Source organism: Natrialba sp. SSL1 (assembly GCF_001861355.1).
Lineage (GTDB): Archaea > Halobacteriota > Halobacteria > Halobacteriales > Natrialbaceae > Natrialba.
In genome coordinates this window covers 55736-166287 of the sequence record NZ_MASN01000052.1, presented here as the reverse complement: position 1 = coordinate 166287, position 110552 = coordinate 55736, and the positions used below count along the sequence as shown (strand labels likewise).

The window sequence follows — 110552 nt, the reverse complement described above, 5'->3', positions numbered from 1 at the left end:
CGTCGCCGGAGTCTCCCTCGACCTCTGGCTCTGAATCTGGCTCGACCGCTACTCCTGGCTCTCCCTCCTCGTCCCCCTCGACCCCAACCACTCCAACTCGAGCCGGCGAGGGCTCGCGCGCTGTGCTCCAGCACCGACTCGAGTCCATCATCCGTGAGAACCGATTCACCATCGCGGTGGTATTCCCGGTCATCGGTGCGGTGACGCTCGTGGCGAGTGATCTCGGGCTGTTGCCGGAACCCCTCGCGTACAACCCGCTGCTGTTGCTCTTCGGGACCGCCGTGATGCGCTCGCCGCTGCTCGTCGGGCTTTTGCCTCGGATCGGCTGGTGGGCGCTCGGCTGTCTCGGTCTGTTAACTGCGTACACGTACGCGATCGAAATCGTCGGCGTGCGGACCGACTGGCCCTACGGCGCGTTCGAGTATACGATCCAGCTCGGGCCGATGCTCCTCGGCGAGGTACCACTGGCGCTACCGCTGTTTTTCATCCCGCTGGTGCTCAACGCCTATCTGTTGACGCTACTGGTGCTCGGTGAGCGACACCACAATCCTGTCCTCAGGCTGGCTGGTGCCGTCACGGCGGTGATCGCCGTCGACCTCGTGCTCGATCCTGCGGCCGTCGCGATTGGCTTCTGGGAGTTTATCCCAGCAGGGGTCTACTACGGCGTTCCGGTGTCGAACTACCTCGGCTGGCTGCTCTCTGGGACCATCGCGGTCGTGCTCGTCGACCTCGCGTTCGACCGCGAGGCACTACTCGATCGCGTCCGCTCCTGTGAGTTCATCCTCGACGATCTGGTGAGCTTCGTCCTGCTGTGGGGGTCGATCAACCTGCTCTACGGCAACTGGGTCCCCGCTGCCATCGCTGGCCTGTTCTGCCTTGGACTGTTCAGCACAGGCCGGTACGATCGTGATCTGCTCCGGACGGCAGTTCCTACCTGAACCGACCTGGGGTCATCCGGCCGTCACTGAATCGGCGTACGCTCACCGTGTTCGGTGTGTCGCATCTCCCTGCTCGCGTCAGCAGCGGGAACGGCTGAAACGCGCTGAAACACCGCCTCCGGATCGCGATTCCACTGCCAGTGCCAGCGCGTCTGGAGGACGCACCGAAGCTTTCGCGCCGTCGACAGCGACGGCTCCGACGTGAGCACGTCGTAGCCCTGCGCACGAATCAGCGCGTGGTGCTCCGCGTAGAGCACCGCCGCGACGAGCACCGGGAACTGGCAATCGTCCGGTAGGTAGCGAATCCCCGCCACCCCCGCCCGGTACCGCGCCTCCGTCCGCTGTAACTCCGCTGCCATCGCCGCCGCGAACGACTCGTCGAACTCGAGTGCCGCGATCTGCTCGTCCGCGACACCGTGTTTGTGGAGCGTTTCTTGCGGGAGGTAGATCCGGTCGCGGTCGAGGATATCCTCGCGTACGTCGCGCAGAAAGTTGGTCAACTGGAAGGCTTCGCCGAGTTTGATGGCGTGCGGACGGGCGGTTTCGGGGAACTCGGGTTTCATGATCGCGGTCATCATGACGCCGACGGCGGCCGCGGAGCCGCGCATATAGTCATCGAGTTCGGCGGCGGTTTCGTAACGGCTCTTCGTGATGTCGGTCGCCATCGCGTCGATGAAGACGTTGATCTCTTCGTTCGAAATCTCGTAGCGCTCACAGAGCGTCTGGAACGCCTCGAGAACCGGGTCCTCGGGGTCGGTCTCGCCGAGTGCCTGTGCGCGGAGGGACTCGAGTTCGGCGCGCTGGGTTTCGGGAGGTACGCCCTCTGCGTCGTCGACGATTTCGTCGGCGATGCGGAAGAAGGCGTACAGGACGTGCGTCGCGTGGCGGACGCGCTGGGGCAGGAATTTGGTTGCGAGGTAAAACGTCTTTCCGGTCCGTCGCTGAATCTGCTTGCTGGCGTCGATGTGTTCCTGTTGCATCCTCCCTCCGTGTCACGATCACAGGCGTCGGTTCCGACCCACTGGCCGCTGACAGGTGATGGATACGAGGTACCACAGTACGATATAAAATACCTTGCCCTGACTGCAGTTCGACGGAGCGTCAGATCGCGGGCCAACGAATTGACGGACGAGCGAACTCGGATGGAATCGCCAGCTGGCTCTCTGGGAGTTCAATTCGAACTGGACTCACTCGAGTCGGACTCGAGTAACTCGTCGGTGAGCATCGGGAGGAACGCGCCGATGTCGGTGACGAGGCCGATGGCCTGTGCGCTGCCGCGGTCGAGCAGTTGGGTGACGGTTGCGGGGTTGATGTCGACGCAGACGGTTTTGGTCGTCGACGGCAGGCAGTTGCCGACGGCGACGGAGTGCAAGAGCGTCGAGAGCATGAGCACGAGGTCGGCGTCCTGGGCCTGCTTGCGGATTGCATCCTGTGCCTCGATCGCGTCCGTGATGGTATCGGGCAACGGGCCGTCGTCGCGGATCGAGCCAGCAAGCACGTAGGGGACGTCGTTTTGGACACACTCGTACATCACGCCCTCGTCGACGACGCCGGCGTCGACGGCCTCGGGGATGCCGCCGTGGCGGACGATTTCGCTGATCGTGTAGATGTGGTGTTTGTGTCCCTTCCGTGGGTGTTCGAGGCTCTCGGTGTCGACGCCGAGGGAGGTACCGTAGAGGTCTCGCTCCAGGTCGTGGACGGCGAAGCCGTTGCCCGCGCTGATCGCGTCGACGTACCCCTCTCGAACGAGTTCGGCGAGGGCGTTGCGTCCTCCCGAGTGGACGATCGCGGGGCCGCAGACGGCGAGCACGGTGCCGTCGTTCTCGCGTACGTCGCGCATCTCGTCGGCGATTTCCTCGATCAGCGATTTGGACGGTCGTTCGCTGGAGACGCCGCCTTGCATGAAGCCGAAGGAGCCGCCGCCGTTGCGCGGGCGCTCGGGCGGTTCGACGCGGATGCCGCTCTCGCCGGTGACGACGAGGTCGCCTTCCTCGACGGCGTTTAAGACTTTGGTGTAGACTCGTGGTTCGGCGCTGTCGGTATTGCTATCGCTGCTGTCGCTGCCATCGTCGTCGCTGCTGTCACCGCCATCGCCGTCACTCTCACCACCATTTTTCTCGACGACGAGCGCACAATCCATCTCGATATCCTCGACCTCCACCCAGTCGCCGTTGACGCGGACGTAAGTAGGGTGGTTCGTCGTCGAGTAGAAGTCGACCGGGACGACCTGGTCGTCCGGCGCAGGCTCGATGGTCGCGTCCCGTGGGTCGGTCACGGTCGCGCCCTGCTGGTTGAGTTCGTGGAGGATCGCGCGGAGGTCCGCCGGCGTCTCCGCGGTGACGGTCATCCGGCAGTACGTCTCGTCGTGCTTGTGACGGCCGACTTCGAACTCCTCGACTTCGAACTCGCCGCCCATCTCCATGACGGCCCCGAAACAGTGGCCCATCGACCCGGAGTCGATGATGTGGCCCTCGAGTTCGACGGTCTGGGAAACAGTCATTGGGACGAGTTGGCGGGCGATCACCGTCAAGGTGTGTGTCTTCGGCCAGTGTTGTGCCGGTTTGTGTTATCACTGTCGCACCCCCATCCTCGCGCGTATCAGTGTGCGTGAGAGTACCAACCTATATGCCCGCTTTTGCCATACTGTCACACATGGCCAGCACACCAACATCCCGTGGCCAGTCGCGGTGCCGGCGGTGTGGCTTCGAAGCCCCCGGCGGGGACGACCAGTGGCATCGAATCACCGTCCCGAAACTCGGTCGCATGACGCAGTGTCCGGACTGCGAGAGCACGGACGTCATTACGAGCAGGTAGTCGTGGAAGTCGTGGACGAACGCTGGGGCACCCAACAGCCGACTGAGAACCGACCTACTTGCGAGGCATCGAACCGGCGTACCGACGTCGTGTTACAACAGACTCTTGGCCGTCTCAGTTCTTGCTAGACGCATGGGAAACGACGACCGCGAGCGCGCAGCAGCGTCGGAACAGCGACCGGCGAACGACAAGAGCGACGCGGAGTGGCGCGCAGAACTCGACGAGGAGGAGTACCGAGTCCTTCGTGAGGCGGGCACCGAGGCTCCCTTCAGCGGCGAGTACGTCGACCACAAGGCCGACGGCAGCTACGAGTGTGCCGGCTGCGGGGCCGAACTGTTCGACGGCGACACGAAGTACGACTCCGGCTGCGGCTGGCCGAGCTTCTACGACGTCGACGACGACCGGATCGAGACGCGACGCGACACCAGCCACGGGATGCAACGCACGGAGGTCCTCTGTGCCAACTGCGACGGCCACCTCGGCCACGTCTTTGAGGACGGGCCGGAGCCGACCGGCAAGCGCTACTGTATCAACTCCGTTGCGCTGGATTTCGAGGACGAAGAGACTGAGGACTAAGGACTGTGAATTGAGGTCCGAGGACGAAACCGAAACCTGGACCCTGAGCCGTTTCACTCCACCCTGCCACCGCGAACGCAAACGCAAACGCAGGCACCACCCTTTTCGAGCGACCTGTCCCACCAACGTCTATGTCCAGCGATCGACCAACCGCGGAGGAACTCCGCCAGGGGATCACCGTCGAAATCGTCCAGGGCGATCAAGACGTTGAATCGGAGGACCAGGAGCCGATCATCGGCGAGATCGGCACGATCTATGAGGACGATCCGGCCGGTCCGAAGGTCGAACTGAAAAGCGGCGTCGTCGGCCACGTCCAGTCGGTCGTTCACGACGAGTGAGCGTCGTCTTCAGCTACGGACGGCTAGTCACCCCACCAGCACCGGTGCGACCATCTGCACCAGCCTTGTTAGCAGCGACAACAGTTGCGACAGCACCGATACTGACAGCACCGACACCGACACCGACAGCAACATCAACAGCGACACCGGCACCAACGGAAACAGCAACACCGGCACCAACGGAAACAGCAACACCGGCACCAGCACCAACAGCAACACCAGCACCCGCTGTCACCACCACCAACCACTTCTGCCCCACCGTTGTCTCCTTCTGACAGCCATGACCTCTGGCAGCGACTCGAGTGCACCTGAATCCACATCCGACCCACCACCCGCCCCCGGACCGACGGCTCTCCTCCCGCTCGCTCGCTCCGTCGCTGCAGTCGCGCGCCAACGCCAGATCAGCGTCACCGCTGCGGGACTTGCCTACCACGCGTTCAACACGCTCGTCCCGCTGGTCATCCTCCTGCTCGTCGGTATGACGCTCGTCGACGCACTCGAACCGCTCCTCGAGACCATTGAGGAGGCAGCCGGACTCGAGGGGATGCTCACGTCCGATGCAAGCGAGGTGACTGGCGGCGCAGGCGTCGATCTGGCCCGGGCAGGTGTGCTCGCGCTGGCAATCTTGCTGTGGAGTGGCGCACGGCTCTTTCAAGCGGTCAACAGCGCGTTTACGGGAATTTACGGCTCTCGAAAGAACCAGTCGTACGTCGGGAGTGTGATGACGGTGACGATCGTGACGGCGCTCAACACCGCGTTGCTGACCGTGACGCTTGCACTCGGGGTCGCGCTGGTCAGCGTCGTCGGTGTCAGCGTCTCGGTCTTTGTCGGCGGCGTGGTGGCGACGCTTGTCAGCGGCGTCATCCTCCTGGGGCTTCTCACCGTACTCTTCTTCCCGATGTACTATCTCTTCCCGCAGGCGGACGTTTCGGCCCGCGAGGTCCTCCCGGGGACGGCCTTCGCGGCGCTCTCCTGGACGGTGCTGGCGCTTGGCTTCCGGCTCTACGTCGCGACATCGGAGAGTGTCGCGCTGTTCGGCATCGCAGGGGCCGTGCTGTTGATCCTGACGTGGGTCTACTTCGGTGGTTTTTGCTTGCTGCTCGGGGCTATTCTTAACGCCGTCCGTGCTGGTCGAGTCGATCCTGACGAGGAGTGGGAACCTGTACAGGACGCAGTGCCAGCCGACGTGTAGTGGTCGCTGTCCTCGATCGTCCTCTCCGTCGGTCTCCGTCTGTCCACATACGAGTCGGCCGTGCTCGGGGTAATCGTTATATGCACCACTACCTGAATGGCGTCACGATCTGACGACCTGCATCCGCCGGGTTGTGATTCACACGTTGCACTCGTTCCCCTGGCCTCTGATCCGTCATCCGCTCGCTGCTATACAAATGAAAATCCTCTCTTGCAACGCTGGCTATCTGCTCGGCTACCAGAACGTCCTCGGCGGCTACGTCCCGCCACCGATCGGTGCCACCCTTGGCGACACCGTCGCCGAGCGACAGGCGTTCGAGCAACTCGTCTCGCTCATCGAGCGCGAACGCCCCGACGTCGTCTCGCTACTCGAGATCGACCGTGGCTCTCACCGCACGATTACGGACGGACAGTTCCAGACGCTACGTGACTCACTCCGCCGACGCGGCCTCTCCTATGGCGGCGAAATCGCGAACAAGTACGGCGACAGCGGACTCGTCCAGTCGCTGCCGTTCTTCGGCCAGCTCGGCAACGGCGTGCTCTCACGCGCCGACCGCAATCCCACGATCGTTCCCCACTACCTCTCTGTCGGTCGCAAGCGACTGGTCCTCGAGATCGAAGCCGCCGCCGACGTGGTCCTGTTCATGGTCCACCTTTCGCTGGGCGCGCGGAGCAGAGCGCGCCAGCTCTCGGAACTTGCAGCCCTAATCCGCGACCGCGCTGACGGGCGGCAGGTCGTCGTCACCGGCGATTTCAACACCTTCGCCGCGACCGAGGAACTGCGTGAGTTCACGCAACGAACAGCACTCGAGTTACAGGTGCCGGGCGAGACGGTGCCGGCGCGCCCGTTCGACGACTGGCTCGTTAGCTCGCGACAGCTCGATCTGTTCTGTTGCTCGCCGTCGCTCGACGTGGCGCGCTGTGACGTGCTCGATGTGCAGTTGTCGGATCATCGGCCGGTCGTCCTGGAACTGGATCGCTGACCCCGCCAGCCGAAACTGACAGCGCGTGACACCCCGAGTTCAATACGTCCGCGCGTCGTGACGGCTGGTAATGATCGACGCCGAACCTGCCGTCCGGTTGCTGGGAACGGTCGACGGCACGCGCCGGTTCGAGGATGCGCTGGCCGACCTCTTCGCCGCCGACGGCACGGTCTATCTCATCAGCGGCTACTTCACGTACCAGGGCTATCGCCGGATCCGAGACGACGTCATCTCGTTTCTCGAGCGCTCGCGGGAGAACGAACTGATCGTCGTCGTCGGCCCTGCCTCGGATCAGTTCTCTGCACGGATTGCCGACGACCTCTGGACGAACGACGAGCACGACCAGGTGTCGCTGTACAAGCGCCCACGCGGCCTCCACGCAAAGCTCTACCTTCGCGACGGGCCGGACCCGGTCTGCATCATCGGCTCTGCGAACATCACACAGGTCGCCTTCGAGTACAACATCGAGTTGAGCGCCGAACTCGTCCGGGACAGCATCGACCATCCGGATCTTCGACCGTTCCTCGAGTGGGCCACCGAGCTAACGGCGAACGCGACCAAACTCCGGCGGCGCGATATCCTCGGACCGGTACAGATCGGCTGTTCGCTCGTCAACTGGTCGAACAAGGCGCGGCTACTACCGGTTCGGAACGTGGCACTCAGAGTGGTTCCGGTACTTCTCTTGCTGGTCGTTCTCGCGGGACTGTTCCGGTTCGTCTAAGCGCTCTCCCCAATCCGTGCTTCGGGCTTCGGAACCGATGCTTTCACTCATCCCTGTCACGTATTCCCATCGAATGCATACCGCACGGACTGTCGACGCGCCCCCGCCACGGCTCCTCGTCGTCGGCTCGGCGCTCGCAACCGAGTTCGACTCGCTCGTCTCCACATGGGACGGGCGACTCGCCGACGCCACCATCGAGTCAGTCCCGTCGGCGGCCGCTGCACTCGAGTGGCTCGACCAGCGCGCGGCCAGCGGCGTCGATTGTGTCGATTGCGTCGTGACGTCAGCCATCCTTCCCGACGGGTCAGGGCTGGAGCTACTCGAGTCGATTCGCGAGGATGACATCGTCGCTGGTGAGTGCGAGGAGATTCCGGTCGTTCTCTCACCCGAGGCGGGTGACGGGGATGCTGCACTCGCACGGGCGACAGCCGCAGTCGGGGGTGTTGAGTACGTTCCACGCGGTTGTGAGGCGGGGACAGACACGGACACGGCTGTCGACGGCGACTCCGATACTGCTCCCGTGGACGACGTGCTCCCAGCGGTCGTCGAGCGAGTCCTCTCGCAGGCTGAGAGACGAGACCGACGCCGAGAGCAGGCCCGGCAGTTCGAGGCTATCTTCGACGATCCGTCGGCGTACGGCTGGGTGCTCGACCCCAACGGAACGGTTCGACGGGCGAACGAGGCTGCGCTCGCCGACCTCGATGCGACGCTCTCCGACGTTCGCGGACGCGACCTCTGGTCGCTCGGCTCGTGGGACCAACTCGAGAACTGTCGCGATACGATCCACCAGGCCGTCGAAGAAGCTGCGAACGGCCAGGTTGTGCGACAGGAGATAACGCGCAAGTGGCCGAACAATGGGGCTAACAGACCGGCGGGCACTGGTGAGACAGCGGAAAGTACCCGCCAAACCCTCGATCTCACCGTCCGGCCGGTCACCGACGGCGACCGCGTCACGACGATTCTCGTCCGCGCGACGGACGTCACCGAGCGCGCGGCACTCGAGTCCGACCTGCGCGAGTCCGAGGAACTCCACCGGGTGACGCTCAACCACATGACCGACACAGTCCTCATCACGAACGACGAGGGCGAGTTCACCTACGTCTGTCCGAACGTGCACTTCATCTTCGGCTATACGGACGAGGAAATCCACGAGATGGGGTCGATCGACGAACTCCTCGGTGCGGACCTGTTCGACCGCGCGGAGCTCGCCGAGGACGGCGTCCTCACGAATATCGAGTGTACGGCGACGGACAAGGCGGGCCGCGAGCATACTCTGCTGGTCAACGTTCGCGAAGTCTCGATCCAGGACGGGACGCTCCTCTACAGCTGTCGCGATATTACGACTCGCAAGCGTCGTGAGGAAGCGCTGACGGCGCTCCACCGGACTGCTCGCGAACTGCTGTACGCCGAGACGGATCGCGAAATCGCGGCTGTCACCGTCGACGACGCGACGGACGTGCTCGACCTCGAGGCGAGTGCGGTCTACCTGTTCGATACCGACGAGAACGTGCTTCGTCCGGCTGCCCGCTCGGACTCGATGACGGCGCTCCACGGCCCGCTCTCTGCCAAACAGGTCGGCGAGAGTATCGTCGGCGATGTCTTTGTCGACGGCGAGAGCCGGTTCCTGGCGGATGTCCACGACTCGCCGCTGCTCGCCGATCCGACGACGGAGATCAGAAGCGCCGCGTTCGTCCCGCTCGGCGATCACGGCGTCTTCGTCGCCGGCTCGGCCGAGGCGGACGTCTTCGATGAGGTCTCCGGCGAGGTGACTGACCTGCTGGCGGCGACGGCGGAGGCCGCACTCGACCGCGTCGAACGCGAGCGCACGCTTCGGGAGCGCGACCGCGAACTCAAGCGCCAGAACCGCCAACTCACCAGTCTCAACCAGATCAACGAGATCATCCGTGAAATCGACCAGGAACTCGTCCAGGCCGAAACGCGCGAGGAGATCGAACACGGCGTCTGCGACCGGCTGACGGCCACCGATCGTTTCTCGTTCGCCTGGATCGGCACCGACGATCCGTCCGGGGAGCGACTCGAGTCCCGTGCCCACGGCGGAACGGATGGCGGGCGGGACTACCTCGACAGCGTGTCGTTCTCGCTCCCCGCACAGCCAGCAGAGCCGGGTGACGGTGCCACGGGAGACGAGTCGGTAGCGACAGCGGAGACTGCAACTGCAACCGAAACGTCCCTCCACGACTGCGAACCCGCCGTTAGAACCGCCCTCACACGTGAGGGAACGGTCGTCTCCAACGTCGTCGACAACCTGCGCGAGCAGCCCTGGCGGAGCGAGGCGCTCGCTCGCGAGTATCAGTCGGTCATCAGCGTCCCGCTCTCCTACGACGAGTTCTCCTACGGCGTGTTGACCGTCTACGCGGACCGCCCCGACGCCTTCGACGACGTCACCCGCGCCGTCCTCACCGAACTCGGCGAGACGATCGCCTCGGCCATCGCCGCGGTCGACCGCAAGCGCGCACTCCTCTCGAACGCGAACACGCGACTCGAGTTCGACGTCGCAGACGAGAGCTTCGTTTTCACTCGCCTCGCGACGCGGGCAGACTGTACGCTCTCGTTCGACGGCGGTGTTCGCCAGCACGAAGACGGCGCGACGGTGTTCGCCTCGGTCGAGGGCGCACCGGCAGCCGACGTGGCCGCCGCCGCGACTGAACTCGTCGCGGTCACCGACGCACAGGTCGTCAGCGACCATCGACGCGGTGGGCACGGATACGAGAACGCGAACGGGAGTGGAAGTGCGACCGCGAACGCAGGTGGTAAGAACGGCGGGACGATCAAACTCGAACTCGCGCGGCCGTTCCCGGCGCTCACGCTCGCGGACCACGGTGCCATCCTTCGCAGCGTTCGGGCGACGCCCGATTCGACTCGCGTCGTCGTCGACGTGCCAGCAGATGTAGACGGTGGTGGTGGCGCTGGTGGCGCTGATAACACTGTTGGCACTGCCGGTGTCGGTCGCGGTGCCGACACCGGTGCCAGCACCGATATCGTGACGACAGCCTTCCCAGACATCGAACTCCGTTCGAAGCGGCGGGTCGATCGGACGACGCCGCGAGATCTGCGTGCCGAACTGCTCGATCGGCTGACTGACAGGCAACTCGAGGTAGTCCAACTCGCGTACTACAGTGGCTACTTCGAGTCACCGCGCGAGCGCTCTGGTGAAGATATCGCGTCGATGCTCTCGATTTCACCGGCGGCGTTCTATCGACACCACCGGACGGTTCAGCGAAAGCTCTTCTCGGTGATTTTCGACGAGCTTGGCGTACCGTCTCACGCCATGGTTGAATAGTGAACCATGTTTTATTACCGACGCTAGATACTCAACGGACAGCTTCAACCTAATATCCCTAATATTCCTGAATGTGACGACCGGTGCGTCACGGTGTCCACCACGATGAAAGACGTCAAACTCGACCCAAGCGAGGAATCGGTATACGAGTGTTTCGCCTGCGGAACCGTCGTAACAGCGATTGCACCCGGCTCCTGTCCCGACTGCGGCGCGGACATGCGAAATCGCGGAACCCCCATCGAATAACGAGGTCCTGACTGGCGTCTCGCACCGATCACTTCTACCCACGTCGAGGGCGACTGCGTCCAAACCGGAACACGCCTGCCGAATCCACTCCCGCGAGGCTGCCCTACCGCTCGTATGGGTCGCCTGCAACGAACACTCTCGAACATTTCCGAAGAGAGTGACACGGACAACGGCCGTGTCGCCGTCGTCGGCGGGAGCATCGACTATCCAAACCAGCCCGCGCTCGTCGGACGCGCAGCGCTTCGGACCGGCACGGACCACGTCCGCGTGCTCGTCCCGGACCCGCTCTACGCTCCCGTCGCCGGCTCGTCACCGAATCTGCTCGTGAGCCCCTACGACGGCGATCAGTTCGATCAGGACGCAGCAGACAACACAGTCAACGTCTGTGAGTGGGCCGACGCACTCGTCATCGGCCCCGGTCTCGTCGACGCCGAGGTGGACGCGATCCGTGACGTTCTCGAGCGAACCGACATCCCCGTCGTTGTCGACGCACTCGCAATCGAACCCGCACTCGAGTCGGATCTCTCGACGGCCGTGCTCACACCGAGTGGGTCAGAGGACGATCCGATCTACGAGGCCTACGGCTCGCTCGAAGCGTTTACCGAGGAGACAGACGCTGTGATTACGCTGACCGGTGGCGTGGACGAGATCGTGACGGCGGGTGAGCGACTCGAGAACGACACCGGGACGTCGGCGCTGACTGTTGCGGGAACGGGCGATACGCTGGCCGGGATCACAGCGTCGTTGCTGGGTCAGGGAATGGATCGCCAGGAAGCGGCGGAGCTCGGTGCCTGGATTCTCGGCAAGAGCGGTGAACTCGCGACGGCCGAGTACGGGCCGGGCGTGATTGCCACGGACGTGATCGAGTGTATTCCGAAGACGATCCGCTAAGTAGGATGTGTTTCGACGACCGACCGATGCGTTGGCCGAAACCGACCGACGCGTTGGCCGAACCGATAACACACGCCACGTCGTAGACCGTAATATGGGCGCACCCGCTGACACGAACGAAATCTCGCATCCGCTGGTCGCGACAGTCTACGACCTCGTCGTCCCGGATCGGCTCCTGTTCGAGCCGCATCGACACTACCTGACGCGAGACCTCTCGGGTCGCGTGCTCGACATCGGTGCGGGAACGGGTGCGAACGTTCCGTATCTCGCGGAAGCGGATTCGACGGTCGAGATCCATGCAATCGAACCGGACCAACACATGCGCCGCCAGGCAGTTACCAAGGCCAGAGAGTACGGCTGTGCAGTCGACCTTCGCGACGCCCGCGCCGAATCGCTTCCGTATCCAGACGACGCTTTCGACGTCGTGCTCGCCAGTCTCGTCTTCTGTACGATCCAGGATCCTGACGCCGCACTCGAGGAGGTCGCACGCGTGCTCAAACCCGACGGTGAGTTTCGGTTCCTCGAGCACGTTCACGCCGACGGCTGGCGCGCAACTGGACAACACGTCCTGAACCCGCTCTGGGAGCGGGTTGCCGGCGGCTGTCAACTCACTCGCGACACCGTTGAGCGGTTCGTCTGCCACGACGAGTTCGCCGTCGAACAGATCGAGCGGATCGACCGCGGCGTCTTCCCGGCGACGCCGATCGTTCGTGGGACGCTGCGACGTCGTCGGCACCGATAATTCGCGACCGACTTACTCGCTGGAGGACGCGTCGTTCGGTCGCAGCACCTCGAGAACGCGCTCTGAACGCGCGCCGAGACCGAGTCCGGCGAGGAACGTGAGGAAACTGGGGACGAGAATCCAGAAGAGGTTCGGGTGCCCGCTGCCGGCGTGGAGTGGTAGTTCGAACATAGGCACTCTCTGTCCGGCGGTTCCAATGAATCTGCCGATCGTTGCAGGTTCTGCAGTCGTCCACCGCTGCCAACCAGTCGTCAACCGACATCCAGCCACTGCTTCACTTTCGCTCCGGTGGGCAAACCCTCTTACACGCCGGTCCCCCAGACGGTGGTGATGGATGGGACCGCGCGCCGCGAGTTGCCGATCGACGACGACGCTCTCCCCTTCGATCCCGAGACTGCGACGATCGACGACCGGGACGTCTTCGACCTGCTCGAACCCGCTGTTCAGGAGTGGTGGCTCGCGGAGTTCGGCGAGTTCGTCCCCGAGAACGACGGTTTCTTTACGCCACCGCAACGCGGCGCGATCCCGAACATCCACGACGGGACGAACACGCTCATCTGTGCGCCGACGGGAGCGGGAAAGACGTTAGCGTCATTTGCAGCGATCATCAACGAACTCTATCGACGCGAGCGCGAGGCGGTCCCTGATGCCGACAACGCCGACGCTGATACTGACACCACGACCGCCGCTGGTGTTGACACCACCGACGAGGCCACCGCCAACACCGACACCACCGACAACGCCAACACTAGCAACGGCACCACCGGCGACGTCACCACCAACAGCGACACCACCTGTGGCCTCGAAAACTCCGTCTACTGTCTCTACATCTCCCCGCTCAAATCCCTCGCCAACGACATCCATCGCAATCTCGAGGTGCCACTCGAGGGGATCGAATCGATCGTCGACGAACGGGACGACGGGGAATCGATGGGCGACATACGCCACGCCATCCGCCACGGTGACACGTCCTCGAGTGACCGCCAGAAGATGCTCGAGGAAACGCCACACATCCTCAATACGACGCCCGAGACGCTGGCCATCCTGCTGAACTCGCCGAAATTCCGCGAGAAGCTTCGGACGGTGGAGTACGTCATTGTCGACGAAATTCACTCACTCGCAGCGGGCAAGCGGGGCACCCACCTGTCGGTCAGCCTCGAACGACTCGCGGCGATGACCGACCACGAAATCACCAGAATCGGCTGCTCGGCGACCATCGAACCGCTCTCGGAGGTTGCGGAGTTTCTTGTCGGGCGCGAGGAGCCGAGCATGCCAGCGGGCGGCGACGCAGCGGCTGGCGACGCAGCACCAGCGCCTTCCGAAGCCGAACCGAAAAGCGAACCACGCAACTACGACATCGTCGACGCCCGCTTCGCCCGCGAGTTCGACATCGAACTCGAGTGCCCCACTGACGACCTGATCAACACCTCCCGCGAGGTCGTCCAGGAGCGATTCTACCGACAGCTTCACGACCACATTCAGAACCACACGAACACCCTCGTTTTCACCAACACCAGATCCGGCGCGGAACGGGTGCTCCATACCCTCCGCGAGCGATTCGACGCCTACGACGAGGACAACTCGGGCTGTCACCACGGCAGCCTCTCGAAGGACGTCCGACAGGATATCGAGGCCCGACTGAAGGAGGGCAGCCTCGACGTCGTCACCTCTTCGACGAGTCTCGAGTTGGGGATCGACATGCCCCACGTCGACCTCGTCGTGCAGGTCGGCTCGCCCAAATCCGTCGCCGCACTTCTCCAGCGCGTCGGCCGCGCGGGCCACCGCGTCGGCCAGACCGTGACGGGTCGGGTGATCGCCCTCGACCGGGACGAGCTACTCGAGTGCGCGGTCATGCTGAAGAAGGCCGAAGACGGGTTCGTCGACTCCGTCTCGATTCCCGAGAACGCCCAGGACGTGGCGGCCCAGCACGTCTACGGGATGGCGATCGCGGAGATTCGACCGGAGTCCGAAATCACAGAGATCCTCCGCCGGGCCTACCCGTACCGCAACTACTCCGAAGCCGAGTTCGAGTCGCTCATGCGCTATCTGACCGCCGAGTACGCCGGCATGGAGGAGAAGAACGTCTACGCGAAAGTCTGGCGTGATACGAACGACGCGCCCGACGGCGAGCACCACTACGAGGAGTTCCCCGTCGGCAAACCACTGATCGGCAAGCGCGGCCGGCTCGCGCGGGTGATCTACATGACCAACATCGGGACGATTCCGGACTCGTTCACCTGCGACGTCTCCACCCGTGCCGGCGACGAGTGGGTCGGCCAACTCGACGAGAACTACCTCGACACCTTAGAGAAGGGCGACGTCTTCGTCCTCGGCGGCGACCACTTCGAGTTCCGCTATCGGCGCGGCTCGAAGGTCTACGTCGACCGCACGAGCGCCCGGCCGACGGTTCCGTCGTGGTACTCCGAACGACTCCCGCTCTCCTACGACCTCGGCTGTGAGATTCTCAACTTTCAGGCAGAACTGCTCGCCCACTACGAGGCGGGCGGCCCGCCGCGCGTTCGCGCCTGGCTCCGCGAGTTCCCGCTGGACGACGACAGCGTCCGCGCGATTGCACGGCTGTTCGACCACCAGCTTCGGTACGCCGGCGCGGAGAGTGTGAGCACACCGGACCGGCTCGCGATCGAGGTCGAACGCGACCGCGAGGAGTACGAGCGCCACTACTACGTGCACTCCACGTATGGGCGCAAATTCAACGACGGCCTCTCGCGGCTGCTCGCCTACTACTGCGCCCAGGAGGCGACGGCCAATGTCCGCGTCGCGGTCGCGGACAACGGCTTCGTGCTCTCGATGCCGCTCAACCGGAAGGTCGACGTGGAGGGCATCTTCGACGATTTAGAGCCCGAGCGGGTCCGCGAAGACCTGCGCGCTGCCATCGACGGCACCGACCTCCTCCAGCGCTACTTCCGAATCAACGCAACCCGAGCGCTGATGATCCTCAAACGCTACAAGGGCTACGAGAAGTCCGCCAGCGAACAGCAGGTCTCGAGCGAGATGCTGCTCGGATTCGCGCAGGATCTGGAGGAGTTTGCCGTCATCGAGGAGACCTACCGCGAAATTCTCGAGGACAAACTCAACGTGGACGCACTCGAGTCGTTCGTCGCTGCACTCGCATCGGACGAGATCACTGTCGAGCGCACGCTGCTCGACTCGCCGACGCCGCGGGCGTTCGGACTGGCGACGCTTTCGGCGAGCGACGTGGTGCTCGCGGAGGACGAGAGTGCGGCACTCCAGGCGTTTCACGAGCACGTCATCGACGAGATTGGGGACGAGTCGATTCGGGAACTCTCGTCCGGTTCGTAGCTACATGTCCGATCAACAGGTATGTCTGGTATAGTATTAGTTAGGTGAGGAACATTCGATAATGAATACTCCGAGCATGCTAGTACATCGACAATAGATGCCGTAAGGTCGGCGGATTCACTCATTTTCCAGTGGTAGTGAACCACAGGACAGACCTGAGTATAGAACGACACTCTCGGACTGTAAACGACCATTATACGAACTATTTCCTTGAAATGGGATTTGGAGTAGTGAAGGTGGCTGACAATGCAACTTGCAGGAATGAATTTGATACTGTCGGATTTCACACTTCACAGTCGACGGCAGCACATTCGTCCGAAGCTACATGTAGACGCACGTTGTCAATCCACACATGGACTTGCCGACGGTGCTCGATTCCGACGAGCCACGCGCAATCGACATGCACGCCCACCAGCCGACCAGCGAGTTCCTCCACGACGCCGGCGGCCAGATGATGCGCGACGCCGCCGACCGCTTCGGCGCTGATCTCGAGACGGACACCTACGAGAACATGCGCGCGGAGTACCGCGAGGCCGGCGTCTGGAAGGCAATTTTGCTCGGCTGGGACGCCGAGACGAACACCGGCAACCCGCCCGTTCCGAACGACTACGTCGCCGAGATCCGTGACGAGTTCAATGACTTCTTCATCGGCTTCGGCTCCGTCGACCCGCTCAAGGACGACTGCGTCGAGGAGGCGATCCGTTGCGTCGAGGACCTCGAACTGTCGGGGTTCAAGTTCCAGCAAATCGCCCAGGGATTCGACCCCTCCGACCCCGAATACGAGGAGCTCTGGGCAACCATCGAGGATCTCGGCGTCCCCGTCGTCTTCCACGGCGGGAACTCGACACTCGGCGCGTGCTCGCCCGGCGGCCGCGGACTGAAGATCAAGTACGGCAATCCGATGTTGATCGACGACGTCGCGGCCGAGTACCCCGACCTGCAGATTCTCATCGCTCACCCGGCCTACCCCTGGGAGAAAGAACAGCTCGCTATCTGCCAGCAGAAGGGCAACGTCTACATGGACCTCTCGGGCTGGATGCCGCGGTACATCGACGATCAGGTGCTGCACTACGCCAAGACGCTGCTCTCGGACAAAGTCATGTTCGGCACCGACTACCCGATGCTCGAACCGAAACCGTGGCTCGAGCAGTTCGCCGAACTGGACTTTGACGAGGAGACCCAGCGCAAGATTCTCTGGGAAAACGCAGAAGAATTCCTCGGACTGGATGAGTGAGGTTGTGGTAGGGGTACTCGAGTCCCCTCTACCCCATCCCCCTCTATCTCACTCACCACCACACCATCCCGCTCTGTTCGAATAGTGGGAACAACAATATGGCGAAATCATGGGTAACCGTCAGTGTCGGTACACAGTTCCAGTTACGTGCACGGAACAGCACAGCATATTACGGGTGTACATCTGTAATACGTGGGCGATTAACCGTCAATTCTCGCGCGTAGACTCCTGTTCGATTTGTTCGAACACAGTCTCAGAATTGGCGCCAGTGGGTTGCTAAACCGATTTTATTCTGGGTAGTGACGAAGCAGACTCCCTGGGGAGGCCCGGTCAGGCGTGAGCCAGATTGACCTCGACCTCGTTGACCGCACCGAGCAGGAGATCCGGCAGGTCCTGCGTGAGCAACTCACCGCGAAGCCGGTTTGCGGGACCGGCGATGCTGATGGCCCCTATGGCGTGCCCGTCTTCGCCTCGGACCGGCGCACCCACCGCGTGGACGCCCGGAACGGACTCCTCTCGGTTGAGTGCATAGCCCTGCTCGCGGATGGACTCGAGTTCGGCCCGCAATTCGCCAGGGTCAGTAATTGTCTGGGGCGTCCGTTCGTTCAGCCCGTGGCCATCGATGATCCGGTCGACCTGTCCGTCGGGGAGGTTCGCGAGGATCGCTTTGCCGGCGGCGAACTGGTGTAGAGGCGTGCGATTGCCGACGCGAGCGTGGGTCGTGACCGAGTGTTTTCCCGTTGCGCCGTAGAGGTGGACACCGATGTCGTCCTCCTCGATCACACACCAGACCTTCTCGTCGGTTTCGGCGGCGAGTTCGTCCACCTTCGGCCTGGCGAGGTCGTACAGCGGGTGTTGGTTCCGGACGTGAACGCCGTAGTCGAGAAACCAGGAACTGAGACGGTAGTTGTCACCCGTCCGGACGATCAGGCCACGGTCGGCGAGCGTCTGGAGGTGGCGGTGTGCGGTGCTCTTTGCGAGTCCCAGTTCGGTTGCGACCTCGGTAACGCCCATCCCTGTCCGTCCGGCCTGTTTGAGCACGCCGAGCAGGTCAATCGCCGTCTCGACGGTTTCGACGGGGCGGTGATCCGTGTGTGCTGTCATGAGTTCACTCTCACGTGGAACTGTAAAAAGTGTGTTCCCGCTATTCGAACACAAGCTGTCTGTCCGGTCATGTGCCGCTATGACGCCGTCAGGACGTTTGCGAGTACTCCTCGACCCACTCCTGCAGCGTGATCCCCATCGCGGACTGCGTGATCGCGTTCGAGGACGCCGAGTTGGCGCTTTTGACGAGTTCGGCCTCGAGCGTCCGCGTCGGAACTTCGCCCAGGAAGTGCGGAATCGCCCGCTGCACCGCGAGCGGACAGCCGACCTCGTGGGCGAGCGCGTAGCCCGAAATCGAGTGGGGAATCTCCTCGCTGACGTAGCGCGGATCGGGGTCGTCGAGCAGGTCGTCTGCGACAAACGGCGGATACTCGTAGCACTTCCCCACGTCGTGGAGGAGACATGCCGCGACGATGGTGTCCAGATCGGGGCCAGCGCCGTGGAACTCGCGTTGCTGGGTCGCCGAGTCGATTGCGATCCGCGTCACGCCGCGGACGTGATCGACGTTGGTCACCTCGTCGATGTTCCAGGCGTAGGGAATATCCGAAATATCTTGCCAGCCGCCGCGCTCGAGTCCGAGCATCCACGCTTCGACGACTCGCTCACGGAGGTCCTCGTCCTCGATGGACTCGAGTTCGGGAAAGGCGTCGCGGACCTGTGTTTCGAAGTCAGTCATCGTCTCGTCACCCCTCGTCTGTGACGAGTCGTTCGCGGCCGATGAGCCGCGGTCGCTCGTCGATCGCGAGGAAGTTGTTCACGTCTTCGCGGGCTTCCTTCGCCTTGCCCCGGTCCGGGTCGTAGTCCCGTGAGCCCTCGCTGCCGAGCGCGTCGTACAGCTTCTCCAGATCGTCGAAGTAGAGTTCGGCCACGCCGTCGAACTCGGCGTTTTCGGGGTCGGTTGGGAGCACCGTGTTGTACTTCACGACGCCCTCGATCTCGCGGGCGATGGGGGTGTGGTTCTCCTGCCAGTAGTCGACGAACTCCTCGTGGCTCATCCCGTCCTGGCGGACGAGGAACGCCGAGTGCTTGTAGAGGCCGTCAGTATCGCCGTCGACCTCGTCTTTCTGGACGATCTCCTCGCCGATGAGCCGCGGGCGCTCGTCGATCGCGAGGAAATTGTTCACGTCTCGCCGGGCCTCTGCGGCAACATCCTTTGTCGGGTCGTAGTCGCGCGAGCCTGGACTGCCAAGCGCGGCGTGTAGGTCCTCGAGTGTCTCGAAGTAGAGTTCGGCGATGCCGTCGAACTCGGCGTTTTCGGGGTCCGTCGGGAGCACCTGCTGGTAGCGAACGACGCCCTCGATTTCCTTCGCGATGGGGGTATGATTGGTCTGCCAGTAGTCGACGAACTCCTCGTGAGAGAGGTCATCCTGCCGGACCAGGAGTGCGACGTGCTTGTACATCACGTGATCACGTTTCGTTTTCACATACAGTGTCATAAATCGTACCGGCGCGTTTCGTCTCGCGGTTGGGCTTCACCACTGGTCGATCGTCGGCCCAGGTCTCTCCGGGTGCACCCCACCGGTAGAGCAAAGTCACTAGCCAGCGACAGTGAGACCGTATGACAGAACCCCTCGCGCACAGCGGCTGTTCCGTTCGTGGGCCACTCCGCAGCGACCGCACTCGAGACGCCGTGGTGAGCGAGCGATGACGAGCGAGCACGCCGACGCCACCGTCCTGGTGACCGGCGGCACCGGCTTTATCGGCTCCTACGTCGCTCGCGACCTACTCGAGTACGGCCACGACGTGGTCGCCTACGATCTCTCGACGGACACGGAGATACTCGAGAATCTCGGCGTCGCGGATGACGTCGAGGTCCGCCGCGGCGACATCTCGGAGCCGACGGAGGTCATCCGAGCGGTCAAGGAGACCGGTGCGACGCACATCATCCACCTCGCCGCACTTCTGACGACGACGGCGCGCGAGAATCCGCGCGCGGCGGCCGACGTGAATATCCTGGGAACGAACAACGTCTTCGAGGCTGCACGCACACTTGACGATCAAGTCGAGCGCGTCGCCTGGGCCTCTTCCGCGGCGGCCTACGCCCCGCCGCACAACTACGACGCCGACTGGGTCGACGAAGACGAACTCGTCTACCCGGACACGCTCTACGGCGCGACGAAGGAGTACAACGAGCACCAGGCGCGGGTCTACCACGAGGAGTACGGCCTCGACCACGTCGCACTCCGGCCGACCGTCGCCTACGGTCCGTACCGCGAAACCGGCGGCTCGGCGTTCCTCGCGAACATCATCGAGAAGCCGGCGCTCGGCGAGCCCTACAGCGTCGACTACGGCGATCAGGCCATCGACTGGCAACACGTCGCGGATATCGCGCAGGCGTTCCGGAAGGCGGCCTTTGCACCCGAGGACGAGCTCACCCAGCGCGTGTACAACGTTCGCGGCGTGCTCGCAACGGTTCGCGAGGCCGCCGAGGCGGTCGAAACCGTGCTTCCAGACGCCGACATCGACGTCTCCGACGACGGCGAACTCCCCTGGACCCAGAATCTGGATATGACGGCGGCCCAGTCCGATCTGGGGTACGATCCCGAGTACGATCTCGAGTCCGGCTTCCGACAGTACATCAACGTGCTCCGGGAAGAGAACGGACTCGAGTCGGTCTGAGTCTCCGAGCTCGATTTTGCTGTTTCTGCTGTCGTGCGTTACCCTGTTTTGTACACACCGCGCGCGTCCGCGACGTGTGTCTCGTCGTCGACCGCGTAGACGTCGACGTCGACCACGCCGACGTCGCTCCCACAGCGGACGACCTCGGCCTCGGCGTAGAGATCGCCCGTCCCGGCCGACAGGTAGTCGATTCGCATGTCGATCGTCGGCACCGGCTGGTCGACCAGCGAGACAAGTGCAGCCCCGCCAACGGTGTCCGCTAGCGTGAACGTGACCCCACCGTGGGCCATCAACTGGTCTTCGTTCCAGGAGAGGTCCTCGGTCATCTCGAGTTCCCCTTCGGCGTGGCCGTCGGCGCACTCGGTGATGGTGATCCCAAGCAGCGATGCGAAGGGCATGCCCTCGAAGAAGGCTTCGGTGTCCATGCCTCACAGTGTCGCACGATCGATAATAAATGTGGCAGTCGGGTGGCTAGTTCTGCAGGTCGTTGACGGCGACTCGCACCGCTCGCACTGCCAGCGAACGGGTTCGAACGGACGGCGTGGACGGGCAGCCTTTGCCACTCACCCGAACGCTTCGAAGGGCTGCTCGCACTCGTTACAGTAGTGCATCGACCGACAGAGCGACGGCCCCTTCGGGTGCTCGCGGACGGTGTTCGTCGAGTCGCAGTACGGACACGTCGCGCCCGCCGTCTCGCCGCTCGTCGTCGTGCTCGGGTCCGGATTGGTGTGTCTCCTCATGGGTTCACGCTCACTGGTCAGATACTCAGTCCGAACTCCCGCAGATCTTCTTTCCCCTGTTCGGTTACCAGATCGACCGTCCACGGCGGATTCCAGACGAGCCGAAGCTCGGCGTCGTCGACACCCTCGACCGCCGCTGCCGTCTCCTCGACCTCCTCGGTTAGCATTTCTCGTGCCGGACAGCCCGAGTAGGTGAGCGTCATGTCGACGGTCGCGACGCCCTCAGAAACGCTGACGCCGTAGATCAGCCCGAGATCGACGATGCTGATCGGCATCTCCGGATCTTCGATTTCGTAGAGGGCACCCCAGACATCGGACTCGAGTCCGGTCGCGTTTGCACCAGTCGCTGGGAGCTCCGAAGCAACGTCGCCGTCGGCTGATTGGTACTCGGTGTAGGCACAGGGCGTTGCATCGGTCTCGGTCGGTTCTGGACGATTGCTACTCATTCTGATTCACTCCGGGGTGTCCATGATCTTCGTCGGCTCGCTCCGCCCCAGTTCGCGGTAGGTGTGCGTGAAGTCGTCGTAGAGGTCGACCCACGCGTCGGTGTGGGTGCCGTCCCGGCCGCGTTCGGGGGGGAGCATCTCCTGGGTGACCTCGAATTCGAACTCGCCGTCACCTGTCTGCCCGCTCTCGGGAACGTCGAGGCCGAGCGACTCGAGGTATGGAACGACGATCGCGAGCCACTCCTCACCGAGTTCCTCGAGTGTCGCGGTTCGGAGGCCGAAGTCGACGATGTCTGCCTCGACGTCGGAGCCGGCTGCTCGCGGCTCGTCGCCGCTCGCGTCGTTTGCGTCGTTCGCGCCGCGTGGCGGCGCGCACGACTCAAAGATCGTCAGCGCATGCGGAAACAGCCGGTCGAGCACCGCCTGCAGTCGCTCGTGGCCTTCTCCACTGCCGCTCTCACCCTCGGCCAGCCGTTCGAGCCAGTTCTGGGCGTGCTCGCGGTGATACCCTTCTTCTTGCTGAATCTTCGCAACTCGATTCGCGATTGTCGGTGACGACGAGTCTTCGAGTGCCTCCAGTCGAAGCTCTTCGGCCACGTCGTAGAGATACGACCGGAGCACTGCGTCAGCCCAGTCGCCTTCTTCGAAGGGGAGTTCAACGAGCGTACTGTGGCGGAACTCCGCCGGCTCACGCTCGTAGACGAGTTCTCGCTCCGTGTATCCGAGGTCGCCCAGCACGTCGTACCAGAGCCGGGCGTGTCCGAGTTCGTCCTGCGCGTTGTTCGCCAGCGCGAGGTCGGACTCGAGTGTCGGCGCGCGAACCTGCCACTCGGTGTAGCGCTCGGCGAGGACGAACTCGTCGTCGGCGAGCCGTTTGATCAGGCACTCGAGTGCCTGCCGTTCGCGAGCGCTCAGCTCCTCGGGATCACTGAAATCTGGTGTCGCCATCAGTCATCACCTTGCTGCTTCTCGGCGGTTGCCTGCTCGTCTTCGGATTCGACGACCTCGCGGGCGTCGCTGCCGGTCGTGTTGTAGGCGGTCGCCCAGCGGTAGCTTTTGTCCGTTGTGCCGCCGAAGGAGACGTCCTCGGCGTCGATCTCGCCGATTTCATGGCGGGGAACGACCCAGAGGCTGTTCGTGGGCTTTCGTCGGCCGTGCTGGATGGCGGCGAACTGTTTGGCCATCTCACGGTCGGGCGCGTGGACGTTGCCGCAGTGGGTGTGGTACTCCCCGGTCTTCGCCTGGCGGAAGACTTCCCAGATCATGGTCAGTCGGCCGCCTGTGGCTCGTGGCCACCGGCGGTAGGTGCGTCTGCTTCGATCGTCTCACGGACCCAGTCGACGGCCTCCTGCGCTTGCTTGCGGCCGTTGATCTGGCCCAGTCCTGGCTCGTACTCGTTCTTCGCGATGGTGAAGAACTCGTCCCAGTCGAGGTCGTCTTCCTCGACGGCGTAGGTGCCGTCGTCGCGCTCGCGAATGCGCGGCTCGTCGGGAATTTCGAGGCCGTACTTTCTGGCCTTCGGGATGTACTGATCGAGGAAGGCGTTTCGCAGGTCGTCGTTAGACTGCTGTTTCAGCCCGACCGCGGCTGCAAAGTCGTGGTGTGTGCTCTTGTCGTCCGTCGGTCCGAAGAACTGGATGATGCGCGGCCACCACTCCTCGAACGCGTCCTGGGTCATCTGCTGTTCCTTTCGCGACCCCGTCATCAGCTCCTTCAGGATATCCTCGCCGTGTTTGACGTGGAAGCCTTCCTCGAAGCATACCTTATCCATGGCGTGGGCGTAAGGCTCCCAACTGGTCCGGCGCAGGGTCGCCTGCCGACGCATTGCGGCTCCGTCGACGAAGAACGAGATCATCGGCACCTCGACCCAGCTCTTCAGCGGATAGTGGAAGCAGTTGAGGAACTTGCCGTCGCCGTTTGCGAGGTCGTCGAGCATCTCCTCGCGGGTCTTCACGCCGAGCGATTCCGCCGCGCGGTAGAGCAACTGTCCGTGGCCGATCTCGTCCTGTACTTTCGCGGAGAACGCCAGTTTGCGGTCGATACTCGGCGACTGGCGGATGAACGGCCGCTCGAGGTACGCCCCCATAATCTCGCTGTTGGCGTGGAACTCGATCATCCGGGTTGCCGCCTCCCGGTACTCCCTGGGAAGGTCGTCCGCGGGGCTGAACTCCCGCGGCCCCGCGCGTTCCTTCACTGTGTTAAGATCCATCATACCACACTAGTGGCCGGAAACGCCCTTAGCGGTTAACTGCCATATACACGGGTTTTAAATACTACAGTGGTGTCCGGTACACCACAGCTACCATGATAGAGGAGTGCCTCGCCGTCGAATTTCGCGTCCACCACGACGACTGCCCGCTCGCCGAGGCAACCCGCGCCGTCGGCGACGGGATCGACATCGACGCCCGTCCACCACAGCGACGCGACGACGGCTACGACCTCCTCCAGTTCAGTTCCGCCCAGTCCGACGCGCTCGTCGACCAACTCGAGTCCGACGACCGCATTCGCTACCTCCACGTCTCCAGAACGAACGGGCGCTCCCGGTATCGGTGTCTCTCGAAACAGCCCTGCGTGGTCCACCGGCTCGTCGACGCCGGCCTCATCGTCGAGACCCTGCAGTATCGCGACGGTGCGGCCATGATCTTCGGCGCCGTGGTCGGTCGGGACGTCCTCAAGGGCGTCATGGAAGCCGCGGGCGAGACGGTGGGTGTTCGACTCGAGCGCGTCTACCCGCTGCAGGCCGAGGCCAGGGAGACGCCGACCCAGCGCTGGGATCTCACCCCCGCCCAGGAGGAGTGTATTCGGACGGCACTCGAGATGGGCTACTTCGCGATTCCGCGCGAGACATCCTCGGAGTCGGTTGCGGCGGAACTGGGGATCAGCAAGTCGGCATTTCTAGAACGGCTTCGGCGGGCAGAAGAGGCGCTGTTTCGCCAGATTTTCAGTTGAACTCCGGTGTCGATTCGTTGCTGTACTGTCGGTCATCATCGGCTCCTTCGCTCCCAAAATAGTGGTGTGTTCCCACACCCCACTACTTTTATCGGCCGCCGTAGATGTTTGATCAGATATGGGTTACACGCAGCGAGAGACGGCTCCGCGGACGGATATCAGGGAGTTACAGAACGAACGGCTCCAAGAAACGGTTCGAACCGCCTACGAGAATGTCGACTTCTACCGCGACGAACTCGATGCGGCCGGTGTCGCGCCAGCGGATATCCAGACCGTCGAAGACATTCACGCCCTGCCGTTTACCACGAAGGAGGACTTCCGCGCCGAGTACCCGGACGGCCTCTTTGCCGTCGACGATGCGGATGTACAGCGAATTCACGCCTCCTCAGGGACGACCGGGAAGCCGAAAATCGTCCCCTACACCGACGCCGATATCGACGTCTGGAGCGAGGTCGTCGCCCGCTCGCTCGCCGCAGCGGGCATCGAACCGGGCGACACCGTCCAGAACGGGTACGGCTACGGGCTGTTCACCGGCGGTCTCGGCCTCCACTACGGTATCGAGGAACTCGGTGCAACGGTGATCCCGGTCGGCGGCGGCCAGACCCAGCGCCAGATCGAACTGTTGCAGGATCTCGAGAGCGACTCGCTCTGCTGTACGCCGTCGTACTCGCTGTACCTCGCGGAGACAGCGGCCGAGATGGGCATCGACGTGGCAGACCTCCCCGTTTCGACGGTTATCTTCGGTGCCGAACCCTGTACCGATCCGATGCGCGAGGAGATCGAGGAGCGCCTTGGTGTCACCGGTATCGACCTCTACGGGCTCTCTGAAATAGTCGGCCCCGGTGTCTCGATTGAGTGCCACGAGGCCCAGGACGGCCTGCACATCTGGGAGGACCACTTCTACCCCGAAGTGATCGACCCGAAGACCGGCGAGGTGCTGCCCGAGGGTGAGGAGGGGGAACTCGTGCTCACGACGCTCTCGAAAGAGGCGCTCCCAGTATTGCGCTATCGGACGGGCGATCTGACGACGCTGACCACCGACGACTGTGACTGTGGCCGAACGATGGTCCGTATGGACAACGTCACCGGCCGCGCCGACGACCTCATCATTATCCGCGGCGTCAACTGTTACCCGAGCGAAATCGAGGACGTGGTACTCGAGTTCGATGCTGTCGAGCCGTACTATCGGATCGACCTCACACGGGAGGACGAACTCGACAGGATGGCGGTGACGGTCGAGCACGAGGCTGGACTGAGTGCGGCTGAGCGCGAGACGTTACGTGACCGACTGCTGACCCGACTCGAGAACGTGCTTTCGTTCACGCCGGACGAGTTGACGCTCGTCGGGCCTGGTGAGATCGAACGGACGGAGGTCGGGAAGGTGAAACGGGTGTACGACCACCGGTAGCGTTCCAACCCTCGGGTGGGGCGTTTCGGTTGGCGTTGAAGCCGCGACCATAACTAACCCCACAGTCACACCCACAACCGAAGCCAAAGCCGTCGCCGTCGGCGCTATCAATCCACCGGTGCGTTGCGCCGATCCGTCTTCGTGACAAACTATTTGTAGACTGGTTCGAAGCTCTAGGTATGGCATACAGTTACGAGCCACACTACTTCGAGGACTTCGAAGCGGGTCAGGAGTTCGAAAGCGTCGGTCGGACCGTCACGGAAGCGGATTTCGTCATGCACTCGGCGCTGTCGGGCGACTGGACGGAGCTGCACACGAACAAACACTACGCCGAAGACGGCCCCTTCGAGGGGCGCATCGCCCACGGCCCGATGACGTTCGTCCAGGCGACCGGCTTCGTCTACCGGACCGGCATCGTCGAGCGGACCGCCTTCGCCTTCCTCGGGATGAACTATATGGACCTCCCGAACCCGGTCTACATCGGCGACACGCTCTCGCTCGAGATGGAGGTCACCGAGAAGAAGGACGTCAGCAGCCGCGACGACGCCGGCCTCGTCGTTCTCGATACCGTGATGACGAACCAGGACGACACCGTCGTCTTCGAGGGCGACATGAAGTTCCTCATCAAGACCAAGAGCGACGAGTCAGCCTAACATCAAATGCGGGTTCACGACGACAACGGCGTCCGTTACCTCACGTTCGACCGCCCCGACAGCCGGAACGCGTTCACCGCCGAGGTCGCCCGCGAGCTGGCAGCCGAACTCGAGTCCCTCGACCCAGGCGACCTCGACGCCGCGGTCCTGACTGGCGAGGGGCAGGCCTTCAGCGCCGGCGGCGACATCGAGGCGATGGCCGAGCGCGACGAGACGCCACAGCAGGCCGCCGACCGGGTTCGGGAAACCGTCGGCCGGGTCGCCGAACAACTGCTGACGAGTTCGGTGCCAATCATCGCGAAGGTTAACGGCGACGCCGTCGGCGCGGGTCTCTCGCTCGTCGCCGCCGCGGACTTCGCCTACGCCGCCGACTCCGCCAGATTCGGCGCGACGTTCATCAACGTCGGCCTCGTCCCCGACATGGGCGGCTCGGTCACGCTCCCGCAACTCGTCGGGCTGCGCACTGCGAAGGACCTCGTGCTCACCGGCCGACTGATCGACGCCGAGACAGCCGCCGAACTCGATCTGGTCAACGAGACCGTGCCCGACGACGATCTCGACGACCGCGTTGGGGATTGCATCGAGACGCTCGCTGCAAAGCCGACCGCCAACATTGGCCTCGCAAAGCGCGCCATCCACGACAATCTGGGCCGGTCGTGGTCGGATGGACTCGAGTACGAGGCACTCACGCAATCGCTGGCGTACGGGACGCCGGCCCACGAGGAGGGCGTGGATGCGTTCCTGAATCGACGGACGCCGTCGTTCGATGGCAGTGGTCGTGAGGACTCGGGCCAAGATAACTGAATTCTGATATACATTCCCATCTGATTGTTCATGCCGATACCGGCTGAACGAGCGGCAGTGACACTCGCTCTGGGAACGGATCTCGAGTGAGCCGAAACCACTGCGTAGTGATTCGTTCATCGGGACAAATCACGACCGTTATCTCTTATATCTGCGGCCGTGTCCGGTTTTCGGTGGAGCACTCACCCAGAACAGAGCAGGCCCTGGCCTGTCACAGACCGTCTGCATTTCACACCACGTGGCGTTCGTTTGGCTCATGTTACCCTTCGCTGCAGTTTCTGGGTTCGCCACTCTTTCTACAATATTCCTTATCTATTCGGTGACCTCTCAGCTTGGAGTCTATTCTTGGCTACTCCCAAAGTGACTTTACAATGGAAACGAAACAGAGTCACTGTCTGAACGATCCGACTGGTCGACGGGCGACTGCGGAGCCATTCGGGGGCACACGACACCCTGGGCCAGCCTTCGACTGCAGTCACAGCCGACGCGGACGACATAGCCGGTACGGTCGGCCCCCACAATCCCAACGACCCCAACAACTCACGACACAGACCACAGATGACATACGAATCCACGAACGACGACGCACCGAGCTGGGAGTTCAAAGACCGCGACATCGCCATCCTCTGTGAACTCTCGAACGACCCGCAACTCTCCTCGCGCGAACTCACGACTGTTCTCGAGGAGCAGTACGATATCGACGTTTCTCACGTCACCGTCAGCGAGTCCATTCGTCGGATGCGCGACGAGGGCGTGTTTCGGGAGGCAATCATCCCGAACGAGGAGTACTACATCTTCGCACTGTTCGAGTTCAAGTTCAACGCGGAGAACTTCGCCGACCGCTGGCGGGACGCGATGGAGCACATCAAGCAGGACAAGCACACGCTGTTTTTCTTCCTCTCGGACGGCGAGTACCAGTGGAAGACGGTGATGATGTTCCGCAACCGCGAGGAGGTCTCCCGGTGGATCCACGAGTGTTACACGGAGTACGGCGACGTAATCGCGAACGTGCGCAACTCGGCGGTGCACAACGTCCTCAAGTTCAAAACGGATCCACGAATCTACGAGGATCTGGGCGAAGAACAAGACGACGAGTAACGAGTACCCAGCGGAACGGAAATCGAATATCCGAGTCCGTTACTTTCCGTCGAACTCTGGCTCGCGGTCCTCCGCGAACGCAGCCGTCCCCTCGCGCATATCCTCGGTCGTAAACAGGAGTCCGAAGCCCTGGCTCTCCATCGCGAGGGCAGCCTCCAGACTCGCGTCCTGGCCCTCGTTCATCACCTTCTTTGCGACCTTGAGGCCGATCGGCGGGCCGTTGCGCAGATCGTCGACGAACTCGCCGACCACGTCGTCGAACTCGTCGCGGTCGACTGCACGGTTGACCAGTCCCCACTGCTCGGCGCGCTCGGCGTCGATGTGGTTCCCGCGGAAGACGAGCTCCTTCGCCCGCGTTTCGCCGAGTACGCGCATGAGCCGCTGCGTGCCGCCCCCGCCGGGGATCAGCCCGAGGCCGATCTCCGGCGCGCCGAACGACGACCGCTCGGTCGCAAGGCGCAGATCACAGGCCAGCGCGAGCTCGAGTCCGGCCCCGAGACAGTAGCCGTCGATCTTGGCCACGACGGGCCGCGGGAAGTCGTTGACCGTCTCGAAGGCGGGCGTCACGTCCATCATGTCAGTTGGCTCCGTCCCGCCGAAGCCGCCGATGTCCGCACCGGCGCTGAACGCGCGGTCGCCGACGCCCTCGATAGTGACACAGCGCACGTCGTCGGTGTCGACCGTCGAGAACAGGTCGTCGACCTCCTCGAGTAGGTCGCCCGAGATGGCGTTCATTCGGGAGGGGCGATCGAGTTCGATTGCGAGCACGCCGTCCGCGAGGTCGACGTTGATGTTGTGGTACGAATCCAGCGCGCCGTCGTCGGTGTCGTACTCGTAGAAGCCCTGTCCGGCGTCTTCGCCGGTTTTGTCCTCCTCGACGAGCTCCTCGAGATAGGAGTGTGGTTCGAATCGGTCTGCGCCGGTCTCCTCGTGGAGCGTCTCGAGTTTCTCGAGGACGGTGTCCAGTCCGATCTTGTCCGCGCGGCGGCAGATGCCCTCAGGGAAGCCGAGGCCGAGCTGGACGCCGGTGTCGACCTCCTCGGGTTTGGCGACGCCCTCGCCGACGAGGAACGCGGCGCGGTTGATCATGCGCGCTTCGACGCGGAGCCAGTCGAAGTCGCCCGCGTCCTCGGGCTGGTAATCCGCGCCGTCGCCGTCTTCGTAGTCGTAGAACCCCTTCCCGGTCTTCTGGCCGAGTTCCTCGGCCTCGACTTTCTCCTCGGTAATCGGTGGGATCGGGCTCCCGCCCTCCTTGCGAACGTGGTAGCCCACGTCGATCCCGGTCAGGTCACCGAGTTCGAACGGCCCCATCGGGTAGCCCCGATCGTGGGCCATCGTGGCGTCGGCCTCGCGGATGGTCGCCTCGCCTTCTGAGACCATGAACGCGGGCTCGCCGCCGAACGGACCGACGATGGTGTTGACGACGAAGCCGCGAACGTCCTTGCGGACGTAGATCGGCGTCTTGTCGATCGATTCGACCCACTCGTAGCCGGCGTCGGCGACCTCGTCGGTCGTCTCCTGGCCGTAGATTACCTCGACCAGGTCCATCTTCACCGGCGGGTTGAAAAAGTGCAGGCCGAGCACGCGCTCGGGTGTGTCGAGGACTTCCGCGATGTCCGAAATCGGCAGACTCGAGGTGTTCGTCGCGAGTAGCGTGTCGTCCGTCGTGAACTCCTCCAGATCGCTGAAGATGTCGTGTTTCAGTTCGAGGTTCTCGGGTGCCGCCTCGATGACGAGATCCGCGTCCACGACTGCTTCTTTCAGGTCGGTCGTCGTGTCGATCCGGTCGAGGACGGTGTCGGCCGACTCGCCGAGCAAGTCTTTCTCCTCGAGTTTCTCGAGGCTCCAGGCGATCTGCTCGTAGCCGTCGTCGACGAGGTCCTGTTCGATGTCGCGCATCGTGACCTCGTAGCCGCCCATGGCGGTGACTTCGGTGATGCCGTGTCCCATGTTCCCCGCGCCGAGGACGGCGACGCGGTCGATGCTGTCGAATGACATACGCGATTCGTCGGCCGGGAGCGCCTTAACTCCACCGACGAAAGTTACCATCGTTAAGTTCAAGCAGGCCAGTGTAACAGCTGTTCGCTGTCGTCGCGCTGGTGTAAACTCAAGTAAGACTGTCCTGGGAGAACGGGCTGACCGACGGGGCGATCAGAGCGGTTCCTCTCCGTCGATAATCCGCTGTGCGCGCGCTGCAAGTGCGGGAACGCGCTCTTCCATCTGTGGATACATTGGATCGTCGCTGTTCCCCTCGAGGAATCTTCGGAAGAACATCTCGCCGAGGCCGGCGAGCTTGTACACCGCGAGCGCCCGGTAGAACCGCTCGTGCTCGAACTCGAAGCCGGTCTGGTCCTCCCAGCGGTCGACGAGTTCTCGGCGTGTTGAGTATCCTTCGCGTTCCATAAACCGGGTCGTCAGCTCTGGAATCGCCGGATCGGGGTCCTTCGCGTCCCGCCAGTAGGAGAGCATCCAGCCCAGGTCGGCTCGCGGGTCGCCGAGCGTCGACATCTCCCAGTCGAAGACGCCGATCAGCTCCGGCGAATCGCCGGGGCCGAACATCACGTTGTCGAGCTTGTAGTCGCCGTGGACGAGCGTGTGCGGGTGCTCGTCGGGCGCGTTCTCCTGAAGCCACGAGCCGACCTCGTAGAGGGTCGGTACCTCGCGCTCTTCAGCCGTCACCTCGAAGGCCCACATCAGCTGCTGGCCCCAGCGTTCGACCTGCCGGTCGGTGTACCCCTCTGGATAGCCGAACTCCTCGAGACCGACAGCCTCGTAGTCGACTGCGTGGATCGACGCCAGCGTGTCGACCAGTTCCTCGCCGATCCGTGCCCGCCTGTCAGGGTCGGCGAACCGCTCTGGCTCGTCCGCCCGGAGCACGTCGCCCTCGAGTTGGTCCATGACATAGAAGTCGCTGCCGATGACGTCGTGGTCGTCGCAGGCGAGCAGCGGTTCGGGGACGGGCACGTCGGTGTCGACGATGGCGTTCGTGACGCGGTATTCTCGAAGGACGTCGTGTGCGGTGTCGGCGGTTTCGCCCGGCGGCGGCCGGCGGATGACGAGGTCGCGGTCGCCCCAGGCGACGAACAGCGTTTCGTTCGAGTGGCCCTCCTGGTGGCGGCTGATCTCGTAGGTCTCGACCGGACCGAGTTCGTCCGTCAGGTAGGCCGCCAGCGCGTCTTCGTCGACGAGTCGCTCGTAGTAGGTTTCGCTCATGGGAGACGTGGATCGTGCTGTCGGTCTGTGCTGCGGTCTGGCTCGCTGGTCGGTACGGCCGCGGGTGTGGATGTGGAATTGCTGGTCGCGCTCGACATTATCGGTACGACCCTACCCTCGTTCTTCTTAACGAAAATAGTTACGCCACACAGTATAATTTACATTGTTCGCTACTTTTGAGGCAGTACGGCCATCGCTGTGGCCGAAATCGTCGGCAACACGGCCACAGCGAGTCGTTCGCCGCCCGACCGAAGAAATATGTTGCTCGTACTGGACGATCCGCTATGGGTCGTCTCAGGACACTCAGTCGCATCATCGACGGCGCGACGGCAGTCTGGAACCTCGCGGTCGCCGCCCGCTCCGAGCGCGGTCTCGTGAGCAGTTACTTTTTGATTGGACTCGGTGCCGGCTTCCTGTACCGCGGGCTACAACGACGCTACGTCGGCCGGATTCGCGATCATCCGGGCCGGTACGCACTTCTCACGGTCAGCTGGTGGCCGATCGGAGCCGCACTCGTCTGGACGGCCGACGACGAGGCGACACTGCAGTCTTTCGCTGCGGGGCTCAGTCTGGGCTCGTTGCTGTACGCTGGGACCCAATAGACACAAACCCCGAATCGGCCGTCACCAGAATGGGCTGCTCACGCCCACGCCCAGCCCACGTCCGACTCCCTCCCGTTCCGCAGTGCTGACTCCCTCCTGTTTCGCAGTACCGACCCCTACCGCTCCGCAGTGCCGACGATCTCGAGTACCTCCAGCGGCGAAGCGATCCGATAGGAAACCGCAGGTCCCTCCTCGGCCCCGAACGCGACGCCGTGCATCCCCACCTCAGCGGCCCCCTTCACGTCGTGGTCGTACCGGTCACCGATCATCAGCGACCGCTCAGGCGACACGTTGGCCTTCTCGAGTGCGGTCTCGAAAATATCGGGGTCGGGTTTGGTTCGGCCCACTTCCTCCGAGGTCGTGATCGAATCGAACTGTTCGCGGAGGTCGAACTGGGCGAGCATCTCGCGGCCGGCCTCGTCGTCCACGTCGCTGATGACGCCGACGTGGAGGTCACGGTCGGCGAGGCCCTCGATTGCCTCGACGACTCCCGGCACTGGTTCGATGGTCTCCTGGACGGTTTTCTCGAACGCGGGCTGCCACGTCTCGCGCGGGACGGGTTCGCCGGCGACGGCCTCGAATCCCACCGCGTAGGCCTCGCGCGCGGCTCTGAACTCAGTGCCGTCTCGTTCGCGAAAGTGCTCGCCAACCGCCGTTCGCCAGGTCTCGACCGCCTCGTCGGTCGGTGTCTCGAGTTCGCGTCGCTCACAGAACTCCTCGATGGCCGCGGCGTGGGCTGCCTGAACGGACTCGAGGTCGAGGATGACGCCGCCGATGTCCCAGAAGACGGCCTCCCACTCGTTGGGTTCTTCGTCAACGCCGCTACTCACGCTGCTCTCCTCCGTTGTGGTGGATTGTGGACTGATCGCCATGGGACCGCACCATGTGATGAGCAGCGGGAGCGCCCGACTGTCGATGCGTACTGGCCGACCGTCTGCTGTGCCGTCGTGTCCGTATTCCTCTCATCGGTGGAGTCTCCTGTGGCCGCCTGGTTCCGGTCGCTGTCTCTGCTTCACACTGTCGTGGTGCTTACTTAACAATACGGGTTATGACCCTATCTTTATTAACAATGTCTGCATATCGGTTGATGTTGCTAACAATGGTAGCGAAACTGCGACAAGCGGGTGAGTGCGTATGAGTACGAGACCGGAAACCGACGCGAGCACGGCACAGTTCAGCGTCGACGGCGATGTCGCCATCATCACCGGCTCCTCGAGTGGCATCGGCAAGGGAATCGCAAAGCGGTTCGCTGCGGACGGCGTCGACGTGGTGGTCTGCTCGCGCGAGCAGGCAAACGTCGACCCGGTCGCCGAGGCGATCAACGAGAGCGAACTGCCCGGCGAGGCGCTGGCACTCGAGTGCGACGTGACCGACCGCGAGGCTGTCGAGGCGCTCGTCGAGGCGACTGTCGAGCAGTTCGGTGGTCTCGACGTGCTGGTGAACAACGCGGGTGCGTCGTTCATGGCCGACTTCGACGATATTTCGCCGAACGGCTGGAAGACCATCGTCGATATCAACCTTCACGGGACCTACCACTGCACTCACGCGGCAGAAGAGTATCTGAAGGATGGCGGCGGCTCCGTCATCAACTTCGCGAGCGTTGCGGGCCAGCGCGGCTCGCCGCTGATGAGTCCCTACGGCGCGGCCAAGGCGGCGGTCGTCAACCTCACGTCGACGCTGTCCTACGAGTGGGCTCACGACGACGTGCGCGTCAACTGCATCGCGCCGGGCTTCGTCGCGACGCCGGGCGTCGAGAGCCAGATGGGCGTCTCCGCCGAGAACATCGACCGCGAGGAGGTCGCGCGGCGTATCGGCACCGTCGACGAGATCGCCGACATTACGCAGTTCCTCGCCAGTCCGGCCGCCTCCTACGTCGTCGGCGAGACGATCACCGCACAGGGCGTCCCACAGCTTAGCGAGGATCGCGAAATCTAAACCACCCTCGCTATCGCCACCAGTTCCCACACACTCAAATCACTGTCAGCCGATTATGAACTAGATCCTGTATGACTGAGCGAGACGTCCACCTGCCGGTCGCTGCCCAGCCCAGCGTCGATTCACTCGTCGAGTACGCCCAGACAGCCGAAGCGGGCGGCTACGACTGCGCCTGGCTCCCCGAAACCTGGGGACGGGACGCAGTCACCGTCCTGACCTCGATCGCCGAGCGTACTGACGAAATCGACCTCGGCTCGAGTATCGTCAACACCTACTCGCGATCACCCGCGCTGCTCGGCCAGACCGCTGCCACGCTGCAGGAGGTCTCCGACGGCCGCTTCCGCCTCGGACTCGGGCCGAGCGGCCCCGTCGTGATCGAGAACTGGCACGGCATCGAGTACGGCAACCCGCTCAAGCGAACGCGCGAGACGGTTGATATCGTCCGTGCGGTGCTCTCGGGCGAGCCAGTCGAGTACGACGGTGACTACTTCTCGCTGTCCGGCTTCCGGCTTCGCTGCGAGGTGCCCGACCCGTCGCCTCCCGTCGAGGTAACCGGCATGGGCCCCAAGGCCGTCGAACTCGCTGGCCGCTTCGCCGACGGCTGGCACGGCATCATGCTCACCCCCGAGGGCGTGTCGGATCGGATCGAAGACATCGAGCGCGGTGCAGACCTCGGCGACCGCGACCCCGACGACGTGCAGGTCACGATCGGTGTCACCTGCTGTGCACTCGAGGACGCCGACCGCGCCCGCGACCTCGCGCGCCAGCACACCGCGTTCTACATCGGCGGAATGGGGACGTTCTATCGGGATGCACTCGAGCGCCAGGGGTACGATGAGGCACCCGAGATTCACGACGCCTGGCAGGCGGGTGACCGCGAGCGGGCACTCGAACTCGTCGACGAGGCGATTCTGGACGATCTGTGTGCGGCCGGCACTCCGGCGGAAGTCCGCGAACAGGTTGAGCGCTACGAGGCGGTCGACGGTATCGACGCGGTCGCAGTGAGTTTCCCGCGCGAGGCCGACGAAGCGGACGTGACACAGACGATGGACGTGCTTGCGCCCGCAGAAAGCGTGCACTGAGCTGTCGCTGTAACTGTTCACTGACCTGTTACTGTAACTGCTCTCCGGTTCGGTCAGTCTCCTGACTTCCGGGCGACTGTTGTCTCAGGTTCTGACTGCAGCCGGGAAACGAACTCGTTTGCAACCGTCGACAGGTACAAGCCGCCCTTCCTCTCATTCCGTGATATGCCCGGGAAGGTGTCGCCGGACGACTTGCTCGCACACGTCTTCGATCGGACGGGGGCCGACGCGGACGAAACAGTCATGCAGGGACCTGCAGATGGCGAGGACGCCGCTGCCGTCGATTGGCCCGGCGGCACGCTGGTCGTCAGCTCCGACCCGATCTCGCTCGCGGCCTCGCAGGTCGGCTCGCTCGGCGTCTACGTCGCCTGCAACGATGTCGCCGCCTCCGGCGCGGACCCGCGCTGGCTGACCGTCGTCATCCTGCTGCCCGACGAGAGCGTGTCGATCGAGACGATCACGACTGATCTGGACACCGCCGCCAGCGAAGTCGGCGCATCCATCGTCGGTGGCCACTCCGAATACGTCGACCAACTCGAGCGCCCGCTGGTCTCGCTGACCGCGATGGGTGCCGCCGAGCGGTTCGTCCCGACCGGCGGTGCCGAACCCGGCGACCGCGTCATCATCACGAAAGCCGCCGGCGTCGAGGGCACCGCGATTCTCACCGCCGACTTCGGCGACGAACTCGGCGTGGACGAAGAGACCCGAACCCGCGCCGAGTCGTTCCTCGAGGAGATCAGCGTCGTCCCCGACGCCCGCATCGTCCGCGAGTTCGCGACGGCGATGCACGACCCGACCGAGGGCGGCGTCGCTGCGGGGCTACTCGAGCTCGCCCGTGCATCGGACGTTCGACTCGAGGTGGACGCGGACGCGATTCCGGTTCGCGAGGAGACGGTGACGCTGTGTGAAGCCGCAGGCGTCGATCCACTGCGGATCTTCGGGTCTGGTGCGCTGCTCGCGACCGTTCCGGACGAGTCAGCCGCGGAGTGCCTGCAAACGCTCTCGGAGGCGGGTATCGAGGCCGAATCGATCGGTGTCGTTCGGGATCCCGGCAGCGATACCGACGCCGACGCCGACAGCGAACCGGCGCTCCACCTCGACGGCGAGACGATTACGGAGCCAATTCAGGACGACCTCTATCCGCTCTGGGAGGCTGCCGACGCCGCTCAGGACGAGTAACCCTCGTTTTCTCCTGCCCCGAGCGTCGCGTCAACCGCTGCGTTCGTCAGTACCTGCGCGGGAGAGAGGACCACGTCAGCGCCGGCCCGATCGAGTGCTCCCGCCGACGCGTCCTCGGTAATCGCAACGATTCTCGCGTCCGTTCTGTCGCGCGCCAGCAACACGGCGTAGCTATCCTGGGCGGGCTCACCCGTCGCCACAAGCACTGCATCGGCCTCGTCAAGACGGGCGGACTCGAGTACCTCTTCATCGGTTGGGTCGCCGATGCGGACGGTAGTTTCACCTGTTCGGTCCTCAGTTGTCTGCTCAGCCCCGTTCTCGTCGTCGGCCGTCACCACGAGCACCGATGACTTGCGACTCGCGAGTTCGGCCACGACGTTCGAGACCGGGCCGGCGGTTCCGAGGACGACGACGCGCTCGTGAGGGGTCTGTTCTCTCGTGTGTGCCGCCGCCCGCTGACCGGTCCTCGTGAGTCGGGCCTGCAGACCGGGCCCAAACAGACTGCCGGCGGCGACGGCGACGGTCGTCGGGCCGAGGATAGCGAGCGAGATGGCGAACAGGCGGCCGGCCTCGCTCGTCGGGTGGACGTCGCCGTAGCCGACCGTGCTCGCCGTTACGACTGTAAAATACGTCGCGTCGACGACGGTGTGCAGTTCGCTGAACTCGTGTCGGAGCGCGTACGCGCCGGCGATGCCGTAACAGCCGACGCCGACGATGGCGACGAGACTCCCCATCTGGGTCGGTGTGAGTGCACTCGAGCGGGTGAATCGCGCGCTCGTAAAGGCCAACACGACCAGCCCGCCGATCGAGAGGATGACGAGCGGCACCGATAGCCACCGTGACTGGACGACGCCGTGTGCAGCAGCGAGGAGGATGAGTGCTGCCGCAGCGAGGTAGGCCAGCCGGTAGCCTCGGCGCATCCCCCAGGCGGTCACGAGCAGTGCGAAGCCGAGGACGGTGCCGCTGAACTCGGCGGCCGACTGAAGGAGACCGACCGTGCCGCCGGCATCGACCGACGGCTGCGTGATGATCGCGAGCAGGCCAGTCGCAATAGAGACCACCGCGATGGCGGTGACGAGCCAGACGACGACCCGTGCACTGGGTTGGTGCTGTGTGGTCGCCCGCCGAATGGAACGGCGCGTCCGATCGAGCATAGCAATCGCACACCGGCGGGGGCGGTAAAACTAGTCCTGCGTCCCGGTTCGACGTTCGTGATGCTGATCGGGATCAGTGACCGGTCCGCTGTCAGCGCCGCGCCCACTCGAGCATCCGTGCGTACACCGGGTCCGTCTCGAGTGCGTTCGGATCGCCGACGAGCACGAGCGCGCGCTTCGGCCGGGTGAGGGCGACGTTGATCCGCCGGTAGTCGTCGAAGATGGGGCCCTCGAGCGTCCCCGTCGCGGTGAACGAGACGATGATGACCTCTTGACTCGAGCCCTGGAAGCGGTCGACGGTGTCAACAGCGACTGCCTCGGGGACGTGTCTCGAGATTTCCGAGACCTGTGCGCGGAAGGGGGCGATGACACCGATATCAGACGGGTCGAGGCCGGCGGCACGATAGTCTTCGATCAGATCTGCGATTCGAGCGGCTTCGGCGCTATCCGTGTACCGACTGCCCTCGCCCTCGACTGCGACGAACGAGACGGCGTCCCGAATGCTGGCTGGCAGGTCCTCGCGTGAGACTCCGGCAAGGTCGTCGAGCGTCCGCCCCGCGACCTCGCCGTCTGCGGGCCGGAGCTTGCCGTCGTAGAACTCCTGCGAGGCGAACGCCTGGATGCGCTGGTTCATCCGGTACTGCTGGGTGAGCATGACGCCGGCCTCGGGGTGGAGTTCGACGAGGCGCTCGAACAGCGACTCCGTGAGATCGGCTACTCGCGGCTCGTCGCCGCTCGCCTTCTCCGGGACGCCTTGCGTCCCGCCCTCAGCCCGAACCACCGGCGGAAGCTGTTCGTGATCCCCGACGAGCACGAACCGATCCGCGAGGTTGACCGCCGCGAAGGTCCCCGGCTCCGTCAACTGCGCGGCCTCGTCGACCAGCGCCACATCGAAGGCCTGCTCCTTCATCACTCGCGAGCCGCAGGTTGCGGTGGTCGCGGCGACGACCTGTGCGTTCTGCAACGCGGCGGCGCGGTCGCCGGGGTCGCCCGAGCGGTCGAACCGGTAAGGCTGCATGTCCTCGCGGACGCCGCTCTCGGAGCCGACGCGGATAATCCGATCCTCGTCGATGACGCCCTCGAGTTGGTCGAGCAGCGCCTCCAGCGCGTTGTCGACCGCGCGGTTCGTAAACGCCGAGAGGAGGACGCGCTCGCCACGTTCGACCATCGCGCGGATCGCGCGAGCGATGGTGTAGGTCTTTCCGGTACCGGGTGGGCCATGGATCAGCGCGCAGTCCTCCGCGCCGACAGCCTTCCGCACGGCCTCGTCCTGGGCCTCGTTGTTGTCGATGAACACCTCGTCTGGCGCGTCAAACTCGGGTTCTTCCCGGCCGAACAGCACGTCTTTGCGCCGCTTGTCTCCCTTCAGGAGCGCGTCGTGGAGCGCGGCGAGAAGGCGGTCAGTAGTGAGTTCGGATGGATAGACATCGAGGCGGGTAACTTCGACCCGCTCGTCGGCCGTGAGGACCACCTCGTGCTCCCCCAGTCGTTCGATTCGGGCGAGTTCGGAACTCCCGCGAACCGGGTGCCCGTCGCTCGCCAATACCAGATCACCCTCACGGAGCTTCGAGGTCGCACTTCCCGTCCGGCGCGCGTGGAGTTCCCAGCGGCCCTCCTCGAGTGCCCGACTCTCTTCGAACGCGAGGTCGATCAGCGCGCGGTCGTCGTCGGCCCGTTCCTGAGCGTCCTGTTCCCAGAGTTTGGCGAACTCGCGGTGGACTTCTCGACGCTCCTCTTCGATAGCGTGATAGAAGCGCTCGAAGAACTCGCGTTCCTCCGCGGGGAGTGGCTGCCCGATCTGGCCGGCTTTCGACTCCTGATCGAGCCGGCCCGAGACGACCATGCAGGTGTCCTGCTCGAAGCAGTACTCACACTTCGCGCTGCCCTCGTAGCCGGTCGGAATGTCGCCCTTGACCTCCATCGCGGCGATTTCGTTACGCAGGCGGACGACGAACTTGAGCAGCCCGCTGCCCATCGAGAACTCCTTTGCGGGCGTGAGGTCGCCGGTTTCCTCGTTGCGGTCGAGCGCGGAGTTCTTGGTGTAGAGAAGCGTGCCGGTGTCGACGTCGCTGCCGTGCTCCTCGAGGAGCAGCGCGTAGCAGGCGGCCTGCACCTTGTCCTTGAACCGGGGTTCTTTCTTGAGGTTCTTCCCGGTCTTGAGTTCGACCGGCGCGCCGCGGCGGATGGCGTCGGCGCGCCCGCGGATGCCGAACGTCTCGCTGATGAGCAGCTGCTCGGAACGCCAGCTCCCCTCCGCGGGCTCGAACGCCCGCTCCGGGTTGTCGGCGGCTGTCGCCGCCCTATCCTCGTCTGTAAGGCGGCCTTGCTCGAGCCAGCCCTCGATCGCCTTCGCGTTCTCGCGGACGTCCTCGGCAGCACCGTCAGCTGTCTCACCGAGCAGGCCGAGTTCGAGGCCGCGCTCGTCGACGCGGGCGTCGATGGACTCCTCCAGGTCGCGCCCGCGAAGCAGGTCGCCGAACACCTCGTGGACGAGGGTCCCCTTCACCACGGGGTAGTTCAGCGGCACGCCGGAGAGCTTGTTCAGGAAGTACAGACGCGGACACTCGACCCAGTTGCGGATCGAGGTGACGTTGACGTGAAAGCTCGGCTCGACGACGACGTAGGAGTCGCCGGTCGTCTTGTATCGCTGCTCGCCCTGGTACTCGTCTTCCGCGGCGTTCGTCACGAGCAGTTCCATCCCGGGCTCGAGTAGCTCCGCGGATTCGGTCCACTTGTTCCAGAGCGTGACGGTGGTTGGCTCGATGTCACCGTCGGCGTCAGAATCGGCGTCTGCGCCCGTGGCTGCACCGAGATCGGCGTCAGTATCGGAGTCGGAACTCGAATCGAGGCCGGAGCCAGACGCAGGCTCGGACTCGAGTTCCCCGAGCGTTACCTGCCCGCTGCGCTCTGTGATCTGCGCGCGATTCTCTTCGGGCGTCGTCGCGTCGCTTCCGCTGTCTCTGTCGTTCTCATCGTTCCCATCGTCGAGTCCGTCGGCCGCTGTCGCCAGTCGAACGGGGACCTCGGCGAGATCACTTTCGCCGTAACTGGTCGATACCGTTCGCACCTCGACCTCACCCGCGACGGTTCCGCGTACGTGCACGGCTCTCTAGCAGTACCGAACGATCAAAAACGCTATCGGTCGCGACTCGGTGTCGGTCCGCTCCGCGTACGACGCACCACTCCCTTTTACCGGCTCCCGAAGACACGGGGTGACCGTCAATTTACCCCAATTTAGGTGTCTCGTCGAACGCGGATCCGGCCGCCGTCACCGTAAGAGTAGCTTACTCGCGACGAGTCGAACCTGCAAAATCGAAACGGTCGTGACCGCTTTTGCCCGTCGACCGAGTCGACAGTGACGATGAGTGACCCCGACCAAGATCCATCCGACACCGACCGGTCCGAGTCGAACGCGGACCAGTCGTCGGATCGAGAACGTCCTCCTGCAGATTCCGGTCCAGACGACGTCCACGCATCGGACCACGAGCGTGAGCGCAAGAACCAGAACGAGAGCGAGTCCCACCAGTCCGACCAGGAGTCGGCGGCGGATGCAGCGATAACGGCGAACTCGGATTCAGATCCAGACCCAGACCCAGATCCAGATCCAGATCCGGACACGAGCACAGGCACAGAGACAGACATGGACAGGGATACGGACGCGGACACGAACACAAACACGGACTCGAGAACCACCAGCAGCACGGACTCGAGTACAGCCGTCGAGGCCGACGCCGAGCCAGTCTCCGAGGTCGACTCCGGAACCGGCGTTGGCGACAACCCAGATGACCGCGACCCGCGGGATCAGAACACACGGATCGTCAGCGAGGAGCGGCGCCGAAACACCTCGCTTATTAGCGCCGTCATCGCCGTCCTCGGGCTCTGGGTCGCCGCCTCGCTGCTCATCTACGACGCATCAGAAGCCGCCTTCTGGAACAACGTGCTCGTCGGCGCAGTCGTCTTCGTCGCCGGCGCGTACAACTACTACCGGCTCGCGACCGACGTGCCGCTAAGCGTTGGTGTTGCGACGCTTGCTGCGGTGCTTGGCATCTGGCTCATCATCTCCGCGGCACTGTTCGAGATGCTCGGCGGACTGTTCTGGAGCACGCTCGCTACCGGCTTGCTCGTCGCCGGTCTCTCGGGATACAACGCCTACGAGGCGCGCGAGGCGCAGTTGGTGACTGGTGAGGAAACAGGGGCCTAATTCGCAACGCTCGCTCCAGGATTGCTCGGCCTATCGGTGAACGGATTCCGGCTCGGAGTCCGATTCCGTCTCCAGTTTCAGTTCCGAATCGCCTCCAGACTCCGACTCGTTGGCGTTCCCGAATCGCACACTCGACTCGAGTTGACGTAGCCGATACTCGGCGGCGTGGTGGCCCATCGCGACAACCGAAAAGCCGACCATACCGACCGCAAACGCGATCGACACGATCGGCGAAACGCCGTGTACGTAGCTGTTTCCGAGCTGTCCGACCGCGAGCGCGAGCGGCGCGACAGAGAGCAACGAACTCGTCACTGGCGTCGCGCGAAACAGTTCGAGGAGCGAAGATTTGTGAGTTCCTGCCATACGCAACCGTTCGTTACGTGTCCTTCTGCGGCGGCGCTGTATTCCTTTTGATTTTGCCGGCTGACGTTCGCCGGGACCGATACGTTCTTTCTCCCGCCGTCCCAACAGCACACGATAGTATGCGGATTCGCGAGTGGCAGGACATACTCGAGGACGTCACCGACCGAGCTGTCGATCCCGAAGACTGGCGCGCAGTCGCCGGCGACCGGGCCGGCGGCGTCGGCGAGGATATGTACCTCGCACACCCTCGTGCCGGCGTCTTCTTCCTCAAGACGTACGCGAAGAACCCCTACGAGGTCCGCGGCGTCGGCACGCAGGTCGCGCGCAAGCTCGACGACGAGATCGGCTCGTTCATGCCCCAGCAGGAGTCGGGCGGCCGCTTCGCCGTCCAGTCCCCACCGGAGGACGAAGACCAGGCCGAGACCGTCTCGAAGCGTCTCAAGACGGTCCTCGAGACGCACTCCGACGCGCCGACCCGGCCGCAGGATTTGTTCGACGACATGATGGAGGCACTCGAGAGCCCCGCGTTCGGCCCGATGGAGTACGACCAGTACGACCGGCCCGAGGAGCTCGACGATCTCGCGGATCGGTTCGAGGAGGCCGACGAGCTGTTGCACGCCGAACTCGAGGACCTGATCGAGACGGACGAGGTCGATCGGGGCTTTATGTGAGCCGCTCGCCACCTTCATACCTCTGAGTTCGACCCCCTGCAATCGCGTCCAGCGCACCTTTGCAGCCAGCGGGCAGAGAGTGCGAGTGACTACGAGCTATGTCGACGACACCAGTACCGACCGACGACCCCGAGACGACCGTCCGCGCGTACTACGACGCCCTACGGAACGGCGACCCACTTGATCCGTTCTTTCTGGAGGACGAGTCAACACTCAAATTCGGTATCAGCGACCGGCTGTTCGGCTACGAGGCGGTCGCGGATGCGCTGCAGGAACAGACCGAGACGACCGAAGACTGGACCGTCGAGAGTTCGACTCTCACGGTCGCCGAACACGGTGATCGGGACTGTGCGACGTTCGGAGACGAGGTGACGATGGCGTGGACGGACTCGAGTAGCGGCGAGCGCCGCGAGTTTCGAACCCGGTGGAGTGGGACGCTGATTCGGCTTTCGGCGGGGGATGGAGAGCGTAAGCGGGAGGGTGAGAGTGAAAGTGATGCGGAAGGGGAAGCGAAAGCAGAGCACACCACGGACGAAAGTGAATGGGTATTTGGGTCGATGCACGTGAGTACCGACGACGAGGTATGAGCGGGCGACGTGACCCACGACGACAGGAAGCGCACGGAAACAAGCAACAGCTCCGGCGACTCGGGCTCGCCTTCGTGCTGCTGGTCGGACTCTCCGGCGGCACGATGGCGCTCCAAGGTGGGGCATCACTCCAGATGGTCGCCCTCTCGACGCTCGGCTTTCTGGTCGCGGGCGGCGCGTTGCTCTGGTATCTGCAGTGGATCGTGAGCTAGCGCAGATTGGAGACGACGAATCTGCTGTGAAAGGTGTAAACCAGTGACGACAGTGAGGATGGTGAAGGTAGTGCCGCCAGTGACGACAGTGCGACCGTGCTGACAGCGAAGCCAGAAGAAGCGCTCAGCGCTCGACCCGCCGAATCCACAGCCCCGGTGAATCGAGTTCGTCGTGCGTCGGCAGGTTCTCAGGCTGCTCCCAGACCAGACTCGCCGTCTCGAGGTCACGGCTGGCGATGACGTGCTCGAAGAACTCCTTGCCGCGCTCGTACTGGCGCTGCTTGAGACCCAGGCCGAGCAGCTGTCGGAAGAGCTTCTGCAGCGGGCCACGACCCTGTCGACGCGCATCGAGCTTTCGGCGCAGGTCCTCGTACTCGTCGTCGAAGGCGTGGTCCATCAGCAGTTCGGCATAGCCCTCGACGACCGTCATCGCCGCATCCAGATCGCGGAACGAATCCCGGTCGAACGAGCCGTCTGAGAGCGCGGCGATGCCCGACTCCATTCGATCCTCGAGGTGGTCCGAGAGCCACGGCGCAGCACCGAACTCGGCGGCGTGAGTCACCTCGTGGAACGCGATCCAGCGACGGAATCGGTCTGGATCGACCTCGAGTACCTCCGCTGCGTTGCGGATATTCGGTCGGACGAAGTACAGCGCGTGGTCGTCCGCCGGTCGCTCGGCGAGCAAGAGCGGATCGTACTGTCCCAACACGTTCCGGCCGAGAAACGCGAGGAGAACCGTCATGGTGCCCGTGTTGATCGTGCGGGCGATTCCCGGAAACGTCTCGGTGTGGGTCTCGAGCGTGCCCATCACGCGCTCAAAGGTGGCGACGTTGGCGTCGATCCAGTGATGGCGATTCTGGATCTCGATCGTCTCCGGCACGTCGAACTCCATATCGGCGACCGATCGGACGGCCGCGCGAGCATCGCGAACGTCACGCGCATAGCCCTCGCGCTCGCCGGACTCGAGTGCGAGTGAGCCGGGCTCGGTCGCCGCCTTCGCAGCGTCGGCCGCGGACTGCCAATCGATCGCGTCGTCACCGGTCCCGGATGCGCCGGCGACGGTCCGGGCGCTACGATAGAGGTTCACGACGATGAGTACGACCGGGAAGCGCAAAAGCGTTCGGCTGCGGTGGGATGAATCGGTTGGCTCCTGGTTGAGTCCGCCGAACTGCCCGCCGGCTCAGTCGACGACGACGTCGGGTTCGGTTTCGGCTTCGTACTCCGGCCCGTCCTCGTCGCCGCCGCGATACTTCTTCATGGCGACGCCCGCAGCGACGAGTAACGCGAGCGCGATGAGCGCGCCGACGAGACTCGAGCCGGAGTCGTCATCGTCGGCTTCGGCGTCCATCTCGTCGTCGGCATCGGACTCGAGTACACCCTCTTCTTCCTGTGCGGCTTCGGCGAGTTCGGCCTGTTCTTCGTCTGTGACGGTCCCGAACGGGAGGAGCGAGCCGATCGATCGTGGTCCGACCTGTTCGCCGTCGATGTACAACTCGATGACTGTGAATTTGACGTCACCCATAGCCCGGGAGTCAACGAGTGAGCACTTATCGGTTTGCATGCGGTGCATGAGGCGCATCCGTGGTGCAGAGCGGGCTGACGGGAGAGGAGGTGTACGAGAGCACGAAACCAGTGTGATGAGACCAGCGTGAGCGGACCGCACGCATACGGGCGCTGGACCGGTACGATTAAGTGTCCGTCAACTGCGGTCTTTCGTATGAGTGGACGACCGCTAGACGTCCTCGAGGCGTCGCTTGGCGAACGCGTGATGGTACGACTCAAGAGTGGCGACGAGTTCGCCGGCGAACTCGCTGGCTACGACCAGCACATGAACCTCGTCCTCGAGGTTGCCGCGGACGGCGCCGACGGCGCTGACAGCGACGACGAGGCTGAGACGGAATCGCCAGCAGCGGAGCCGGTCGAAGACACAACCATTATACGCGGCGATAACGTCGTTTCGATCACTCCATGACTGGTGCAGGAACCCCGAGCCAAGGAAAGAAGAATAAGACGACCCACACCAAGTGTCGTCGCTGCGGAGAGAAGTCCTACCACACGAAGAAGAAGGTCTGCTCGTCCTGCGGCTTTGGCAAGTCCGCCAAGCGCCGTGAGTACGAGTGGCAGTCGAAAGCCGGCGACAACTGAACGGCCCGCAGACGATCCTGTCGACATCTGTTTGCTGTTCGACGATTGCGGGCGCCGGTTTTCGGTTTCCAGTTCGGTTGTGAGTACTGCACACTGAGTCCCAACGCTCGTCCACCGACTTGCGACTCGTTCCGGTTTAGTGGCTTCTATAGGCCTACACAGCGAACGGCCGCGTATGACCCACGAGGCGGACCCGGACCCAGAGTCGGAATCGGAATCGGAGTCGGAGTCAGATGCGGAGCCACTCGCGGAGGCGGAACCACAGATCGAATCCCCGGTCGAAACCACCAGCTCCTTCACCGGACTCGAGTGCTACGACTGTGGCGGTACGTTCGATGCCGACGAGGTGACGCATCGCTGTCCCGACTGTGACGGCATTCTCGATCCCACCTACGATTACGACGCGATCAGTGCGGAACTCGACCGCGAGACGCTCGAATCGCGGACATTCGACTCCATGTGGCGCTACGAGGAGTTGCTGCCGTTCACCCGCGACTCGGCCGTCACGATGGACGAGGGCGCGACCCCGCTCGTCGACTGTCCCAAACTGGCCGCGGAGATGGGCGTCGGGCGCGTCCTGATCAAGGACGAGGGCCGAAATCCGACGGGAACCTTCAAGGACCGCGGACAGACGCTCGCCGTCACGGCCGCGGTGCGCCACGGCGCGAGCGAGGTCGCCCTCGCCTCCGCTGGCAACGCCGGGCAGTCCGCCGCCGCCTACGCCGGCCGCGCTGGCCTGGAGTCGAACGTCTACCTTCCCGCGCGCTCTGGCTTTACCAACAAGGCGATGGTCAACGTCCACGGCGGCGACATGAACGTCGTCGGCGGTCGGATCGGCGACGCCGGCGCAGCCTTCGAGGAGGGTCTCGCAGAACACGATGAGTGGTACCCACTCCAGACGTTCGTCACGCCCTACCGCCACGAGGGAAAGAAAACGATGTTCTACGAACTCGTCGAACAACTCGAGTGGGAGGTGCCCGACGCGATCTGTTATCCGACCGGTGGCGGCGTCGGGCTAGTCGGGATGTACAAGGCCGCTCAGGAGTACGTCGACCTCGGGCTCACCGACGAACTGCCGGGCTTCTACGCGGCGCAGTCGGCGGGCTGTGCGCCGATCGTCGACGCCTTCGACGAAGGGAAGGACATCCACGAGGCAGTCGAGACGCCGGACACGATCTGCGGCGGCATCGAGATCCCGGACCCCGGCGCGAGCCCGTGGGTACTCGAGGCGCTGCGCGAGAGCGACGGTGGTGCGGTGGCGACGGACGATACGGAGATTCTCGATGCGGCGATCCAGGTAGCCCAGCACGAAGGGATCGAGATGGCTCCGACCTGCGCGGCCGCAGCCAGCGGTGCGTGGGCGCTCGCAGAGCGCGGCGAGTTCGACGGCGACGAGACGGTCGTCATCCTGAATACGGGAACGGGGAACAAGGACGCGGACGTGTTGCGTAGTCACCTGATGAGTCAGGGAGTATAGGGCTGTTTCGCTGTTCGTCTCCGCTTTCGACCTACAGTTGAGCGGTGTCGAAAAGAGCGGCGTCGAACCGAAGGGTGTCGAAATGGGGTGTGACGAGAGATGACGAGAGCCGCGCTGGATTCTACTGTTGGGTGATACCACACCACAAATACGTACTTGTCAACAGTGTGCATTGAACCGGTATGACCGCTGCCGACTCGTTCGATAGCATCACACCCTTTTACGACGCAGTACACCAACAGCAGGCCGACATCGAGTTCTACCGTGATCTCGCACTCGAGTGCGACGGCCCCGTTCTCGAAGTCGGCTGTGGCACCGGCCGAATCTATCTCGAACTCCGTCGTGCTGGTGTCGATGTCACAGGTATCGACGTCTCTGCGGACTCGCTGGACGCACTCCGCGACAAAGCCGCGCAGGACGACCTGGCGGTCGATGTTCGGCAGGCCGATATGCGCACGTTTGATCCCGAACCCGGCCGCGAGTACGACCTCGTTATTGTCCCCTTCCGGACGTTTCTCTACCTGGAGACAGTCGATGACAGGCTGGCGGCACTCGAGTCCCTCTACAGCGCGCTCGGCCCCGACGGCCGACTGGCGCTCAACGCGTTCGTTCCCGATCCGGAGATCGTCGCCGAACACTACGGTGAGTGGCGAGCACGGGAACTCGAAGTCGACGGCGAGCGCTACACCCACCGGACCAGATCCACCGTCGTCGACGCCGTCGAACAGCGGGTTCGCGTCCAAACGGAGGTTCTCGACGCAGACGAGTCGCTGGTCGTCGACAGCAGCCACGAACTGTCGCTCGTTTCGAAAGCCGAGTTCGAGTTGCTCTTTCGTCTCTCGCCGTTTGCCTCGTGGGACGTGTTCGGTGACTTCGAGTTCGACCCACTCGAGACGGCGACGCAGGAGATGGTCTGGATCGCGGAGTAAGGGCAGGAGTTCACGGAGTGCTGGTAGGAGCGGCGGCTGGTGGCTGGCGGTTGGCGGTCACGAGGCGCTGCAAATCGGTGCCGACGATGCGATCAAAGATGGTTCGTTTCGTAGCGTTTTTCTCACCCCTCGGGAAACGAGGCGGTATGACTGCCGAGACGCCCTGGGAGGAGTGGGACCATATTCTCAAGATAGACCCCGACAAGGAGTTACCTGACGGGATCACCTACGGCGATCTCTGTGCCACGGGCACCGACGCGATCGAAGTCGGCGGCACGATGGGGATCACCGAGGAGAACATGGAAGCTGTCGTCGAGGCCTGTGCCGAACACGACGTGCCGCTCTACCAGGAACCATCGAGCCCCGATGTCGTCATCGACAACCGGGCACTAGAGGGGTACCTTATCCCGACCGTCTTCAACGCTGGCTCGCCGTTCTGGATCACCGGCGCGCACAAGGAGTGGGTCCGCATCGACAACGGCCTGGACTGGGACCGAACCGCGACGGAGGCCTACATTGTGATGAACCCAGACGCGGACGTGGCGACGTACACCGAAGCCGACTGTGATCTGGACGCCGACGACGTGGCGGCCTACGCCGAGGTCGCAGAGCGGATGTTCGGCCAGGAAATCGTCTACATCGAGTACTCGGGGATGCTCGGCGACGAGGACATCGTTGAGGCTGCAAGCGGTGCAGTCGACGACGCAACGCTGTTCTACGGCGGCGGCATCCACGATTACGATTCGGCGTACTCGATGGCCCAGTACGCGGACGTGATCGTCGTCGGCGACCTCGCACACGACGAGGGCGTCGACGCGGTTCGGGAAACGGTCGAGGCAGCCAACGACGCCTGAAATTGGACTGTTCTTCGTAGCCGCACGCCGTCTGTTTCACCCGCGAGTCACGCTGATTCTGACGAGTCAATCTCACGCCGACGCTGCCGAATCGACCAGCTCCTGGAGCCGTGGCAGCGCCGTCGTCACATCGTCGCGCAGACAGACGTCCGCTACGCTGTCGACTGGCGTCGACTCGAGATTGACGATGCCCACGGTCGCCCCGTTCGAGGCGGCGATTCGCGGGAGGGAGGCTGCAGGCTCGACGACCAGCGAAGAGCCGATTGCGAGAAAGACATCGCTCTCGCGCGCGAGTGATCGGGCGCGCTGGAGGACCGTCTTCGGGAGTTGTTCACCGAACAGCACCACGTCCGGTTTGTAGATGCCACCACACTCGCAGCGGGGCGGGAGTTCGCCGTCCTCGGCTCGCCCGACGATCGGATCGCTGTCCACTCGATTTCCGCAGTCGGTGCAACGAACGCGCCTCGCGTTGCCGTGCAGTTCGAGGATCGACTCGTGGGTTGCGAACTCGTCGGTATCGGTTTCTCTTTCGGCTTCGCCAGTCTCGCCGCCGCTGCTCGCCCGAGTCGCTGCCTTCGCGTGAAGCCCGTCCGTGTTCTGCGTGAGCACGAACTCGAGTACTCCCTCGCGAGCAAACTCGGCGAGCACGTCGTGTGCCGCGTTGGGCTCGTACTTCTCGTCGAACATCGTCCGGTAGAGGTCGACGCGGTCCGCCCAGAAGCCCGAGGGATCGCGCTGGAACCGGCCGTAGGTGAACTGCCCTTCGTCGAACGCATCCCAGACGCCGTCGTCGCCGCGGAAGGTGGGGATGCCGGAGGGCGCGGAGATTCCGGCACCGGTGAACGCGACCGCCGTCTCCGCGTCGTCGATGCTGGATGCCAGGTGTTCGAGGTCGGTCATACCCGATCACAGTCCGCCGGCGGCAAAAACAGGTCGGACTGTACAGGTAACTCGAGTTTCGAGTTGCCAGTCGCACAGCCACACTCGAGACACCAACTGCCGAACCAGAACGATTGCGCTTAAGTTGCGGCGACGGGAATCGGGTGGTATGCAGGACAGAACCTACACTGCCGACGCCGAGCCGGGCGACGACGCGACCGTCGCCGGTTGGGTGCACGAGATTCGTGACCTCGGCGGGATCGCCTTCCTGATTCTCCGAGACGCTACCGGAAAGATTCAGATCAAATTCGAGAAGGACGAGATGGACGACGAGCTCGTCGACACCGGTCTCGGTGTCTCCCGCGAGAGCGTCGTGAGCGTCACCGGCACCGTCGAGGAGGAGCCGCGCGCCCCGACGGGCGTCGAGGTCACTCCCGAATCGGTCGACGTCATCTCCGCCGCCGATCCCGAACTGCCACTCGACCCATCGGGCAAGGTCGACGCCGACCTCTCGACCCGCCTCGACAACCGCACGCTCGACCTGCGCAAGGACGAGGTCCAGGCGGTCTTCGAGATCCGCGCCGAGATCCTGCGCGCGGTCCGCGAGCAGTTCCGCGAGTTCTACTGTACCGAGATCAACACGCCGAAGATCGTCGCGACGGGTACCGAGGGCGGGACGGAGCTCTTCCCGATCACGTACTTCGGCGAGGAGGCGTTCATGAACCAGTCCCCACAGCTGTTCAAGCAGCTCATTGCGGGCTCCAACGTCGAGCGCGTCTTCGAGATCGGTCCGATCTTCCGCGCCGAGGAGCACAACACGCCCCGCCACCTGAACGAGGCGACCTCGATCGACTTCGAAGGTGCGTTCTGCGACCAGAACGACGCCATGGATGTCGCCGAGGGCATCGTGAAGGCAGCCTACGAGGCAGTCACCGAGAACTGCAGCGAGGAACTCGAGGCGCTCGGCCTCGAAGACGAATTCGAGGTTCCTGAGGGCGACTTCCCGCGGCTCAGCTACGAGGAGGCCATCGAGCGCATCAACGCGACTGGTGAACTCGACGAGCAGCTCGTCTGGGGCGACGACCTGCCAACCGAGGGCGAGAAGGCGCTCGGTGACGATGTCGGCGGCCACTACTTTATCACGGATTGGCCGAGCGAGATCAAGCCGTTCTACATCAAAGACCACGACGACGACGAGCAGCTCTCGACCGGCTTCGACCTGATGCACCCGCGGATGGAGCTCGTTTCGGGTGGCCAGCGTGAGCACCGCCACGAGCACCTGATCGAGGGCTTCGAACAGCAGGGACTCGACCCTGACCAGTTCGAGTACTACACGAAGATGTTCAAGTATGGCATGCCACCCCACGCCGGCTTCGGCCTGGGTGGCGAGCGCCTGATCATGACGATTCTCGGGCTGGACAACATCCGAGAGGCTGTGTTGTTCCCGCGAGACCGCCAGCGGCTGAGCCCGTAACCGGTACAACGACCCTCCTGTAGTGAGGGTCGTGGCTCCATTTCTCGATGCAGTTCCGACTCGCTAGCGACGTGTGTGTTTGACGCCGTAGTCACCACCAGCCGCCGTCATCATCGTCATCGTCGCCACCGTCACCGCAGTCGCCGTCCAGAATCGCATCCGCGATATCCGCACCGACCGCCTCGTTCCCGAGGAAGTCCATATGGCTGCTCACGTCGTCCGTCACGTCGACATCCGTGTAGTTCGGCGCCGGATCGCAGTCCGCTCCCTCGTTCCCGAGCGCGGTATCGAAGAGCCCGCCGTACGCAGCGCCGACCGTCGAATCGTTCTCCGAATGGTAGTTGCGGACCTCGCAGGCGTTCTCGAGTCCGTCGTTCCAGGGCTCACCACAGACCTCCGAGCCGTCGGCCGCAGCGCCCAGCGGCGCGACCGTCTCGAGTTCGTAGCCTGAGCTCAGTTTCGTTGCCGTCCAGAGGACACACCGGCCGCCGAGTGAGTGGCCCACGAATCGCAGGTTGCCGCCGCCGTCGTCGTAGAACTCCTCGGCGAGCTCCGCGGCGACCTCGCCCACGTCCTCGGTATCCGACTCGGCACCGAAGTAGTTGACCGTGCTCGCGGGCCACTCGAGTACGACGGCTTCGTCGGGTTCGTAGCCGCCGTCTTCGATGGTGTCGAGGACGTCTTCAGCCTGGCTCTCTGCGGTGGAGTCACCGAACCAGCCGTGGATGAAGACGTAGACGTCGTCGGCGATGGGGAGGCTGCCGTCGGCGCTCCAGCCGAAGAAGCCGTCGTCGATTTCGATGGTGTCGACGTCGCTGAAGAGCGCGGTGTCGGAGGTCGAGGCGGCAGCTGTGCCTGCCAGGCCGGCGACGGTTGCACCGCTGGCAGCGAGGATTGATCGGCGGGTTGTCGACGGCGAGGAGGCGGTTGTCGACGGCGATGGCTCGGTTGTCGAGTCGTTGGCCGGTTCCTGTACGGGTTCCTGTTCGGTCGATTCACTCTCGTTCGTGTTGTGGCTGTTGGGTGGTGCCATAGCGCAGTATTGGCATTGATTGGTATGCGCAAAGCTGCAATTCTTCACGAACGAACGCATTTATATTCGGGTCGGAATACTAGGGGGAGAAGATTGACTGGGTTCGATGGGAGTCACGAGACACTGACTCTTCGGAACGCTTTTACCAATGGTTATGTTCGAAGGTTGTATGAAGCGAGTGGCATATGTTGTCACTCCTCAGGAAGGATACTTCGATCCAACGGAAACACGGTGGCGAGACCGCGGGGTGACGCTAGAGGCGATCCACGATGTCGACGTTCTCGCGGATGGAACGATTGCGGTGTTCCTCGAGTTGTCGGGTGCGCCGTCGCAGATCCGAGCAAGCTTCGATCAGTCGTTGCCGCGGCTGCACGACAGCGAAGTAATCGTCACACCGGAGGCGACGATGGTGCAGCTTCGGTACCAGCCGACGGCGTTCAATCGGGCGATTCTCGAACCGCATCGAAACTACGGCGTGATCGTCGAGTATCCGATGCGGTTCGTCGAGCCGGACCGCTCGTCGCTACGAGTGACGGTCGCCGGGCCGATAGCAGATGTCCAGCAACTCGTCGATGAAACCCGTGAACTCGCGGACCTGACGGTCGAGAACGTGACACGGTACGACCCGACAGCGAGTTCACAGTGTCACGAACTCACTGCCCACCAGCGAGCGGTGCTGCACACGGCGTACGAGTGTGGCTACTACGAGGTTCCTCGAGAGGCGACCTACAGCGATATCGCAGCGGAACTGGATTGTTCTGCGAGCGCCGTCGGCCAGACGCTTCGGCGCATCGAATCAGCACTCGTCAGCGCGACCGTCTCGAGTACAGTGCCCAGTCGCGATGGTGAAGTGTGACACGAACGACAAAACGCCGGCAGCGGCGGTTGTAGTGGCTGGAATCCGCAACGTTATACTGTCCGAGTCGCAAGGGTCGCCAATGCGCGAGGAGGCGACGGCGTTCGTACCAGGGCACATTACGGGCTTTTTCAGCGCTCACCCGGCCGATGATCCGACGATGGCCGGGTCGCGGGGGGCAGGGCTGACGTTGACCGACGGCGTGACGGTGACGGTCGAACCGGTAGCCGAGGAGGCCTCGGAGTCGATCGTCATCCTCGACGGGGAAATGATCGAGATCGAACCGGTCGACATCGTCCTCGAGACGCTCGACGTGGTCGCCCGCGTCGAGGCGGAGTCGGATCTGCCGCTCGGGGCAGGATTCGGTATTTCGGGTGCGATGGCGCTCGGGACAGCGCTCGCCGCGAACCGTGTGTTTGGCTGTAAGCTGTCCCGGAACGAACTCGTCACGATTGCCCACGGCGCGGAAGTACAGGCTGGAACGGGACTCGGCGATGTCGTCGCCCAGGACTGTGGCGGGATTCCGATCCGACTCGAACCGGGTGGGCCACAGGAGAACAAACTCGATGCGATTCCGGCGCGTGCCCGTGTCGAGTACGTTTCGTTCGGCGAACTGTCGACGGCCGACGTGCTCGCGGGCGATACGGACCAGTTGACGGCTGCGGGGAAGGAGGCGCTCTCGCGCGTCGTCGAGGAGCCGACGTTGCTGTCGTTCATGTACGCCTCGCGCCTGTTCGCGCGTGAGGCTGAACTGCTAACGGAGGAGGTCGCACATACGATCGGTGACGTAACAGATGTCAACGGACAGGCGTCGATGGCGATGCTTGGCGAAACGGTGTTCGCCCTCGGAACCGGGCTCTCGGATGCTGGTTACGAGCCCTCTGTCTGTGCGACCCATCCCGCGGGTGCGCTGTTGCGGTAGGTCGTCGTCAGTTTGGATACTGGCCTGCTCGCATCGCCCGTCGTCTCGACTGCTCATTTATTCGAGCACACTTCTCGGCTCCCAGACCAGTTTGCTGGCTTATTTTTGGGTACCAAGACAGTCACAACACAGATATGTTTAATGACAAGGGTGGCTGGTATCGCTTCAAGCAGTCCATTCGTTTCACAGACGCCCGTTTAGCCGCCACTCCCGGCCGATCACCACATCGGATCTAAAAATCAAAGTTGAAACCGTTGTCGCCCTTCCAAACTAATTCTTACATATCTGTTTGTTGCCAGGTGGCCGGAGGTTTATTATGGTGGGTTGCAGTTCTCCGCTCACATTTCGAATGTCTTCACCAAGTGACGTTCACCACAAACTGTACCGGCTGTACGAACGCTACGTCGGGGAACCCGACTCGACGAAGGACGTTTACGGCTACTGGCTGTTCATCGTTGGCTACGTCATCGCCGCAGCGGCCGTGTTTACGTTCGTCGTCGGCTATGCGGGTGACGCAGACACGTACGGACTGATCAGGATGTCCGGCGTCATCGCCGGGACAGGACTTGCACTCTGTCTGTTCGGGATCGTGCTCATGCTTCCAGTTCGAAAACGAGGGATTCAAGCGAGCCTGCTGGGACTGCTGATTTCGTTTGGTGGTGTTGCGTTCTTCGCGTGGGCGTATCCGTACAACTGGCGAGAGCTCGGCACGGACTACAGCGTTCACGTTATCCTCGTCTACACGATCGGCGTCGGGATCATCGCGGGTGTCACCGCGTTGGTCCCCGTCCTGACCGGGCGGAAGGGCATGTTCGTCGAGGAGGAAGGCGACACGGAGGACCCACCGATTCTCACCGGCGACGCGCTGGAGGGTGCCCAGTTCGCCGTCTTCCGCGACGACAACGGCGACTGGAAGTGGAACGTACTCCACCTCGAAGCGCTGGCGACGAGCAACGAGAGCGCCGTGACCCGGCCGAAAGCAACCGAGGGAATCGAACGCGTGCAGTCCCAGATCAGTTCGGCCGGGCTGATGGAACTCACGACCTCCGCGTTCCGGCTCTACGAGGACAGAGACGGAAGCTGGCAGTGGACACTCGCACGGGACGACGGCAGCGTCGTCGGCACCTGTGCTGGCGAGTTCAGCGAGCGCGATGGGGCTGAAGAGTCCGTGAGCTTCCTCAAGGACCGCGGGCCGACGGCCGACGTGATCGAAATCGACGGTGCAGCGTTCACGTACGCCGAAGAACGCGACCAGTGGCACTGGCAACTGGTCGACGACGAGCGGCTGCCGCTGGCCTCGGGTGCGAACGGTCACGGCACGCAGGAGAACGCCGAGACGGCCGCACGAACGTTCGCCGAACGATTCGATCAGGCGCGCGTACTCGACCTCGAACACGTTGGTGCCGAACTCTACGAGCGAACGGGCGACAACGGTGCAAACGGCTGGTCGTGGCGCTTCGTCGACGATCAGGATTCGCCGCTCGCCGCCGCAACCGAGGCGTACGACGCCCGGCGGGACGCAGAGGAAGCTGCGGACGCGCTACTTTCGGAACTCGGCACCGCGTCGGTGACGGTGGCCGGCGAACCAACCTACGAACGCTACCAGACTGGCGAGCAGTGGCGCTGGCGGCTCGTCGACGAGTCCGAACACGTCGTCGCGCAGAGTCCGAGCGATGTCGAAACGGAGGCTGACGCGGCCCACGAGACCGATACGTTCGGGGAGCACGCTCGCGACGCCGATGTCGTCGAGATCGAGGACGCAGAGTACGAGGTCTACCCGACCGACAGCGAGGAGCTGACGTACGACGAGGACGACGCGCTGCCTGCGACGTCCGACGAGCAGCAGATGGTTTCGACTGACGGCGGGACGGCGACTGCAAACAGCGACGGCGGCGAGGGCGGCGCAGACGACGGTCGCTCCTGGCACTGGCGGCTCGTCACCGAAGACCGCGACGTGATCGCCGGAAGCACCGAACCACACTACGACGCCGAGACGGCGACCGAGGCGATTCAGCGCGTTCGCGAGCAGGCGAGCGAAGCCGAACTCATCGAGTTCGAGGAGGCCGCCTTCCAGGTCTACGAGGCCGACGACGGCGAGTGGCGCTGGCGGCTCATCGACGAGGACGGCAACGTCCTCGCAGACAGCGGCGCAGAACACACCTCCCGCGGCGAGGCCGCAGAAGCGATGATGACGCTCAAAGAGCAGGCACCGGACGCTGAACTGCTCGAAATCGAAACGGCAGCCTTCGAACTCTTCGTCAACGAGGACGACGAGTGGGGCTGGCGACTGATCGACGAAGCCGGTCAGCTCGTCGCCGAAGATCCGTCGACGCACCCAACCCGCGGTGCCGCGCGCAAGGCGATGAACCGGCTCCTCGAGTACCTCGACTCTGACGTGCGAACCATGGAAGATGCGATCTTCCAGCCGTACGCAGCGGACGACTGGCACTGGCGGTTCGTCCTGCCGACCGGCGAAACGGTCGCTACCGCCGGCGACACCTACGCGACACGCGACGAACTCGTCGACGCCATTCCTGCCGTTCGCGACGCAGCCGAATCCGCACAGGACTACACGATCGGCACCGTCACGATCCAACTCTACCGCAGCGGCGACTGGAGCTTCCGACTCCTCGACCGCGATCGCGAGGAGATCGCCGACGCGACCGACACCTACGCAGAACGCGACGCCGCACTCGAGATCGTCGAGGATCTCAAGGCACACGCCGACGATGCACCGATCTTCACGATCGAGGACGCCGCGATCCGCGTCACCGATGACGAGGAAGGCTGGAGCTGGGACCTCGTCGACCGCGAGCGCACCGTCCTCGCAAGCGCCGTCGACACCGCAGCGAGCCGCGAGGAACTCCACGAGGAGATCGAAACCGTTCGCCAGCTCGCACCGATGGCCGGCCGCGTCGACTTCGACGTCGCCTCGTTCGAACTCGTCGCCGACGAGGACGACCGCTGGCAGTGGCGGCTCATCGACGAGGACGGCCGCACGGTCGCCACCGGCTCCGAATCGCACGAATCGAGCGAGGCCGCTCGCGAGGCACTCGAGAACGTCCGCGAACTGATCGACGCAGCGAGCATCCTCGAGATCGACAGCGTCTCCTTCGAACTCCACACCGCGGAGGACGAAGACGGCTGGGTCTGGCGGCTGGTCGACGAGTACGGCTCGACGATGGCCCAGAGCACGCAGGTCTACGAGTCCCGGACGAACGCCCGCGAGGCGATGAACAACGTGAAAGCCGAAGCACCAGAAGGGTGGATCACGTTCACGGAGTAATCGCGCTGTAGCACGGCGTCGGCCGACTGATTCCGACGCTGTTTTTTGCAGATCGGTCTCCTTTTTATCGACGCACTCGAGTACTCGATCGTGAGCGAGTACGACACCGTCTCGGCAGATGTCCAACACGAGGAGGAGATACCGGAGGACCATCCCAGATATCAGGATCTGATTACCCGCCACCGGATCGAGAACGGTGTCGAGAAGGGGATTACGCACTTGCAGGGGATGCACGCGGAGGGACGTGGCAGCGCGTTCGATTACCTGCTGGGTGAGGAGACGATTCCGAGCGCCGACGCGGCAGAGCGGGCGGCGGCGGCCCACCTGCTGCTCGCCGAGAAGCCAGTATTATCGATCAATGGAAACGTCGCCGCGCTGGTGCCCGGCGAGATGGTCGAGCTGGCCGACGCGGTGGACGCCGATCTCGAGGTGAACCTCTTCAACCGGACGCCGGAGCGAATCGAAGCGATCGCCGACCATCTGCGAGAGCACGGTGCCGAGGACGTGAAGGGGCTGACTGCGGATGCTCGCATCCCGAATCTCGACCACCAGCGGGCGAAGGTCGACGCCGACGGCATCTACGCGGCGGACGTGGTGGTCGTTCCCCTCGAAGATGGCGACCGAGCGGAGGCCCTGCAGGAGATGGAGAAGACCGAGATCGTGATCGACCTGAACCCGCTCTCGCGCTCGCCGCAGGTTGCCGAGATTCCGATCGTCGACAACATCATCCGGGCGGTGCCGAACATGACGGCACACGCCGAGGAGCTTGCGACGGCGAGCGAGGCGGAACTGCGGACGATTATCGAGGAGTTCGACCGCGAGCACGCGCTGGCGGCGGCCGAGGAACGGATCCGAAACGGTGTCTAGGCAAGAGGTCGAACCTCGTCTGTCACTTCTCCTGTTCTCGTTTTCGAGCTATCGCAGCCCCGTCGTTTATTCGCCCTCAGCGAAGGTGACGCCACCGAGACGGCCGATCCCGCCGGATCGTCTCGAGTGCCATCCCGAAGCAACGCAGGAGGACGAGTCAGAGCAGGCTGCTCACCGCCACCCCGTCGGGGAGACAACAGAACACGCTACTGATCGACTATCCGTGGCGAGACGCCGTCACGTTCCTCGTCCCGGTCGATCGTCAGCGATCCGTCACCGTCGACGAGCGGCAACCGCGATCTGACGCCAGCCACCGCCTCCTCGAGTTGGTAGTACGACAGCGAGAAATACTCGCTCGCCTGCCGGGCCGGCGAGTCGTCGATCTCGAACTCGATGCCGCGGCCCTCGAGTTCCTCGCCTTCGTAGTTCGTGAGCCAGCGGCGGGTGAGCGTGACGCCCTTCTCGGCGTTGTAGCCGCGCGTGACGTAGTGTTTGTAGGGGTGGCGGATCCACGAGCACTCCCAATGGGCGTAGACGTCGACGCCGGCCTCGTTCTCGAGTTCGTGGAGGACGACGTGGACCTGGTACGACGAGAGCGGCGAGGGTCGCCAAACCCACGATCCCTCCGAGGTGTTGCCGTCAGCGCGTACCTTCAGTGCCGCGATTGGATTGCGCGAGAAGCCGAGCGAGGAGAGGATTTCCTCGATGGTCTCCTCGGAACAGTGGGCAGTGAGCGCGTACTCGTCGGCGGAGGTGTGGCTGACGGCGTAGCCGTCGAAGCTTCCCTGCAGCAGGTAGTGTATCTGTGGGACGAAACTGCGGCGAACGGCGTTGACGAAGTCCTCTGTGTACCCCATATGGGTGCAAAGTCACGCGTTCGAGGGGGATGAGTGTTCGGCAGGCACCCGTCGTCAGCAGGGAACCGTTGCCACCGGCTCGAGGATTTTTTGCCGTTGCGGACAGACCAACTGTCGATGGACTATGGTCACGGAACAGCAAGCGACGATGACGACCCGTTAGCTGCGCTCTTCTCCGCGCTCGCTCGCGAACCTCGCCGACACCTTCTCGGTGTGCTGTACGAACACAATGCAGCGTCACTCTCTCTTACTGCATGTGCAACGCGGATCGCATCCAGGGAAGCAGGGGTATCACGGCCGACCGTCTCGGAAGACGCGGTACAGCGAACGCTGGTTTCGCTTCATCACGTACATCTCCCGGTTCTGGCGGATGCCGGCCTGATCGAGTACGATATCGCTGATGCTGACGCCGACAACGACATTTCACTTACGTCCCACCGCGCATATCGCGACGCTGCGCTCATCGACGTGATCGAATCGCCGGAGACGGCGCGGGACTCCTCGCTCGATGCGCTGTTCGATGCACTCAGTGACCCTCGACGGCGCCGCACTCTCGCGTGTCTCAACCACTCGTTCCAGGCGATCCATCTCGAAACGCTCGCACGCGACGTCGCGACGAAAGAGTTGGTCGACGCAGAGGCAGAAGCAGAGGCACAGGCACAGACAGACGCCGACACCGACACCGTTCTCAAACACCTTCGCCACACTCACGTTCCGTCTCTTTCGGCGGCCGAACTGATCGATTTCGACCCCGAATCGGGGACAGCCGCCTACAACGGCCATCCGAACCTCTGTGTCTCCTGGCTGCACTCGGTACTCAATCAGGACCTTCGAACCCACCTGTCGACCGATGCGTCAGCCGCGGACTGGCCACTCACCATCGACCAGCCACCATCAGCCACCGTACGCGCAATCGACGGCCGTGACGGTATCGTCGCCTATAGTCAATCGCTCCTCGAGCGAGCCGAGGAGGAACTGTTCTCGGTCTTTACTTCGCCGCGGCTACTCGAGTCCGGCTGCTTCACACGCGTTATAGACGCCGTCCAGCGAGGGGTCGATGTCTATCTCGGGACGACTGACCCGGTTGTGCATGACCTCATCCAAGAGAACGTACCGGAAATTACGCTCTGGGAACCGACTGACGAGTGGCTGTCACTCTCCGTACAGGGAGAGCCTATCGGCCGCCTCTTGCTCGCCGACCGCGACTCACTTCTGTTCGGAACGCTCGGCGAGCAGCGAGACGACCACCGCTATGCGGAAACGGCGCTGGTCGGCGACGGACCGGCCACCGACCAGTTGCTGAGATCGTACCTCGACCGAATTGACCAGAAAGTACAGGAACTCGAGTTCGAGTCCGCGTCGTGATCGGATCGGTCGCCGTTGACTCTCGAACCTCCCGGCTCGCGACCGTCCGCTATGCGAACATCGTTCAAGAACGCATAAGCCCGTTCGTTGATTCAGGTGAGACAAGCTATGGAGACGTACGATCTGATCACGCGAAACGCCGAGGAAGTCGTGACCGACGAGGAGGTGCGCGAGCTCGCCGACGAGCCGGACGGAACGCGCGCCTACGTCGGCTACGAGCCCTCGGGCGTGCTCCACCTCGGGCACCTGCTGACCGCGAACAAACTCATCGACCTCCAGGACGCCGGCATGGAGGTCGTCGTCCTCCTCGCGGACGTCCACGCCTACCTGAACGGGAAGGGCACCTTCGAGGAGATCCGCGAGACCGCAGAACAGATGAAAGCCCAGTTCATCGCCTACGGGCTCGACGAGGACAACACCGAATTCGTCTACGGCTCCGAGTTCCAGCTCGACGAGGACTACACTCTCGACCTGCACGAACTCGAGTTGGCGACGACGCTCAACCGCGCCCAGCGCGCGATGGCCGAGATTCAGGGAGGCGAGACCGCGAAGGTGAGCCACGTCGTCTACCCGCTGATGCAGACGCTCGACATCGAGTACCTCGATCTCGACCTCGCAGTCGGCGGACTCGACCAGCGAAAGGTCCACATGCTCGCTCGCGAGGAACTCCCAGAGCTGGGCTACGACGTGCGCCCGGCGCTGCACACGCCCATCGTGGCCGACCTCACCAGCGGCGAGGGGAAGATGTCCTCCAGCGAGGGCGTCACCATCTCGATGGAAGACTCCACCGAGGAACTCGAGGAGAAGGTCAACTCGGCGTTCTGTCCACCGACGCGCGATCCCGAGGGCGACCTCGAGAATCCCGTGCTCGAACTGTTCGAGTACCACGTCTTCCCGCGCTTCGACGAAATCGTCGTCGAGCGCCCCGAGGAGTACGGCGGCGACCTGACCTACGACGACTACGAGACGCTGGCGGCCGATCTCGAGTCCGGCGACCTCCATCCAGCCGACGCGAAGGGAACGCTCGCGACGTACCTCGACGAACTCATCGCGCCGGGTCGCGAGAAGTTGCGCGAGATTCGGTCCTGATACTGCCGGACAGAAGTCAGCGAGAAGTCAGCGAGAAGTCGGTCGCGAAGTCGTGGCCGTCCCCGAAGGTGACGGCTGCAGTAGTGTGACTGATCTTCGAATAGTTCTGTCGGCAGTATGAACGGCGACGAACGAAGCGACAGGCTCGCCCTGCTCTCTCCCTCGTTCCAATTCGAATCCTAATCCCGCTGATTGAAGTGCGAGCGCGACCCGCGTTCGCGCATGAACGAGACGCGACGCGCAATTCTCGACGCGATTGCTGACGGCCCCGTCTCCGGTCCTGAGCTTGCGGACTCGCTGTCCGTCTCGCGGGCCGCTGTCTGGAAACACGTCGACGCGCTCCGTGAGGCCGGCTTCGAGATCGAGAGCAATTCGTCGGGGTACGAACTCGTCTCGGCGGACGCCTACAGCGGTCCCGCAGTCGAGTTCGGCCTCGAGGCCCCCTTCGCTGTCGAGTACCACGACGCAGTCGGGAGTACGAACGCAGTAGCGCGTGAGCGCGCGACCGACGGCGCAACCGACGTGGTCGTCCTCGCAGACGAACAAACCGGCGGTCGCGGCCGACTCGAGCGCGAGTGGTCCTCGCCCGCGGGTGGCGTCTGGCTGAGTATCGTGACGCGCCCGGCGATCACGCCGGCACGCGCGCCGCTCTACACCCTCGCCGCCGCCGTCGCAACGACCCGTGCGGCGCGGGAAGCTGGCGTCGACGCCCGTATCAAGTGGCCTAACGACGTGGTCGTTCCCGTCGACGAGGACGGCGCGTACCGAAAGCTCGCAGGGATCCTCACCGAGATGGAGGGCGAAACTGATCGTGTCGAGTGGCTCACCGTCGGTATCGGCGTCAACGCGAACCTCGATGCAGACGGCTTGCCCGAGGGTGCCACGACGATCCGCGACGAAGCCGGCGAGGACATCGACCGGCGCGTGTTCGTCCAGCGGCTCCTCGAGGAATTCGACGCTGCGCGGGCCGACCTCGACGGCGTCGTCCCAGCCTGGCGTGACCTCGCGCTTACGCTCGGTCAGCGCGTCCGTGTCGACCGATCGTCGGGCGAACTCGTCGGTGAGGCGGTCGACATTACCAACGCTGGCGCGCTCGTCGTCGAATCCGACGAGTCGGGAGAACGAGAACCGATCGCTGCTGGCGACTGCGAGCATTTACGACCGGTTTGAGCCCGATTGCGAGCATCTGCGACCGGTTTGAGAACGACTCCGTTCGTCTCTCGCGACTGTCTCTCGCGCTGTGACTCACTCTACCGCGACCTGCGACTCTCCCGGCTGCTCTGACACATCCGGCGGATCGACCTGCACCGTCAGCACCGGCACCGGTGCCTGTCGAACCACACGCTCGGTTACACTCCCGAGAAGCAGCCGGTCGATCCCACCTCGCCCGTGGGTCCCCATCACGACCAGATCACACGTCGACGGTCTCGCCTCCTCGACGATCACCCGGCTCGGCGAGCCCTCGAGCACCGCTGTCTCGACCTCGATATCGTCCGGCGCGAGCTCCCTGACCCGCTCGACCGCCGCCTCACCCTCGTCGCGCAACGCGGTGCTAATCCCATCCCAGGCAGTCTCCATCGGCAGCCCCCCGTACCCGCTGACGTTCACGACGTACAGCGCCCTGATCGTCGCATCGTGGGCGCGGGCCAGGTCGAACGCGTACTCGAGTGCGCGCTCGCCCTCGGCGGAGCCGTCCGTCGGAACGAGGATACAGTCGTACATTGTGCTATGGTAGTATATGGCATAGGATCTTAAGAACGTTTCCGTGAAAATCGTGACCCTCAATCCGTCTGAAGTCCGGATTGATCATTCTGCCGCCGGTTCCGTCTGGACCTCGCGCACGTCGTCGACGCCCGCCCGGCGCACGACGGCGCGGACGAGGTCCTGTGCACCCCGAAGATTCGACGAATTTCCGTCCAGAACCTGCAGGCGTGCCTCTCGACCGGGTTCGATCACGCCGTAGTCGAGGCCGGCGATTTCGGCCCCGTTGATCGTCGCCATCCGCAAAATTTCGATCGCGGAGAGCTCGGAGAGTTTGGCGAGGAACGCCATCTCGCGGAACATCGACGGCGAGTTCAACATGACGTTGTCGGTGCCGAGCGCGAGCGTCGTTCGCTCGGCGAGTTCGGTGTACGGAGAGAGCCCGACGCCGGTAACCAGATTCGAGCGTGGACAGACGACGATCGGTACGTCCTGCTCGTCGACTCGCTCAAGATGGTCCGGTTCGAGGTGCACCATGTGAACGAGGAAATCGGGTTCGAGATCGAGCGCTGGATCGATGTCGCTCGCGTCGACCTCGCCGGCGTGGATGCCGAACGGCTTGTTCGCCTCGCGAGTCGCCGTCCGCTCCTCGCCGAACTCGGCGTCGTTGGCCCCGCTCGCGCCGAAGCCGTCCCCGGCGTGCATTGCGTCGATAGAGCCGCGGGCGAACGCGAGCGCCTCGACGGCACCATCTGCGGCGGTGACCGCCTCTCGAAGCATCTCGACACCCGCTACGTCGCCCTCGCGAAACTCGAGACAGGCCGCCGTCCCGCTCTGGTGCATGAACTCGAGTGAAGTGGTCATCGCGGCGACGAGTTCCTCGCGCGAGGCGGCCCGGAGCAGGCGGTGTTTCAGGCCGTCGGGTGGGGCGACGAGTTCCTCGAGCGAGAGGCCGCCGCCGGCCTCCTTGGCGATGGAGTCGCCGATGTGGGTGTGGGCGTTGACGAACGCCGGGAGGATGATATCGGTTGCGTCGACGGATTCCTCTTCGATGGCCTCGATTCGCCCCTCGTCGTCGATAACGATCCGTCCCTCGACGGGAGTGAACTCGCGGCCGCAAAGAATCGTGCCCGTTCGTTCCATACGCGTGTGTTCGTGGGCAGTTCCATGAACGGTTCGTTCGATTCCGGACTGGCAGGGAAGCAGTGCTGGGTCGGGTTTAGTTCACTCCGTGAACTGATCCAGCGTCGTATCCAGCCCATCTCGAACTTCACTGACCAGCGCGCCGTCGATATCGAGGCCCAGCACGTCGACCGCGGCGTGGCCGACCTGCTCCTGTAACTCCGGCGGCGAGTAGACGCCCAGCCGCCACTGGGAGTACTGTGCCGCCCGCAGCGCCTCGACCAGCGGGGACTGCTGCTCGAGTCGGCGAATGTCCCCGTTCACCATCACGCGCGAGGACGACTCGGTCATCGACGGCCGACTCGGCACATCGAGGATGACACTCGACGGATCAACGTCCGCTCGTGCAGCGATATCCTGCTCGAACTCGCGGATGGCCTCGTGTTCGGCCTCGATGACGCCACCCGGCACGTCGTCGATTTCGGCCCAGACGGCCCGCTTGAACAGGTCCCGCTGGTCGTAGCGCCGGGAGAACGCCTGCGTTGACTCACACGAACGCAGCGCGACGAGCAGGTCGTAGTCGTCCATCCGCTGCAACGTTGCTGCGTCGACGTCGGTATCAGGGGACTCGAGTAGCCGCTCGCTGGCCCGCCGGAGCATCGCCTTGCTGATGCGGGCGACGCTGTGGCTGTAGACGGTCGGGTTCATGAGCGCGCGGGCGACGAGCAGGCTCTCGGCGGCCTGGACGTTGCCCTCGTCGAGGACGAGTTCGTCGTCGACGAAGACGAGTTCACGGATCAGCCGGCCGTGGTCGATGGTGCCGTAAGGGACGCCGGTGTGGTGGGCGTCGCGCACGAGGTAGTCCATGCGGTCGACGTCGAGTTCGCCGGAGACGAGTTGGCCGAAGCGGCCGTCGCCGGCGACGAGGTCGGCGACGGCGTCGGGGTCGATGTCGTGATCGCGCAGAACGTCGCCGACTTCGCCGTTCGTGAGGAGATCGTGAACGTCGTCGTGGTAGCGGCCGGTCCGACGATAGGTAAGTGACTCGAGGTTGTGACTGAACGGACCGTGACCGACATCGTGCAGCATGGCTGCGGCCTGGACGCGGTCTGCCTGTTTCCCTTCGACGCCGAGGTGGTCGAGGGCCTCGCAGGCGATGTGGTAGACGCCGAGGCTGTGTTCGAAACGGGTGTGGTTCGCGGAGGGGTAGACGAGCGAGACGGTACCCAGTTGGGCGATCCGCCGGAGTCGCTGGACTGCGGGGGTGTCGACGAGATCTCGGGCGACGCCGTCCACGGAGATGTGGTCGTGGACGCTGTCCTTGATGATCTTCATACCCGCCGTTGTGGCGCTATCGTAGAAAAACTGTCGTGAACGCACGAGAACGCGGTGGACGAATCTGTTGAGTAGTGGCGTGATCAGTCCGGCAGCCCTTCGTTCAGTGTGTACACAACAGCAACTTCTCGGCGGTTCTCGCAAGGCAGAACGGTCGCTCCGCCGGCGTCTCGAACGTCGTCGTCTCCTCTTCGGTGACGAATAGCCGATCGAACTCACGGCCACAGGCCGGACACAACAGTCCCTCGCGGTTCTCGAGTGTCCGTGTCGTTCCCGAGTCCTTCAGGAGTTTGAGCTTCGTTCGGTAGTCGTGCATCGTAAAGCCGCTCTCGAGGTCGATTCGGCCCGTCTCCTGCGTGGCTCGTCGATCCGACATTTCGTAGTAGTGACTCGCGTGAGGGTACATAACCGTTCTCGCCGGTGTTGGTGTGTTGTGCTCCTCACAGGCGAACTGAGCCAGTGTGACAGAACCGACACTGGCACAAAAGCGGCCGTCACCTGACGTGTGCGCTTTTACCCGCCTCGCCGTCGTTGAATCCGGTTCAATGACTGAGCTCACGATTCCGCGAGACGCCGATACGCAGGAAGCCTCCGCACTCGTCAAGGAACACGTCGAGGTTGGCGACTACGTCGAAATCCGCGAAGGTGACCGCACTGGTGGCGACGATGTCGAGATAACCGGCGAAGTGACGGGAGTTGAACCCGGCTATCTCGAACTCGACGGCAAATCTCCCGACGAGGGCAGTCCCCGGTACGATGAGATGCGTATCGTGACGAGAGTCGACGCCGACACCGGTGGGCGCTGAGATGTGGCGCCGTCCAGACGCCGTTTCAGCAGGAGCAGCCACCCATGGTTGAGGCATACGTAATGATTACGGCTGCCGCCGGAACCGCCCGTACAGTCGCCGAGACGATCAATGAACGGGACGAAGTCAGCCGTGCACGCGTCATTGCCGGCGAGTTCGATGTCATCGCCGAGGTCGAGGCGGCGTCGAACCAGGAACTGCTATCGGTGATCACGGAAGAGATCCAATCCGTCGAAAACGTTGGCCACACGCGGACGTGTATCGTTCTGGAGTGAGTAGAAAACGTTTCAGCGGTTCCCGATCCGGAGCGTTAGTCGACCGACACCCACTCGCCGCGCTCGTCGCTCTCCTGAATCGCCGTCAGCACGCGCTGGGCGGCCAGCCCGTCGGCGAAGCTCGGACTACATTCGCGGCCCTCCGCGACGGCACTCAGGAACTCGTAGTTCTCGTGGACGAACGTGTGTTCCCAGCCGAGGACGTGCCCCGGCGGCCACCAGTGGTCGACGTACGGGTCGTCCTCGTCCGTGACGAGAATCGTCTCGTAGCCGCGGTCGCCCTCGCGTAAGACCTCGAGTTCGTTCAGCCGTTCGAGCGAGAAGCGCAGGCTCCCCTTCGAGCCGTGGATCTCGATCGTGTGATCGTTCTTGTGCCCTGTTGCGTAGCGGGTCGCCTCGAGTGTCCCCATCGCACCGTTTTCGAACTCGAGATGGGCGGCGTAGGCGTCGTCGACGGTGACGGGTCGGGTTTCGTTGCCGTCGTCGTCCCCATCACCGTCACCCGCAACCGGCCGCTCGTCGACGAACGTCTCGAGATACCCGCTAACCCGCTCGATATCCCCCGCGAGACCGTCGTCGCCGACGAGGAACCGCACCAGGTCAACCGTATGCGATCCCAGGTCGCCGAGCGCGCCCGCACCCGCCATCTCCGCGTCGTTGCGCCATGACCAGGCCGCCTCGGGGTCGACGAGCCAGTCCTGCAGATAGCTCCCGCGGACGTGCCGAATCTCGCCGAGCTCGCCCGACTCGAGTAGCCCCTTCGCGTACTGGATGGCCGGCACGAACCGGTAGTTGAACGCAGTGCCGGCGGGGACGCTCTCGCCGGCGTCGGCCGCCGCCTCGGCCATCCGCTCTGCGTCTTCGAGCGTCGGTGCGAGTGGCTTCTCGCAGAACACTGGCGTCCCGGACTCGAGTGCGGCGATCGATGGTTCGGGGTGGACGTGGTTCGGGCCGAGGTTGTAGAAGACGTCGACGTCGTCGACGACGGCTTTCCAATCCGTCGAAACGGAGTCGAAGCCGAGTTGATCGGCGGCTTCGCGGAGACTTTCCTCGTCGCGGCCGACCAGGACGGAGCGTTCGATCTCGGGCGCGTCCGGGAAGAACATTGGCAGGCGCGCCATCGCGTTTGCGTGTGCTTTTCCCATGAATCGGTAGCCGAGAACGCCGACGTCGAGGGTCATGGCTGTCTCTTCAGCCGTCGCGCAGTTAGCCGTTTCCGTCGCGAGTACAGGGCTACGCGACCGGCGGAGACGCAACGAGATGCCCAGGAATGGCTTCAAAAGTCCCAGAGAAGTGGCACCAGGAGAGCCAGCGAAGAGTCAAGTGGTCGTTACTCGAAACTGCCGTGGTACACGATTTCGTCGACCGGCTTGCGGTCGCTCGGCTGTTCGCGCTCCTGCAGTTCTTCGGGGAGCGACTCAGCGGGTGCACGTTCGCCGACGGCGAACATCGCCTCGACCTCGAACTCCTCGGGCACGTCGAGTTCCTCGGCGGCGCGCTCGTAGTCGAAGCCGGCCATCCCGTGGACGGCCAGCCCGCGGCGCGCTCCCTCGAGTGCGAGGTTCTGCCAGGCGGCACCGGTGTCGAAGGAGTGGACTGGGGCGGGTTCGCCGTTGTGGTCAAACGTCGTCTTCGAGACAATGACAGCGAGAACAGCGGCGTCGGTCGCCCACTCCTCGTTTCCGCCGAGCAGGAGGTCGGCGAACGTGTCCCACTCCTCGTCCTCGCGGCTCGCGTAGATGAACCGCCAGTGCTGGTTGTTGTACGCAGAGGGCGCCCAGCGGGCGGCTTCGAACAGCGGCAGGTACTCTTCTTCGTCGAGCGGTTCGCCGGTCATCGCGCGCGGCGACCAGCGGTTGACGAACAGGGGGTCGATATCGTACGCTGTGTCGCGGTGGTCGGCGACTTCCTCGTCGAGTTCGCGGGGCTTCGAAACGGATTGTTGCATCGGCCGTTTCTTGGAACTGATCCTATGTATGTGTTTCCTGACATACGGGTAACCTGGTAACAGTCACGTCGCCGACTCGTGTTCACAGTTCCCGAATGTGATCTCATTCCAATGTACTGACTATCAATACGAGGTTGCTCGAATCCTTCACAACGAACAACTGGCAGCACGCTCTGTCCCGCTTTCACCAGTATCTTGTAACACTCTCGACAATCCGTGGTATGGATACTCCCACGGCGTTCGAGCGCTATGCAGCGTGGGTGAGCGAGATATCGCCGTTGTATGCGACTATCACGGCCGCAGTCGCAGACGACAGCCGACTTCTCGCGATCGCTGCAGAAGCCCGAGCGGAACAACCCGAACCGGAACTGTTGCTCGCGGCGGTACACTCGCTCCTGCTCGACGATGAAGACCATCCACTGGCCAACCTGTACCGGTCGTGTGACGGTGACTATCCAGATCCAGCGGTGGACCCGGTTCCCGTCTTTCGTGACTTCTGTCTGGAAAACGAGGACCGATTACGGTCGCTGATTGCGACCCGTCGCTGTCAAACGAACGCCATTGGCCGATCTGCGATGCTCGCACCGGCGTTCGAACACGTCGCCAGAACCGCCGAACAGCGGTCGCTGGCCCAGGTCGAAATCGGGGCGAGTGCCGGACTGAATCTCAACTGGGACCGGTATCAGTACGACATGGGTGATGCGGGGCGATTCGGAAACTCGGACTCACCCGTCACGATTTCGACGATGGTCCGCGGAGACAGACGGCCACCGCTTGCACAGGAGCTTCCGAGCGTTGCACATCGGTGTGGCATCGACCTGAATACGCTCGACGTAACTGACGAGGCGGATGCACGATGGCTCCGCGCGCTGATTCCGCCCGCTCAAGATCGGCGCCACGAACGACTCGAGACGGCCCTCGACATCGCACGGGAGAATCAGCCGCCACTCAAAGAAGGCGACGTCCTCGACGAACTCCCGCGCCAGCTTTCGGACGCGCCGACCGACGCGGAACTCGTCGTCTTCAGTACGCACGTGCTGTATCAACTCGACGATGAAACGATCGCAGCGCTCCGCGCACTGCTCTCGGATCACAGTTCAGAACGGCGAGTGCGGTGGCTCTCGATCGATCCTAACGAAGGTCTCGGAACCCCGACGTACCGGCTGGTAACCTTCTCAGACGGTGAGGCGACAGAGACGCAGCTCGCACAGTTCGAGTCGTACGGTGAGTGGGTTCAGTGGACGGCGAACACGAACGAACTCGTGTAGATCCGCGGTTCGGCCGGACCGCAGTGGCCAGCTTTCAGTTGGTCTCCGGGAACGACACCGTCAGCCCCCAGTTGCTAGTCTTCAGTTACCAGTTCCGGGTCGTTAGTCGTCGGCCGGTGCGGGCGCGCCGCGTTCGATGTCGATGTTCCCCGCGTCGAGATCAGCCTCGACGTTCCGGGCGGCTTCGACCATGTTCGCCATCTTGCCGTAAGCGACCTCACGGGGGAGCAGCTTCACGCCGCAGTCTGGCGAGACGACGAGCTGTTCCGGTGGGACAACCTCCAGTCCCTTCAAAATGTTCTCCTCGATCTGCTCGACGGACTCGACCTCGGCGACGTGGGCGTCCGTAACGCCGAGTGCGAGATCCTTCGAGAACTCGGGGTCTTTGAAGACGTCGAGCTGCTCGTAGTCGCCGTTTGCGAGTTCGAGGTCGAACTCGTCGACGGGGAACTCCAGAATTTCGGGGTAGATGCGCGAGTAGTCACCGTAACAGACGTGGAGGCCGATGCGGACCTCCTCGGGGATGTCGGCGACGATGCGTTCTAAGGCCTCGCCGACGATGGCGTGATCGTCCGGCGTCGTCGCGAGCGCCGGCTCGTCGATCTGGATGTAGCGCGCGCCGGCCTCGACGAGCTTCTCGATCTCCTCGTTGACGAGATCCGCGAGGTCGTAGGTGAGTGCCTCGTCGTCCTCGTAGGCCTCGTTGAACGACCAGTTCGCGAGCGTGTAGGGACCCGTAATCGGCACCTTGACGGGTCGATCGCTGGCAGCCGCGGTGAACTCGTACTCGTCGACCAGCCAACTCTCGTCGTACTCGACTTCGCTCACGACGGAGGGCTTGTCGAAGTAGTTGTGGCCCCAGACCTTGACCGGGCCGTTGAACTCGTAGCCGTCGATCCGGTGGGCGAAGAACTCCACCATCTCGTTCCGGCGCATCTCACCGTCGACGACAGCGTCGAGACCCGCGCGTTCGTGCTCGGCCGTGATGAGGCGGGAGGCGTCGTCTTTTGCCTCCTGCCAGTCGTCCTCGTCGAACTCGTGGTCCGGGTCCTGATAGAGCTCTTTTGCGCGGTTCAGCCACTTTGGCTTCGGATAGCTGCCGACGACGGTCGTCAGCAGGAAGTGGTCGTGCTCGTGGTCCTCGGGTCGGAACTGGTCTTTGTTCTCGTTGACGGTCACTGGTGTGTCCTCGTTTGCGCTCATGCGGCTTTCACCTCCGCGAGTTCTGCGGCCGCAGCAAGGGCGGCGAGTTTCTCCTCGAACTTCGCGTACGGCAGGTAGAACGTCTCGGTGTTCGTCGTCAGGTACACCGTCTCGAACTCGGAGACGGGGATCTGGTCGTACACCCAGTCCACGCGGTCGCGGATCGCTTCTGGCTCTTCGACGAGCGTGTTCTGCCCGTCAGCGAGGCCGAGAGAGATGTCGTCCGTCGCACCGTACTCCTGAATGTTGTAGAGGTTGTCCTCCTGGTTCGCGACGAAGTCGAAGCCAACCGCGTCGATGTCGGCATCGAGCAGGTGTGCGTACACCTTCTCCTCGAGTGCCCCCCAGTACGGCTGGACGACCACGTCGGCGTCGACCGCGCCGGCGACCTGGTCGATCGCTTCGCTTGCGCGTTCGTCGACGCCGTCTTCGGGCGCGTTCTCGACGAGGGATGGCTCGAGCAGGAACAGCGTCTCGACCTCGGGGAAGGCTGCTGCTTCGCCCTCGAGGAAGTCGGCGATCGCGCCGAGGAACGCGGCCTCGTCGCCGTAGTGTTCGTCGGTCGCCAGATCGGCGAGCGAGTACGGACCGGGGAGGACGGCCTGCAGGGAATCGTCGCCTGCGAGTTCGGCGGCCGTCTCGAGTTCGGCCGCCACGTCGCCGGAGGCCTCGAGGTCGCCGCTGACGACGGGCTCTCGGTAGAAGTTGTTGTTGTCGTAGTAGCGGACGATCCCGCGTGTCTCGACGGCGTCGTTGACGGCCAGCGGGTGGGCGAGCATGTCGTCCCAGCGCAGTTGGCCCTCGGCGATGCGGTCGAGGCCGGCGTCCTGCTGAATCCCGATCACTTCCTCGCGTGCGTCCTCGTAGGCGGCGGCGATCTCGCCGCCCTCGTCACCGCTGATGAGGTCGTGTTTCTGGTGGCCTTTCAGGTCGGAGAGGTTGTCTTTCGCCCAGTCCGGGAGCGGAAAGAGTCCCGGTGTGGTCGAAACGTACTCGGTCATCGTATTGCTGGCTAGGCTATACCGGTGCTTAATATTTTCCATCCTCTGTAATGCATTACAGTAATCTTATCGGGGCTTCGGTGGGGTGTGTTCTTCTCACGTACAGACAGTGAACGGCAGGAGGAAGCCCGACAGCGGGAAATAGCAACACGGAAATTTCAGAAGGGAGGCGTTTTTCCAGCTGCACTACTCTCAGCCGTGGCTGGTGCTACTCGAGTGCAAGCAGTGCAAACTCCTCAACATCGACTTCGGCGACGACGTAGAGCACGCCGTCGTCGAGGACGGGGCCGGGGCCGACACGGCCGTCGAACTCTCGTCGAAATCGGACCGCGGGACCGTCCGAAAGAATTTCGCCAGGTGTCGGATCGAGCGCGTACAGCGCGTCACCGCCGACGAACACCGTCTCGCGGCCGTACGCGGGCGCGGTGTGTCGCCAGTCGCCGATGTCGTACTCCCAGTGGGCCGAGCCGGTGTCGGTCTCGAGTGCGTGGAGTCTACCCCTCCCTGTGAGGAAGACGGAGCCGTCTGCGACGGCGATGCCGCGTTCCGTCCAGCCGGTGTCTGCCGACCAGTAAATGTCGTCCGCGCGACCGGCCTCGTCGGTCAGCGCGTAGGTCATCCCGTCCCGGCAACTGACGTAAATGGTGCCCGAGTCGACGCTCGGGGGTGCCATCGGCGCTGCGGGGAGTTGCCACCGGCGGAATCCAGTGCTGTCGTCGCCAACGACGTAGAGCATTCCCGCATCTGTCGCGACGACGGTTCCATACCCTCGGTAGAACGCAGCGTGGTCGTGAATCTGCCCGAACAACTCGCGTCGCCACAGTGCCTCGCCGGTGTCGGACTCGAGTGCGACGAGCGTCTCGCCTGCACCGAAGCGCAGTTCGCCCCTAGCGTCGGTCGCCGGTGCCGTCACGTGTCCTGACTCGTCGAACGACTGATCCCACACCTGTTCGCCGGTGGTCGCGTCGAGCGCGTACATCGCACCCGATGTCGGGACGTACGCGACACCGTCGCGGACCAGCGGTGGCGCTCTGGCGTCGTCGAACGTCCAGAGTTCGTCGCCATCGGCTGTGTCCAGCGCGCGAAGCCGCTGTTGGGACTCGAACAGATAGAGGGTCCCGTCGGCGACGATTGGTTCGTGGTAGGTCAGCTGTGTGGTTTCGACACGCCAGCGTTCGGTCACGCCCTCGACCGGCGCCTCGCCGTCAGCCACTTCGCGAGTGTTAGCCGCATTGCAGCCAACGCTCGACCACGAGCCGTTCGCACCGAGAATGTGACTTTCGGGATCGGGGAGTTCGTCGACGCCAGCGGCCGGCGGCTCGCTGGGCGACGGTGACCGGACACGCGACAGGCAGCCGGCGAGGGCGGCACTACCGACGAGTGTACTCGCCAGCAGGGAGCGACGTGTAGAGGGCATTAATCGAGAGTGTTCAGCCGCTTGAAAAGTAGTTTCGGATTCAGGGCACGGGACTCAACAGTGTAACTCGAGTACCGTCAGCGTCTCGAAGGGGAACGACTCGTCGGCGATAGCGACGGCGCTGAAGCCTTCCTCGCCGGCGCGTTCGACCACTTCGTCGACGCCGGTGAGGCTACTGACGAGCAGGTAGACGACGCCGCCGGGGGCGAGCACGCGCCCGACGGAGGCGAGGAACGGGTCGATGACGGCGCGGCCGTCTTCGCCGCCAGACAGGGCGTGTTCCATCCAGTCGTCCCACTCGTTTTCGGGTTCGGTCGGCAGGTACGGCGGGTTGAACAGCACGGCGTCGAAGCTGTCGTCGGCGAACGGTGAGACGAGGTCGGCGCGCACGGTCTCGACGGCTCCGCCTCTGCCCGTCTCCTCCTCGCTGCCGTCGCTCCGCGCCTGCCGGACGGCGTGGGGGTTCAGATCCGACGCGATAACGCGGGCGGCCGTCTCGTCGGCGACGCGGTTGGCGACGTAGCCCGAGCCGGTGCCGACCTCGAGAATCGTCGCCCCGGGGCCGTCACGGTCGTGTTTGTCGAGGTAGCCACACGCCGCCTCGGCGAGGAGTTCCGAATCCTCTGCGGGCTGATACACCTCCGTTTCGATGCCGCGTTGGTCTCGTAGGTCCATCTCAGCGGTCCTCCGGTTCGGTCATCTGGTACTCCGTGCCGCCGTTCTCCTCGTCCGCCGACGAGGTGCCATCCGGTGTCGCGCCGACGCCCGCGAGGGGAACGTCAGTATCGGGGCGACTCGAGAGCTCTCGCTGTGGGTACGGGATGCCGATCCCTTCCTCGTCGAAGGTCTCCTTGATTGCGTTGATCGCGGCGGTCTGGGTCTGCATGTACCGTCTGGCACTCGGCTTGTCGATCCAGAAGCGGACGCCGAGCACGACCGAGGAATCACCGAGCTGTTTGGTGATTACTTGCGGCCCCGGTGCGGAGAGCGGGCGCTCGAGATCGTCGATAGTCTCCTCGGCGAGTTCCGCGGCGCGTTCGATGTCGGCGTCGTAGTCCACGCCGACGTCGATTTCGACACGGAGGCGACCGCGCTTCGATCGGTTCGTCACCATACTCGAGGAGATGACATCGTTGGGGATCATGATGTACTCGCCGTCGAAGGATCGGATGCGCGTGTTGACGATCGAGATGTCGGTGACGATCCCCTGGTTGTCCTCGACTTCGATCCAGTCGCCGATTTCGAACGGGCGGGCGAACATCAGGACGAAGCCGGCGAGGACGGTTCCGAGGACCTGCTGGGCGGCCATCCCGACGACGATGCCGAGGAAGCCGGCACCGACGAGGAGGCCGCCGAGGTCGTCGATCCAGACGCCGAGGATCATCACGAGCGCGACCGACCAGATGATGACCTGCGAGACGCGATGGGTGACCTCGCGCTGGTGGTCCGTCACGGCCGACGCGGAGCCGAGCACCTCGTCCAGCACGCGCTTGACGAACCGCATGACGATGAACGAACCGACGATCAGGATGAACGAGACGATCGCCTGTGCGACGACCGCGCCGCTCAGATCGAGCCGGTCCGAGAGTTCGTAGATCTCGTCGGTCTGTCCCCAGACGCCGAGGACGATCACGAGCGAGAAGAGACAGGTTCCGATCAGCACGACCGTCGAGGCGATATCGCCGTACAGCGGTCGGCTCCGATTGCTAATCCAGGCTTGCAACCGTCGGTAAAAAAGCAATACCGCAATCAGGAGGCAAGCGGCTGCGACGGTGATGGCGACTCTGAGTTCGGTCGCCTGGAACGTCTCTGCGAGCCAGTCGAAGCCCGATAATCCGGCATCCATAGCTATCGTCGGTCTCTCGACTCTCTCGTTCGTACAGCTTTGAGTATCCGTCGGTCAGGCGCTGGTCGCGTCGTCGGACAGACAGCTTGGGGTGCTTGGGCAGTAGAACCCATATTACTCCATCAGGATTCTGACGCCGACTCTCATTCTGACTCCGCCTCTAGCTCACCGACCTCGCTCGCGAGTTCCGCGAGCGCGGCGAACTCGGCCGGTGCCATTGCGCCGGCGCGCTTCTGGAGCACGTCCTCGTCTGCCGCGTCGACGACCGCCTCGGGGTCCTGAAGTCCCGAAATGTGGGCTGTATTCCGAATCCCGTTGCGGATCGTCTTGCGACGCTGCGTGAACAGTGCCTTGACGAACCGAAGGAAGAACGCCTCGTTCTCTACGTCGTACTCCGGCTCCCGCGGAATCAATCGAACAACCGCACTCTGGACCGCCGGCGGCGGCGAGAACGCCTCCTTCGGGATCGACTCGACGAGTTCGGCGTCGGCGTAGTGCTGGGTCGACACTGACAGCCGGCCATACTCCGACGTATCGGGCTCGGCAACCATCCGCTCTGCGAACTCCTGCTGGAACATCAACACGAGCGGACGCTGCTCGGGCAGCAGTCGGAACGTGATCTCACTCGAGACGCCGTAGGGCAGATTCGACACCGACGACGTGAACTCCGGGAGGTCGACCTCGAGTGCATCACCCTCGATCACGGTCAGGCGGCCCGCATCGATCGCATCGTTGAACTCCTCCTGCAGGAACTCGGCGAGCGGTGGGTCTCGCTCGACGACAGTGAGGTGATCGTCCGCGCCGATCGTCTCGAGTAGGCGGTCGGTCAGCACGCCGGTGCCGCCGCCGATCTCGAGGACGTGGCTCGTGTCGGCATCGATGTCGGTTAGATAGGTTGGCAGGCGATCGAGGACGCGATCGTCGACGAGAAAGTGTTGATCGCGGTTCGGATCGCCCCGGACGCCCGCGCGGGCGATCAGTCCGTCTGGGTCTCTCATTGCCGGCGGTATGGGTGGCAGCGGTGTAAACGCACCGTCTCGTGATTTCTGGAACGGCTGTCGGTCGCAGTGACGAGTTGTCCTGAGTGCAGTGGTGACTGGGGGCTGGAGACTGGGGACTGACACTAGTGGTGTACAGTTGACAGCTGTGACCCACGTTGTTTTATTCTCTCGGTGGGAACGGACTGTAATGACGGCCGCAGACAGTCCGATCGATATCTTGCTCATCGAGCCGAATTCCGGTGACTCCCGTCTCTTCACCGAGTCGTTCCAGGACGCCAGTTTGACCAACACGATCCACACGGTCACGGACGGCGAGTCTGCGCTCGACTACGTCCACCAGCGCGAGCCCTACGCGGACGAGCCGACGCCCGACCTGATCCTCCTCGAACCGCAACTCCCCAGAACGACTGGCTTCGACGTACTCGCGGAGTTGAAGGGCGAACCGGCGCTGTGTGAGATCCCCGTCGTCGTCCTGACCAGTTCGAGTACGGGCGAAAAGATCGTCAAGTCACACGACATCGAGGCGGATTACTATCTCCAGAAGCCGGTCTCGGCGGACGAGTTTCTCGAGTTCGTCCAGTCGGTCGAGGAGTTCTGGCTCACGATCGTCCAGCAGTCACCGGACGACCAATCCGCCGACCGAGACGAGCGCTCTGGTGTAGTGGAAGAGCCGTCTGCAACGCAGGAACAACGGTCTGGCCGGTGACTGTGCCCCTCGTCGGGTCGTCCAACCGTACTCCGAGACTGTGGCGTCGTTGTGGTTTGTGGCTTTGGCGTGTGGTCGCTGATCACTGATCACTGATCGGACTGTCGAAACGCCTCGCCGTCGCGGCTACTGGTTCTGTTCTTGCTCGCGTCGTCCGACGAACGTCTGGTACTTCAGATCCTCGTCGCGCAACTCCTGAATAATACGCTCGACGATGATCTCGTCCGGATCGTGGAGGCCGGAGACGCGCTCAGAGAGCTCCTCGAAGCTCTCGAACGGCTTTCGCTTTCGCTCGTCGAGGATCCCGTTGCGGAGTTTCTTCCCGATCCCCGGAAGCAGATTGAGCTGGTGGAGTCGCAGCGTGATCGGCTGGGCGTCGTTATAGAAGTCGACGAAGCGCTGTTCGTCTTCCTCGACGAGGTCAGCGACGACGTACTCGAGTTCCGACTGGGCACCGGAGGAGAGATCCTCGTACTCGACGCGGTTGCTCTCGGTGACGATGTCGCGTTCGGACGCGGGTTCGACGACGACCTCGCTGCCGATGGTGAGGCGTTCGTCCTCGTCGAAGGCGACTTCGTAGAGCTGGAAGTCCGTCGTGCCGAGGGCGTAGCCCGCGGGTGACTTCGCGTACTGCGGTCGGCCGTCGTCGGAGAGGCCATGTGCGAGGTAGTCCAACACGACCGCGCGCCGAACGTCCGTCCCATCGCTATCGACTTCGCTCATTGTCAGGCGATACGGGCACGGCGTACTTAAAGAGTCGGCCCGCTTGCAGCGAGCGCTGCAGCAGTGTGTCGGTCCCCCGTCGTTCGATCGTTCGATCGGGTGGTGATCGCTCAGGCGTACTTCGCGACGACGTTGAGAATGTCGTCGAGCTCCTCGCCGGAGAGCGAGTAGCGCTGCTGTGCGTAGACCGAGCGCAGTTCGCTTCGGTTACGTGGCAGGAGATTGGCGATCTTGTACGCCGTCGGTTCGTCGACTTTCTCGATCTCCTGCAGATCGGTGACGAGGTCCTGTGCGTCGTCGGGTTCGAGGACGGTGAACTGGTTGACGTGGTCGATCGCTCGCGCGAGTTCGTACGGCAGTTCCCGCTCCTCGTCCAGTGCGCGGTCGGCTTCGATGTCGGCGAGCAGCCCCTTCGTCTCCGAGACCGTCAGGAACTCCTCGTCGACGATCTCTTTGAAGATCGTCATAGTGGTATCTGTGTTCGAGGGCGCTGTGCGGTCTCAGACACGCTCTTCCGAGCGATCCTGGGCGCGCAGGTGTGCTGCGGTGACGATGAGCGTCTTGTCTTTGCCACCGTCGTTGATCTCAACCTTGAAGGCGTCGCCCTGCGTGCCGATGACTTCGCCCGTGTGACCGTCGAAGCGTGGGTGGAAGCGACCCTTGTGAACGCTTGGGTCGATCTTCAGGTGGACCTTCTCACCGACCTCGTACTGCTGAATCGCACGCTGTGGTGGCGAGGATCCGCGGTCTCGTGGACTGTTGGATAGCTTGTTCCGGGTTCCCTGACGAGGGCCATTAGATTTCGGCATAGTCGTACGCCCGTCTTGACCGGTGATGGTTATAAAACGCACGTCTTTCGCTCCCGCTCGGCCGCTGTCTGTGTCGACAGTTCCCATACTATTGCAGATATCCGCTCGTTCAGACGCCGAACACCACCCCCCGCTCGCAACAGTCGCCGTCATCGTAACAGTAACAATAATCCGACCGCGCAACGCGTCCCTCTGTATGGACGACGATGCTGACGCCGACGCAGATCAGTTCCGGATCGAAACGCGCTCGATTCACGCCGGTCAGGAACCCGACGAGGAGACCGGCGCGCTGATGACACCGATCCACGCGAACTCAACGTACGAGCAGGACGCGCCGGGAGAACACCGCGGCTACGAGTACTCGCGAACCGGCAACCCGACCAGATCTGATCTCGAGGCCAACCTTGCCAGCCTCGAGAACGCCGAGTACGGCCGCGCGTTCGCGAGCGGGATGGCCTCGATCAACACCGTGCTCAACCTGCTCGACTCCGGCGACCACGTCGTCACGGGCAACGACGTCTACGGCGGCACCCACCGCATCTTCACGCAGGTGTACGAGGACTACGACATCGAGTTCTCGTTCGTCGATATGACCGACCTCGACGCCATCGACGCGGCGTTCCAGGAGAACACGGAACTGCTCTGGCTCGAGACGCCGACGAACCCGCTCATGTCGATCGTCGATATCGCGGGCGCAGCGGACATCGCCCACGACCACGACGCACTCTGTGCGATCGACAACACCTTCGCGACGCCGTACCTCCAGCAACCGCTCGACCTCGGTGCAGACATCGTCTCGCACTCGTTGACCAAGTACCTCGGCGGCCACTCCGACGTGGTCGGTGGCGCACTCCTCACGAACGACGAAGAACTGGACGAACGCTTCGGCTTCTATCAGAACGCCGTCGGCGCGACGCCCGGCCCCTTCGAGAGCTTCCTCGTCCTCCGGGGCACCAAGACCCTGCCCGTCCGGATGGACCGCCACTGCGAGAACGCCCGCGCCATCGCAGAGTGGCTCGACGACCACCCCGATGTCGACCGCGTCTACTACCCCGGACTCGACTCTCACCCCGGCCACGAGATCGCCAGCGAACAGATGACCGACTTCGGCGGCATGCTGAGCTTTGAACTCGATGCCAGCCTGGAGGAGGCCAGCGAGGTCGTCTCGAACACCGAGGTGTTCACGCTCGCTGAGAGTCTCGGCGGCGTCGAGAGCCTGATCGAACAGCCCGCGCCGATGACCCACGCCGCGATTCCGCGCGAGGAGCGCATCGAAGCGGGACTCACGGATGGCCTCGTCCGCGTCTCGGTCGGCATCGAACACGTCGACGACCTGATCGGCGACCTCGAGCAGGCGATCGACGGCGCACTCGAGTCCTGAACTGCTGCGACCTGCGAACTGCGGTCAGCTGACTGCGGGCGTACTCGACTCGAGTCTTGACGCCCCAAATGCTACCCACCGTCCCAACTAGCGCGGCGCGTTGCGCTTCCCGATGTGGGAACACAGAACGGTCTGGAGTCCATCGAGGTAGGCTCCGAGATCCACGCTTGCGAGCGCGTCGTCGAAGCGCGCCGCGTCGGCGCACTCGACGTGCCAGCGGTCGAGGAAGTAGGCCTCGACGGAAGAGTCTTCGATCGCCTGAATGAGCGTGTCGACGTCTCTCGTTGGGTCTGTTTCTGCTCCCGTGTCTCGACCCGCGGCTGTCTTTGTGCCCGTGTCTGTCTGCGCCTCCGTGTCTTGATTCGTCCTTTCGTCACCAGCTGGACTCGAGTACAACCCATCTCCATCTAACGCGTCGCGTTCGATCACGCCCGTTTCGACCGCCCGGACGACGACGCCCGAACTGTAGTCGCCCTCGACGAGTTCGCGCCGCCAGGTCGCGAGCCAGTTTCCGATCCGGGCCATGCGCTGGGTTCTGTCGAGCACCTGCCGGAGCGACGCGAGTTCTCCTCGGTCGAACGTCGGCGCGTTCGCCAGATCGGTGAGGGCGTGGACGAACACCATCATGTTGTACGAGTCGTAGGTCCACAGCTCCTGCTCCGAGACGAGATTCGGGTCGCGATTCGCGAGCAGCGAGTACTCGATGGCGTCGAACACCTGCCGCAGGTCGAACGCGAGGATGTCGGCAAATTCGCCCGCACGCGGGCTCGCGTCGTACAGTTCCCGAAAACGGCTCCAGACGTCGGTCGCGAGGTCGACCACCGGACCGTCGACGCCCGCGCGGTCGGGGTCGGCGCGCTGGCTGTCGAACGGGACGTTCGCCAGTTGTGCGAACGTGGCCCGGTCGCCGTGCAGTTCTGCAACATCGTCCGCGATCGTGACGAACAGTGTCGAGAGCAGTTTCGCCGTCCGGACTCTCTCTTCACAGTCGGTGGCAACACACGAGAGTCGAAACTCGGGGAACGCGCTGTAGAGCCAGCGCCAACTCGAGTACCCCCGGTCCCCGAGGATCTCCTCGTAGCGTGCGAGAAGGTCGGTGCCGGTGATCGATTCGGGGAGTGGGTCCTGTTTTCGGTCCGTAATCGGATCGGTTTCGCTGTCGAGCGCGGGGACTCGTGGGACGAGCGAAGAGCGGTGTCCGATGGTAGACTCGTTCTCCATCGTATTTCCAATGGAAACTGACTGTATTAGTTGCATCGCTGTCGTGTAGTGAGAGAACCCCGCAGAGCTATCGGGGCGGCGACCCATAGCCGCCACACATGGACACTGATGCCGGTTTGCACGCACTGCCGATCACAGTCGACTACGGCGGACAGGACCTCGCGATCGCGCCCGCGGTCGTCGAAACCGAGCGCGGCCTCGTCCTGTTCGACATCGGCCCCGCCGACTCCGGCGCGGTCGACGCCATCGAAACGCACCTACGGGCACTCGAGTACGACCTCACAGACATCTGGCTGGTCGTGCTCACGCACCACGACGGTGATCACGCGGGCGCGCTTGCGACGTTGCTCGAACGCACCGACGCGGTGGTCGCGGCCCACCGCGACGAGACGCCGTACGTGACGGGCGAGCGCGATCCGATCAAGGGCAGTGGAGACGACAGGTATCCGCCAGTATCGGTCGATATCGAACTCGCTGGCGGCGTTCGCGTTCCGACGCTCGCGGGCCCGTTCGAGGTCGTCGAGACGCCGGGGCACGCGCCAGGCCACATCTCACTGTACTTCCCCGACGGCGGGCTGTTGGTCGCCGGCGACGCGCTGGTTGCAGACGGTCCGGGCGACGGTCCCGACCAACTTGCCGGACCGAAGCCGGAGTTTACGCCAGAGATGGAGCGGGCACTCGAGTCCGTCGCGACGCTCGCCGAGCTCGATATCGAGCACACGCTCTGCTATCACGGCGGTTACGTTCCGGCAGGAGCGGATCGGATTCGCGAGATCGCAGAAACGGACCAACACTGACAGCAAACACCGCTACTCGCGGACGATGTGACCGTCGAGATAGTTCCGAATCGTGTCGTTGGAGGAGGGCGTCCGCTTGCAGAACGTCACGACGCGGTCGCCGTCTTCGTGATAGTCGGCTTCGATGTCGATGTCGAGTCCCTGGCCGCGGAGGTGTTCGAAGAGTACGTCGATCGTCTCGTCGCTCGCGCGAACGGTGTGGCGCTCGCCGAGGGTGTCGCCGTCCTCGACCGTCTGGATCGCCTCTCGCATCGAGCAAAGGATCGATTCACCGACTTCGTGTGCGCGCTCGCGAGCGACCTCGTCGTCTTCGTCCCACTCGACGGTCTGGAACCCCACTCTGAGTAGTCGGCGGAACATGAACGCCTGGCCGTAGTCGAACGGGAGCGAGAACGCGTACGCGAGGTCCGAGTTCGTCGACGCCGAGGTCGTGTACTTGAGCAGCGTGTTCCCGTCGAGCGATTTCAGTATGACACCCTCGCGGTCTTCGGCGTCGAGTTCGCGGATAATCTCCTGTACGCTCGCGGCCGCGTCGTCGACGTCGACGATTTCGAACAGCGGCGTCTGCGGGACGCCGAACGCCTCGTAGCGCTCGCGGCGCTCCTGAACTGGCAGTGGCTCGCCAGACTCCCGGTCACGCCAGTCGAACGCCCGGAACGCGATCGAGTCGACGCCGGGGTACTCGTGTGCAGTATAGGGGTTTTCGGGACCGATCATCTCGCCGCAAACCAGTGCGTTGGGGTGTTTCTCGAACAGTTCAGAGAGGTCGACTAACCGCGGGAGCACGCGCGTCGTGAACGGACAGACCATCCCGCTTCTGGAGAACGCGAGCTGTTCGCCGTCGAGCCGGGCGATGCGAACGTTGTAACCGTTCAGCTTCTCTTCGACAGCGATCCGCTCGTGCTCCTCGAACTGCGTCGGAATTCCCGTCTCGAGTACCAGCGTTCGAGGTACCTTCGGAAAGCCCCGGACCACCTCGCCGTCGATCAGGACGGTCCCGCGCTCGACTCCGCGGCGGTAGTCCGGGACGTGACGGTACTCGAGTCCCTCGTAGTTTCGCTGTTGAAGATGAGGTTGAAGGCCGTCGAAGGCGGCATCGCCGATGCCGAGTTGGCGGTGATAGCTGGCGTCGTCACCCCTGTCGTTGCTGGATTCTGTCTCGGCGTCCGTGTCGGGAGTGTCGTCTGGTGTGCCCATCGGTGAACGTACGACGAGCAGCGGAATGAACCCCGACCCGCTCGCTGTCTCCCATCACTCGCGGTCGCCGAAACGGAATTCTCATCGGGCTGGCGTCCCAAACGGGTGGTAATGCGAATCGAACTCCGCGTTTGCCAGCACTGTCTCGACGGCGATCACGCGACCGAGGAGAAGTCGAAGCTGTTGCAGGACATGGTGGCCTGCGCCGAGAAGATCAAAGAGCACAAACACGTCCTCGACCTCGATGCGGTCCACATTCGCCGCGTTCGGGACGACGAACCGGGCAAGCCCGAGGCGCTGCCGGTCGTCGCGGCGACCATCCAGAACAATCAGATCGTTCTCAACGACACCCAGCTCGTCGCGGAGGGCCAGGACGGGAACATGCTGCTGTACGCGAACCCGAGCGACATCCTGACGGTGCTCGCGGGGAACATCGACGAGATCAGCAAGGCCGTCCACGAGGACGTAACCGTCGACCTCTCCGAGCGCGGTGCACAGATCGTCTCGCAGGCGGATCTTGGTGCCAAGGGGCCACAGGGAGACGGACAGGGCCAGGGGCCGGGTCCATCGCCAGGGCCGTGATCTGACGCCTGGCACCTGATACCTGACGCCCAACATCTGACACCTAATACCTGACACCCAACGCCTGACGCCTGAGGCCTGACACCTGACGCGACTGGCCGACACTTCCTGGCTCCTCTCTCGACGTAGTTATTTCCTCCTTCGCCCCCTACACACCCCATGGCCACCTCCAGCGAGGCCTTCAAGCAACGGTTCGTCCTCGACACCTCCCTCTTCCTCACCGAGGAGATCCGCCGCGACGACGAGTCACTCGAGGACGCCATCTTGCGCCTCCTCGAGTTGATCGCCAACGCGCGGCTCAATCTGGGCATCTCGTGTTACATGCCGCCGACGATCCACGACGAGTTCACGACGATGCTCGCGGCCCGCGACGTGAACGACGAGGTGTATTCCCGACTGCACACCTGGGTGATCCGCAAGCATCCCGACCGCTACGCCGTGACGATCCCCGCGAACGTCGTCTACAGTTTCGTCGACGAGATGAGCGGCCGCGTCGACCGGGGACTCCGGGTATCGGAGAAGGCGGTCCGGCAGGCGGAGGACGCAGTCGACGAGCCACTCGAGGACCACGAGTACAAGACGGAGATCGACGCCATCGTCTCGGATCTGCGCGAGAAGTATCGTACCGCGATGCGGACGGGGGTGCTGGACTCGCGCGAGGACTTCGATCTCTTGATTCTTGCCCGCGAACTCGATGCCGGCGTGGTCACCGAGGATAGAGGGATCATCGACTGGACGGAGGATTTCGGCCTCCGGTTCATCCGGGGTCGGGAGTTCCCGACGCTCCTGGAGCAGTATTTGACGGCGGTGGATCCGGAGACGCGGCGGACGATCGACTGAGTTCGTTTGTTATCCGATATTCGCGACCCACTATCCAACGGCAACGTCACTACTCGGCATCTGCGGTCGCCACGGTGGGCGTATCCGTCCGTTGCTCCGCGAACAGGAGCCACAGCGAACACAGGAACGCGATGGCGACGGCACCGGCAAGGATTCCGAACGCGATGCGGTAGCCGAACTCCGTATAGGCGACCGTGCCGTCGATGGTTTCGCCGGTCTGGTACTGGTCGAGCGCGAGCCCCATCACGGCGGGAAGCACGGTTGCGCCGACGAAGCCGGCGGTGTTGACGGTTGCCGTCGCGACGCCGCTCGCGCTAGCAGGGTAGCGCTCTTTGACGATCGAAAGCGAGAGCATGGCCGCCCCGGCCAGCAGTCCACAACAGAAGTACGAGACGGCGACGAGATAGAGTGGTGGCTGTCCGAACACTGGAATTACGCTCAGTGCGATGGCGAAGCAGCCGAGTCCGATCGCCATCGGGAGTCGCCGTCGTGCGATGCGGTCCGAAACCCAGCCGATGACTGGCGGGCCGACCAGCATTCCGACGGAGCCAAGCAGCGTGTAGTAGGAAGCCGTCGTCGTATCGACGCCGTAGACGACGACCAGATACGGGATTCCCCAGAGTCCGAGCAGGGTGAGGAGCGCACCGTTGCCCGCAAAGAAGACGATCGAGAGCAGCCACTGGACCCGGTCTTTCGCGAGCAGTCGAAGGTTTTGCCAGGTTTCTGTGAGCGAAATCGATGGCTGCTCGGGGACGCCGTCGATCGGTTCGAGTCCGGCGTCGGCGGGCGAACTCCGCGCGAGGATGTACACCGCCCCGGCAGCCCCCAGTCCGACTGCAGCAAGGCCGAGGATAGTTGACCGCCATCCGACCGTGCCGACGGCGACGGCGAGCGGCGTCGTCGCGAGGATTGCGCCGAGGCCGGCAACACTTGCCGTCAAGCCGGTCATCGTGGCGAACTCGTCCGCGCGATACCAGTTCGCACAGAATCGAAGAATCGAGACGAAGATAACGCCGCTGCCGAGTCCGATCAGGGCACGTGAGAGAAACGCCGTGAGGTAGCTGCTACTGAGCGCGAATCCGATCGCACCGACGCTGAGGACGACACCGCCAGCCGTTCCGACGTATCGCGGCCCAACACGATCGGCGAGGACGCCGGTCGGAATCTGGATTACTGCGTAAATGAGGAAGAACGAGGCGTGGAGGGTGCCCAGTTGTGCGGCCGTCGTCTCGAAGTCGACAGTCAACTGTTCGGAGAGAACGCCGGTCGAAAGTCGGTGTAGATTGACGAGAAGGAACACTGTTGCGAGCGCACCCCACGCAAGCCAGCGACGGTTCGTCGGATCCGAGAGCAGGTTCACGTCTACACTCACTCACAGGTAGCGTCCAGTAAACGTTGCGCTGGCGGCAGTGCAGTCGTCTCGATGACACCGCCCCAGATGGGACGGTCCGATTCGGTCCTTGGTATCGTAGATCGTGAGTGGTATGCCACCATAACACAATCGTATGATTATTGGGTGGGAAAGAAGAGGAGTGTCCGCATCTATACCAAATTATCTTTCATCTGTGTTCGAGATACCTGTAACTCTTGCATAGGTGGCCATCCTTATCACCGTTTCAGCGGATACGGTGGACTGTGAATCGACGACGTCTGCTGAAAGGAATTGGTGCAGCATCTACTGTCTCGCTTGCTGGCCTTGCCGGCTGTCTCGACAACGAAGAACTGACCTGGATGATTCCGTGGTCCGAGGGCGGTGGCACGGACACCTACGCCCGCCAGCTCGGCCCACTCATGGAAGAAGAACTCGACGGCTCCGTCGTCATCGACAACCAGCCCGGTGCAGGAAGCCTTCGCGGTATCGAGTGGCTCCACGACCAGGAGGACGACGGCACCGTCTTCGGCACCGCGAACACGCCAAGCTGGCAGTTCGGCTGGCGGCTCGAAGGCATCGACGACTGGCAGCCGTCTGACTTCGAACCGATCGCGTACTCCGGCGTCTTCGGCTACACGATCATCGTCAACGACGAACTCGGCGTCAGCGACTTCAGCGAACTGCAGGACGCCTACGCCGACGGCGAGGTCGACAACTTCGCTCATCAGGGAACCGGCCACGACAGCCACGTCATCTCCTACCTGCTTCGCGACGAGTACGATCTCGAGTGGGAGAACGCCGTCGCCTACGACGGCGGTGGCGAAGTCAACGAAGCCGTCATCTCCGGCGAAACGCCGGTCGGTATCGCAACGAACACCTCCGCCGCCGACGCCGCCGACTCCGGCGACGTCAGCGCCATCGTCAACCTGATGGACACCGATATCGACGCCTTCCCGGAGATCGACCAGATCACCAACTACGGCGACAGCCTCGCGTACATCTCCGAATTCAGACAGACCCAGATCGCGCCACCTGGCACCCCGGAAGACGTCCGCCAGGACCTCGCCGACGCCATCGAGTACGCCGCAACCCACGACGAGGCCCAGGAGTGGGCCGAAGAAACCGGCAACGTACTCGAGTACGGCGACATGAATGCGGCGGCCGACGACCTCGATGGCGCACTCGACGAACTCGAGGCGAACGTCGACTTCGAGGCGTTCGAGGAGCGGATCGACGAAGACGCATAACCTGACGTGGCCGCTCACAGTCGCTGGTCTGGTGCGGTGTCTGCGGGTGTGAGTAGCGTGTGTAGTGTCCGTAGTTGAGTGACAGAACTAGTGTGGTGGATGTAGCGTGTGGACAGAACCAGTGTGGCGGAAGTAGCGTGTGGAGTGTCCGTACGTGAATAGCGTGGGTGGGGTGGGATACCGCCAGTACCAGTCCCAGTACCAGCACCAACACCAACCGACAACCCAGAAAAACACAATCGATGGACGACACAGACACCGTTGGCGAGACCGTTTCACGCACAGCCCGAGAGGGGTTCGAAACGGTCACGACCCGACTCAGTGACGCGGGCGAAGTCGTGTTCCGCGAACGAGGGACGATGGAGCACGTGTTGTTGCTCTGTTTCCTCGTCGCTGCGAGCTACATGTTCTGGGGAGCCAGCGAGTTTACCGCGAGTGCGGCGACGTTTCCCCGGCTAACGGCGGGGGCGACGATCGTGCTCTCGCTCTTGCTCCTCGGGCGAAACTATCTGCCGGGTCCGCTCCGGCGATTCGTCGCCGAGCCGGCACAGTTACTCGGCGCTGACGAGGACGACGGCGACGGCGACACTGACGCTGACACTGACACTGACGACCAGTCAGCCGAGGAGCCGACTGCAGGTGCCTACACGTACGACATCGACGACCCGTGGGGTCCCGCCGTCACCGCGGGACTGTGTGTACTGTATCTCGGCCTGACGTTCACGATCGGGATGCTGTACGCGACGCCGATTTTCGTCGCCCTCTTTGCATGGTGGGCGGGAATCGACCGACGGCGGTCCATCGCACTCGTCGGCGTCGGCTTTCTCACCGCGCTCGTGTTCTACCTCGTCATCGCGCCGGAAATCGCGGTCGGCTGGTACACCGGCTGGGAACCACCGGCACCGCTGTTCATCGGTGGGGGTGACACCAGTGCATTGGCAACACTCACCGTACTCTCTGGCGTCGGTGGCGGTCGGACAACGCGCGAAACGGCCCGTTCACACGGCACTACCGCTGACCGAGAGGGAACCACTCGCCGCAAGCACGGGGTGAACCAGAACCAATGACAGTCGAGTCACTGTTCGGGGCACTCGAGACGCTGCTCACGTTCGAGACGATGATCTGGGTGATCATCGGCGTTCTGCTGGGGATCATCGTCGGCGCGCTGCCGGGACTCGGACCGCCGCTCGGGATGGCGATTATCCTGCCGATGACGGCGCCGCTGTCGCCGGAGAACGCGATTATCCTCTTGATCGGGATCTACAGCGGCTCGATGTACGGCGGGTCGATCGCGGCGATCCTCATCAATACGCCCGGGGTGTCGTCCTCGGCGGCAACGATGTTCGACGGCTACCCCATGTCGAAACAGGGGAAAGCAGCCACGGCGCTGTCGATTTCGGCGACAGCGTCGACGATCGCCGGGCTGTTCACGATTACGGCGCTGATCCTGTTCTCGCCGTTCCTCGTCGAGATCGTGCTGGCCGTCGGTTCGCCGGAGCGGTTCCTCGTCGCCGTCCTCGGCCTGGCGATGATCACCGTCGTCACCCGCGGCTCGATGGCGAAAGGACTGCTCGCCGGTGTCGCCGGCCTGCTCGTGACGACAGTCGGGTCGGCCCCGATGAGTCTCGACAACCGATACACGGACTCGATGCTGCTGTACGATGGGATCGACTTCGTCGCCGTCCTCATCGGATTGTTCGCGATCGCGGAGATGATGAAACTCGCCGGGCAGACGGGCGGTATCGCCGATCAGGCGGTCGACATCGGCGGCGGCATTATCGACGGTGCAGTCGAGACGGTCAGGCGTCCGCTCACGGTGTTCAAATCGAGCATGATCGGGATGATCGTCGGCTCCATTCCGGGTGCCGGCTCGACGGTCTCGAACTTCGTCGCCTACTCCGAGGCCGTCCGCAGTTCGGACGACCCTGATTCGTTCGGCTCCGGTAACGAGACCGGTGTCGTCGCCTCGGAGGCGTCGAACAACGGCACCGTCGCGGGCTCGCTCATTCCTGCGATCTCCTTCGGTATCCCCGGGAGTTCGTCGACGGCCGTCCTCATCGCCGGCCTGCTCATGCACAACCTGCGACCCGGCCAGAGTATGTTCGATCCGAGCGGCGAACTCGCGTTGACCTACACGATGTTGCTCGCGTTGCTGGTCGGAAACATCATCATCCTCCTCGTCGGGCTCACGCTGGTCACCCGGCTCGGCGTCCTGACCCGAATCGACACGAACTACCTCATCCCGATGGTCGTCGTCCTCTCGTTCCTCGGGACGTACGCCCTCGATTCGAACCCGATCGACGTCGTGACGATCATCGTCTTCGGCGTGATCGGCTTCTACATGGTGCGGTACAACTACTCCGTGATCGCGTTCGTTCTCGGAGTGGTCCTCGGCAGCATTGCTGAGGAGAACCTCTACACCTCGCTGCAGATCTCTGATGGCTCGTACATGATCTTCCTCAACCCGATCGAGTACGGCTGGCTCTCGCCGTTGCTCGTGGTCGCAATCGTCGCGATTCTGTTCGGGCCGTTCCTGAAGGGCCGATTCGACGCGTACCGGGAATCCGCCTGACGAGTCACTTTTTCAGTATCTTCGAATCGGCCCGCGCTGGATCGATGGTACTCGAGTACGTTCCGAGCTACTTCGAGTTCTTCCGAGTTTCCGAGTCCACTGTCTGCACTAGCGGTGGGTGGTGGTATGCCAGCAGTACGAGCAGGTTTGGGAGCCACGACGGTGTGCTCCCAAATGTGGCCAGCTACACGACGCGACCAGCGACACCAACGTAGCCAAGCGGTCAACGCAGTCGCTCACGACCAATAACAGCGAACACGGATCGAAAATCGATTCGAATCCGAGTTAGATACGGCCGACGTTCTCGACGCCGACACTCTCGACGCCTTCGACGTCATCGAAGTTTTCTTCGACGGTTTCCGTGCCGCCGGAGCCGTCAGGGACGATTACGGTCGGGTAGAGTGCAACGAGGCCGAACGCGACTTCCTCGCGCTCGACGCCGTTGATCTTCGCACCCTCAGGGAGTGCGCTCTCGAGACGCTCCTGGAGTGCGTCCAGGTCGATTTCTGGGCTGTCCGGCATGACCTTGATTTTGGCAGCGACTTTTCCCATGGAGATCAGGGTCCGGTGAATCCGCACTCGGTGCACTCATAGAGGTTGCTCTGCTTGCGGCACTTGGCACAGCGGTAAATCTGCTTGCCACACTCTGGGCACTTGAACGCCGCAGCGTTCGTGCCGGCGATGTTGATCCCGCAGGAGACACAGGATCGTGTCTGCTGATCGTCCGTCGTACTCATACCCCTTCCTTTCCGCCCGCCGTTTTTAACGGTTGTCTTTTGCGCGTTCCTTGTGTGTGTCCACGACACGTACGATGTCTACGCCGTGTACGACAGGCCGCCGTTCGTCACCGCTCGTCTTTGCTCGTCCTTGCACGTCTCTCCCCATCGCCACTCCCAGCGTGGACATCGCCACCCCCGTCAGTCGTCCGGATCGATCGTCGTCCCCGACTCCGTCACGTACGCCCGGTCGGGGTACTCGAGTGCCGGCGCGCGGCCCAGTGTCAGCAGTCGCTCGAGGAGGGTCATCTCGTTTGCGGCGGGGCTTGGTTTGTCTGCGGGGGTGTATTCGACGATGATGCCGTTCTTGCTGCTGTTGCTGCTGTTCCTGTTACCGTTGCTGTCACTGCTGTTCCTGTTGTCGCTGTTGGCGCTCTCGTAGCCGTCCCGATCGCTGTCGCCGCCGTTACCGTTCCCGTCGGCGTCGTTGGCGGCCGATATACGCACGATACTCAGGTGGTACGACGGGTAGTAGACGGGTGGGAGCAGGCCGGCGACGACATCCCGGCGGTGGAGTCGCTTCAGCCAGGTACCGGTGTTGACGAGCAACCGATTGTCGACGACGGACATCATCGGTCGGTGGGTATGCCCGTAGCAGAAGACGGCGGTGTCCGGCCGTTCGTCGAAGACCTCTCGTGCGGCCTCTCTGTACGGTTCGTCCGGGTCGACGGTGAGATCGGTTTCGCGGATACCGAACCGGTCGATGGTTGCGCTGAGGTCGCGGAGAACGAGGTAGACTGGAATGCTCGCAAGCAGCAGAATACCGACGATAACGACGTTAGCGACGAGCAGGAAGTGGACCGCTTCGCCGACGAGTCCCAACTGTGCGAGTACGTCGTCCGTTACGGTGACCGGCATGGTCCAGATGCCTGCGACATCGAGGGCTGCCAGCACGGTGATGACGATGCTGACGTTGAATAGCAGGAGGACCGGCAGCAAGGCGTACCGAAGCGTCGGCCTCATCTCACGGTAGAAGTACTTCGAGAGGAGCCAGCGGGGCACGCGTTCGGTCGGCGTCACCGCCTGAACGTCCTTGAGCCAGTTGTACCGGCCGCGGTCCGAGAGTCGTCCCGCTCGACTCGTCACCAGCGTATTGTAGTAGTAGCCGAGCGGTTTCTCGTAGGGATTGCCGAAATCCTCGAATCGATTGTTGGGATCCTGCCGATGACCGTGTTCGAAGTGAATCGTCCGGTCGCCGAGCGGTCGGGTGAGCGACTCGGCTCGAACGAGCGTGACGTTGTACGCTGCCAGCAGGCGTTCGTACTCCTCGTACGCGGCGAGTTCGGTGTCGTGATTGCCCGGAAGCAGCGTAATTGGAATTTCAGCACCCGTCGCACGGAGCTGTTCGAACAGGTCGGGATAGCGTTCGACCAGTGTGTCGAACTTTGCGACGCCCTGGGATTCCGTGAACTCCCAGAGCCCAAACAGGTCGCCGTTGATCACGAGTTCAGCGGGTTCGGCCGTCGTTTCGAGTCGTCGAAGGAAGGTGAGTAGCTCCGGAAGGAACGCAACGTCGCCCAACTGTTCGTCGCCGCCGATGTGGAGGTCACTGATGACGTAGTACACCGGCGCTTCGCCGTCAGCTTCCATGCAGTCCTGTTCGTGTGCAACCACAATAACTGCCTGTGCCGTCCTGAATTCGGCTCCGCCAGCCGGGCCACCGCTGCGTGCCGTAGTTTCTCACCCAGAAAACACCCAGCCGTATATTTTATACCCCACGCCGAATCATCGGGTGCGGCCTGGTGCCACACTCTGCCGACACCGATCCAACACCGGTTTCGGCGTGCCCGATGGGTGGTGGAATGCCTGGCCGTGCCTCTGACATTTCGCTGGGGACGCACACTGCCAGCCCGCGGAGCGCTGTGCAACTCAACATTCAAACCCCAGCCATCCTTACAGTGAGTGAATGCGCCTCGACGACTACATCGAGGAACTCGAACCCGACGAGGAAGCCGAGCGACGGCGCCTCGCAAAGGAGAAGTCCTACGCGATCACGGACCACCTCGAGGAGTTCGAACGCCGCTTCGACGACGCGCTGAGTGGCGACACCCTCGTCGGTTCGACTGCCCCATCTATCTTCGTCGGCCGATCGAACTACCCCGACATTCCGATCGGCGTGCTCTCGCCTGTCGGCGACGAGGACGACGCTCAGGAGTACGTCACCGACGGCAACTGGTACAATCAGGGGTACGCCATCGACGACGTACTCCAGCGCCGAACCGGCCTGCTGAACTCCAACAAGCGGGCGAACGTCGACTCACCATCTATCGCGAGTCGCCTCACGCCCTCCGTTCACGACACCTGGGACGGCTTCGTCGGCGTCCAGCGCGAGGTCGCCATCGCCGGCAACCCGGTCGACCTCGAAATCGGCCTCGACGACACGCCCGACCTCGGGCTCGATGCCGGGACGGACGTCGCAACGCCGCGCGGCCCGCGCGCCAACGCCCGGAACGCAGAGCTTCGAGAGAACCCCTACGTCCCGAAGCCGGTCAAGAAAACCCTAGAGGACGACGACTGGCAGGCCCAGGGCGCGATGACCTACCTCTACCGGCGCGGCTTCGACGTCTACGAGATCAACTCGATTCTCTCGGCCGGCGCACTCGGCGAAACCAAGCAGCGTCGTCTCGTCCCAACCCGCTGGTCGATCACCGCAGTCGACGACACCGTCAGCCAGTTCCTCCGCGGCCGTATCCGAACCGAACAGAGCATCGACGAGGTCCAGGTCTGGGCCAACGAGTACATGGGCAACCGCTACTGGGTCGTCCTCGCGCCCGGCACCTGGGAGTTCGAACTCGTCGAGATGAAGGCCCCCGGCAGCATCTGGAATCCAAACAGCGACGGCGACATCTGGCTCCAGAGCGCCAGCGAGGGCTACGAGGGCCGCACCAGCTACGTCGAGGAAACCGCCGGCGCGTACTACGCGGCGAGACTGGGTGTACTCGAGTACCTCGAATCGATCGGCCGCCAGGCGAAGTGTCTGGTCCTCCGTGAGGTGTCGGACGACTACTGGGCACCCGTTGGTGTCTGGCAGGTTCGGGAGAGCGTGCGAAACGCCTTCGACGGCCAGTACGGTGAGGCGGAGACGTTCCACGGGGCAATCGCGGAGATTGCGACGCAGTTGCCGGTGTCTCACGCGCGCTTACAGCGCAAGTCCGAGCTTGCGGCGGGGTTGCAGACGAATCTGAACGCGTTTTCGCAGTGACAGGGGAACGCCTTTGGTCGGACGGCGACTCAACCCCAGTATGAATTCGATTACGGCTCCGGTTGCGTTCACGCCGGTTCCTGCTTCGCTCCCGTCTGATCTCGGGACGATTCTGGCAGTGCTGTTCATGCTCATTGGCGTCCCGATGATCCTCTTTGGGCTCATCTTTCTCTATACGGGGTACGTCAGGTACGACGCCGAGCAGTATCTCGACGAACTCGAGGAACTCGAGAACGGGGAGGTAGTGGAGGGAGAGGGTGCCCACAATGGCACGCAAACAGCACAGTCAGCAGATCCGAACCGTTCGACCGAGACGGAGACGGATCACGAAGCGGATCGTGAGTGAGTCGGTCAGTCGGCTCGGGTGACGCTGTGAATCAGGGCGAACATCAGAACTGGGAGACAGCACTGGTCGTTTCAGCTGGCTCCATCCGGGAGTGACTGCGTCGTTCGATCTCTGTTATCGGTGTCGCCGGTTTCAGTGATTCGTTCATGACTTCTGATCTGTGTCTCGCGTGTACGTGGTTCTCGGCACCATGAACCATACTCCAGAGTAATTAACCGCGGCGCTTTTATTCTTCACCTGCATAAACTGGTCGATGGCACTCGACTTTACACCAACTACCTTTGACGAACTCGATCCGGAGCGACGACCCACGTTTCGGCTCGCACTCGTCCCCGTGATTTCTGTCGTCGTCTTCCTCGGCATCGGCTCGGCACTCCTTGGGCTGGATCCGCACGTGCCGCTGCTGTGGAGTATCGTCGTTACCGGCGCGTTCGGCCACTATCTCGGCTACAGCTGGGACGACCTCTACGAGGGTGCCGCGGACGCACTCCTCATGGGGATGCAAGCGATCTTGATTATCTTCACCATCTACGCACTCATTGCCACCTGGGTCGACGCCGGGACGATTCCTGCGATGATGTACTACGGTCTCGAACTCCTCTCACCGCAGATATTCCTGCCTGTCGCAGCAGTCCTCGCGGCAGTCGTCGCGTTCGCTATCGGTTCCTCGTGGACGACGGTGGGAACGCTCGGTGTCGCCTTCGTCGGCATTGGCTCCGGGCTGGGCGTGCCCGCACCAATGACCGTCGGTGCGGTCATCTCCGGTGCCTACGCGGGCGACAAGCAGTCGCCGCTCTCGGACACCACGAACCTCGCCGCCGGCGTGACGAACACGCCGCTGTACGAGCACATTTACCGCATGCGAACCGGAACCGCCATCGCGTTCGGCATCGCCGTCCTCGCGTTCGCCGCTCTCGGTCTACAGGCCAGCGGCACCGTTCCATCCGGCCAGATTGACGAGATACAGACCGCAGTGGCAGGAGCGTACTCACTTTCCCTACTCGTCTTCGCTCCGCTGGCCGTCACCTTCGGACTCGCACTGCGCGGGTATCCCGCCCTCCCGACGCTCGTCGTCGGCGCGTTCGCCGGCGTCATCACGTCAATTCTCGTCCAGGGAACCGGCTTCGTCCCGGCGTGGGAGGTCTTCATCGAGGGGACCGATCCGGAGACAACCTCCTCGCTCGTGAACGAGTTGCTCGCAACCGACGGACTCACTGGATCGGCCTGGACGATTACTGTTGTCGTCGCCGCTCTCGTCCTGGGCGGCCTTCTCGAGAAGACCGGCGTGCTCGCCGTCCTCGCTCACCACCTCTCGCAGGGTGTCCGCAGTTCCGGCTCGCTCATCGCCGGCACCGGCGTCTCGGCGATGGCGATCAACGTCCTCACCGCCCAACAGTACATGAGCATCGTCCTCCCGGGCATGACGCTCCGGAACCTCTACGAGGACTTCTCGCTGGATAGCGACGAACTCTCGCGAGCTGTCGAGGCTGCCGGGACGCCAACCGGCGCGCTCATCCCGTGGCACGCCGGCGGTGTCTTCATGGCCTCGGCGACTGGCGTGGCGACACTCGAGTACGCGCCGTTCTACCTGTTCGGGTTCCTCTCGCCGCTGGTGTTGTTCGCAATGGTTGCGATGGGGTGGGATGTGCCGACGACGCACCGCGCAGAGCGGGTTCAGAGTGCGGACTGAGGTGCGTATAGCTCGGTCAGGAGGTGTTGCAGGTCGTGTCGCGGCTGTGCCGTGAGGCAGTGGTCGATGATCGGGTCTATTTTTCTACGAGGAGAGAATCCCGCCGTTTTGTCGCCCCGTTGGTTGCAGAGTCAGTCGTTCGCCCCCGGCGTATTCGGACCTGCGTCTGCTGGTCCCCGTCCAGTCGGTCCGGTTGGCTCGGGAGAGTCGGGTGGCTCTGGCGGCTGTACCGACCCGCTTTCGGGCTGGCTGGCGGACAATGACGTCTTGTTGAAGACGTTCAGTCCCGCTTTGAACACAGCGAGCAGGACCGGACCGAGGAACAAGCCCATGATGCCGAGCAGGTAGATTCCGCCGATGACACCGACGATAACCACTGCAGGGTGGAGCCCGGAGCCGCGGTCGACCACGTACGCCCGAAGGTAGTTGTCGACCAGCGAGAGAACCGTAATTCCATAGAGCAACAGCGCGACCGCACTCACTGGACTCGCGGTCATCAGCAGATACCCCACCGCGGGCCCCCAGACGAGCCAGACGCCGATCGCCGGCAGGAAGGAGACGATGATCATGATCACCGTCCAGAAGGCGACGTTCGGCACGCCGAGCAGGTAGAAGCCGAGTCCACCGAGCAGTCCCTCGATCACCGCGACGAGGACGTGGCTCTTGATCACCGCCCAGGTCACGACGTTGATCTCGGTGAATAGCTCCTCGCGAATGTGGTCTTTGAGCGGGACGACATCGCGCAGCCAGGCGACGAAGGTGTCGCCGTCGGCGAGCAGGTAGTACAGCAGGAAAATGAACACGAGCAGCCCGATCCCCATCTCGATTCCGCGGTTGAGGAGACCGACGAGTTCGAACAGGGCGAGCTCGAGTGCACCCGCGACGGAGTCTTCGAGTTCCTCGACGACGGCAGTTTCGAGCGACTGAATCTGTTCGGTGTCGATACCGAGGTCGTCCTCTGCGATCGTTCGGAGGTCTTCGATAGAGCCAGCGGCGTCGAAGCTAACCAGGAACGAGACGACGGTATCGAGCACGATCAGGGATACGAGCAAGAGCGGGACAATCGCGCCGACGATGGCGACAACAGTCAACAGGAGCGCACTGAGTCGTGTGCCGAGTTTGGGTTCGAGTCGCTCATAGGCCGGATAGAGAATGAACGCGAGGAGCGCAGCACCCATCACGTACTGGAGCAGCGGTGCGACCATCAGGGCAGCAATTGCGGCGAGGACGAGGAGGAGGAGGGCGAAGGCGGCGGTTCGAACGTCCATGGCGCTACGTGAGCCGTCTGACACGTAAGTCTTGGTATCTTGTAGCGGGTGAGCAACCGATGAAAACGCAGCGTGACAGACCGAATTACGGCGAGACGGCGGCGTCAGCGGACTCGAGTTCCTCGAACAGCGTGTCGGTAAGCTCGCCGGTTTCGTCGAGAATCTCGTCCCAGGCCTCGTTGTCCGGCGCGGTGCCGAGCAGGCGGGCAATCTTCATGATCGAAACGTGGTAGACGCGCTGCCGACCCGGTTCCTCCTCCCAGACGATTACGTTGCAGGGGAACAGGCCGCCGATCTGCTTGGTCTCGTCGAGTGCCTTATTCGCGATTTCGGGGTTGCAGGCCCCGAGCACGTAGTACGGATCGCGGTCGGCACCGACCTTCTCGTTCAGCAACTCGGAGGGCGAGAACTCGACCGGAATCCCGAAGCCGCAGTCGGTACAGACCTCGCGGACGAACTCGACTGCTTCCTCGTGGTCCATCTCGAGTACGGCCTGTTTTTCGCCGTAGGCCTCCGGGTCGATCGCGGCGGGATCGAAGGGAAGTGACATACAGGCGATTCGCACTCGGCGATGAAAAGCAGTTGGGTCCGCCAAGGATCTTGGACGCAGCCCGCGCTACAGCGGGATCGGAGTCCACTCGAGTACCCCGAGGAACAGTCCCGGGTCGAACAGCGGGTCGTGGAGGACGAGCCAGTCGAGGAGGACGAGGCCGACGCCGTGGGCGATAACGGAGGGGAGAATCGAGTTCGATTTGTAGTCCACTGCGCCGAAGAGGACGTCCGTCGGCCCCGAGAGCAGGAACTCGATCGGCGGCTTCGAGGCGTGGTGGATCATGTAGACGATGGGGCTGATGAACACCGCCTTGAAGCCGATATCCTTGACGCCGACACAGAGCAACCCGCGGTAGTAGGTTTCGGCGGCGAGCGCGAGCATGAACAGCTGAAACGCGTGCGGGACGAACTCGCCGGGGGCTGTCGAGGTCTCCCACATCGGGTAGAACTCGCGGATCGTCGGCAGCGTCGAGCCGACGAGGTAGAAGGGAAGGACGAACATCGAGAGCAAGACCGCGTTGCGGACGGCGACCCGGTTGATGTTCCAGCCGATGTGGCGACCGTGTGTCAGGCCGAGCGTGAGCGGGCCGCCGATCAACAGGATACTGTCGACGACGACGCGACGGTCGAGCTCGCCGGGGACGTAGTGCATCCACAGCAGCGTGAGCACCGCGCCGGTCAGTAACGACTTCTGAAACCAGGAAAGGCGATCCGTCTGGTCGCGAACCCAGCCGAGCAGGCCGGCGAGACGCCGGTCGTCCTCGGTCGCCACGGGTCGTTACTCGTCCGCGGTCGGGACCGGGCCGGTTCCGATCACGTCGCGCACGTGAGACTCGAACTCCTGGCGACGCTGGAAGTACGTCTCGTCGACCGACTCGAGTACCGTCGAGAGTTCGACCGGGCCCTCGGGCGTGCGGATGACGCTGTCGCCCTCCATGCGGTCGACCTCGCTGCGCTCTTTCGGCCAGGTCAGTCGCGAACTCACGCGAGCGAGGGGTGCGCCCTCGACGGGTACGTGCTCGCCGAGTTCGACGGCCGGCTCGGAATCGTCCTCGTCACTCATGGCCGGAGGTTTGCAAGCGCGTCGATTCAAGGTTTCGCTTCCACGCGCCGCTCGTGGGTGACACTCGTGACCTTGCAGAGACACGTCAATCCATCCGTGATTATGATATAAGAGACCTCCATCGAGAGATAGCGCTATGGCAGCGACGGGTGCTGATCTCTTCATCGACAGTCTGGAATCGTACGGTGTGACGACCCTGTTCGGCAATCCCGGCACGACCGAACTCCCGCTCATGCAGTCGCTCGTCGAGAGTGAACTGGAGTACGTACTCGGGTTGCACGAGGACGTAGCGGTGGGGGCGGCGGCGGGGTATGCGATGCGACGGCGACATCACGCGAACGAATCGGCAACTGGTACTGATGATCGCGATGCTGACGACGTGCTCCCGCTCGGCGTCGCGAACCTTCACCTCGCCGGCGGACTGGCACACGGGCTGGGAAACCTCTACAACGCGGACGTCTCGGGCGCGCCGCTGCTGGTCACGTCGGGAACCCACAGCCGGGACTACCAGCAGGAGGAACCGATCCTCAGCGGCGACCTCGTCGAGATGGCCGAGCCGTTCACGAAGTGGAGCGCCGAGGTGAAGCACGTCGACGCGCTGCCGACGATGGTCCGTCGGGCCGTCCGAACCGCGTTGACGCCGCCGACGGGGCCGGTCTTCCTTTCGATTCCGGTCGATGTGCAGACGGAGGAGACGACAGTCACACCGGAGCCGCTCGGTCGCATTCCGACGGCGGGTCGCGGTGACGAGGCGGCGATTCAGGAGGCAGCCACAGCCCTCGCCGACGCTGACGAACCGGTCTTCGTCCTCGGGGACGAAATCGGTCGCAGCGGCCCGGCAGCGGTCGACGCTGCGGTCGCCCTCGCCGAAGCAACAGGGGCGCGCGTCCACAACGAAATCCTCGCTTACGAGGCGAACTTCCCGACGGATCACGACCAGTGGCAGGGCGCTCTCTCGACGAAAGCACCCGGCTCGGCGGCCGCGATGGACACCGACACGCTCGTTTTCGTCGGCTGTTCGACGAACACGACGGTAACGCGGCCGACGACTCAACTCGTCCCCGATGAGGCGACGCGCGTCCACATCTCGCCCGACGCGTGGGAACTCGGCAAGCACGCACCTGCAGAGACCGCGGTGATCGGCGACCCCACCGCCGTTCTCTCGGATCTCGCCGCTCGTGTCAGCGACATCGTCGACGACGGCGAACGCGAGCGTCGACTCGAGTCCGTCCGTGACTGGGCGAGCGCGCACGACACTGATCCTGTCCCCGAAACGATCAACGGCACGCTGACGAAAGCGGGGCTCGCCCGGGCGTTCGACAGCGTCGCACCGGACGCACTCGTGGTCAGCGAGGCCATCACCGCGTCGCCCCCGCTGTTCGACGAGTTCGAGTTTGAGGCCAACCAGCTCCTGGGCACGAAAGGCGGCGGCCTCGGTTACGGACTGCCGGCCAGCGTAGGCGCTGCGGTCGCAGAGCGGGAAGCCGGCGGCGACCGCTCGGTGCTCGGCTACGTCGGCGACGGTTCGTACCTGTACTACCCACAGGCGCTGTATACGGCGGTTCGAAACGAGCTCGACCTCACAGTCGTCGTCCCCGACAACCGCAACTACCGGATCCTCAAGGAGAACACGGCGAACCTGCTCGGCGGCGACCCCGACGAGTACGAATACGACGGCTTTGACTTTGAGCCGCCCGTCGATATCGCAGCGAGCGCCGCCGCCCACGGTGCGACGGGAGTGACTGTCGAGGAGCCGGGGGAACTCGAGTCGGTACTCGATGAGGCACTGACGACGGCGGGACCTGCAGTCGTAGATGTGCCAGTGACCGACGAGTGACTGGTGTCTGGCCGACGGGGCGGTGACTGGTCGGCGGCAGCGATACTCTTCTGCCGCTGACATATGTCTGACGTATCGTTTTGTGCTGGGACCACGAACGACCCAGCATGACAAGCCTGACGGAGGCGTATCAGGGAAACGCACGGGAGGTGACGAGCCTCCGGCGGCTGTACGCGGGAACCGCCCTCGTCCTGCTCGGTGCGACGCTTGCAGTGATCGCTGTGCTCGTCGCGACGACGGATGTCTTCGCCGAGTTCGTGCTTGGACTCACTGATTGGGGAATGGGCGACCAGTTCGCCATCGTGGCAATCGCCGGCGTTCTCGCAGGGACCGGTGTGCCGGCGGCGCTCGTCGGCGTGTTCACCGTCCTCCCTGCCAGCCCCCGCGTTCGGGCCGCTGCTGCAATCAGCGCGAGTCTCTGTCTCCTCGGCGTCGTTCTCTTCTGGTACGCATACCCCCACCACTGGCGTGGCTACGGCGAGGACCTCACGCTTCACGTCTCTGCGATTTACCTGCTCGGGCTCTTCATCGCCCTCTGGTGTCTGTTCGTCGCCGTCGTCAACTTCAAGACCCGGAACGATCCCGGCGGCATGCTCGAGATGAACGTGACGCGCCACAACCAGACTGTCGTCGAGGTCGATGAGTCGACCGACACCGGCGGCTTCGGCGGTATCGGCTTCCTCGGTGGCACGCCCGACGGTGACGTTGAGACGCAGACGAACGCCTCGAACGAGGACGGTGGCAACGACGAGCGCACGACCGCATCCGGCAGACAAACTGACGCAGCCACTGGCGACTCGACGTTCTCCTACAGCGAGTCACAGTCGACCACGAGCCGCACGCAGTCGAAATCACAGTCGAACGCCTCCCGCTCCGGACTCGGCGGCCGCGCAGCCGTCACCAGCGACGGCGGCTCGACCACCCAGGATATCTCCTCGCCACTCGAGTCCCAGCCGATCGGCGATGGCCGGGATGCCGAGATCGTGACGGATGCCTCGGACGCTGACGAGTCGACGACTGCGCCGACGGATCGGTACTGTGGTAACTGTCGGCACTTCGAGTACGTGCGCTCGTCGTCGGGTATGGTGCCGTACTGTGGTCGTCACGAGCAGGCGATGGACGATATGGATGCGTGTGAGGAGTGGACGCCGAATCGGCGATAACTGTGTTGTGGCTTAGACGCCAAATCGGCGAGAACTGTTCTCCGACTTAGACGCCGATCGACTGGCGCGCCAACTCGAACCCTTCCTGTGGCAGTTCGAAGATGATGACGGCTGCGATGATGAGCTCTCCTGCGGTGACGAGCACCGTCACGAAGTCGGCGCGCTTGCTACTGACCGCGACACCGACCGGCAGCCCGTACTCCTTCTTCAGGAGCGGGTAGAAGAGCGCGATGCCGCGTTTGCTCCCTGCGATGTCGAGCACGTAGTGGGTCAGGATGCCGACCCAGACCCACTCCAGATTGCCGAAGAAGTACGGAAACGCCATGAATCCGGCGAGCAGTGGAAGATTGTGCAGCGTCTTTCGGTGTTTCCCGAACGCGGTGTCGATGTCGGGAACCATCGCTCCGAGCGTGATCGGGACGCCGATGGCGATGATCATCTCGAACGTCTCCATGCTCCCGGACGGCTCGAGGAGATATCCCAGCCCGATACTCAGCAAGACGGCGTTGAGAACGTGCCCCTTCTTGTTCATCACCCGCAACTGGCGACCCGACCGCCGAATAGCTTTCTGTCGTGACTCTCAGTTCGCCGTGTCAGTTCACCGTGTCTTTTCCCAGAACCAGTTCCCGCACTCAGTCCGTCGACTCGGGGTCGACCGCCTCGGGATGCTGGCGCTCGACTGCGGTGAGGAGGTCCAGCAGCGCCTGGTCAACGGTTTTGGCCCGCACATCCGCCCGGTCGCCGTCGAACTGGTAGCGTGAGACAGTCGCGTAGGAGGATTCGCTCCCCCAGGGGCCGGCGTAGGAAATGGCGATATAGACCGTCCCGACCGGTTCGTCCTCGGTACCGCCGGTCGGTCCCGCAACGCCGGTCGTCGCGATTCCCCAGGTCACGTCCGTCACGTCGCGGACGCCGCGGGCCATCTCGCGTGCGACCGGTTCCGAGACTGCACCGTGCTCGTCGAGTATCTCGCGGCTCACGCCGAGATGACGGCGCTTCGCGTCGTAGGCATAGGTCGTCAGCCCCGAATCGAAGTAGTCGCTCGCGCCTGGGACGGCCGTGATCGCCGCGCCGATCAGCCCGCCAGTACACGATTCGGCGACTGCGAGGGTTTCCTCGGTCTCTCGCAGGGCATCCGCGACATCCATCGGGAGGGTGCGGTCGATGTCGTCGTTCATGGCTCTCCAGAGGAGCGCCAGCTTTGTCAAGGCGCGGTCTTCACCCGTCATGCTCACGTCGCGCGAGCGGCGAACGGAAAGAACGACGGTCCCAGCGTGCACACACTCACCTATGGACACGGAGTACGAGACGCCGCTTTTCTTCCACGTCATGGAGTACGCCGGCAACGCGGACACCGACGTGATCGACATGGTCAGCGGCAACCCCGACTGGGAGCCGCCAACAGCGCTTCGCGAAGGTCTCCACGAGTACGCCGACAGCGAGCCCGACCAGTTCCAGTACCCACCGAGCGAGGGGCTACTCGAGTTACGCGAGGAAATCGCGGAGCGACGCGGCGTCGCCACCGAGCAGGTCGTCATCACCAACGGCGCGGGCGAGGCGAACTATCTCGCGATGGCGCGCGCCCTGGAACGCGATCGTGGAAGCGAAATCATACTCACGGAGCCGGTCTACCCCTACTATCCGGGGAAGACGACGATGCTCGGCGGCACGAAAACGTTCGTCGAGACGGCAGCGGACGGCCAACTCGACCCCGAAGACGTGCGCGCGTCCGCCAGCGACGAAACGGCCGCCATCGTCGTCAACTCGCCGAACAACCCGACGGGCGCGGTCTACCCACGGGAGACGATCCGCGAACTCGTCGCAATCGCCGAGGAGAACGACGCGATCCTCGTCAGCGACGAAGTCTACGACCACTTCGATCACGCCGGGCGCTTCGCGAGCGCACTCGAGTTCGACTCCGACAATCGGATCGTCACCAACGCGTTCTCGAAGTCGCTCGCAATCACGGGTTTTCGCGTGGGCTATGCGATTTTCCCGCCGGAACTCGTCGAGAACGCGAAGAGCCGCCACATGCTGGTGAACGTGGCTGGAAGTCGGCCCTCGCAGTACGCGGTGTTGCACGCGCTCCGGGAGACAGGTCCCGACTACTACGAGCAGAATCGGGACCTGCTACGCGAGCGGGTCGAGACGTTTACCGATGCGCTGGACGCTGCGGGTGCTGAGTACACGACACCGCAGGGTGCGTTCTACGTGATGGCGCGCTTCGACGGCTATCCGGGAACACTCGAGAACGTCGAGCGACTGATCGACGAGACGGGCGTCGCAGGGATGCCGGGCGAGGCGTTCGGCGACTCCCGCGGGGAGTGGCTCCGATTCGCGCTGGTCTCGCCTCGTGTCGAGGAGGCAGCAGAGCGGTTGGCGCGATATTTCGAGTGACGGAGGGCCGTCCACTATCGGCCACTCTCTGTGCACCATCCTTTATACTCATCGTCGGTGTCGTCACCTCCGAGCCGATGAAGTACAACGAATTCACCGGGCAGGTCCAGCACCGACTCGAGTACGCCCAGATTGGCCAGGCCGTTCGCGCCACTCGTGCCGTCCTGACGACGCTCGGCGAGCGGCTGCCGGAGGGTGAGGCAACGGATCTCGCCAGTCCGCTTCCGATGGAGATCGACCGCTACCTGACGACAGCAGCCCACGGACAGCGCTTTGATTATCAAGAGTTTCTCGACCGGGTCGCGGAGCGAGAAGGCGTCGATCAGTCGGATGCGAACTACCACGCCCAGCAGGTGATGGCCGTCGTCGCATCGGTCGTTCCGCCGGGAAATATCGAGAAGGTCGACAACGGGCTCCCCGAGGACTTCGACCCGCTGTTCGAACTGGTCGAGACGGCTGACGAACAGGAGTCATCGTAACCGCCGTAACTGCACGACTCAGGGCGACTCAGTAACGTACCGGACCGAACCGGGCGGCGAGTCCGACCGACCAACGTGAACACACCCTTTCCGAATACGTCTCTACGCTTATGCCGCCGGCCGTTGGAGTTCTCGCCATGACCGACCGCGTGCTCGTCCCCTACGACGGGTCAGAGCCAGCGACCGCCGCACTCGAGTACGCACTCGATGCACACCCCGACGCCGACATCACCGCCCTCTACGTCATTCCGATACCGGAACTGGACCTCCAACGTATCGACGGACCGGACCTCACCCCGCCGGTTTCCGAGCAGGCGCGGGAGTACGCAGCGGGGGTACTCGAGGAGGCGACGGAGCGCGCGACGGCTGCGGACCGGACGATCGATACCGCCACCGCGACGGGTCGGCCGGAGCGACGGATCGTCGAACGAGCGGGCGAGGGGTACGAGTATATCGTTATTGGCGCGCACGGTCGGCCGCTGGCCTCGCGTGTGTTGCTCGGTAGCGTTGCGGAACGGGTCGTTCGACAAGCTCCGATTCCGGTGACGGTGGTTCGATAGCCGAGTTGCACGCAGATCGGGACCGGGATCCCGATCGGGACCGGCACAGAGCTGACCGAGCACACGGGACCGACGAATACTCGTGTGATCACCGCGAACCGCCTGCCATGAGTGGAATCGACGTCGAAGTCGTCGACGAGGACGACGCGGACACCGCAGCAGACGGTGGGAACGAGGGCGATGTCGAGTCGGACAACACCATCGAGGTCACGCCGACCAGTTCGACCGACAGCCCGGAGACGGACGCGGACGACCGCACAGCCATCGATGTCGAGCCGTCCGACGAGCCGATCGACGGCCCCGACTACATCCTCTACGGCGGCAAGGGCGGCGTCGGTAAGACGACCATGGCCGCAGCCACCGCACTCGACAGCGCTCGCGGCGGCACCAGCACGCTCGTCGTCTCCACGGACCCCGCCCACTCCCTCTCCGATACCTTCAAGACGGACGTGCCCGCAGAACCCGGCCGGCTTCGCGAGGACGTCCCGCTGTACGGCGCCGAGATCGACCCCGAGGCGGCCGCTGAGCGCGGGCAGGCCGTCTTCGGGAGTAACGCGAGTGCAGACACAGACGCCGGGCGGGAAGACGATGGACTCGGAGACGACGGCTTCGGAGGCGACGGCAACCCCTTTGGCGGCGACCAGGGCGGCCTCGGCGATCTCGGCGGCATCGGCCAACTCCTCGGCGACGACAATCCCATGGACGCCCTCTTCGGCGGGTCCATGCCCGGCGCAGACGAAGCCGCCGCGATGCAGTTGCTACTCGAGTACATGGACGACCCGCGATTCGAGCGCGTCGTGATCGACACCGCGCCGACGGGCCACACCCTCAGACTGCTCCAGCTACCCGAAATTATGGACTCGATGGTCGGGAAAATCCTGCAGTTCCGCCAGCGCATGAGCGGCCTTTTCGAGGGGATGAAGGGGATGTTCGGCGGCCAGGACCAGCCGGCAGAGCAGACGCCGGATCTCTCCGATCTGGACGAACTGCAGGAGCGGATCGAACGCCTGCGGACGGCGCTCCAGGACCCGACGCGGACGGACTTCCGGATCGTGATGATCCCCGAGGAGATGAGCGTCTATGAGTCGATGCGACTGCGCCAGCAACTCCAGGAGTTCGACATTCCGGTGGGGACAGTCGTCGTCAACCGCGTGATGGAGCCGCTGTCGAACGTGACCGACGACGTCCACGGCGAGTTCCTCCAGCCGAATCTGGACGACTGTGAGTTCTGTCAGCGGCGCTGGGACGTCCAGCAGAGTGCCCTTGCCGAAGCCCAAGACCTCTTCCGCGGGCCGGAGGTACGGCGCGTCCCGCTGTTTGCGGACGAAGTCCGCGGTGAGGGGATGCTCGAGGTCGTGGCTGCCTGTCTCCGGTAGGTGCGTCCCGACCAGTGTTGGTGTTGGTGCTGGCGCTGGTGCTGGTGCTGGTTCTGGTTCTGGTACCGGCGTTGGCACTGGAACCGGCACTGGTGTTGATACTGATACCGGCACTGGCGTTGATACTGATACCGGCACTGGCGCTGGTTCCCACCGACTGAGAATCGCCTCGTCGCTTGATTTCTCCCGTCGGGAATCACTAGCTACGCGGATGACCCGTCTCTCGTCACAAGACCGATCGATTCTCGCCGCCCTCGACAGCGCACAGCCGGCGACCGTCGCTGAACTTGCAGCCGCACTCGAGACCAGGCCGCATCCGATGACCGTCGAGCGTCGCTGCCGGGCGTTACAGCAGGCGGGGTATCTGAATCGCGGACCGGGCGGTGCCTATCGGTTGACGAGGGCGGGGGCGTCGAGGCGGCAGACGGCTGCGGATTGAGTGGTCTGGTTCCCTCTCTCGGTTTTGGTTTGCGACTAGTTCCGTGTTGTCTCGGTCTCGTCGGCCGCCTCGGTTTCGAGATCGGTTTCGGGGTCCGTCTCGAGGTCGCTGTCTTTCTCACTGGCCGTTTCTGTGTCTGCTGCGGTTTCGCTGGATGCCGTCTGCTCGTCCGCAGTCACGGCCCCGGTCACGTCCGTCGATTCGAACTCGCGCTGATCACCAGCGACCGGCGGCTGGAGCTGGAGTTCCTCGCTCGCACACGAGAGACAGTAGTGGTTGTGCCCCACAGAAGCGGTGTATATCGGCACGCCCGCAAGTGCGAACTCGGTTCGATAGCGCCGAACCATGCCGTTCTCGATAGGTGACTGGCAGGCGACACAGCGTTCGGTGCAGTTCTCCTCGGGTCGAATCACGCGCTGGTCGACGGATTGGACGCGGCCAAACATCGAGGGTGAGTGACGCCGGTCGAGTCGACGACGAAACCGCGGGTTGACGAAGATACCGAGCGCAACAAAGACGAACGAAACGGCGAGCATGAGCGCAGCCAATAACGCTTCCATACCGGCCAGTCCCTCTCCAACGGCGTTCAGGGAGACGGTGATGGCGGCGAAGAGTCCGAAACCGACCAGAAGCCAGCCAACGATACCGTAGAGGAGTTCAGAGACGGTGTCAGCGAGTACAACGACAGCGCTGTTCGAATCGGACATCCGGGTTCTGGTGTCGGGTTACGTGTTCGCGTTCTGTAACTCTGACGAAGCCTTCCACCATCCTACCCACCTTACCCCATCCTACACCACACCACCCTAGACCACACTACCTTACACCAACCGCTGAATCAGGCCGTAGGCCGCATCACGCAGCCGGTCCGGCAGGAATCGTGCGTAGACACCGTACTGAGCGATCGGACCGACGGGATACCGAGCCGGTGGTTCAGGCGTCGACGCTGCGTCGAGAATCGCCGCCGCAACGTCTTTCGGCTCGGATGCGAACGGGCCACCGGCACCGCTGCCGATCAACTCCGCTTCGTCGAGCAACTCGTACAGCGTCCCGTAAGCCGGCGTTCGCTCGTCCTCCGGTAACTCCTCGTCCAGGCGCTCGGAGAAGTTCGTCTGCACCGGCCCGGGTTCGATCAGCGTCACTTCGATATCGAACTCCTCGACCTCAGCACGAAGCGAGTCGGTCATCGCCTCGAGTGCGTGCTTCGAGCCAGCGTAGGATCCCATCCCCGGCACCGAGATGCGGCCGACCACACTCGAGACGTTGATGATTCGACCCTCGCCCTGAGCGCGCATGTGCGGGAGTGCGGCGCGGGTGAGTCGGTGCGGACCGTAGACGTTCACGTCGAACTGCCGGTGGAGGTCCGCCGTGGAGACATCCTCGAGTGGCCCCGTCTGTGCGTAGCCGGCGTTGTTGACGAGACAGTCGATTGCGTCGCCGATCTCGACGGTCCGCTCGACGGCGGTAGCGACCTGTTCGGGGTCGGTGACATCGAGTTCGAGCGTGGTACAGCCGGCCTCTGCGAGGTCGGCGATGTCGTCGGTGTTGCGGGCGGTCGCGACGACCTGCCAGTCACGCTGGAGAAATGCGAGTGCGGTTGCCCGCCCGATCCCGGAGGAGCAGCCGGTGATCAGGACGCACTGTTTGCGGGTGTAGCGGTCGTCGGCTGTGGTTGTGCCGGTCTTCGGATCCGTTTCCGTTTCCGTCTCCGTCTCTGGATCCGTCTGTGCACCCGTGTTCGTGCGCGTGTCCGTCTCCCGATTCGTGTCGGCGCTATCGGCCCCGACCCCGTCGGAGTCCGCGGGACGATCGGCTTCCTCAGCGGTGGCCATACGTGACCCGTTCGTGAGACGATACCTAAGTATCGACGGTTTGTCGCGCTGCGTGGAAGCTCCGGATCGTGTGACTGTCAGGGCGCCCCTGAAACTCAATCGAGGAACTCGCGTTTGGCCTCGGTGGCATAGGAATCCGCCAGCCGAACCGGCTCCGGCAACTTGTAAGAGCCTGCGAGTCCGAGCGCGAGATCGGCTGCCGTCTCCGGAGCAACACGGTGGCCGGGGCTCACGTACAGCGGATTGATGTACCGGTTTGGCGAGTCGTACTGGCGCGTCTGGACGGCGTAGCCGAGCAGCGTCCCCTCGGGCGCGTCGACCGAGTCGTCGGCCTCGATGGCGACTCGTGTGCCTGCAGACAGATTGTCAGTCTCGCCCTGCAGACGACCACAGAGCAGACTCTTCGCGACTCCGATGCTCGGCACGTCACGAACGACCCCGATGTGCGTCGCAATGCCCGCCTGTCGGAAGTGGATCCGCCCGCTTCCATCGAAGAGAAAGAGGTCGGGTTCGACTGCGAGGGACTCGAGTGCAGCCAGAATTGCGCCACCTTCACGAAACGAGAGGAGGCCGGGGATGTAGGGGGTTTCGAGGTCGGTGACGGCGTGGACGCGTTCGACCACTTCGCCGCCGCGCATGGCGACGAGGGCGCTCAGGGCGCGGTCCTGGTCGCCCGCGTTGTTGGTGAGGAACGATTGGTCGACGCCGACGACGGTGGGGAGGGGTGTGTCGCTGTCGTCGACGTTAGTGTTGGTTTCGTCGGTGGCAGCAGCGTCGCTAGCTGTCGTTGCCGCTGCGGCGCTCGCAGCGAGCGGGTTGGTCAGCGGTTCGGGGTCGAATCCGAACTCGTCCTCGA

At 63.5% G+C, this 110552-nt stretch carries 115 protein-coding genes (2 of these 115 running past the window's edge); 61 read left to right on the top strand and 54 right to left on the bottom strand.

The window, feature by feature from the left end; all coding sequences use genetic code 11:
* Window positions 1–938, top strand: the 3' portion of a protein-coding gene (gene cruF, locus BBD46_RS18080) for a bisanhydrobacterioruberin hydratase (protein WP_394326835.1). It extends 34 nt beyond the left edge of the window; the window shows 938 of its 972 coding nt (coding positions 35–972); the start codon falls outside the window, past its left edge; its stop codon occupies window positions 936–938.
* A gap of 23 nt (window positions 939–961) precedes the next feature.
* On the opposite strand, the gene BBD46_RS18075 is transcribed toward cruF, so the two are convergent.
* Window positions 962–1918 carry a phytoene/squalene synthase family protein gene (locus BBD46_RS18075; protein WP_071403066.1) on the bottom strand — a complete coding sequence of 319 codons (957 nt, stop codon included), beginning with the start codon at window positions 1916–1918 and terminating at the stop codon, window positions 962–964.
* Window positions 1919–2109: 191 nt separating this feature from the next.
* On the bottom strand, window positions 2110–3438 hold the full coding sequence (locus tag BBD46_RS18070) for a hypothetical protein (protein WP_071403065.1): 1329 nt from the start codon (window positions 3436–3438) through the stop codon (window positions 2110–2112).
* Window positions 3439–3590: 152 nt separating this feature from the next.
* On the opposite strand from BBD46_RS18070, the gene BBD46_RS22795 reads away from it, so the two are divergent.
* The 3 genes from BBD46_RS22795 to BBD46_RS18060 all read left to right on the top strand — a co-directional run bounded on the left by BBD46_RS22795 (window position 3591) and on the right by BBD46_RS18060 (window position 4666).
* Entirely contained in the window at window positions 3591–3752 is a 162-nt protein-coding gene (locus BBD46_RS22795; protein WP_171908248.1) for a hypothetical protein, read from the top strand.
* Window positions 3753–3884: 132 nt separating this feature from the next.
* Window positions 3885–4328, top strand: coding sequence for a peptide-methionine (R)-S-oxide reductase MsrB (msrB, locus tag BBD46_RS18065; RefSeq protein WP_071403064.1), 444 nt, complete (start codon window positions 3885–3887; stop codon window positions 4326–4328).
* 131 nt (window positions 4329–4459) lie between these two features.
* The gene (locus BBD46_RS18060; RefSeq protein WP_071403063.1) at window positions 4460–4666 is read left to right on the top strand and encodes a DUF2196 domain-containing protein; all 207 of its coding nucleotides are present in this window, start codon (window positions 4460–4462) and stop codon (window positions 4664–4666) included.
* Between the two features lie 27 nt (window positions 4667–4693).
* Here the strand turns inward: BBD46_RS18060 and BBD46_RS22790 are convergent, their stop codons facing one another.
* Entirely contained in the window at window positions 4694–4891 is a 198-nt protein-coding gene (locus BBD46_RS22790; protein WP_071403062.1) for a hypothetical protein, read from the bottom strand.
* Between the two features lie 55 nt (window positions 4892–4946).
* On the opposite strand from BBD46_RS22790, the gene BBD46_RS18050 reads away from it, so the two are divergent.
* From BBD46_RS18050 to BBD46_RS18025, 7 genes are all read left to right on the top strand, one after another.
* On the top strand, window positions 4947–5858 hold the full coding sequence (locus BBD46_RS18050; RefSeq protein ID WP_071403061.1) for a YihY/virulence factor BrkB family protein: 912 nt from the start codon (window positions 4947–4949) through the stop codon (window positions 5856–5858).
* Between the two features lie 196 nt (window positions 5859–6054).
* Window positions 6055–6840 (top strand): endonuclease/exonuclease/phosphatase family protein, encoded by a 786-nt coding sequence (locus tag BBD46_RS18045; RefSeq protein ID WP_071403060.1) that lies wholly within the window; start codon window positions 6055–6057, stop codon window positions 6838–6840.
* 70 nt (window positions 6841–6910) lie between these two features.
* On the top strand, window positions 6911–7561 hold the full coding sequence (locus BBD46_RS18040; RefSeq protein WP_071403059.1) for a phospholipase D family protein: 651 nt from the start codon (window positions 6911–6913) through the stop codon (window positions 7559–7561).
* A 73-nt stretch (window positions 7562–7634) separates the two neighbouring features.
* Window positions 7635–10862: a bacterio-opsin activator domain-containing protein gene (locus tag BBD46_RS18035; RefSeq protein ID WP_071403058.1), complete on the top strand. Its 3228-nt coding sequence runs from the start codon at window positions 7635–7637 to the stop codon at window positions 10860–10862.
* A 105-nt stretch (window positions 10863–10967) separates the two neighbouring features.
* Window positions 10968–11108: a rubrerythrin-like domain-containing protein gene (locus tag BBD46_RS22380; protein ID WP_006652185.1), complete on the top strand. Its 141-nt coding sequence runs from the start codon at window positions 10968–10970 to the stop codon at window positions 11106–11108.
* Window positions 11109–11222: 114 nt separating this feature from the next.
* Window positions 11223–11999 carry an NAD(P)H-hydrate dehydratase gene (locus BBD46_RS18030; RefSeq protein WP_071403057.1) on the top strand — a complete coding sequence of 259 codons (777 nt, stop codon included), beginning with the start codon at window positions 11223–11225 and terminating at the stop codon, window positions 11997–11999.
* Window positions 12000–12093: 94 nt separating this feature from the next.
* The gene (locus tag BBD46_RS18025; RefSeq protein WP_071403177.1) at window positions 12094–12741 is read left to right on the top strand and encodes a class I SAM-dependent methyltransferase; all 648 of its coding nucleotides are present in this window, start codon (window positions 12094–12096) and stop codon (window positions 12739–12741) included.
* 12 nt (window positions 12742–12753) lie between these two features.
* Here the strand turns inward: BBD46_RS18025 and BBD46_RS22785 are convergent, their stop codons facing one another.
* Window positions 12754–12912, bottom strand: a complete 159-nt coding sequence (locus BBD46_RS22785; protein ID WP_171908247.1) for a hypothetical protein — start codon at window positions 12910–12912, stop codon at window positions 12754–12756.
* 159 nt (window positions 12913–13071) lie between these two features.
* On the opposite strand from BBD46_RS22785, the gene BBD46_RS18020 reads away from it, so the two are divergent.
* Window positions 13072–16062 carry an ATP-dependent helicase gene (locus tag BBD46_RS18020; RefSeq protein WP_071403056.1) on the top strand — a complete coding sequence of 997 codons (2991 nt, stop codon included), beginning with the start codon at window positions 13072–13074 and terminating at the stop codon, window positions 16060–16062.
* A 352-nt stretch (window positions 16063–16414) separates the two neighbouring features.
* The gene (locus BBD46_RS18015) at window positions 16415–17296 is read left to right on the top strand and encodes an amidohydrolase family protein (RefSeq protein WP_071403055.1); all 882 of its coding nucleotides are present in this window, start codon (window positions 16415–16417) and stop codon (window positions 17294–17296) included.
* Between the two features lie 330 nt (window positions 17297–17626).
* On the opposite strand, the gene BBD46_RS18010 is transcribed toward BBD46_RS18015, so the two are convergent.
* From BBD46_RS18010 to BBD46_RS18000, 3 genes are all read right to left on the bottom strand, one after another.
* On the bottom strand, window positions 17627–18400 hold the full coding sequence (locus BBD46_RS18010; protein ID WP_071403054.1) for an IclR family transcriptional regulator: 774 nt from the start codon (window positions 18398–18400) through the stop codon (window positions 17627–17629).
* An 88-nt stretch (window positions 18401–18488) separates the two neighbouring features.
* Window positions 18489–19076: an HD domain-containing protein gene (locus tag BBD46_RS18005; RefSeq protein WP_071403053.1), complete on the bottom strand. Its 588-nt coding sequence runs from the start codon at window positions 19074–19076 to the stop codon at window positions 18489–18491.
* Window positions 19077–19083: 7 nt separating this feature from the next.
* The gene (locus tag BBD46_RS18000) at window positions 19084–19800 is read right to left on the bottom strand and encodes an EthD family reductase (RefSeq protein ID WP_071403176.1); all 717 of its coding nucleotides are present in this window, start codon (window positions 19798–19800) and stop codon (window positions 19084–19086) included.
* Between the two features lie 244 nt (window positions 19801–20044).
* Between BBD46_RS18000 and BBD46_RS17995 the strand changes: the two genes are divergently transcribed.
* Window positions 20045–21019: an NAD-dependent epimerase/dehydratase family protein gene (locus BBD46_RS17995; protein ID WP_071403052.1), complete on the top strand. Its 975-nt coding sequence runs from the start codon at window positions 20045–20047 to the stop codon at window positions 21017–21019.
* Window positions 21020–21057: 38 nt separating this feature from the next.
* Here the strand turns inward: BBD46_RS17995 and BBD46_RS17990 are convergent, their stop codons facing one another.
* The 6 genes from BBD46_RS17990 to paaA form a co-directional block, all read right to left on the bottom strand.
* A complete protein-coding gene (locus tag BBD46_RS17990; protein ID WP_006652175.1) occupies window positions 21058–21444 on the bottom strand; it encodes a PaaI family thioesterase in 387 nt (128 codons plus the stop codon).
* Window positions 21445–21582: 138 nt separating this feature from the next.
* A complete protein-coding gene (gene paaE, locus BBD46_RS22780) occupies window positions 21583–21759 on the bottom strand; it encodes a 1,2-phenylacetyl-CoA epoxidase subunit PaaE (protein WP_171908246.1) in 177 nt (58 codons plus the stop codon).
* A 17-nt stretch (window positions 21760–21776) separates the two neighbouring features.
* Window positions 21777–22205, bottom strand: coding sequence for a 1,2-phenylacetyl-CoA epoxidase subunit PaaD (gene paaD, locus BBD46_RS17985; RefSeq protein WP_071403051.1), 429 nt, complete (start codon window positions 22203–22205; stop codon window positions 21777–21779).
* A 6-nt stretch (window positions 22206–22211) separates the two neighbouring features.
* On the bottom strand, window positions 22212–23153 hold the full coding sequence (paaC, locus tag BBD46_RS17980) for a 1,2-phenylacetyl-CoA epoxidase subunit PaaC (RefSeq protein WP_071403050.1): 942 nt from the start codon (window positions 23151–23153) through the stop codon (window positions 22212–22214).
* Window positions 23153–23470 carry a 1,2-phenylacetyl-CoA epoxidase subunit PaaB gene (paaB, locus tag BBD46_RS17975; protein WP_071403049.1) on the bottom strand — a complete coding sequence of 106 codons (318 nt, stop codon included), beginning with the start codon at window positions 23468–23470 and terminating at the stop codon, window positions 23153–23155. The genes paaC and paaB overlap by 1 nt, the downstream gene beginning before the upstream one ends.
* Window positions 23471–23472: 2 nt before the next feature.
* On the bottom strand, window positions 23473–24414 hold the full coding sequence (gene paaA / locus BBD46_RS17970) for a 1,2-phenylacetyl-CoA epoxidase subunit PaaA (RefSeq protein ID WP_071403175.1): 942 nt from the start codon (window positions 24412–24414) through the stop codon (window positions 23473–23475).
* Between the two features lie 95 nt (window positions 24415–24509).
* On the opposite strand from paaA, the gene BBD46_RS17965 reads away from it, so the two are divergent.
* The 5 genes from BBD46_RS17965 to BBD46_RS17945 all read left to right on the top strand — a co-directional run bounded on the left by BBD46_RS17965 (window position 24510) and on the right by BBD46_RS17945 (window position 29117).
* Window positions 24510–25154 carry a helix-turn-helix domain-containing protein gene (locus BBD46_RS17965; protein WP_071403048.1) on the top strand — a complete coding sequence of 215 codons (645 nt, stop codon included), beginning with the start codon at window positions 24510–24512 and terminating at the stop codon, window positions 25152–25154.
* A 118-nt stretch (window positions 25155–25272) separates the two neighbouring features.
* Window positions 25273–26562, top strand: a complete 1290-nt coding sequence (gene paaK / locus BBD46_RS17960) for a phenylacetate--CoA ligase PaaK (protein ID WP_071403047.1) — start codon at window positions 25273–25275, stop codon at window positions 26560–26562.
* A 179-nt stretch (window positions 26563–26741) separates the two neighbouring features.
* Window positions 26742–27215 carry a MaoC/PaaZ C-terminal domain-containing protein gene (locus tag BBD46_RS17955; protein ID WP_071403046.1) on the top strand — a complete coding sequence of 158 codons (474 nt, stop codon included), beginning with the start codon at window positions 26742–26744 and terminating at the stop codon, window positions 27213–27215.
* 6 nt (window positions 27216–27221) lie between these two features.
* Window positions 27222–28019: an enoyl-CoA hydratase/isomerase family protein gene (locus BBD46_RS17950; protein WP_071403045.1), complete on the top strand. Its 798-nt coding sequence runs from the start codon at window positions 27222–27224 to the stop codon at window positions 28017–28019.
* A gap of 558 nt (window positions 28020–28577) precedes the next feature.
* Window positions 28578–29117 carry an Lrp/AsnC family transcriptional regulator gene (locus tag BBD46_RS17945; RefSeq protein WP_071403044.1) on the top strand — a complete coding sequence of 180 codons (540 nt, stop codon included), beginning with the start codon at window positions 28578–28580 and terminating at the stop codon, window positions 29115–29117.
* Window positions 29118–29156: 39 nt separating this feature from the next.
* On the opposite strand, the gene BBD46_RS17940 is transcribed toward BBD46_RS17945, so the two are convergent.
* Entirely contained in the window at window positions 29157–31115 is a 1959-nt protein-coding gene (locus tag BBD46_RS17940) for a 3-hydroxyacyl-CoA dehydrogenase/enoyl-CoA hydratase family protein (protein WP_071403174.1), read from the bottom strand.
* Between the two features lie 153 nt (window positions 31116–31268).
* Window positions 31269–32330, bottom strand: a complete 1062-nt coding sequence (locus BBD46_RS17935; protein ID WP_071403043.1) for a phosphotransferase family protein — start codon at window positions 32328–32330, stop codon at window positions 31269–31271.
* Between the two features lie 284 nt (window positions 32331–32614).
* Here BBD46_RS17935 and BBD46_RS17930 point away from each other — a divergent pair, with 284 nt between their 5' ends.
* Window positions 32615–32932, top strand: a complete 318-nt coding sequence (locus tag BBD46_RS17930) for a hypothetical protein (protein ID WP_071403042.1) — start codon at window positions 32615–32617, stop codon at window positions 32930–32932.
* Between the two features lie 116 nt (window positions 32933–33048).
* Here BBD46_RS17930 and BBD46_RS17925 read toward each other — a convergent pair whose 3' ends face one another.
* Window positions 33049–33762, bottom strand: a complete 714-nt coding sequence (locus tag BBD46_RS17925; protein WP_071403173.1) for an HAD family hydrolase — start codon at window positions 33760–33762, stop codon at window positions 33049–33051.
* A gap of 304 nt (window positions 33763–34066) precedes the next feature.
* On the opposite strand from BBD46_RS17925, the gene BBD46_RS17920 reads away from it, so the two are divergent.
* The 3 genes from BBD46_RS17920 (at window position 34067) to BBD46_RS17910 (ending at window position 37128) form a co-directional block, all read left to right on the top strand.
* Complete coding sequence (locus tag BBD46_RS17920; RefSeq protein ID WP_071403041.1) at window positions 34067–34867, top strand: SDR family NAD(P)-dependent oxidoreductase; 801 nt, start codon at window positions 34067–34069, stop codon at window positions 34865–34867.
* Window positions 34868–34938: 71 nt separating this feature from the next.
* Window positions 34939–35949 carry a TIGR04024 family LLM class F420-dependent oxidoreductase gene (locus BBD46_RS17915; protein WP_071403040.1) on the top strand — a complete coding sequence of 337 codons (1011 nt, stop codon included), beginning with the start codon at window positions 34939–34941 and terminating at the stop codon, window positions 35947–35949.
* A 165-nt stretch (window positions 35950–36114) separates the two neighbouring features.
* Window positions 36115–37128, top strand: coding sequence for an AIR synthase family protein (locus tag BBD46_RS17910; protein ID WP_071403039.1), 1014 nt, complete (start codon window positions 36115–36117; stop codon window positions 37126–37128).
* On the opposite strand, the gene BBD46_RS17905 is transcribed toward BBD46_RS17910, so the two are convergent.
* Together BBD46_RS17905 and BBD46_RS17900 are read right to left on the bottom strand one after the other, a co-directional pair.
* Window positions 37116–38282, bottom strand: coding sequence for an NAD-binding protein (locus tag BBD46_RS17905; protein ID WP_071403038.1), 1167 nt, complete (start codon window positions 38280–38282; stop codon window positions 37116–37118). The genes BBD46_RS17910 and BBD46_RS17905 overlap by 13 nt on opposite strands.
* A 91-nt stretch (window positions 38283–38373) precedes the next feature.
* Window positions 38374–41385 (bottom strand): AAA domain-containing protein, encoded by a 3012-nt coding sequence (locus BBD46_RS17900; protein WP_071403037.1) that lies wholly within the window; start codon window positions 41383–41385, stop codon window positions 38374–38376.
* Window positions 41386–41643: 258 nt separating this feature from the next.
* On the opposite strand from BBD46_RS17900, the gene BBD46_RS23585 reads away from it, so the two are divergent.
* Window positions 41644–42483, top strand: coding sequence for an SPW repeat domain-containing protein (locus BBD46_RS23585; protein ID WP_071403036.1), 840 nt, complete (start codon window positions 41644–41646; stop codon window positions 42481–42483).
* A 30-nt stretch (window positions 42484–42513) separates the two neighbouring features.
* On the opposite strand, the gene BBD46_RS17890 is transcribed toward BBD46_RS23585, so the two are convergent.
* Window positions 42514–42846, bottom strand: coding sequence for a hypothetical protein (locus tag BBD46_RS17890; protein ID WP_071403035.1), 333 nt, complete (start codon window positions 42844–42846; stop codon window positions 42514–42516).
* Window positions 42847–42965: 119 nt separating this feature from the next.
* On the opposite strand from BBD46_RS17890, the gene BBD46_RS17885 reads away from it, so the two are divergent.
* From BBD46_RS17885 to BBD46_RS17875, 3 genes are all read left to right on the top strand, one after another.
* A complete protein-coding gene (locus BBD46_RS17885; protein WP_071403034.1) occupies window positions 42966–43517 on the top strand; it encodes a hypothetical protein in 552 nt (183 codons plus the stop codon).
* Between the two features lie 98 nt (window positions 43518–43615).
* A complete protein-coding gene (locus BBD46_RS17880) occupies window positions 43616–44104 on the top strand; it encodes a nuclear transport factor 2 family protein (RefSeq protein ID WP_071403033.1) in 489 nt (162 codons plus the stop codon).
* A complete protein-coding gene (locus BBD46_RS17875) occupies window positions 44101–44316 on the top strand; it encodes a hypothetical protein (RefSeq protein ID WP_071403032.1) in 216 nt (71 codons plus the stop codon). The genes BBD46_RS17880 and BBD46_RS17875 overlap by 4 nt, the downstream gene beginning before the upstream one ends.
* Before the next feature lie 124 nt (window positions 44317–44440).
* Here BBD46_RS17875 and BBD46_RS17870 read toward each other — a convergent pair whose 3' ends face one another.
* Window positions 44441–45403: a zinc-dependent metalloprotease gene (locus BBD46_RS17870; protein WP_071403172.1), complete on the bottom strand. Its 963-nt coding sequence runs from the start codon at window positions 45401–45403 to the stop codon at window positions 44441–44443.
* Window positions 45404–45496: 93 nt separating this feature from the next.
* Window positions 45497–45838 carry a hypothetical protein gene (locus BBD46_RS17865; protein ID WP_071403031.1) on the bottom strand — a complete coding sequence of 114 codons (342 nt, stop codon included), beginning with the start codon at window positions 45836–45838 and terminating at the stop codon, window positions 45497–45499.
* Between the two features lie 195 nt (window positions 45839–46033).
* Between BBD46_RS17865 and BBD46_RS17860 the strand changes: the two genes are divergently transcribed.
* The 5 genes from BBD46_RS17860 (at window position 46034) to BBD46_RS17845 (ending at window position 49721) form a co-directional block, all read left to right on the top strand.
* Window positions 46034–46288, top strand: a complete 255-nt coding sequence (locus BBD46_RS17860; RefSeq protein WP_071403030.1) for an LSM domain-containing protein — start codon at window positions 46034–46036, stop codon at window positions 46286–46288.
* A complete protein-coding gene (locus BBD46_RS21885) occupies window positions 46285–46461 on the top strand; it encodes a 50S ribosomal protein L37e (protein ID WP_004216919.1) in 177 nt (58 codons plus the stop codon). Before BBD46_RS17860 ends, BBD46_RS21885 begins: the two co-directional genes overlap by 4 nt.
* Before the next feature lie 175 nt (window positions 46462–46636).
* Complete coding sequence (locus BBD46_RS17855; RefSeq protein ID WP_171908245.1) at window positions 46637–47938, top strand: threonine synthase; 1302 nt, start codon at window positions 46637–46639, stop codon at window positions 47936–47938.
* Window positions 47939–48120: 182 nt separating this feature from the next.
* Complete coding sequence (locus BBD46_RS17850) at window positions 48121–48867, top strand: class I SAM-dependent methyltransferase (RefSeq protein ID WP_071403029.1); 747 nt, start codon at window positions 48121–48123, stop codon at window positions 48865–48867.
* 146 nt (window positions 48868–49013) lie between these two features.
* The gene (locus tag BBD46_RS17845; RefSeq protein ID WP_071403028.1) at window positions 49014–49721 is read left to right on the top strand and encodes a phosphoglycerol geranylgeranyltransferase; all 708 of its coding nucleotides are present in this window, start codon (window positions 49014–49016) and stop codon (window positions 49719–49721) included.
* Window positions 49722–49793: 72 nt separating this feature from the next.
* On the opposite strand, the gene BBD46_RS17840 is transcribed toward BBD46_RS17845, so the two are convergent.
* Window positions 49794–50621: an SIR2 family NAD-dependent protein deacylase gene (locus tag BBD46_RS17840; protein WP_071403027.1), complete on the bottom strand. Its 828-nt coding sequence runs from the start codon at window positions 50619–50621 to the stop codon at window positions 49794–49796.
* A 148-nt stretch (window positions 50622–50769) separates the two neighbouring features.
* Between BBD46_RS17840 and aspS the strand changes: the two genes are divergently transcribed.
* Window positions 50770–52074 (top strand): aspartate--tRNA(Asn) ligase, encoded by a 1305-nt coding sequence (aspS, locus tag BBD46_RS17835; protein WP_071403026.1) that lies wholly within the window; start codon window positions 50770–50772, stop codon window positions 52072–52074.
* A 91-nt stretch (window positions 52075–52165) separates the two neighbouring features.
* Here the strand turns inward: aspS and BBD46_RS17830 are convergent, their stop codons facing one another.
* Window positions 52166–53107, bottom strand: a complete 942-nt coding sequence (locus BBD46_RS17830; protein WP_071403025.1) for an alpha/beta hydrolase — start codon at window positions 53105–53107, stop codon at window positions 52166–52168.
* A gap of 169 nt (window positions 53108–53276) precedes the next feature.
* On the opposite strand from BBD46_RS17830, the gene BBD46_RS17825 reads away from it, so the two are divergent.
* The 4 genes from BBD46_RS17825 to BBD46_RS17810 all read left to right on the top strand — a co-directional run bounded on the left by BBD46_RS17825 (window position 53277) and on the right by BBD46_RS17810 (window position 59038).
* Window positions 53277–53963, top strand: coding sequence for a helix-turn-helix domain-containing protein (locus tag BBD46_RS17825; RefSeq protein ID WP_253184599.1), 687 nt, complete (start codon window positions 53277–53279; stop codon window positions 53961–53963).
* An 82-nt stretch (window positions 53964–54045) separates the two neighbouring features.
* Entirely contained in the window at window positions 54046–54885 is an 840-nt protein-coding gene (locus tag BBD46_RS17820; RefSeq protein WP_071403023.1) for a pantoate kinase, read from the top strand.
* Window positions 54886–55234: 349 nt separating this feature from the next.
* Entirely contained in the window at window positions 55235–58171 is a 2937-nt protein-coding gene (locus tag BBD46_RS17815) for a DUF1508 domain-containing protein (protein ID WP_071403022.1), read from the top strand.
* A gap of 90 nt (window positions 58172–58261) precedes the next feature.
* On the top strand, window positions 58262–59038 hold the full coding sequence (locus tag BBD46_RS17810; RefSeq protein ID WP_071403170.1) for a 4-phosphopantoate--beta-alanine ligase: 777 nt from the start codon (window positions 58262–58264) through the stop codon (window positions 59036–59038).
* Between the two features lie 206 nt (window positions 59039–59244).
* On the opposite strand, the gene BBD46_RS17805 is transcribed toward BBD46_RS17810, so the two are convergent.
* On the bottom strand, window positions 59245–59895 hold the full coding sequence (locus BBD46_RS17805) for a hypothetical protein (RefSeq protein WP_071403021.1): 651 nt from the start codon (window positions 59893–59895) through the stop codon (window positions 59245–59247).
* 117 nt (window positions 59896–60012) lie between these two features.
* On the opposite strand from BBD46_RS17805, the gene BBD46_RS17800 reads away from it, so the two are divergent.
* The 3 genes from BBD46_RS17800 to BBD46_RS17790 all read left to right on the top strand — a co-directional run bounded on the left by BBD46_RS17800 (window position 60013) and on the right by BBD46_RS17790 (window position 63519).
* Window positions 60013–61260 carry a DUF7344 domain-containing protein gene (locus tag BBD46_RS17800; protein WP_071403020.1) on the top strand — a complete coding sequence of 416 codons (1248 nt, stop codon included), beginning with the start codon at window positions 60013–60015 and terminating at the stop codon, window positions 61258–61260.
* 108 nt (window positions 61261–61368) lie between these two features.
* Window positions 61369–62349 (top strand): tyrosine--tRNA ligase, encoded by a 981-nt coding sequence (locus tag BBD46_RS17795; RefSeq protein WP_071403019.1) that lies wholly within the window; start codon window positions 61369–61371, stop codon window positions 62347–62349.
* A gap of 222 nt (window positions 62350–62571) precedes the next feature.
* The gene (locus BBD46_RS17790) at window positions 62572–63519 is read left to right on the top strand and encodes a biotin--[acetyl-CoA-carboxylase] ligase (RefSeq protein ID WP_071403018.1); all 948 of its coding nucleotides are present in this window, start codon (window positions 62572–62574) and stop codon (window positions 63517–63519) included.
* A 75-nt stretch (window positions 63520–63594) separates the two neighbouring features.
* On the opposite strand, the gene BBD46_RS17785 is transcribed toward BBD46_RS17790, so the two are convergent.
* The 4 genes from BBD46_RS17785 to BBD46_RS17770 form a co-directional block, all read right to left on the bottom strand.
* Window positions 63595–64071 (bottom strand): universal stress protein, encoded by a 477-nt coding sequence (locus tag BBD46_RS17785; RefSeq protein WP_071403017.1) that lies wholly within the window; start codon window positions 64069–64071, stop codon window positions 63595–63597.
* Between the two features lie 84 nt (window positions 64072–64155).
* Entirely contained in the window at window positions 64156–65193 is a 1038-nt protein-coding gene (locus BBD46_RS17780) for an amidohydrolase family protein (RefSeq protein WP_071403016.1), read from the bottom strand.
* A gap of 81 nt (window positions 65194–65274) precedes the next feature.
* Window positions 65275–66507 carry an HD domain-containing protein gene (locus BBD46_RS17775; RefSeq protein ID WP_071403015.1) on the bottom strand — a complete coding sequence of 411 codons (1233 nt, stop codon included), beginning with the start codon at window positions 66505–66507 and terminating at the stop codon, window positions 65275–65277.
* A 103-nt stretch (window positions 66508–66610) separates the two neighbouring features.
* A complete protein-coding gene (locus tag BBD46_RS17770) occupies window positions 66611–66883 on the bottom strand; it encodes a DUF7385 family protein (RefSeq protein WP_071403014.1) in 273 nt (90 codons plus the stop codon).
* A 169-nt stretch (window positions 66884–67052) separates the two neighbouring features.
* Here BBD46_RS17770 and BBD46_RS17765 point away from each other — a divergent pair, with 169 nt between their 5' ends.
* Window positions 67053–67313, top strand: a complete 261-nt coding sequence (locus tag BBD46_RS17765; protein WP_071403013.1) for a hypothetical protein — start codon at window positions 67053–67055, stop codon at window positions 67311–67313.
* 44 nt (window positions 67314–67357) lie between these two features.
* Window positions 67358–67588: an Lrp/AsnC family transcriptional regulator gene (locus BBD46_RS17760; protein ID WP_071403012.1), complete on the top strand. Its 231-nt coding sequence runs from the start codon at window positions 67358–67360 to the stop codon at window positions 67586–67588.
* Window positions 67589–67623: 35 nt separating this feature from the next.
* Here the strand turns inward: BBD46_RS17760 and BBD46_RS17755 are convergent, their stop codons facing one another.
* Together BBD46_RS17755 and BBD46_RS17750 are read right to left on the bottom strand one after the other, a co-directional pair.
* Window positions 67624–68769, bottom strand: a complete 1146-nt coding sequence (locus tag BBD46_RS17755) for a Gfo/Idh/MocA family protein (RefSeq protein ID WP_071403011.1) — start codon at window positions 68767–68769, stop codon at window positions 67624–67626.
* A gap of 149 nt (window positions 68770–68918) precedes the next feature.
* Window positions 68919–69536 carry a nitroreductase family protein gene (locus BBD46_RS17750; RefSeq protein ID WP_071403010.1) on the bottom strand — a complete coding sequence of 206 codons (618 nt, stop codon included), beginning with the start codon at window positions 69534–69536 and terminating at the stop codon, window positions 68919–68921.
* Window positions 69537–69757: 221 nt separating this feature from the next.
* On the opposite strand from BBD46_RS17750, the gene BBD46_RS17745 reads away from it, so the two are divergent.
* Window positions 69758–70804: a DUF2332 domain-containing protein gene (locus BBD46_RS17745; RefSeq protein ID WP_071403009.1), complete on the top strand. Its 1047-nt coding sequence runs from the start codon at window positions 69758–69760 to the stop codon at window positions 70802–70804.
* A gap of 102 nt (window positions 70805–70906) precedes the next feature.
* On the opposite strand, the gene BBD46_RS17740 is transcribed toward BBD46_RS17745, so the two are convergent.
* The 6 genes from BBD46_RS17740 to BBD46_RS17715 all read right to left on the bottom strand — a co-directional run bounded on the left by BBD46_RS17740 (window position 70907) and on the right by BBD46_RS17715 (window position 77269).
* Window positions 70907–72007, bottom strand: coding sequence for a methionine synthase (locus BBD46_RS17740; RefSeq protein WP_071403008.1), 1101 nt, complete (start codon window positions 72005–72007; stop codon window positions 70907–70909).
* Complete coding sequence (locus BBD46_RS17735) at window positions 72004–73008, bottom strand: 5-methyltetrahydropteroyltriglutamate--homocysteine methyltransferase (RefSeq protein ID WP_071403007.1); 1005 nt, start codon at window positions 73006–73008, stop codon at window positions 72004–72006. Before BBD46_RS17735 ends, BBD46_RS17740 begins: the two co-directional genes overlap by 4 nt.
* 208 nt (window positions 73009–73216) lie before the next feature.
* A complete protein-coding gene (locus BBD46_RS17730; protein WP_071403006.1) occupies window positions 73217–74425 on the bottom strand; it encodes a PQQ-binding-like beta-propeller repeat protein in 1209 nt (402 codons plus the stop codon).
* A 54-nt stretch (window positions 74426–74479) separates the two neighbouring features.
* Window positions 74480–75100, bottom strand: coding sequence for a HemK2/MTQ2 family protein methyltransferase (locus BBD46_RS17725; RefSeq protein ID WP_071403005.1), 621 nt, complete (start codon window positions 75098–75100; stop codon window positions 74480–74482).
* Window position 75101: 1 nt separating this feature from the next.
* A complete protein-coding gene (locus BBD46_RS17720) occupies window positions 75102–76271 on the bottom strand; it encodes a mechanosensitive ion channel family protein (RefSeq protein ID WP_071403004.1) in 1170 nt (389 codons plus the stop codon).
* A gap of 143 nt (window positions 76272–76414) precedes the next feature.
* On the bottom strand, window positions 76415–77269 hold the full coding sequence (locus BBD46_RS17715) for a 16S ribosomal RNA methyltransferase A (protein ID WP_071403003.1): 855 nt from the start codon (window positions 77267–77269) through the stop codon (window positions 76415–76417).
* 190 nt (window positions 77270–77459) lie between these two features.
* Between BBD46_RS17715 and BBD46_RS17710 the strand changes: the two genes are divergently transcribed.
* On the top strand, window positions 77460–77978 hold the full coding sequence (locus BBD46_RS17710) for a response regulator (RefSeq protein ID WP_071403002.1): 519 nt from the start codon (window positions 77460–77462) through the stop codon (window positions 77976–77978).
* Window positions 77979–78104: 126 nt separating this feature from the next.
* Here BBD46_RS17710 and BBD46_RS17705 read toward each other — a convergent pair whose 3' ends face one another.
* The 3 genes from BBD46_RS17705 to BBD46_RS17695 all read right to left on the bottom strand — a co-directional run bounded on the left by BBD46_RS17705 (window position 78105) and on the right by BBD46_RS17695 (window position 79510).
* Entirely contained in the window at window positions 78105–78701 is a 597-nt protein-coding gene (locus BBD46_RS17705; RefSeq protein ID WP_071403001.1) for a DUF655 domain-containing protein, read from the bottom strand.
* Between the two features lie 110 nt (window positions 78702–78811).
* Window positions 78812–79168, bottom strand: a complete 357-nt coding sequence (locus BBD46_RS17700; protein ID WP_004216955.1) for an RNA polymerase Rpb4 family protein — start codon at window positions 79166–79168, stop codon at window positions 78812–78814.
* 33 nt (window positions 79169–79201) lie between these two features.
* The gene (locus BBD46_RS17695) at window positions 79202–79510 is read right to left on the bottom strand and encodes a 50S ribosomal protein L21e (RefSeq protein ID WP_006165637.1); all 309 of its coding nucleotides are present in this window, start codon (window positions 79508–79510) and stop codon (window positions 79202–79204) included.
* A gap of 196 nt (window positions 79511–79706) precedes the next feature.
* On the opposite strand from BBD46_RS17695, the gene BBD46_RS17690 reads away from it, so the two are divergent.
* The gene (locus BBD46_RS17690) at window positions 79707–80891 is read left to right on the top strand and encodes a cystathionine gamma-synthase (protein ID WP_071403000.1); all 1185 of its coding nucleotides are present in this window, start codon (window positions 79707–79709) and stop codon (window positions 80889–80891) included.
* An 87-nt stretch (window positions 80892–80978) separates the two neighbouring features.
* Here the strand turns inward: BBD46_RS17690 and BBD46_RS17685 are convergent, their stop codons facing one another.
* A complete protein-coding gene (locus BBD46_RS17685) occupies window positions 80979–82112 on the bottom strand; it encodes a hypothetical protein (protein ID WP_071402999.1) in 1134 nt (377 codons plus the stop codon).
* A gap of 98 nt (window positions 82113–82210) precedes the next feature.
* Between BBD46_RS17685 and BBD46_RS17680 the strand changes: the two genes are divergently transcribed.
* Entirely contained in the window at window positions 82211–82909 is a 699-nt protein-coding gene (locus BBD46_RS17680; protein ID WP_071402998.1) for an MBL fold metallo-hydrolase, read from the top strand.
* A gap of 12 nt (window positions 82910–82921) precedes the next feature.
* Here BBD46_RS17680 and BBD46_RS17675 read toward each other — a convergent pair whose 3' ends face one another.
* Window positions 82922–84106, bottom strand: a complete 1185-nt coding sequence (locus BBD46_RS17675) for an RNA ligase (RefSeq protein ID WP_071402997.1) — start codon at window positions 84104–84106, stop codon at window positions 82922–82924.
* 111 nt (window positions 84107–84217) lie between these two features.
* Between BBD46_RS17675 and BBD46_RS17670 the strand changes: the two genes are divergently transcribed.
* Together BBD46_RS17670 and BBD46_RS17665 are read left to right on the top strand one after the other, a co-directional pair.
* Window positions 84218–84688, top strand: a complete 471-nt coding sequence (locus BBD46_RS17670; protein ID WP_071402996.1) for a hypothetical protein — start codon at window positions 84218–84220, stop codon at window positions 84686–84688.
* Window positions 84689–84847: 159 nt separating this feature from the next.
* Complete coding sequence (locus tag BBD46_RS17665) at window positions 84848–85528, top strand: RNA ligase partner protein (RefSeq protein ID WP_071402995.1); 681 nt, start codon at window positions 84848–84850, stop codon at window positions 85526–85528.
* 49 nt (window positions 85529–85577) lie between these two features.
* Here BBD46_RS17665 and BBD46_RS17660 read toward each other — a convergent pair whose 3' ends face one another.
* Entirely contained in the window at window positions 85578–86888 is a 1311-nt protein-coding gene (locus BBD46_RS17660; RefSeq protein WP_071402994.1) for an MFS transporter, read from the bottom strand.
* Window positions 86889–87163: 275 nt separating this feature from the next.
* Between BBD46_RS17660 and BBD46_RS17655 the strand changes: the two genes are divergently transcribed.
* From BBD46_RS17655 to BBD46_RS17645, 3 genes are all read left to right on the top strand, one after another.
* Entirely contained in the window at window positions 87164–88147 is a 984-nt protein-coding gene (locus BBD46_RS17655; protein WP_071402993.1) for a Bug family tripartite tricarboxylate transporter substrate binding protein, read from the top strand.
* Window positions 88148–88389: 242 nt separating this feature from the next.
* Window positions 88390–89214, top strand: coding sequence for a tripartite tricarboxylate transporter TctB family protein (locus BBD46_RS17650; RefSeq protein WP_071402992.1), 825 nt, complete (start codon window positions 88390–88392; stop codon window positions 89212–89214).
* Window positions 89211–90719: a tripartite tricarboxylate transporter permease gene (locus BBD46_RS17645; protein WP_071402991.1), complete on the top strand. Its 1509-nt coding sequence runs from the start codon at window positions 89211–89213 to the stop codon at window positions 90717–90719. The genes BBD46_RS17650 and BBD46_RS17645 overlap by 4 nt, the downstream gene beginning before the upstream one ends.
* 285 nt (window positions 90720–91004) lie before the next feature.
* On the opposite strand, the gene BBD46_RS17640 is transcribed toward BBD46_RS17645, so the two are convergent.
* The 3 genes from BBD46_RS17640 to BBD46_RS17635 form a co-directional block, all read right to left on the bottom strand.
* Window positions 91005–91271, bottom strand: coding sequence for an elongation factor 1-beta (locus tag BBD46_RS17640; protein ID WP_004216963.1), 267 nt, complete (start codon window positions 91269–91271; stop codon window positions 91005–91007).
* 5 nt (window positions 91272–91276) lie between these two features.
* Complete coding sequence (locus tag BBD46_RS21880) at window positions 91277–91456, bottom strand: HVO_2753 family zinc finger protein (protein ID WP_084777814.1); 180 nt, start codon at window positions 91454–91456, stop codon at window positions 91277–91279.
* A 180-nt stretch (window positions 91457–91636) separates the two neighbouring features.
* Window positions 91637–93085 carry a metallophosphoesterase gene (locus BBD46_RS17635; protein WP_253184598.1) on the bottom strand — a complete coding sequence of 483 codons (1449 nt, stop codon included), beginning with the start codon at window positions 93083–93085 and terminating at the stop codon, window positions 91637–91639.
* Window positions 93086–93401: 316 nt separating this feature from the next.
* Between BBD46_RS17635 and nreA the strand changes: the two genes are divergently transcribed.
* The 3 genes from nreA to nhaC all read left to right on the top strand — a co-directional run bounded on the left by nreA (window position 93402) and on the right by nhaC (window position 96733).
* Window positions 93402–94697, top strand: a complete 1296-nt coding sequence (gene nreA, locus BBD46_RS17630; protein WP_071402990.1) for a DNA repair protein NreA — start codon at window positions 93402–93404, stop codon at window positions 94695–94697.
* A 40-nt stretch (window positions 94698–94737) separates the two neighbouring features.
* The gene (locus BBD46_RS17625) at window positions 94738–95043 is read left to right on the top strand and encodes a hypothetical protein (protein WP_071402989.1); all 306 of its coding nucleotides are present in this window, start codon (window positions 94738–94740) and stop codon (window positions 95041–95043) included.
* Between the two features lie 253 nt (window positions 95044–95296).
* Window positions 95297–96733: a Na+/H+ antiporter NhaC gene (gene nhaC / locus BBD46_RS17620; protein ID WP_071402988.1), complete on the top strand. Its 1437-nt coding sequence runs from the start codon at window positions 95297–95299 to the stop codon at window positions 96731–96733.
* 131 nt (window positions 96734–96864) lie between these two features.
* On the opposite strand, the gene BBD46_RS17615 is transcribed toward nhaC, so the two are convergent.
* The 4 genes from BBD46_RS17615 to BBD46_RS17600 form a co-directional block, all read right to left on the bottom strand.
* Entirely contained in the window at window positions 96865–98001 is a 1137-nt protein-coding gene (locus BBD46_RS17615) for an AI-2E family transporter (RefSeq protein WP_071402987.1), read from the bottom strand.
* Window positions 98002–98086: 85 nt separating this feature from the next.
* Window positions 98087–98551: a DUF302 domain-containing protein gene (locus tag BBD46_RS17610; protein WP_071402986.1), complete on the bottom strand. Its 465-nt coding sequence runs from the start codon at window positions 98549–98551 to the stop codon at window positions 98087–98089.
* Window positions 98552–98617: 66 nt separating this feature from the next.
* Window positions 98618–99325, bottom strand: a complete 708-nt coding sequence (locus BBD46_RS17605; protein WP_071402985.1) for a type II CAAX prenyl endopeptidase Rce1 family protein — start codon at window positions 99323–99325, stop codon at window positions 98618–98620.
* A 6-nt stretch (window positions 99326–99331) separates the two neighbouring features.
* Window positions 99332–99616: a DUF5789 family protein gene (locus tag BBD46_RS17600; RefSeq protein WP_004216974.1), complete on the bottom strand. Its 285-nt coding sequence runs from the start codon at window positions 99614–99616 to the stop codon at window positions 99332–99334.
* A 136-nt stretch (window positions 99617–99752) separates the two neighbouring features.
* On the opposite strand from BBD46_RS17600, the gene BBD46_RS17595 reads away from it, so the two are divergent.
* Both BBD46_RS17595 and BBD46_RS17590 read left to right on the top strand, forming a co-directional pair.
* Window positions 99753–101453 (top strand): thiamine pyrophosphate-binding protein, encoded by a 1701-nt coding sequence (locus BBD46_RS17595; protein WP_071402984.1) that lies wholly within the window; start codon window positions 99753–99755, stop codon window positions 101451–101453.
* Between the two features lie 107 nt (window positions 101454–101560).
* Window positions 101561–102616 carry a DUF7139 domain-containing protein gene (locus BBD46_RS17590; RefSeq protein WP_071402983.1) on the top strand — a complete coding sequence of 352 codons (1056 nt, stop codon included), beginning with the start codon at window positions 101561–101563 and terminating at the stop codon, window positions 102614–102616.
* A 46-nt stretch (window positions 102617–102662) separates the two neighbouring features.
* On the opposite strand, the gene BBD46_RS17585 is transcribed toward BBD46_RS17590, so the two are convergent.
* Both BBD46_RS17585 and BBD46_RS17580 read right to left on the bottom strand, forming a co-directional pair.
* Entirely contained in the window at window positions 102663–103148 is a 486-nt protein-coding gene (locus tag BBD46_RS17585) for a metal-dependent hydrolase (protein ID WP_071402982.1), read from the bottom strand.
* A gap of 100 nt (window positions 103149–103248) precedes the next feature.
* Complete coding sequence (locus tag BBD46_RS17580) at window positions 103249–103794, bottom strand: CinA family protein (protein ID WP_071403169.1); 546 nt, start codon at window positions 103792–103794, stop codon at window positions 103249–103251.
* 112 nt (window positions 103795–103906) lie between these two features.
* Between BBD46_RS17580 and BBD46_RS17575 the strand changes: the two genes are divergently transcribed.
* From BBD46_RS17575 to BBD46_RS21875, 5 genes are all read left to right on the top strand, one after another.
* Window positions 103907–105013, top strand: a complete 1107-nt coding sequence (locus BBD46_RS17575) for a pyridoxal phosphate-dependent aminotransferase (protein ID WP_071402981.1) — start codon at window positions 103907–103909, stop codon at window positions 105011–105013.
* A gap of 77 nt (window positions 105014–105090) precedes the next feature.
* Entirely contained in the window at window positions 105091–105492 is a 402-nt protein-coding gene (locus BBD46_RS17570; RefSeq protein ID WP_071403168.1) for a DUF2267 domain-containing protein, read from the top strand.
* Window positions 105493–105629: 137 nt separating this feature from the next.
* Window positions 105630–106052, top strand: a complete 423-nt coding sequence (locus tag BBD46_RS17565; protein WP_071402980.1) for a universal stress protein — start codon at window positions 105630–105632, stop codon at window positions 106050–106052.
* Between the two features lie 107 nt (window positions 106053–106159).
* Window positions 106160–107428 (top strand): ArsA family ATPase, encoded by a 1269-nt coding sequence (locus BBD46_RS17560; RefSeq protein WP_071402979.1) that lies wholly within the window; start codon window positions 106160–106162, stop codon window positions 107426–107428.
* A 211-nt stretch (window positions 107429–107639) separates the two neighbouring features.
* A complete protein-coding gene (locus tag BBD46_RS21875) occupies window positions 107640–107867 on the top strand; it encodes an Rrf2 family transcriptional regulator (protein WP_084777813.1) in 228 nt (75 codons plus the stop codon).
* A gap of 35 nt (window positions 107868–107902) precedes the next feature.
* Here BBD46_RS21875 and BBD46_RS17555 read toward each other — a convergent pair whose 3' ends face one another.
* The 3 genes from BBD46_RS17555 to BBD46_RS17545 form a co-directional block, all read right to left on the bottom strand.
* A complete protein-coding gene (locus BBD46_RS17555; protein ID WP_071402978.1) occupies window positions 107903–108574 on the bottom strand; it encodes a hypothetical protein in 672 nt (223 codons plus the stop codon).
* Between the two features lie 111 nt (window positions 108575–108685).
* Window positions 108686–109696 (bottom strand): SDR family oxidoreductase, encoded by a 1011-nt coding sequence (locus BBD46_RS17550; protein ID WP_071402977.1) that lies wholly within the window; start codon window positions 109694–109696, stop codon window positions 108686–108688.
* A gap of 95 nt (window positions 109697–109791) precedes the next feature.
* On the bottom strand, window positions 109792–110552 hold the 3' portion of the coding sequence (locus BBD46_RS17545) for an endonuclease V (protein WP_071402976.1). The gene runs 112 nt beyond the window's last position; the window shows 761 of its 873 coding nt (coding positions 113–873); its start codon lies off the right edge, out of view — the gene reads right to left on this strand; the stop codon is at window positions 109792–109794.

What these genes read in the sequence shown, in the direction of transcription:
- BBD46_RS18075 (WP_071403066.1), bottom strand. Translation starts at nt 1,918, where the DNA reads ATGCAACAGGAACACATCGACGCCAGCAAGCAGATTCAGCGACGGACC.
- BBD46_RS18070 (WP_071403065.1), bottom strand. Translation starts at nt 3,438, where the DNA reads ATGACTGTTTCCCAGACCGTCGAACTCGAGGGCCACATCATCGACTCC.
- BBD46_RS22795 (WP_171908248.1), top strand. Translation starts at nt 3,591, where the DNA reads ATGGCCAGCACACCAACATCCCGTGGCCAGTCGCGGTGCCGGCGGTGT.
- msrB (WP_071403064.1), top strand. Translation starts at nt 3,885, where the DNA reads ATGGGAAACGACGACCGCGAGCGCGCAGCAGCGTCGGAACAGCGACCG.
- BBD46_RS18060 (WP_071403063.1), top strand. Translation starts at nt 4,460, where the DNA reads ATGTCCAGCGATCGACCAACCGCGGAGGAACTCCGCCAGGGGATCACC.
- BBD46_RS18050 (WP_071403061.1), top strand. Translation starts at nt 4,947, where the DNA reads ATGACCTCTGGCAGCGACTCGAGTGCACCTGAATCCACATCCGACCCA.
- BBD46_RS18045 (WP_071403060.1), top strand. Translation starts at nt 6,055, where the DNA reads ATGAAAATCCTCTCTTGCAACGCTGGCTATCTGCTCGGCTACCAGAAC.
- BBD46_RS18040 (WP_071403059.1), top strand. Translation starts at nt 6,911, where the DNA reads ATGATCGACGCCGAACCTGCCGTCCGGTTGCTGGGAACGGTCGACGGC.
- BBD46_RS18035 (WP_071403058.1), top strand. Translation starts at nt 7,635, where the DNA reads ATGCATACCGCACGGACTGTCGACGCGCCCCCGCCACGGCTCCTCGTC.
- BBD46_RS22380 (WP_006652185.1), top strand. Translation starts at nt 10,968, where the DNA reads ATGAAAGACGTCAAACTCGACCCAAGCGAGGAATCGGTATACGAGTGT.
- BBD46_RS18030 (WP_071403057.1), top strand. Translation starts at nt 11,223, where the DNA reads ATGGGTCGCCTGCAACGAACACTCTCGAACATTTCCGAAGAGAGTGAC.
- BBD46_RS18025 (WP_071403177.1), top strand. Translation starts at nt 12,094, where the DNA reads ATGGGCGCACCCGCTGACACGAACGAAATCTCGCATCCGCTGGTCGCG.
- BBD46_RS22785 (WP_171908247.1), bottom strand. Translation starts at nt 12,912, where the DNA reads ATGTTCGAACTACCACTCCACGCCGGCAGCGGGCACCCGAACCTCTTC.
- BBD46_RS18020 (WP_071403056.1), top strand. Translation starts at nt 13,072, where the DNA reads ATGGATGGGACCGCGCGCCGCGAGTTGCCGATCGACGACGACGCTCTC.
- BBD46_RS18015 (WP_071403055.1), top strand. Translation starts at nt 16,415, where the DNA reads ATGGACTTGCCGACGGTGCTCGATTCCGACGAGCCACGCGCAATCGAC.
- BBD46_RS18010 (WP_071403054.1), bottom strand. Translation starts at nt 18,400, where the DNA reads ATGACAGCACACACGGATCACCGCCCCGTCGAAACCGTCGAGACGGCG.
- BBD46_RS18005 (WP_071403053.1), bottom strand. Translation starts at nt 19,076, where the DNA reads ATGACTGACTTCGAAACACAGGTCCGCGACGCCTTTCCCGAACTCGAG.
- BBD46_RS18000 (WP_071403176.1), bottom strand. Translation starts at nt 19,800, where the DNA reads ATGTACAAGCACGTCGCACTCCTGGTCCGGCAGGATGACCTCTCTCAC.
- BBD46_RS17995 (WP_071403052.1), top strand. Translation starts at nt 20,045, where the DNA reads ATGACGAGCGAGCACGCCGACGCCACCGTCCTGGTGACCGGCGGCACC.
- BBD46_RS17990 (WP_006652175.1), bottom strand. Translation starts at nt 21,444, where the DNA reads ATGGACACCGAAGCCTTCTTCGAGGGCATGCCCTTCGCATCGCTGCTT.
- paaE (WP_171908246.1), bottom strand. Translation starts at nt 21,759, where the DNA reads ATGAGGAGACACACCAATCCGGACCCGAGCACGACGACGAGCGGCGAG.
- paaD (WP_071403051.1), bottom strand. Translation starts at nt 22,205, where the DNA reads ATGAGTAGCAATCGTCCAGAACCGACCGAGACCGATGCAACGCCCTGT.
- paaC (WP_071403050.1), bottom strand. Translation starts at nt 23,153, where the DNA reads ATGGCGACACCAGATTTCAGTGATCCCGAGGAGCTGAGCGCTCGCGAA.
- paaB (WP_071403049.1), bottom strand. Translation starts at nt 23,470, where the DNA reads ATGATCTGGGAAGTCTTCCGCCAGGCGAAGACCGGGGAGTACCACACC.
- paaA (WP_071403175.1), bottom strand. Translation starts at nt 24,414, where the DNA reads ATGGATCTTAACACAGTGAAGGAACGCGCGGGGCCGCGGGAGTTCAGC.
- BBD46_RS17965 (WP_071403048.1), top strand. Translation starts at nt 24,510, where the DNA reads ATGATAGAGGAGTGCCTCGCCGTCGAATTTCGCGTCCACCACGACGAC.
- paaK (WP_071403047.1), top strand. Translation starts at nt 25,273, where the DNA reads ATGGGTTACACGCAGCGAGAGACGGCTCCGCGGACGGATATCAGGGAG.
- BBD46_RS17955 (WP_071403046.1), top strand. Translation starts at nt 26,742, where the DNA reads ATGGCATACAGTTACGAGCCACACTACTTCGAGGACTTCGAAGCGGGT.
- BBD46_RS17950 (WP_071403045.1), top strand. Translation starts at nt 27,222, where the DNA reads ATGCGGGTTCACGACGACAACGGCGTCCGTTACCTCACGTTCGACCGC.
- BBD46_RS17945 (WP_071403044.1), top strand. Translation starts at nt 28,578, where the DNA reads ATGACATACGAATCCACGAACGACGACGCACCGAGCTGGGAGTTCAAA.
- BBD46_RS17940 (WP_071403174.1), bottom strand. Translation starts at nt 31,115, where the DNA reads ATGTCATTCGACAGCATCGACCGCGTCGCCGTCCTCGGCGCGGGGAAC.
- BBD46_RS17935 (WP_071403043.1), bottom strand. Translation starts at nt 32,330, where the DNA reads ATGAGCGAAACCTACTACGAGCGACTCGTCGACGAAGACGCGCTGGCG.
- BBD46_RS17930 (WP_071403042.1), top strand. Translation starts at nt 32,615, where the DNA reads ATGGGTCGTCTCAGGACACTCAGTCGCATCATCGACGGCGCGACGGCA.
- BBD46_RS17920 (WP_071403041.1), top strand. Translation starts at nt 34,067, where the DNA reads ATGAGTACGAGACCGGAAACCGACGCGAGCACGGCACAGTTCAGCGTC.
- BBD46_RS17915 (WP_071403040.1), top strand. Translation starts at nt 34,939, where the DNA reads ATGACTGAGCGAGACGTCCACCTGCCGGTCGCTGCCCAGCCCAGCGTC.
- BBD46_RS17910 (WP_071403039.1), top strand. Translation starts at nt 36,115, where the DNA reads ATGCCCGGGAAGGTGTCGCCGGACGACTTGCTCGCACACGTCTTCGAT.
- BBD46_RS17905 (WP_071403038.1), bottom strand. Translation starts at nt 38,282, where the DNA reads ATGCTCGATCGGACGCGCCGTTCCATTCGGCGGGCGACCACACAGCAC.
- BBD46_RS23585 (WP_071403036.1), top strand. Translation starts at nt 41,644, where the DNA reads ATGAGTGACCCCGACCAAGATCCATCCGACACCGACCGGTCCGAGTCG.
- BBD46_RS17890 (WP_071403035.1), bottom strand. Translation starts at nt 42,846, where the DNA reads ATGGCAGGAACTCACAAATCTTCGCTCCTCGAACTGTTTCGCGCGACG.
- BBD46_RS17885 (WP_071403034.1), top strand. Translation starts at nt 42,966, where the DNA reads ATGCGGATTCGCGAGTGGCAGGACATACTCGAGGACGTCACCGACCGA.
- BBD46_RS17880 (WP_071403033.1), top strand. Translation starts at nt 43,616, where the DNA reads ATGTCGACGACACCAGTACCGACCGACGACCCCGAGACGACCGTCCGC.
- BBD46_RS17875 (WP_071403032.1), top strand. Translation starts at nt 44,101, where the DNA reads ATGAGCGGGCGACGTGACCCACGACGACAGGAAGCGCACGGAAACAAG.
- BBD46_RS17865 (WP_071403031.1), bottom strand. Translation starts at nt 45,838, where the DNA reads ATGGGTGACGTCAAATTCACAGTCATCGAGTTGTACATCGACGGCGAA.
- BBD46_RS17860 (WP_071403030.1), top strand. Translation starts at nt 46,034, where the DNA reads ATGAGTGGACGACCGCTAGACGTCCTCGAGGCGTCGCTTGGCGAACGC.
- BBD46_RS21885 (WP_004216919.1), top strand. Translation starts at nt 46,285, where the DNA reads ATGACTGGTGCAGGAACCCCGAGCCAAGGAAAGAAGAATAAGACGACC.
- BBD46_RS17855 (WP_171908245.1), top strand. Translation starts at nt 46,637, where the DNA reads ATGACCCACGAGGCGGACCCGGACCCAGAGTCGGAATCGGAATCGGAG.
- BBD46_RS17850 (WP_071403029.1), top strand. Translation starts at nt 48,121, where the DNA reads ATGACCGCTGCCGACTCGTTCGATAGCATCACACCCTTTTACGACGCA.
- BBD46_RS17845 (WP_071403028.1), top strand. Translation starts at nt 49,014, where the DNA reads ATGACTGCCGAGACGCCCTGGGAGGAGTGGGACCATATTCTCAAGATA.
- BBD46_RS17840 (WP_071403027.1), bottom strand. Translation starts at nt 50,621, where the DNA reads ATGACCGACCTCGAACACCTGGCATCCAGCATCGACGACGCGGAGACG.
- aspS (WP_071403026.1), top strand. Translation starts at nt 50,770, where the DNA reads ATGCAGGACAGAACCTACACTGCCGACGCCGAGCCGGGCGACGACGCG.
- BBD46_RS17830 (WP_071403025.1), bottom strand. Translation starts at nt 53,107, where the DNA reads ATGGCACCACCCAACAGCCACAACACGAACGAGAGTGAATCGACCGAA.
- BBD46_RS17825 (WP_253184599.1), top strand. Translation starts at nt 53,277, where the DNA reads ATGAAGCGAGTGGCATATGTTGTCACTCCTCAGGAAGGATACTTCGAT.
- BBD46_RS17820 (WP_071403023.1), top strand. Translation starts at nt 54,046, where the DNA reads ATGCGCGAGGAGGCGACGGCGTTCGTACCAGGGCACATTACGGGCTTT.
- BBD46_RS17815 (WP_071403022.1), top strand. Translation starts at nt 55,235, where the DNA reads ATGTCTTCACCAAGTGACGTTCACCACAAACTGTACCGGCTGTACGAA.
- BBD46_RS17805 (WP_071403021.1), bottom strand. Translation starts at nt 59,895, where the DNA reads ATGGGGTACACAGAGGACTTCGTCAACGCCGTTCGCCGCAGTTTCGTC.
- BBD46_RS17800 (WP_071403020.1), top strand. Translation starts at nt 60,013, where the DNA reads ATGGACTATGGTCACGGAACAGCAAGCGACGATGACGACCCGTTAGCT.
- BBD46_RS17795 (WP_071403019.1), top strand. Translation starts at nt 61,369, where the DNA reads ATGGAGACGTACGATCTGATCACGCGAAACGCCGAGGAAGTCGTGACC.
- BBD46_RS17790 (WP_071403018.1), top strand. Translation starts at nt 62,572, where the DNA reads ATGAACGAGACGCGACGCGCAATTCTCGACGCGATTGCTGACGGCCCC.
- BBD46_RS17785 (WP_071403017.1), bottom strand. Translation starts at nt 64,071, where the DNA reads ATGTACGACTGTATCCTCGTTCCGACGGACGGCTCCGCCGAGGGCGAG.
- BBD46_RS17780 (WP_071403016.1), bottom strand. Translation starts at nt 65,193, where the DNA reads ATGGAACGAACGGGCACGATTCTTTGCGGCCGCGAGTTCACTCCCGTC.
- BBD46_RS17775 (WP_071403015.1), bottom strand. Translation starts at nt 66,507, where the DNA reads ATGAAGATCATCAAGGACAGCGTCCACGACCACATCTCCGTGGACGGC.
- BBD46_RS17770 (WP_071403014.1), bottom strand. Translation starts at nt 66,883, where the DNA reads ATGTCGGATCGACGAGCCACGCAGGAGACGGGCCGAATCGACCTCGAG.
- BBD46_RS17765 (WP_071403013.1), top strand. Translation starts at nt 67,053, where the DNA reads ATGACTGAGCTCACGATTCCGCGAGACGCCGATACGCAGGAAGCCTCC.
- BBD46_RS17760 (WP_071403012.1), top strand. Translation starts at nt 67,358, where the DNA reads ATGGTTGAGGCATACGTAATGATTACGGCTGCCGCCGGAACCGCCCGT.
- BBD46_RS17755 (WP_071403011.1), bottom strand. Translation starts at nt 68,769, where the DNA reads ATGACCCTCGACGTCGGCGTTCTCGGCTACCGATTCATGGGAAAAGCA.
- BBD46_RS17750 (WP_071403010.1), bottom strand. Translation starts at nt 69,536, where the DNA reads ATGCAACAATCCGTTTCGAAGCCCCGCGAACTCGACGAGGAAGTCGCC.
- BBD46_RS17745 (WP_071403009.1), top strand. Translation starts at nt 69,758, where the DNA reads ATGGATACTCCCACGGCGTTCGAGCGCTATGCAGCGTGGGTGAGCGAG.
- BBD46_RS17740 (WP_071403008.1), bottom strand. Translation starts at nt 72,007, where the DNA reads ATGAGCGCAAACGAGGACACACCAGTGACCGTCAACGAGAACAAAGAC.
- BBD46_RS17735 (WP_071403007.1), bottom strand. Translation starts at nt 73,008, where the DNA reads ATGACCGAGTACGTTTCGACCACACCGGGACTCTTTCCGCTCCCGGAC.
- BBD46_RS17730 (WP_071403006.1), bottom strand. Translation starts at nt 74,425, where the DNA reads ATGCCCTCTACACGTCGCTCCCTGCTGGCGAGTACACTCGTCGGTAGT.
- BBD46_RS17725 (WP_071403005.1), bottom strand. Translation starts at nt 75,100, where the DNA reads ATGGACCTACGAGACCAACGCGGCATCGAAACGGAGGTGTATCAGCCC.
- BBD46_RS17720 (WP_071403004.1), bottom strand. Translation starts at nt 76,271, where the DNA reads ATGGATGCCGGATTATCGGGCTTCGACTGGCTCGCAGAGACGTTCCAG.
- BBD46_RS17715 (WP_071403003.1), bottom strand. Translation starts at nt 77,269, where the DNA reads ATGAGAGACCCAGACGGACTGATCGCCCGCGCGGGCGTCCGGGGCGAT.
- BBD46_RS17710 (WP_071403002.1), top strand. Translation starts at nt 77,460, where the DNA reads ATGACGGCCGCAGACAGTCCGATCGATATCTTGCTCATCGAGCCGAAT.
- BBD46_RS17705 (WP_071403001.1), bottom strand. Translation starts at nt 78,701, where the DNA reads ATGAGCGAAGTCGATAGCGATGGGACGGACGTTCGGCGCGCGGTCGTG.
- BBD46_RS17700 (WP_004216955.1), bottom strand. Translation starts at nt 79,168, where the DNA reads ATGACGATCTTCAAAGAGATCGTCGACGAGGAGTTCCTGACGGTCTCG.
- BBD46_RS17695 (WP_006165637.1), bottom strand. Translation starts at nt 79,510, where the DNA reads ATGCCGAAATCTAATGGCCCTCGTCAGGGAACCCGGAACAAGCTATCC.
- BBD46_RS17690 (WP_071403000.1), top strand. Translation starts at nt 79,707, where the DNA reads ATGGACGACGATGCTGACGCCGACGCAGATCAGTTCCGGATCGAAACG.
- BBD46_RS17685 (WP_071402999.1), bottom strand. Translation starts at nt 82,112, where the DNA reads ATGGAGAACGAGTCTACCATCGGACACCGCTCTTCGCTCGTCCCACGA.
- BBD46_RS17680 (WP_071402998.1), top strand. Translation starts at nt 82,211, where the DNA reads ATGGACACTGATGCCGGTTTGCACGCACTGCCGATCACAGTCGACTAC.
- BBD46_RS17675 (WP_071402997.1), bottom strand. Translation starts at nt 84,106, where the DNA reads ATGGGCACACCAGACGACACTCCCGACACGGACGCCGAGACAGAATCC.
- BBD46_RS17670 (WP_071402996.1), top strand. Translation starts at nt 84,218, where the DNA reads ATGCGAATCGAACTCCGCGTTTGCCAGCACTGTCTCGACGGCGATCAC.
- BBD46_RS17665 (WP_071402995.1), top strand. Translation starts at nt 84,848, where the DNA reads ATGGCCACCTCCAGCGAGGCCTTCAAGCAACGGTTCGTCCTCGACACC.
- BBD46_RS17650 (WP_071402992.1), top strand. Translation starts at nt 88,390, where the DNA reads ATGGACGACACAGACACCGTTGGCGAGACCGTTTCACGCACAGCCCGA.
- BBD46_RS17645 (WP_071402991.1), top strand. Translation starts at nt 89,211, where the DNA reads ATGACAGTCGAGTCACTGTTCGGGGCACTCGAGACGCTGCTCACGTTC.
- BBD46_RS17640 (WP_004216963.1), bottom strand. Translation starts at nt 91,271, where the DNA reads ATGGGAAAAGTCGCTGCCAAAATCAAGGTCATGCCGGACAGCCCAGAA.
- BBD46_RS21880 (WP_084777814.1), bottom strand. Translation starts at nt 91,456, where the DNA reads ATGAGTACGACGGACGATCAGCAGACACGATCCTGTGTCTCCTGCGGG.
- BBD46_RS17635 (WP_253184598.1), bottom strand. Translation starts at nt 93,085, where the DNA reads ATGGAAGCTGACGGCGAAGCGCCGGTGTACTACGTCATCAGTGACCTC.
- nreA (WP_071402990.1), top strand. Translation starts at nt 93,402, where the DNA reads ATGCGCCTCGACGACTACATCGAGGAACTCGAACCCGACGAGGAAGCC.
- BBD46_RS17625 (WP_071402989.1), top strand. Translation starts at nt 94,738, where the DNA reads ATGAATTCGATTACGGCTCCGGTTGCGTTCACGCCGGTTCCTGCTTCG.
- nhaC (WP_071402988.1), top strand. Translation starts at nt 95,297, where the DNA reads ATGGCACTCGACTTTACACCAACTACCTTTGACGAACTCGATCCGGAG.
- BBD46_RS17615 (WP_071402987.1), bottom strand. Translation starts at nt 98,001, where the DNA reads ATGGACGTTCGAACCGCCGCCTTCGCCCTCCTCCTCCTCGTCCTCGCC.
- BBD46_RS17610 (WP_071402986.1), bottom strand. Translation starts at nt 98,551, where the DNA reads ATGTCACTTCCCTTCGATCCCGCCGCGATCGACCCGGAGGCCTACGGC.
- BBD46_RS17600 (WP_004216974.1), bottom strand. Translation starts at nt 99,616, where the DNA reads ATGAGTGACGAGGACGATTCCGAGCCGGCCGTCGAACTCGGCGAGCAC.
- BBD46_RS17595 (WP_071402984.1), top strand. Translation starts at nt 99,753, where the DNA reads ATGGCAGCGACGGGTGCTGATCTCTTCATCGACAGTCTGGAATCGTAC.
- BBD46_RS17590 (WP_071402983.1), top strand. Translation starts at nt 101,561, where the DNA reads ATGACAAGCCTGACGGAGGCGTATCAGGGAAACGCACGGGAGGTGACG.
- BBD46_RS17585 (WP_071402982.1), bottom strand. Translation starts at nt 103,148, where the DNA reads ATGAACAAGAAGGGGCACGTTCTCAACGCCGTCTTGCTGAGTATCGGG.
- BBD46_RS17580 (WP_071403169.1), bottom strand. Translation starts at nt 103,794, where the DNA reads ATGAACGACGACATCGACCGCACCCTCCCGATGGATGTCGCGGATGCC.
- BBD46_RS17575 (WP_071402981.1), top strand. Translation starts at nt 103,907, where the DNA reads ATGGACACGGAGTACGAGACGCCGCTTTTCTTCCACGTCATGGAGTAC.
- BBD46_RS17570 (WP_071403168.1), top strand. Translation starts at nt 105,091, where the DNA reads ATGAAGTACAACGAATTCACCGGGCAGGTCCAGCACCGACTCGAGTAC.
- BBD46_RS17565 (WP_071402980.1), top strand. Translation starts at nt 105,630, where the DNA reads ATGACCGACCGCGTGCTCGTCCCCTACGACGGGTCAGAGCCAGCGACC.
- BBD46_RS17560 (WP_071402979.1), top strand. Translation starts at nt 106,160, where the DNA reads ATGAGTGGAATCGACGTCGAAGTCGTCGACGAGGACGACGCGGACACC.
- BBD46_RS21875 (WP_084777813.1), top strand. Translation starts at nt 107,640, where the DNA reads ATGACCCGTCTCTCGTCACAAGACCGATCGATTCTCGCCGCCCTCGAC.
- BBD46_RS17555 (WP_071402978.1), bottom strand. Translation starts at nt 108,574, where the DNA reads ATGTCCGATTCGAACAGCGCTGTCGTTGTACTCGCTGACACCGTCTCT.
- BBD46_RS17550 (WP_071402977.1), bottom strand. Translation starts at nt 109,696, where the DNA reads ATGGCCACCGCTGAGGAAGCCGATCGTCCCGCGGACTCCGACGGGGTC.